Consider the following 112038-nt stretch of genomic DNA (forward strand, 5'->3'; position numbering starts at 1 on the left):
CCGGACGACCGGAGACGGCGGTCGAAACCCTGATCGCGGCGGTGGACGGACGCCCTGTCGCCGGACTGGGTCTGGCCAGTTTCGGTCCCCTGATGGTCGATCCGGCGTCGCCCGAGCGGGGCGCCATGCTGGCGACAACCAAGCCGGGTTGGGCCGGCTTCAATCTTTCGAAGACCCTGGCCGATCATTTCGACGCGCCCTTCGCCGTGGACACCGACGTGAACGCCGCCGCTGTCGCGGAGGCGAGGCTGGGCGCCGGGCGTGGCGCGCGGGCTGTGGCCTATGTCACGGTCGGCACAGGCATCGGCGGCGGCCTGTGCGTGGACGGCCGCACGCTGAAGGGGGCGCTTCATCCCGAGATCGGCCATCTGTTCGTGCGCCGCGCGTCCGGAGACGCTCAGGCCAGCGCCTGCGTGTTTCATGCCGAGTGTGTCGAGGGACTGGCGGCGGGGCCTTCGGTTCAGGCGCGGCTTGCGGGACGAAATCTGGAAGACGCGGATGAAATCCGCAGCTTCGTGGCTGATTATCTGGGGCAACTGGTCGCCGGCCTGCTGTTCGCCTGGGCGCCCGACCGGATTGTCTTCGGCGGCGGGGTGATGTCGACGCCGGGCCTGATCGCGGAGGTCGAGGCGGCGGCGCGGCGTTGGGTCAACGGCTATGGATCGGCGGTTGTCATGGGCGAGGGCGGCTATCTGGTTCCGGCGGCGCTCGAACACGCAGGTCTGGACGGGGCCATGCTGATGGCGCGTGACCTGACCGCCTGACCCAGGCAGGCGCCGGTGCGGCCATCGGGAGCGAAGGCGACATTTTGAAGATAGATAATCCGTAAAGCCCCTGATTGCGGTTTGCCTTCCGATCGGGTTACCAAGAGTCATAACCAAAAAAGACTTTAGGGAGCGGACCATGAGACAGAATCAGAATCAGGAATTCGACTTCGCGCAGGCTCTTGCGCTGGGTCTGGTGTTCAGTGTCGCCGCCTGGGCCATCGTGGTCGTGGGACTGTTCGAGCTGTTTTGATCGCAGCGGCTTCGCATGGTCTAAGGACCGGATGAAGCCGACTCTTTTTGTGGCCCTCGGGGTCGCTGTTCTTCTCGCAAGCTGTAACGCCGGCCGCTCCGCCATGGGCGGGGCCGAACAGGTGAGCGCGGGACTGGGGGCGGCCGTGACTGCGCCGCTGGACGACTTCAACCTGCGCCGTCAGCAGATCCCGACCGTGCTGCTGCAGGCCGAGGCCAATCCCTACGATCTGCGCAATCTGAACCAGTGCACGACCATCGGCGCCGAGGTGGCGCGGCTGGACGAGGCCCTGGGGCCCGACACCGACGAGCCGCCGCGTCAGGACGGCTCCTATCGCAGCGAACAGGCGGCCGATGCGGCGGCGAAGGCGACGCTGGATGCGATTCGCGGCACGGCGACCGACTTCATTCCGGGACGAAGCTGGATCCGGCGCCTGAGCGGGGCCGAGCAGCACAGCCGCCATGTCCAGTCCGCCATCCAGGCCGGACGGATGCGCCGCGCCTTCCTGAAGGGGATCGGGATGCAGCGGAACTGCGCCCCGCCGGCGGCGCCGAGCTGGTTCAGGCCGAGGGCGCGGTAGGGCGCATCCCATTTGGCCGTCATCCTCGCCCTTGTGGCGAGGATCCATACGCCCGGTGTATCCGCAGAGTGCGCCGCCGTGGAAACCGGGAGTATGGATCCTAGGAACAAGCCCTAGGATGACGGAGAGAGGTGGAGGGAGATCAGCCGTTCGACGTGTGCCGGGCGTGGAAATCGCGGCGGAACTGCTCGAACCGGTTTTCGGAAATCGCCGCCCGCATCGCCGCCGTCAGGGCTTGGTAGAAGGCGATATTGTGCCAACTGAGCAGGACCTTGCCGAGGATCTCGTCGGCGCGGATCAGGTGGTGCAGATAGGCCTTCGAATAGCCGGATGAGGCCGGGCAGGGGATGGCGGGGTCCAGTGGATCCTGATCTTCGGCGAACCGGGCGTTCTTCAGGTTCAGCGGGCCGTCCCAGGTCCAGGCCTGGCCGTGGCGGCCGGCACGGGTGGGCAGGACGCAGTCGAACATGTCGACGCCGCGATAGACCGCCTCGACCAGGTCGACCGGCTTGCCGACACCCATCAGATAGCGGGGTCGGTCGGCGGGCAGGAATTCCGGCGCATAGTCCAGCACCTCGCACATGGCCTGGTGGCCTTCGCCGACGGCGAGACCGCCGATGGCGTAGCCGTTGAAGCCGATCTCCTGCAGTTGTTCCGACGACTGGCGGCGCAGATCCTCGAAGGTCGAGCCCTGCTGGATGCCGAACAGGGCCTGGGTCTCGCGTTCGCCGAACCGGGCCTTGGACCGGGCGCCCCAGCGGATCGACAACTCCATGGCCTTGCGGGCGGCGTCCTTCTCGGCCGGATAGGCGACGCACTGGTCCAGCTGCATCGAGATGTCGGCGCCGATCCGGTCGGCCTGGATCTCGATCGAGCGTTCGGGCGTCAGGACGTGTTTGGAGCCGTCGATATGGGAGGAGAAGGTCACGGCCTCCTCCTTGACCTTGGAGATGCCGGCCAGGGACATGACCTGGAAGCCGCCCGAGTCGGTCAGGATGGGCTTGTTCCAGCCCATGAATTTGTGGAGGCCGCCCAGACGCTCCATCCGCTCCGGGCCGGGACGCAGCATCAGGTGATAGGTGTTGCCCAGCAGGATGTCGGCGCCGGTCGAGGCGACCTGATCCGTGGTCAGGGCCTTGACCGTGGCGGCGGTGCCGACCGGCATGAAGGCGGGGGTGCGGATGTCGCCGCGCGAGGTCTTCAGCACGCCGGTGCGGGCGCGGCCTTCTGTGGCGGTGATCTGATAGGGGAAGGGCATCAGGCGATCAGTCGTTCAAGCTGTTCCACGCGCGCCAGATCCTTGGGGCGGCCGAACAGGCGGTAGAGGGCGATATGGTCCCGGATGTCCGGGACGAACAGGGGGGTGTCGTCGACGAAGACCTGACGGCGCGAGGCGAAGGCGACCTCGGCCCAGTCGCCGCCGTTGCGGACCTCCAGCCCGGCCATGACCTCGATCAGGATCGACTGGTCGTGGGCGCGGCCGAAGACGGCCGAGCGGAACAGGCCCTCGCCCGGATCGGGCACGACCTGGCCGTCCAGCCCGGCCAGCAGGGCGCGGGCGTCGCGCGGGGCGCACAGGACGTCGATGTCTGGCACATGGATCTCGGTCAGGCCGTACAGGGCCATGGCCGCACCGCCGAAGATCCACCACGGCTGATCCAGATCGCGCGCGGCCTCGCCGACGGCGATCAGGCCGTCGTACAGGTCTTGCGGAAGCTCGGGCTCGAAGTCGTCGAGGGTCACGGTCGGGTCTTTCGTCAGGGGACGGCGTTTAAGGGGTCGGAGGCCGGATGGCCACAGGCCACGGGTTTTCGCTCCGTCCTTTCGGCGGAGTTGTGGAGGCTGGGCGAGGCGCCTGACGATGGGGGAGTGTCGCTGTCTTAAAAACAAGACTTCCCCCTCCGTCGCTGGATCGGCTGCGCCGATCGACGCGACACCTCCCCCGCAAGCGGCGGGAGAGGGTTTGGGGTTACCCTCGGAACAGCAGGCTGCCGTCGCCGTATGAGTAGAAACGGTAGTCGTCCGCGACGGCGTGGGCGTAGGCGGCCTTCATCGTGGTCTGACCGGCGAAGGCGCTGACCAGCATGAACAGGGTCGACTTCGGCAGGTGGAAATTGGTCATCAGCACGTCCACGGCCCGGAACCGGTAGCCGGGGGTGATGAAGATGGCCGTGTCGCCGTGGAAGGGACGGATGTCGCCGTCCTCGGTCGTGGCGCTTTCCAGGAGGCGCAGCGAGGTGGTGCCGACGCAGACGATGCGGCCGCCGTTGGCGTGGACGGCGTTCAGGGCGGCGGCGGTCTGGGGCGAGACCTCGCCCCATTCGGAGTGCATCTTGTGGTCGGCTAAATCGTCGGCCTTGACCGGCAGGAAGGTGCCGGCGCCGACGTGCAGGGTGACGGCGTGGGTCGATACGCCCTTGGCCCGGATGGCTTCCAGCAGGGCGGGGGTGAAATGCAGGCCGGCGGTCGGGGCGGCGACCGAGCCGTCGTGTTCGGCGAAGACCGTCTGATAGTCCGAGCGGTCGCGGTCGTCCTCGGGCCGTTTGGCGGCGATGTAGGGGGGCAGGGGCATGACCCCGACGGCGCGGATGGCCTCGTCCAGAGCCGGGCCGGAGGCGTCGAACTTCAGGGTGATCAGGCCGTCGTCGCCCTTGGCCTCGACAGTGGCTTCGAGGGATTGGGCGCCGCCCTCATGTAGCGCCAGCGGTAGGGCGCCGAAGATGATGCGGTCGCCCGGCTTTATCCGCTTGCCCGGCTTCATGAAGGCGGACCAGACGTCAGGGGCGTCGCGATGGTGAAGCGTGGCCTCGACCTCGACGGTCAGGGTTTCGCCTTCGGCGCCGGGAACAGGGTTGGGGCGGGTGCGGACGCCCGACAACCGGGCGGGGATGACGCGGGTGTCGTTGAAGACCAGGGCGTCGCCGGGCTGCAGGAAGTCGGGCAGGTCGCGGATGATCCGGTCGTCCAGCGATCCGTCCTTCACCACCAGCAGGCGGGCGGAATCGCGCGGATCGGCAGGCCGCAGGGCGATGCGGTCCTCGGGCAGGTCGAAATCGAAATCGGCGGTCTTCATCAGGCGGGGCAAAGGCCATGCGGGCGCGGCCGGGTCAAGGTGGGCGGACTAAGGCGCGTGACCTTGTGTCCGACTGACGCCGGCGCGGGGGTGTAGGATAAGGCGCGGATGAAAAATCCAACCGTCCTGGCTGTCTCCGCGCTCGCTTTCGTCGTTTCCGCTTGCGAGATCGACACCTCCACCCTGCAGGAGGTCCAGGACACGGCCGCCAAGGCCCAGGCCACGGCCGAGGCGATCAACACCCGCTCGGCCCAGGCGCAGCAGATCATCGAGAACCCGGCGGCGGCCCTTCAGGCTGTGGCGGGGGCAACCCTGTCGAAGACGGCGACGGATCAGCCGGGGGTTTATGTTCTGACCGACCTGCAGACCGGGTGTCAGTTCCTGGCTACTTATGGCGCCGACGGGGCGACTGTCAGCTCGATCGCGCCGCGCGTCGAGGCGACGTCGGGCGGCGGAACGCGCCAACGCTGCATCGCCATTCCGGGGCTGGGCGCGGACGAAACCGGTCAGACCGAAGCCGAGGGCTGAACCTCGCGGGCGCTGTGGTGTTGAGGCAGGATGAAAAACCTCGCACTCCTTCCGTCCGTCCTCATTGGCGCCGTCGCCAGCGCCCGGTCCATGACGCCCATGGCCGCCATAGCGGGGGCGCGACTGGCGCATCGCGACACGCCGGGGCGGCTGGTTCTGCTGGATCATCCGCTGTTCAAGTTCGGCGGGCTGGCGATGGGCGTGGGCGAGCTGTTTGGGGACAAGATGAAGTCGGCGCCGGACCGGACGGTGTTGCTGGGTCTGCTGGCGCGGGTGATGAGCGCGGGGATCGCGGGATCGGCCCTGGCGCCGCGCGGGCGCGAGAAGCTGGGCGCGGGACTGGCGGTCGCGACGGCCGTGCCGATGGCCTATCTGACCCTGTCGGGGCGCAAGAAGGCGATGGCCGAGATCGGCCAGACGAAGAGCGGACTGATCGAGGACGCCCTGATCGTGGCGGCGGGCGCGGCGGTGGTGGCCTGGGCGGTGCGCGGACGGCGCTGAGTTTTACGCGCCGTCACCCTCGGGCTTGTCCCGAGGGCCTACCTGTCCGCGAACGCAATCGCTGCGGGTTCGCATTGCGTGAAAACGACAATATTCGCATCAGGACCAGGCGTGGGCCCTCGGGACAAGCCCGAGGGTGACGTGCTTAATAAGGGACATACTCAAGGAGCCCTCCCCATGATCACCCGTATCCAGCCCGGCGCCCGCATGAGCGAGGCCGTGATCCACGGCGACACCGTCTATCTGGCGGGACAGGTCGGGGAGCCGGGCGACGACGTGATCGCCCAGACCAAGACGGCTCTGGCCGAGGTCGACGCCCTGCTGGCCCAGGCGGGCAGCGACAAGTCGAAGATCCTGACGGCCCAGATCTGGCTGGCCGACATCGCCGATTTCGATGCGATGAACAGCGTCTGGGACGCCTGGGTCGACACCGCCAATCCGCCGGCGCGGGCCACAGGCGAAAGCCGGCTGGCCTCGCCGGACTACAGGGTCGAGGTGATCGTTATCGCCGCGCGATGAGTTGACCCGGCGGGGCGCAGGCTGCAAACCGCCGCCCATGTTAGAAAACCTCGAAACCCTCGCCCGTGAGGCCAAGTCCTGGCCGTTCGAACAAGCCCGCAATCTGCTGGCCCATGTTCTGAAAAAACGGCTGGGCGAGGCCGAGCGCGCCGAGGCGCGGGCCCTGATCGAGGCGGGCAAGACCGGAGAGGCCCTGGCGAAGTTCGAGGCCCTGCAGCGGCCGGTGATCCTGGAGACGGGTTACGGGCCTTCGGGTCTGCCGCACATGGGCACCTTCGGCGAGGTGGCGCGCACGACCATGGTGCGCAACGCCTTCCGCGCCCTGACCGGCGACCGGTGGGCGACGCGGTTGATCGCCTTCTCGGACGACATGGACGGGCTGCGCAAGGTGCCGGAAGGCATCCCGAACCCGGATATGCTGCGCGAGGACCTGCATCTGTCGCTGACCCACGTGCGCGACCCGTTCGGCACCCACGACAGTTTCGGGGCGCACAATAATGCGCGCCTGCAGGCGTTTCTGGACGGTTTCGGTTTCGACTACGAGTTCATGAGCTCGACCGAGACCTACAGGTCGGGGCGGTTTGACGCGACTCTGCTGATCCTGCTGGAGCGGTTCGACGCGGTCATGGCCATCATGCTGCCGACCCTGGGGGAAGAGCGGCGGGCGACCTATTCGCCCTTCCTGCCGGTCAGTCCCATCACCGGCCATGTGCTGCAGGTGCCGACCTTGGCGCGGAATGTCGAGAAGGGGACGATCACCTTCGAGGATCCGGCCGGGGAGCCCGGCAACCGCACCGAGGTTCCGGTCACCGGCGGCCATGTGAAGCTGCAGTGGAAGCCCGACTGGGCCATGCGCTGGGTCGCGCTGGACGTCGATTACGAGATGTCGGGCAAGGATCTGATCGAGAGCGTGCGCGAAAGCTCCAAGCTGTGCCGCGCCCTGGGCGGGACGCCGCCGGAAGGCTTCAACTACGAGCTCTTCCTCGACATCGAGGGCAAGAAGATCTCCAAGTCCAAGGGCAATGGCCTGACCATGGACGAGTGGCTGCGCTACGGCACGCCCGAGAGCCTGAGCTGGTATATGTTCCAGTCGCCGAAGTCGGCCAAGAGCCTGCATTTCAACGTCATTCCGCGCGCGATCGACGACTATCTGGCCTTCATCGAGAGCTACAAGACCCAGGAGCCGGCCAAGCGGATCGACAACGCCGTCTGGTCGATACATGCGGGGAACCCGCCGACCCATACGTCGCCGGTGTCCTTCGCCCTGCTGCTGAACCTGGTGGGGGTGGCCAACGCCTCGACCAAGGACCAACTGTGGGCCTATTTCGCGAAGTATCTGCCCGAGGCCACGCCGGAGAACGAGCCCCTGCTGGACCGGCTGATGGGATCGGCGCTGAACTATTACGAGGACTTCGTGAAGCCCTCGAAGTCGTACCGCCTGCCGGACGACAAGGAGAAAGCGGCTCTGCTGGATCTGGCGGCGCGGCTGAAGGCCCTGCCGGCGGACACCACGGACGGTGAACTGATCCAGAACGAGGTCTATGCGGTGGGCAAGGAGCACGGTTTCGAGCCGCTGCGGGCCTGGTTCGGGGCGCTGTACGAGGTGCTTCTGGGCGCCAGCCAGGGACCGCGCTTCGGCTCGTTCGCCGCCATCTACGGCCTGGCTCAGACGATCGAACTGATCGAGGCGGGGGCGAATGGTCAATTGGCCAAGGCCTGACCGGGTTTAACCCTTTCGGTCAAGCTTGCGTTAGGCAAGACCGCCTATCGACCGCCCGCTCGGCATGAGCGCCGGGCAGGAGGCGGGCTTGCACTATCGGATAGACGACGAAGCGCGCCTGTTCCATCTCGACCTGAACTGCGGGATCACGGCGGAGCGGGCGCTGGACAAGGCGCTGACGGTGATCGAGGCGCGGCCGGAGCTGTGGCGCTGGGACTGGATCGTCGACGCCCGGGTCACGCCCGAGGACGCCTCGTTTCATCAGATCGCGCGCCTGGCCCGGGCCTTCGACGTTCGGCTGGACAACGAGGTGCTGACGATGCTGGTGACCCACGACTCCTATCTGCACCTTTGGGCGCGGGTGATGGACTTCCAGTTTCCGCGCCGCAGACATCTGGTGGTCGCCACGCCGGAGGCGGCGATGCGCCGGATCGAGCACCGACAAGCGCAACGAAGATGAACCGAAAATAACGGCGAAGCTCCGGGAGCCTTCAGGTTCGTCCGTGCATTCTCCACCCATCGGCAAACGCGCTGACAGGAGAAGAGTTATGTCGAACAAGATTTTCAAGACCGGTCTGGCCACTGCTGCGGCTCTGGCCGCCCTGGTGACCGCCGCCCCGATGGCCGCCCAGGCCCAGGCCAACGGCGTGACCAACTGCGACGCCCCCGGCGGTCGCCAACGCGCCGGCGCCCTGCTGGGCGCCGTGGTCGGCGGCGTGGTCGGGTCGAACCTGGCCCGTAACGAACGCACGGCCGGCACCATCGTCGGCGCGGGCGCCGGCGCCGCAGCCGGCTCTTACATCGGCTGCAACCAGCAGCGCACCCGCGCTGCAGCCCAGGCCAACGCCAACACCTATCGCGCCGGCTCCAACCTGCGCATCCGCAGCGGTCCCGGCACCGGCTATCGCCAGTCGGGCAGCCTGTCGGCCGGCCAGCCCTTCACGGCCGTCGCTTCGCAAGGCGACTGGATCCAGATCGCCGGCGGCGGTTGGGTCAACGCCAACTATGTGACCCGCTAAGGGTCGCTGAACGGAAGACTGTTCCGGCTGCGGGGCCGTTCATGCCCCGTCCAGTTCCCGTCGTCGGGACAGTCATTCAGGCTCGCGGTTCGCCGTTCGAGCCGAAGCCCCGTCCGGTTCGCCGGGCGGGGCTTTCTGCTAATCAGACTATTGGCTGACCCACAGGATCCGCGCCATCCATTCGATGTCGCGACGCGCCACGATGCGGGGCGGGTATTCGGGATTGATCGAGGACAGGGTCGCCGTGCGCGCCGTCAGACCGGTCAGTTCCTTGGCCACCACTTCTCCCGAGGCCAGGCGGGCCACGACCCGGTCGCCGCGCCGCACCGCTGGGTCGCTGCGATCCACGATCACCCGGTCGCCCTCGCGATAGAGGGGCGACATGGAATCGCCTGTGATCTGCAGACTGAAGGTGGTGTCATTGACTCTCGGCAGTTCGGTCTCCTCCCAGCCGTCGCCGGTCGGCAGGCCCGCATCGTCGAAGAAGCCGTCCTGACCCGCGCGGGCCAGACCCAGCAGGGGGACGGTGGTGGGCCTGTCCGGCGCATCCTCGGCAAGAGCGGCGAAATCGGCCAGGGACACGCCGGTCGCCGCCAGGATCAGGGTCATGCTCTCGGTCGAGGGCCAGCGGGGGCGAGGCGGATCGCCGGGGCCGAAGCGCTTGGAGGGATTGAAGCTGGTGGCGTCCAGCCCCGCCCGCCGCGCCAGACCAGACGCGGTCAGGCCCTCGCGTCGCGCCAGGGCGTCGACGGCCTTCCAGAGTTGGGCGTGGGACAGGGGCATGGGATTTCCGCGACTGAGTCGGGGAATCCTAGAGGGCTGATCTAGGAATTTCTACCTATGTGTTCGGCGGCGGCTTTGCGATCTTGCCAAGTCCAGAATGTGCCGACGATGATGCAGGCGATGATCAGGTAACCCGTGAAGTTGGTGACCGTGTAGAGTGACGCGAGCGGGACGCGGGCGCCGGTCAGGATCATGATGTGGCTCATGACCGCGATCAGTTGCAGGCCGCTGACCCATATCGTCCAAGGATGGCGGGCCCGCCAAGCCAGAGCGACGAAGGCGATGAGCACGCCGACATCGATCAGGAAGACTCCGATCGGCATGCCGCGAAAGCCTTGCATCTCCTGCATGACCATGGAGGCGAACCAGGCGAATAGGTAGACGCCCGCACCTATGCGTTCAGCGGGACCGCCCTTCATGAAGGCGAACAAGGCCATGCCTACCATGAAGACTGCGCCGACAACGGCGTACAGCATGTTCACCATGTGAAGTCGCCCCCGCGCTGGATGCGCGAGGGCGACAATGAAGCAACTCTGGTTAAGCGAGAATGTCAGTAACCTAAGCTTACCAAGAATTCACGCAACGGAGCGGAGGTGGCCCGTCGGGCGTTTCACGTCTTGCGGATCGAGCCAGTCATCGGGCTTACCGATCGGACCGGCGGCGTAGGTCCCGTAGCCGAGGCGACGGTGGTCCTTCTGGAGCTCGGCGTGGCAGGCCACGATCGATTCACGGGCGGCGGCGAGGGCGGCGATGGTTTCCATGGCCTTGGCTTGCGACGCCGTGGCGGCGACAGGCGAAAGCGACAGGGCGGCGCGGGCGCCGATGAAGGATTGAACCAGCGTGGTCGCCTGGGTGATGGCGGCGTCGATGGCGTGTTCAGTCGCGTGCAGATCGCCGGCGACGCTGGCGATGACTTCAGTCCGTTCCATTAGAAAGCCCCTCAAGACAAGGTTTACAATGGATGAATCTTAACACGTCTTAACTGTGTTCGGTAGCGGCTTGTTTACCTATTCGGCAATCGCGCGTTGAAGCGGCGCCATAGGGCGCCGCCTGCAATGAGCGCGAATTGCGAGCTCTGAAATTCCTAGGGATTGTCCAAAAGGAAGTGGGCGGTCAGGGAGGCGATGGGTTCGCCGCGCGCCTCCTGCCAGGCCTCTGCCTGCACATGGGCGATCCGACGCCCCGCGCGATTGATTCTCGCGCGGGCATAGACGTCGATGGGGCGGCCAGTGCGCAGATAGGCGACGGTCACATTGATTGGCCGGGGCAGGCGCGGACCCGGAAAGGCCAACTCGACCTGGGCCATCGCCGTCAGCTCCAGCAGGGCCGCGATCGAGCCGCCGTGCAGGGCGGGCAGCATGGGGTTGCCGATCAACCTGTCGGCGAACGGCATGACGACCGTCACCTCGTCCCCGCTGACCAGGGTCCGCAAGTCCAGGAAGCGGGCGTAGGGGGCATGTTCGAGAAGGTCGCTCACGCCGCGTCCTCTCTCTTTGCGCCGGCGGACCGGTTCAGCACATAGGCGGCCTGGGCGGCGGCGACGGGATCGGACAGGTCGTCTTCGAAAGCCCAGGCGCGGACGAAGGCGACGGTCGGGGTCAGGCGATAGCATTTGGCCTGGGCCAGCAGATCGTGTCGCGGTCGGCCCACCCGCATGTAGTCGACGCGCAGGTCGAGGGTGGCGATGGGCTGAAAGGCGTCCATCGCCGCCCAGACCGCCAGGCCGCAGATGTGGTCGAGCAGGGTGGTCACCAGGCCGCCGGCGAAGGTCTCCGCTTGCGGATCGCCGACCAGATCCTGTCGCCAGGGCACGCGGATGCGCGGCTCGCCGTCGTGCAGGCCGTCGAACACGAATCCCAGGGCCGCCGTGTGGGCCGAGCCCGCCGCGAGCTGGGGTAGAACGGACGAGGCGAAATCCTGATGCATGCGAACTTACGCTGTTGGGGATACTGAGCCGTCCTGTATGGATCGGGGACCCGACGGCGTCGAGAGCGTTACAGTCGCCATGATCCGCTTCGAAGACCTGCTGCATCCTACGCCCGCCGGCCTCTATTGCCCGCCAGGGGACTTCTACGTCGATCCGGTGCGGCCAGTGGATCGGGCGGTGATCACCCATGGCCATTCGGACCATGCGCGCGCCGGTCACGGCGTCGTCCTGGCGACGCGTCAGACCCTGGCCATCATGGCGGAACGGTACGGCGCCGATTTCGCGGGGCGGGAACAGGCGGTCGAATATGGTGAGGAGGCCTCCGTCAACGGAGTCGACCTCCGCCTGGTCCCGGCGGGGCATGTCCTGGGTTCAGCCCAGGTCGAGGTGAAGTGGAGGGGCATGACCATGGTGGTGTCCGGCGACTACAAGCGCCGACGCGATCCGACCTGTCCGGCCTTCGAGCCCGTGCCGTGCCATGTGTTCATTTCCGAGGCGACCTTCGGGCTGCCGGTCTTCCGTCATCCGCCGGCAGAGGAGGAGGTCGGGCGGCTGGTCCGGTCGCTGGGGCAGTTTCCCGAGCGGGCGCATCTGGTCGGCGCCTATGCCCTGGGGAAGGCGCAGAGGATCATGCGCCTGTTACGGGAGGCGGGGTGGGATCGGCCCATCTATGTTCACGGCGCGATGGAGCGGCTGAACGCCCTCTACGAACGTGAGGGCGTGAATCTGGGGCCGATCCTGCCTGCGCGAGGATTGGCCAAGGGGGCGCTGGGCGGGGAGGTGGTGGTGGCGCCGCCGTCCGCCATTCAGGATCGCTGGGCGCGCAGTTTCGCCGATCCGGTCACGGCCTTCGCCTCGGGCTGGATGGGGGTGCGGGCGCGGGCGCGCCAGCGGGGCGTGGAACTGCCGCTGGTGGTCTCGGATCACGCCGACTGGGGCGAGTTGGTCGCCACCTTCGAGGAGCTGAAGCCCGAAGAGGCGTGGATCACCCACGGGCGGGAGGAGGGGCTGCTCCGCTGGGCCGAGATCAATGGCCAGAAGGCGAGAGCCTTGCGTCTCGTCGGCTATGACGAGGAGGACGAGGAGACGGTGGAGGTCCGGCCGGACTGATCCGGGTCAGGCCTGACGGGCGGCGCGGTTTTCGGAGACGTCTGTAGCGGCGGCGGCTTCGGCGCTGGACAGGGCGGCGTTCATGGCCATGCGCAGGCGTTCCGGCTTGATCGGCTTCTCGACTACGGCGGCCATGCCGATCGACAGATAGTGTTTGGCGTCTTCCGGATCGGCGTTGGCGGTCAGGGCGACGATGGGGATGCGGCTGACGGGGCCGTCCAGGGCGCGGATGGCCTGGGTGGCCTGGACGCCGTCCATGCGCGGCATCTTGATGTCCATCAGGACCAGATCGTAGCGGCTTTCCTGCACGGCCTGGAGCGCCTCGAGGCCGTCCTCGGCCAGTTCGGAGCTGCAGCCGAACATCTCGCACAGGGCCTGGGCCACGACGCGGTTGGTGGCGTTGTCGTCAACGATCAGGATGTGAGGTGCGGACTGGAGTTCCAGCTCCGACAGGTCGGACACGTTCGACGCCGCCTCGGCTTCAATGACGGCGCGGCGGGCGATCAGGTCGAAGGCGAAGGTGGCGCCGCAACCCTTGTTGTTTTCGGCCCAGATACGGCCGTCCATACGGTCGACGACCTGGCGACAAATGGACAGGCCCAGGCCGGCGCCGTCGGGGCCGGAGCCGTGGACGAAGGGCTCGAAGATGGAGTCGACCCGATCGGCGTCGACGCCGGGGCCGTCGTCGCGGACGCGGGCTTCCATATGGACCTGGTCGCCCTCGACCCAGGCCTTCAGCCCGGCCTCGACCACGCCGTTCCGGGCGAATTTCAGGGCGTTGCCGATCAGGTTGTTGAACACCTGCTTCAGGCGCATGCCGTCGATGACGGCGGCCAGTTCGGTGTCGCCTTCATAACCGATCAACAGGGTCACGCCATCCTGCGAGGCGCGCGGCTCCCACAGGGCCTGGACATCGTCCATGACGGCGCGCAGCGGGGTGGGGGCGGGATTCAGTTCCAGCTCGCCGGCCTCGGCCTTGGACAGGTCGACGGCGTCCTGAAGGATGCGCAGCAGGCTTTCGGAGGAATCGACGATGGTCTGGACGTGGGCCTGGGCGGCCTCGTTCAGGGGTTGGCGGCGCAGCAGTTCGGCGACGGCGAGGACGCCGTTCATCGGGGTGCGCAACTCGTGGCTCATGATGGCCAGGAACTGGCTCTTGGCGCGTGCAGCCGCGATGGCCTGGGCGCGGGTGTCGTTCAGGATGGCGGCCTGGTCGGCCAGCTGGGCGTCGTGTTCGCGCTGGCGGTCGGTGGCGACCTTCAGCAGGGTCGCGACCGTGCCGACCCCGTGGTAGCGACCGTTCTTGGTGACGACGAAGCCGCGCAGCAGGGCGGCCGGGCCGCCCTTCAGCATGATGTCGCAGAAGGCGTCGATCTGGACGTCGCCCTCGACCACGGCCGGCTCGGCGTCCATGGCGAAGCTGATGGGGCGGAGGTCGTACAGGGCGTGGCCGAAACGGCCGGCGATCTTCTGCAGGAAGGCGGTGCGTTCGACGAGGCCCACCGGCCGGTCATTCTCCACGACGGGAATGACAAGGGTGTCCGGCTCGCGTTCGAAGCGCGCCAGCACCTGACACCCGAGGGTCGAGGGATCGACCGGTTGGGCGTGTTCCGAAAGGGTCTCGATGGTCGGCATACTGCCTGGAACTCCTTACTCGGTCACAATCTGGTCCAGGATCGCTTGCGGATTAGTTAAGCCGGATCAGAAAGTTTGGCCGAGCCGCGACGCTCGAACCTCAAGAGCGGCGGAGCCGATTCCGCACCTCGTCTCTTTTTGCACCCCGACGAGGTCTGGTGTATGAGGCCCGCCCGACCCATCTAGGGTCCCCATCCCTTTGTGCATGCGCGCGGCCGACCGGCCGACCGCAGGTTTGTCATGAGCGCCATCCTGGAAAAGACCCCGACCACCGCTCTCGTCCTCTTCTCCGGAGGGCAGGACAGCGCCACCTGCCTGGCCTGGGCGCTGGAGCGGTTCGAGCGGGTCGAGACGGTCGGTTTCGACTATGGCCAGCGCCATCTGGTCGAGATGCAGGCGCGTCAGGCCGTGCGGGACGGCATGGGCGAGGCCCTGCCGCAGTACGCCGAACGCCTGGGCGACGACCATGTCGTGGATCTGACCGGATACGGTCGGATCGCCGAGAGCGCCCTGACCGCCGACCGCAAGATCGAGATGGACGCGCGCGGCCTGCCGACGACCTTCGTGCCGGGGCGGAACCTGATCTTCCTGGTGGCGGCGGCGGCCCTGGCGGACCGACGGGGGCTGGAGGTCCTGGTCGGCGGCATGTGCGAGACGGATTATTCGGGCTATCCCGACTGCCGTCACGAGACGATGGAGGCCATGGCGCGGGCCCTGTCGCTGGGGCTGGACAAGCCGGTCGTGATCGACACCCCGCTGATGTGGCTGACCAAGGCCCAGACCTGGGAACTGGCCGACACGATCGGGGGCGAGGCCCTGGTCGAGTTGATCGTCGAGGACAGCCATACCTGCTACCTGGGCGACCGGACGCATAGGCACGTCTGGGGCTATGGCTGCGGCGACTGCCCTGCCTGCGAGCTGCGGGCGGCGGGCCATGCGGAATGGGTCGCTTCGAAGTGACCTATTCGGCCAAGGAAGTCTTTCTGACGGTGCAGGGCGAGGGCGGACAAGCGGGGCGGCCCGCCGTCTTCCTGCGTTTTGCCGGCTGCAATCTGTGGAGCGGACGCGAGCAGGACCGCGAGACGGCAGTCTGCAGCTTCTGCGACACCGACTTCGTCGGCACGGACGGCGGCGGGGGCGGCAAGTTCCGTACGCCGGATCTGATGGCCGACCATGTCGCCTCGATGTGGCGGGGGCGCGAGGGCGATCCGAAACTGGTGGTCTGCACCGGGGGGGAGCCTCTGCTGCAGCTGGATCCGCCCCTGGTGGAGGCGTTGCACGCGCGCGGCTTCGAGATCGCCATCGAGAGCAACGGCACCCTGGCGGCCCCCGACGGCATCGACTGGGTCTGCGTCAGTCCCAAGGCGGATGCGGATGTGATCCAGATCAAGGGGCAGGAGTTGAAGCTGGTCTATCCGCAGGCCAAGGCGATGCCTGATCGGTTCGAACATCTCGATTTCGAGCGGTTCTGGCTGCAGCCCATGGACGGTCCCGACCAGGCGGAGAACACCGCCGCCGCCATCGAATACTGCCTGACCCATCCCCAGTGGCGCCTGAGCGTCCAGACCCACAAGTACATCGGCGTCCGCTAATGCCCGTCTTCGAAATCACCAAACAGGCGACCTTCGACGCCGCCCACCATTTCCCGAACGAGCCCGAGGGCAGCATCTATCGCCGCGTTCACGGCCATTCCTTCACGGTCGAGGCGACGGTGCGGTCGGAGGTGTTGGACGCCGAACATGGCTGGGTCGCGGACCTGGGCGCGCTGGACCGGGCGCTGAAGGCGGCGGCCGAGCAACTGGACCACGGGATGCTGAACGAGCACGAGGGGCTGGAACTGCCCAGCCTGGAGAACCTGTGCCTGTGGTTCGTCAAGACGCTGCAGCCCGACTGGCCGGGCCTGTGCCGGGTCCAGGTGGCCCGGCCGACGATCAACGAACGGTGCGTGCTGAGCCTTTAGGCCGACAACCACTCCGTCAGCGCTGCATTGACCGCCTCTGGTTGCTCCAACGTCGAGGCGTGGCCGCATTGGGGAACCACGACCAGCCGGCTGTTGGAGATGGCGGCCGCCATCTCCTCGGAGCGATCTGGCGGGGTCAGCACGTCCTTGTCTCCGACGAGGATCAGGGTCGGAACCTTGATATCGGCGAGGTGAGGTCGAGAGTCGATCCGCTTCGTGATCGCCGCCTCCTGGCGGATGAAACCTGCTGGTCCGACATCGCGTCCCATGCGCACCTGGACATCGATCAACTCCTGTCGCTGTCGATGAAGGGGGTGGAGAAGGTTGGGCGTGACCTGAGCCAAGACCGCTTCCAGTTCTCCGTTGGCGACGCGTTCGTTCAGTAATCGCCGCGCCTCGATCTGTTCCGGCGTATCGGCCCGTGCGGATGTGTCGAGCAAGGCCAGTTTGATGACGCGTTCCGGCGACTGGCGCATGATTTCCAGGCTGATGTAGCCGCCCATCGAGATGCCGCCGAGAGCAAAGCGCGGCGGGGCGTCCCTAAGTATGGCGGCCGCCATTTCGGCGATCGTTCGCCCCTCCAGCGTTGAGGCGACGGTTATGGGACCATAGGGCCACAGGGCGGTGGTTTGCGGAGCGAAGGTCTCGGCCGTGCAGGCCAGGCCGGGGATCAGGACGGTCGGGGTCATGACGGGAGCTTAACACGATTTCTCCCTCCCGTTTCGGGTCGGGTGAGGAGGCAGGATGATGCAATCTGATCGTGCCGAAGGGCCCTGCCGCCCCCACTCGGCCGTTTCGCGGCCACGCTCCCCCGCAGGGGGGAGGGAGAGGCGCTGTTCCCTATTGGATCAGCAGCGCTTGCCCTGACGCTGCCGCTGTTCGCAACGGCGTTGTTCGCGTTCCCAGTCGCGCTGTTCGCGTTCGCGGCGTGCGCGGGTTTCCTCGTCCGAGGTGGTGACGGCGTCGAAGCCGGCGCCGACGACAGCGCCGCCAGCCTTGGCCGTGCCGCCTACGACGGCGGCGGTTCCGCCGACGACCGCGCCGACGAGGCAGCCCTGAAGCAGGACGGAGGATCCCAGCACGAGGCCGAGGACGGCGGTGCGGGCGATGCGGCGGTCGATCATTCTTCTTCTCCCCTGTGGGACGGAGAATGACAGACTAATGGTGAATGAGGGCTGACTTCAGGCCGTGCGTTGCGGCAGCAGTTTGCGGCGCTGGCGCGAGATCGCCAAAGGCGCGCCGTCCGCGCCCCAGGCCGTGGCCTCGTCCACCGTCCAGCCCACGCCCAGGTCCAGCATCCTGAACTCGAAGAAGGCCCAGCCGTCGGGCGCGGTTTCGGGCGTGGGGTCGGCCAGGATGTCGATGCGGAAATCGACCGTGGTCATCGGCGCAGGCGTCTTCGACAGGGTCCAAGCGGGCGGATAGAGGGCGTCCAGCAGATAGCAGAGACCGACCTCGTCCAGCGGCCGGCCGTCCGCCATCCGCATCCAGGTGCGCTCGATCGCCGGCTTGCCTTCGTTGCCGCCCAGGATGTTGGGGCCGCCGTCGAATCTGTACTGGACGTGCTGGGAGAAGTGCGGGGCCATGGGGCCGTGGATCGTGCCCCTGGGGTCCAGGCTGTCCAGCGGCGGGGGCGGGGCGTGCCGGGGCGTGATCGGGGCGGTCGCGCCGTCCAGACCATAGGTGCCGGTGGCGTGGTGGGTCATGCGGCCGTCCTGATCCGCCTCGACCGCCGCATAGATCACATTGCGGCCGCCGCGCAGCAGGCGCGGGCGGAAGGCGACCTGTTCGCCGAACTTCGCCGCCGACAGATATTGCACCGACAGGGTGCGAAGCGGCGCGGTCAGGGCCAGGCCTTGGCGCATCGACTGGGCGCACAGGGCCGCCAGCAGGCCGCCGAAAGGGAAGCCCTTTTCCGGCGCCATGCCCGAGGGGCCATTCGAGAAATGGCCCGGCACCGGGGCGGACAGGCCGCCGTCGTCCAGGGTCTGGAAGGCCAGGGCGGCGTCGAGAGAAACGGCGTCGGTCATGGTCGGGTCACTGCATCGGCGAAGAGGGACGGAGGATCCTAGAAGACCCCCCGCCAGTCAAAGGAACAAGGCCGAAGAACCGGGAGGTTCGCAGGTCCGTTGCCAAACAAGACTGACTGACTGGGTTCGGATTGGCAACCCTCTTGCCAACAGGGTGACGCGGCGTCACTTTCATCCGTATGGGACGCACCGCCGACTACAGCCGCCAAAGCTGCTCCATCGCCGCCACGCTTGAGGTGATCGGCGACCCCTGGACCCTGCTGGTCATCCGCGACGCCTTCAACGGGGTCAGCCGGTTCGAACAGTGGCAGGAGAATCTGGGCGTGGCCCGTAATGTCCTGGCCGCCCGTCTGAAAAGCCTGGTTCAGCACGGGGTGCTGGAGCCGCGTCTGTATTCCGAACGCCCGCCGCGCAACGAATATGTCCTGACCGCCAAGGGCAAGGATCTGTACGGAGTGCTGGTGACCCTGCACGGCTGGGGCGCCAAGCACGTCTATGGCGACGCCGACAGCGGCATCGACATGGTGCACAAGACCTGCGGCCAGACCCTGACCCCGCGCATCGCCTGCGGCTGCTGCAACGAGATCGTCAAGCCGAGGGACATCAAGCTGACGCGGGCCGAGAACCGGCCGACGGTTGGGGACGTGATGCCGAAGGAAGCGGCTTAGGCTTCAGCCGGTTTTGGCGAGGCTTTCGATAGAAGCGTCGTCGGCCTCGTCCCGCACATACTCGAGAATATCGCCGGGCGCGCAGTCCAGATAGCGGCAGATGGCGTCGAGGGTGTCGAAGCGCAGGCCGCGGACCTTGCCGGATTTCAGCAGGGACAGATTGGTCTCGGATATGCCGATGGCGCGGGCCAGGACGTTGGAGCGGACCTTGCGGCGGGCCATGACGACGTCGAGGCGAAGGACGATGGGCATCAGACGAACCTCGAGGCGTCGTCGTGGATCTCGGCCCCCCAACGCATGACACGGGCCACGACCAACAGGACCAGGCCGAGGGCGAAGGCCTTCAGACTGTCGAGACGCAGCCAGCCCTCGTCGTCGAAGCCGGCGGCCTCGACCAGCAGATGGCCCAGGGTCGGGGCGACGGCGTAGGCCAGCAGCCACAGGGCGATCCGCTCCAGACAGCGGGCGTTGGCGGCGTCCAGCACCACGCCGGCCCGGTAGAGGCCGAACAGGCGGCGCAGTTCCCACAGCACGGCCAGGGCGGGGACCAGCATCAGAGAGGCGGAGGCGGCGAGGGCCAGTTTGCGCGTGAAGGGCAGGGCGCCGACTGAGGTCCAGCCGGCGGGCAGAGGCGGGACGTCCGGCATCAGCAGGATCTGCATCCCGCCGGGCCGCACCTGCAGGCGCGGTCCGTCGTAGGCCAGGACCGCCACGATCGAGATCGCCAGCACCAGGGCGCCGACAACGAACAGGACGGCGAACAGGATCTCCAGCGGACGGCTGAGGCCCCGGATCCGCGTCAGGGCCGGCGCCTCGACCGGAACGGGCGGCGGCAGGTCGATAAGAACGGCCATGGTGAGACCTGATTGACAGATATATTTTTATGTATTTCGATATGGGGCGTCACGCAAGCCGGGGAAGCGCTCATGGGACGGTCGAGGATTTCACGCTGGGCCGGGCTTGTCATGCCTGTGGTTCTGTTGGGGGCGTCGGGGTGCGCGACGGTGGCGACGGTTCATCCGCGCGTGGCGGCGGATCTGGGGACGGCGTCGCGGGGTTCGGCGCTGGAGGCCAGTCTGGCGCGGCCGGGCGTGGTCGGGTTCGAACAGGTCGCCTTCGCGCGCTGGACGGCGGGGCGGGCGGCCTTCATCGAGTGGGACGATCCGCGCACCGCCGCCGTGCCCAAGGGGACGGAGGAGGCGACCATCTTCGCCTATGTGATCGATCATCCCCGGTTCGGGCGCTACCTGATCGACGGGGGCGTGTCGCGCGATCTGGAGCCGCGCCTCAATCCGCTGATGCGCCGGGCGCTGCGGGATCTGGACGTGCGGATCGAGCGGACGACGGGGGAGCGGTTGGCGGGAGAGGCGGCGCCGCGCGCGGTCTTTCTGACCCATCTGCATTTCGACCATGTGGGCGGTGTGATGGATCTGGTGGACGGGACGCCGGTCTATGTCGGGGCGGGCGACGCGGAAGAGCGGAACCTGATGCATCGGCTGACCGGTCGGCCCGCCGACATCGCCCTGGAGGGCAAGGGGCCGCTCAGGGAATGGGCGTTCGCGCCCGACCCGGACGGGGTCTTTGCCGGGGTGATCGACGTGTTCGGCGACGGCTCGGTCTGGGCGCTGAGCCTGCCGGGTCATTCGCCGGGATCGACCGGCTATCTGATCAACGCCGTCGCCGGGCCGAAACTGGTGACCGGGGATGCGGTGTCGATCCGGCTGGGCTGGGATCAGGAGTTGCCGCAGCCCCTGCCGAAGGGCGCGCGGGCCGAGGCGCGCGCCTCGGTCGAGGCCCTGCGCCGGTTCGCCGCCGCCCATCCGCAGGTCGCGGTCTTTCTGGGGCATCAGCCGTTGGCGTATTGAGGATGGCTGCTGCCGCTTTCTGGCAGGATGTCTGCTAGAGTCGCGGCGTGTCCCGGTCCGAACGTCTCTTCGATCTGCTGAACGCCCTGAGGCGACATCGCCGGCCGGTCAGCGGTCAGGTGCTGGCGGACGAGATGGGGATCAGTCTGCGGACCCTGTATCGCGACATCGCAAGCCTGCAGGCGCAGGGGGCGACGATCGAGGGCGAGCCGGGGGTCGGCTATGTGCTGAAGCCCGGCTTCCTGCTGCCGCCGCTGATGTTCACGCCCGAGGAGATCGAGGCCCTGGTGCTGGGCTCGCGCTGGGTGGCGGACCGGGCCGATGCGCGGATGCGGGACGCGGCTCTGGGGGCGCTGGCGCGGATCGCGGCGGTGGTCCCGCCGGACCTGAAGGACGAGATGGAGACCTCGGCCCTGCTGGTCGTGCCGGGCGCGCCGTTTCCGGTGGACGTGGTCGATCCGGCTCTGCTGCGAAAGGCGATCCGCACCGAGCGGCGGCTGAAGCTGTGTTATCGCGACGAAGCGGGCAAGGCGTCGGAACGGGTGGTCTGGCCCTTCGCCCTGGTCTTCTTCGACCGGGTGCGGCTGCTGCTGGCCTGGTGCGAACTGCGCGAGGATTTCCGTAGTTTCCGCACCGACCGCGTGGTCGAGGCCGAGGTGATGGAGGCGCGCTATCCGGCCCGTCGCCAAGCCTTGCTGAAGACCTGGCGCGAGGCCCAGGAAAAGTCGATTTCGAAGGAAGGCTGCTGACAGATTCTGGCAGCACCGGGGGCTAGGCTGTGTCCTGTTCGCAACGACAGGAGGGCCTGATGACCGAGACCGACGACATCCTGCTGAACGTGACCGATCCGGAGGTCAGCGCGCGGTTCTATTCCGGGCTGCTACGTTGCCTCCCGGTGGAGGCGGGGCCGGATCGGGCGCTGTTCGTCCTGGGCTCCGGACGGGCGCTGAGCCTGTGGCGGCGGGTCGACGCCCGCTTGGAAGAGGTCTGCGAGGTCGACTTCCCGCTGGACGGCGCGGCGGCGGTCGATGAGGCGCATATGGACTGGTGGGACCGGGGCGCGCGCATCCTGCTGCCGCCGATGGACATGGGGTGCGGGCGCGGATTCGTGGCGCGCGACCCGGATGGGCATCGGCTGCGGGTCTTCGCCCGGACCGAAGGCCGGTGCGGCGTGGCCGCCTGACGCTCAGGCCTGGACGAAGCTGGCGCGCGGAATCTCGACAGTGAACAGGGAGCCGTCGCCGACGGTGGAGCGGTGAAAGGCCCGGCCGTCGTGGGCGTCGGCCACCGCCCTCACCACCGCCAGGCCCAGGCCGGTGCCTGAGGCATAGGTGGCGTCGCGCTTGAAAGCCTCGAACACCTCGGCGGCGCGGTCGGCCGGGATGCCCGGGCCGTCGTCCTCAACCGACAGCCGCGCCACGCCACTGAAGGGAGCGGTGCGGATGCATAGCAGGCCGGGCGTGGCGTGGTGTCGGGCGTTCTCGACCAGGGCCAAAGCCGCCTGCCGGATCCGGGTCGGATCGCAGACGACCACGGCGGATTCCAGCCGCCAAACCACTTCGAAGCCAGCGGCCGTCAGGCCGGGCTCCACGACCTCGCGCAGGTCGCCGACCACCTCGGCCAGGTCCACGGTCTCGAGCCTGAGATCCAGATGGCCGCTGTCGGCCAGGCTGACCACGCGCAGATCCTCCACCACCCGCGCCAGACCGTCGACCTGCCGCAGCAGGCTCGTCAGGGTGCGGGGATCCATTTCAAACACACCGTCGGCCACGCCCTCCAGGCGGCCCTTGAGGATGGTCACCGGGGTGCGCAGTTCATGGGCGATCTTGGCGTTCCAACTGATCATCCCGGCGGCCAGGGCCTGCAGCCGTTCGGCCATCCGGTTGAAGTCGTCGACCAGTTCCGCCGTCTCGCGCAGCGAGCGATCGGAGACCACCGCGCGGGCGGTCAGGTCGCCGTCAGTGATACGGCGGGCGGTGGCGGCCAGCGAGGCGAGGGGCAGGACGATCCGACGGGCCAGTTGCGCTCCGATCAGCACCGCCAGGCCGATGGCGATCACGACTGCGGCGGCGATGACCACATAGTCCTTGGCCTGGGGCGACCAGTGGTGCGGCGCCGCGACAAGGTTGGGATTGTTCTCGAACACCCAGGCATAGACGAAGAAGGCGCACAGGGCGCTGAGCAGGAAGCCAGCCACGGTCACCAGCGCCATGCGGACGGCGATTCTGCGACCCAGACCGGCGAGTCGCATCAGTCCTGCGGCTCCAGCCGATAGCCCACGCCGCGCACATTGGTCAGGATCTCGTCCGCGCCGGCGGCCTCGAGCTTGCGGCGCAGATGGCTGATATGGCTGTCGATGGTGCGCTCCTGGACCTCCTGGTTCGGGAAACAGGATTCCATGATCTCTGCGCGGGTGAAGACGCGCAGCGGGATACGGGCCATATGGGCCAGGATCCGGAATTCGGTCAGGGTCAGGTCCAGGCGGCGTTTGCCCTCGGGCGTGGCGACCGAGGCGAGATAATTCTCCAGCTGAACCTCGACCGGGCCGACGCGCAGAACCTTGGCGTTGGGGGCGCCGACGCTGCGACGCAGGATGGCGTGGACACGGGCCACGACTTCGACGGGCTTGAACGGCTTGACAATATAGTCGTCGGCGCCGATCCGCAGGGCCTGCAGCTTGTCCAGGTCCTGATCCAGGGCGGTGACCATGATGACGGGGGTCTCGCCGCGTCGACGCAGTTCGCCCAGCACGTCCCAACCGTCGCGCACCGGCATGCGCACGTCCAGCAGGACAAGGTCAGGTTTCAGCGCGGCGTGGAGGTCGATCGCCTGCTGCCCGTCCGAGGCGGCGACAGTGCGGAATCCTTCCCGGCGCAGATAGGCGTCCAGGATCTCGACGATCTCGCCCTCGTCGTCTGCGATCAGTATCAAGCTGCTCATAAAGGCCGCCATCGCGCCGGAAGACCGCCAGGTCCAGCAAAACCGGACGGCTTCGGACAAGTTTCATCCAGTCTCCACACTGACTGAACAAAGGGCCAAAAGAAAACCCCCTCCCGCCGATGCGGAAGGGGGCGTTCTCTCGGTCCGAAGGAACGATCAGTAGGTGGCGCGCAGTTCGATGCCGAAGGTGCGCGGCGTATTGAAGTTGCCGTAGTCGCCGATCACGCCCCGGTTAGACGGATCGCGACGATAGACATACTGCTCGTCCAGCAGGTTGCGCGACCAGAGGGCCACCTCCAGCAGCGGACCGCCGTCTCGGGTCGTGATATCCGTCAGGGCGACGCGACCGTTCACGATGAAGGAGGAGTCGTTCTTCAACTCGAACTGGTCGAAGGCCTGGGTCGCATCGGCGTAGTTGGCGTCGATGTGGGCCTTGAAGTTCGCGCCGAACAGCGGGGTGTCGTAGTCGGCGGCGACGCTGAAGGCGTTTTTCGGCGTGTAGGCGATGAACACCTGCTGCACCACGCCGCTGAACGGGTTCCGCGTCGGCGGCACTTCCGTGTTCGTGTAGGCGTAGGAGGCCGACAGGGTCAGAGCGTCAGTGACACGCGCCATGCCTTCCAACTCCACGCCCTTCAGCTTGGTCGTGCCCGGGGCGTTGATCGTTTCCAGCGTGTTCCGCGTCGAGGCGCCGATCACGGTCACCAGGCTGAAGTCGATCTGGCTGTTTTCGCGCTCCGAGTAGAAGGCCGCGGCGTTGACGCGCAGGCGGTTGTCCAACCAGTCGCTCTTCAGGCCCATTTCGTACGAAACGATGTCTTCCGGGCCGAACGAGCGGTAGGTCAGAGAGCGCGAGCTGGCGCCGCCGGCGCGGTAGCCCTCGGCGTATTTGGCGTAGACGTTGACGTCGTGGTTGACGTCATAGGCCACGGTCACCATCGGGTTGAAGCGTTCCGTCTTCGTGTCGAAGGTGAAGTTGGTCACGGCGTTGCTGACCTTGGACAAGACGCCCGACTTGTCGTCCTGGGTGAAGCGGCCGCCTGCGGTGATGTGCAGGCCGTCGTTCAGCACGGCCGGGGTCCAGGTCGCCTGGCCGTAGATGGCCTTGGACTCGGATTCGGCGCGGCTTTCGCGGTCGATCGAGCGGAAGCCGCGGATGGTCGGCGTGGGGTCCAGGATGGTGTAGCCGGTGCCGTCCGCGTTCCAGCGGTTGGTCGACGGGGTCGAGGCGTCGTCCGAGGCGGTTTCCTTGAAGTAGTAAAGGCCGCCGACATAGTCGATGCGGTCACCCAGCGAACCGACAGCCTGGAACTCCTGGCTGAACTGGTGCTGCCACAGCCCGGCCAGCGAGTAGCGGCTGAAGTTGCTGTTCGGACCAACGATGGGCGGGCGGTGAGCGCCGGCGATGTTGTCGTACTGTTCGACGGCGACTTCGCGATAGGCGGTGATCGAACGCAGTTCCAGATCGTCGCTGGGGCGATAGGACAGGTGCAGGTCGACGCCCTTGGTGTCATCGACGCTCCACTGTTGCGGCACGCCGATGTCGGCGACGTCCATGATGCTGTCGCCGTTGACCTGAACCAGGGGCGAGAGCGCGCGGATTTCAACCGGGACGCCGTTCACCGAACGGATCGTGGTTGAGTTGAAGGGCACGACCGTCAGGCCGTTCGGATTGTAGTTCAGCAGTTGACTGTAGAACGGGGTGTTCTTGTCCTTGCTGATGTCGGCCGCCAGATCGGCGGTGAAGTTGTCTGTCGGGGTCCAGCGGACCTGGGCGCGCAGGCCGCGACGGTCATAGGCGCCGAAACCTTCCTCGCCCGGCAGCGGGTTCTTGGTCACCGGGCCCTGGGCCGAGATCACGCCGTCCACCTTGACCGCGAAATCGTCGATGGCCGGGAAGTCGACGTGCAGTTCCGAGTTGTAGGAGTTCAGGTTGCCGACGCCTGCGACGGCGCGCATGCCGAACTCGCCCGTGGGCTTGCGCGTCACCAGCGACAGGGCGCCGCCTTCGGTGTTGCGGCCGAACAGGGTGCCCTGCGGCCCCTTCAGAACCTCGATCCGCTCCACGTCCAGCAGGGCTGCGCCCAGGCCGTGCTGGCGGCCCAGATAGACGCCGTCGACATAGACGCCGACGCCTTGTTCACGCGCGGGCTGGTTGGCGTCGTTCGGCACGATGCCGCGGATGCCGATGGTCAGGGCCGACTGGCGGGCTTCGAAGGTGGCGATGCGCAGGCCGGGGACGGCGCCGTCGGCCAGGTCCATAAGGCTCTGGACGTGGCGGTTCTCCAGAGCCTCGGAGTTCAGGACCGAGATCGAGATCGGCGTGTCCTGCAGATTGGTCTCGCGCTTGGTTGCGGTGACGACGATGTCGTCCAGGCCGGCCGGCGCGGCGTCGGCGGGGGCCGGTGCGGTTTGGGCGAAGGCGGAGAAGGGCGCGGCGAGAAGAGCGGTCCCCAGCAGCAGCTGGAGGCGGAGTTTGTTTTGACGGTGCATTTATATCCCCTGCTTGGTCGCCGGGGGATTACGGCACTATTGCGATGCGCTGTTTACATGCTTGCAACAGTGGCATGCATTATTAATGTACCGGGATATATCCAATATTCGATCGTTTTTCTCTTAATCTCCACGTAGTCTCCACAAACGAGATCTGGAGCAGAGAGGGCGACGACGCGAACGCCGCCGCCGTCCGGTTCTACTTCCTCACATATTTGTCCAGGAAGGCCAGGTAGGCGTTCTGGGCGGTGATGCGGTTGTCGCGGCGGGTGAAGCCGTGGCCTTCATTGGGGAAGACGACATAGTCGACTGGCACGCCGTTGGCGCGGACGGCGGCGACCAGTTCGTCGCTCTCGACCTTGAGTACACGCGGGTCGTTCTCGCCCTGGACGACCAGCAGGGGCTTGTCGATGCCCTCGGTGTGGAACAGGGGCGAGATGCGGCGGTGACGTTCGGCGTCGGTCGCCGGATCGCCCATTTCGTCGTACAGGGCGATGCGGTTGGCGCCCCACCAGGCGGGGATCGACTCCAGGGTCCGCACCCAGTTGGTGACGCCGAAGATGTCGACGCCCGCCGCGAAGGCGTCCGGGTGGAAGGCCAGGGCGGCGGCGGTCATATAGCCCCCGTAGGAGCCCCCCATCACGGCCACCTGGTCGTCGGCGACCCAGTCCTGTTGGCGCAGCCATTCACCGCCGGCGACGATGTCGCGCAGATCGGCCTCGCCGTGCTTCTTGTCGTCCATGTGGAAGAAGGTCTTGCCGTAGCCGGAACTGCCCCGGTTGTTGGCGCCCAGGACCGCATAGCCGTGGTTCACCAGATGCTGGACCATGGCCGAATAGCCGCGCCGGGTCTGGCCACCGGGACCGCCATGCACCAGCACCAGGGCCGGCGCAGGACTGGCGGCCGAGGCGCCGCGCGGCTTGTAGAGCACCGCCGGGATCATGACCCCGTCTTCGCCCGGATAGCGGACGATGGTCGCCTCGACCAGGACGTCCTCATCGATCGCGGGGTTGAGGGCGTGGGTCAGGCGCATGGCCTGGCCGCTGGCCAGGTCGGCGACGAAGATGTCGGACGGCGAGGTGTCCGAGGCGAGGGTGAAGGCGATTCGTTTCTCGTCGTCGCTGAACCGGACATTGGCGATATCGCCGTCGGGCAGGCCGCTCAGGGCGACCGGCCGGTCGGTGGTGGTGTCCAGCAGGGTCAGTTCGGTCTTGGCGTCGGCGTTGAGCCCCGAGACGCGATAGCGGCCGCTGGGCGAATAGAAGACGAAGCTGACGTCCCAGTCGGCCTGGATCAGCGGAGTGTTCTCACCGGTCACCAGCTCGTGGCGGATGGCCTGCTGGAACTCGCCGTTCTGGTCGGTGCCAATCAGGACAGCAGCGGAATCCGGCGTGAAGTCGAAGGCGGCGTAGGAGACATCGCCCTCGTGCGGGGTCAGCAGTTTCGGCTCGCCCGGCGTGGTCAGGTCGACCAGATACAGGTCGTTATTGGCGCTGGACAGAGACTTGTCGAGCACCAGCCAGCGGCCGTCCGGCGACAGGGCGGCGGGCGAGAAGTCGCCGGGGTTCTCGAACACCATCCGGTGCGCATAGGTGTCGGTGTCATAGGCGATGATGTCGAAGGCGGCCGCGTCGCGTCCGTTCGACATGACATAGAAGCTCTTGCCGTCCCTGCTCCAACCCAGGAAGTCGGCCTTGACCTTGTCGCCCGGCGTCAGGTCGGTCACCGTCCCATCGACGGCCCGCACGAACAGGTGGTTCAACTCGTCGCCGCCGCCGTCCTGGGTGAACAGGACCCGGGCGTCGTCGGGGAAATAGCTCACCGCGCCGGCCGAACTGGTGGTCGAGGTCGTCAGCTGCACGGGGTCGCCGCCGGCGATCGGCAGGGCGTAGGTGTTGAACACCCCCGTCTTGTCCGAGCTGATCAGCACCGACTTGCCGTCCGGCGAGAAGGCCTTGGCCCCGCCATAGGCCAGCCCGTAGCTGGTGGTGTCGAAAAACTGGGCCGCCGTATAGGTCGGCGTCGCCGGGCTGGCGGACGTCGAGGGCGGCGCGGGCTGGGCGTTTGCAGCGACGGGAAGGTCGGCCATCAGGGCCAGTACGGAAACCAGGCAGGCAGTGGTGCGCATAGGAGCCTCTCGACAGGGATAACCGTAGGAGGCGGCACAAGACCACGACAGATGCATTCTGTCTTGGATTTAATGTAACAGCGATCGGTTAGAGCGCTTCGAGGAAGGCGATCAGATCCTCCCGCTCCTGCCGCGTCAGGCTGCGTTGGACCACCAGGGCGTCGGTGGTTGGGAACAGCGGATCGCCGACCTGTTCGGGCCGGGGCCGAGGGCGTGCGCCGCCGCCGTTATAAAAGGCGACCAGTCCGTCCAGCGTGGGGAAGAGCCCATTGTGCATCCATGGGCCGGTCCGGTTCATGTTCAGCAGGGACGGGGTGCGGAAGGCGCCGACATCCGCGGGATTTCTGGTGACTTCGTAGCGGCCGAGGTCCTCGCGCGCGCGGCCATAGAAGTGGAGGCCCAGGTTGTGGAATCTCTGATCGCTGAGCAGGGGGCCGCTGTGGCAGTTGGCGCAGCCCGCCTTGGTGCGGAACAGGTGCAGGCCGCGCAGTTGCTGGTCGTTCAGGGCGTTGGCCTGACCGCCGAGGAAGCGGGCGTAGCGGCTGGAGCGGGGTTTCAGCGTGCGCTGGAAGGCGGCCAGGGCCCTGGCGATCCGGTCGGTGGTGACGTCGGGCGTGCCGAAGGCCTCGGCGAAAGGGGCGGCATAGGCGGCGTCGGCGGCGATCCGGGCGGTGACGACCGGCAGTTCGGCGGCCATCTCCTTGCCGTCGACGATGGGGTGCAGGCTCTGTTCCTCCAGGGTGCTTGCCCGACCGTCCCAGAACAGGCTGGTCGCCCAGGCGGCGGTGGCGACAGACGGGGCGTTGCGTCGGCCTCTCTGGCGGTCATGCCCGAAGGAGGTGCGCAGTCCGTCGGCGAAGCCCAACTCGCGCGCATGGCACGAGGCGCAGGCGATCTGCCCCGAGGCCGACAGGTTCGGATCATCGAACAGTTTCTGACCCAGGGCGGCCTTCTGCGGCGTGGTCGGATTGTCCGCCGGCTCGGGCGCCGGGGGCAGGGGGGCGAATTCCTCGAACGCCGCGCCGGGCAGCAGATCGGGCCGGGGCCAGGTCTCGGGCGCGCCGGCATAGGCGAGCCGAAGCTCGCCGTCGCTGGACGGCGACTGCACGCGCGACATCGCCGCCCCCACGCCCAGATGCAGCGCGAGAACGGCGACGACGAGGGCGGCTATGTCGCGGGTGGGTTTCAATACTGGTACTTCAGCGAGACCCAGATGTTGCGGCCCAGCTGGTAGGGTTGGCTGGTCGCGGTCGAGTTGTTGTTGCGGATGGTGTCGAACAGATTGTTGACCCGCAGATCAAGAGTCGCCGTGCCGAACTGGGTGCGGGCGATTTCGGCCTGGACCGACAGATTGGCGTCGATCGAGGCGTCGTAGGTGATGGGGCCGTAGACGTCGTAGGCCGAGCCGTCGACGGTCATGGTCTCGCCCGTGTCCTCAACGCGGGTGAATTCGTCACGGAAACGGGCATTGATGTTGGTCATGACGCGCCCGTTCAGCCAGGACGAACCCCAATCGGCATTGATGACAATGGGCGAAGCGAAATCTGCGCGTTGGTTGTCCGACAGGGCTTCGAACAGGGAGACGACGCGGCCATTATAATAGACCAGTTCGGCACCCTCCAGATCTTCGCTTTCCTCAAAGAAGGTCAAGTTCGTCGATTGAGCGCGCGAGAAGTTGGTGTTCAGCGCCAGTGTATGACGGCCGAAGTCGCGATTCCATTCCAGTGACAGGCCGCGATAGTTGGAATGGCCGTCGTTGTTGGGAGTCGCGACCAAGCGAGACCGGGTCTGCCCGAGTTCGTTGACGTAGTTTTCGCGGATTTCCGTGGTGGAGAACTGGTCCTTTCCGTCGCGGAGTATCCCCTTGATCCGATAGCGGCCGCCGAGCAGGTCGCCCTGGATCGCTGCCGTCAGTTCGTCGGAATAAGGCGTGGCCAAGCCATATTCCGAGAAGCGAGGCGCGCTGTTGTCGCCGGTTAGATACCAGGTGTCGCCCCAGACGCCGTCGACCTCTTCCCGCTCATACTGCAGGGTCTGAAGGCTGTTCTCCCGCACGGCGTAGCCGAGGAAGGACTGACGATAATAGCGGTTGGCTCCGATGGTCGCCGTCATGCCCCACCAGGGAAGGGCGCGGGCGATCGACAGGCGCGGCGCGACATTATGGTTCTTCAGATAGGATTCATAATCGTATCGGAGCCCCGCCCGGACCTGGAAGCCGGACCAGTCGAAGGCGTATTCGCTCCACAGGCCGTAGGTCTGGACCGAGGTTTCGTTGCGATAGGCCTGATACTCCTGGTGGCGGGTGATGACGTAGGAGCCAGTGACGCAGGTTAGCGGGTCCTCGTTGGGGGCGGCGCAGACGATATCCGGTGACACTATGCCGGTTTGCCATACGTGATTGGTCTGCGGGCGGTGCTTCATCACCTCGGTCTGGGCGAAATCCAGGCCTAATCCCATTTCACCGAAGCCCAAGGACTGGCGCCAATCCGCCTTGAGGCCGTAATCCTTCTGGTTCTGGTCGATGTCGCCCAGACCGCCGGTCGTACAGTTGGTGCTGGTGCACCAGTCGATCTCTTCGGCTCTTCCGGGCAGAGTGTACTGGACGTCGGGCGCCTCGCGGCCGCTATCCAGGTCAGCGTAGCTGAGTTGGACGCTCCAGTCGGCGTCGCCTCGACGACCACGCAGGCGCCCCTTGGTCGTCAGACCCCCGCCCTTCTGGGTCATCAGGGCGTTGATCGCCGCAGGTGAGGCGTTGGTGCTTTCGTAAGGGCTCCAATTGATCTGGCCGTCGAAGGTCAGGTCGGAGGACAGATCGTATTCCGCCTTCAGCAGAAAGTTCTCCGCCTTGCTGGATTGCCCGAAATTGCGTTCCAGGTAGTTGGCGTTCCGATAGTAGGTCACCTCGGAGTCGGAATAGCTGTAGGCGGCGAGCAGGCGCAGGCGGTCAGTGATCGGCAGGTCGACCGTGAAACCGTACCGGCTTTTCTCATAGTCGGGAGACTCCGGCACGTTGTCGCCAAGTTCACGACGGACCGAGTCGGGCATCCGGAAACTGGCCATGTCCGTTCGGGTCAGGCCGTAATAGGCGGTGACGCCATAGGTGGAGGCTGGGGCGCGTGTCTCCACATCGACCACCCCGCCCAGGAAGCCGCCATATTCAGCTGAGACATTGGAATCGAGCAGGGTGATTTTGCCGATCAGGTTGGAGTCGACCCAGGTTCCTTGCGGCGACCCGCCGGCGACCTCGTCGATGCCCAAGAGATTGCCGGCGTCATATAGGCGCGAGTTCACGCTGACGCCGTCCAGGATGAACTGGTTGTCCAGAGGGCTGGCGCCAGCGATTGAGATCTGGGCTGGACGGATGTCCTGGACGCCCTCGCGGGTGCCCATCCCCTCGTCGTTGCTGAACTGCACCGTCGGGGCCAGCTTCAGTATCTGGTTGCCGTCGCCTGAGCCGGGCGCGCGGTCGCGGATCGAGTCGGCGCCGAAGGTGGTCTCGCCCGAGTTGATCGGGTCGCCATAGCTGTAGGCGGTCGAGGCGCGGGACTCGTCGGTGACGACGACGGTGGGTATGGCGGCGTCGGTCTGGTCCGTCTGCGCCTGGGCTTGTGCGCCGCTCGCGAGCAGAAGCGCCGCCGCGCTGGCGGATGAGACGAGAGTGATGCGCATGGTCGTGATCCCCGAAGCTTTACTGAACTGTGGGGGCGCGACCTACGCCTGCGAACATTGAATTGCAACTTGTTATCAGTTGCAATCTCAAGGCTTGAGGCCTATGCGAACCTCGATGTCGTCCGACCTGGTTTCCCCGTTCGCGAAGGCGGCGACGGGCGTGGTCGTCGCCGTGGTCCAACTGGGCCTGATCGCCGCCCTGGCGGTCGAGGCTGTGCCGCCCCGAACCCTGGACGACGGCGGCGCGCCGGTGATCGAACTGACCCTGGCGCCGCGCGTCGCCTTCGACAGCGTCAATGGTTCGGCTGATTCCGCCGACGCCAGGCCGGCTCAGCCTGTGGCGTCCAAGGCGGAGGCCGCGGACGAGACGCCAAGGGTTCGCCCGACCCCGATCGCGCCTCGTATCCAGACCATGCCGGCGCAGACAGTTCCCGTCTTGGTGCTGAACACGCCGTCTCGGGCGCCGACGCCGACGGAAGGGCCGCGTGGCGAGGCCGAGGGGCAGGGCGAGGCGACCGCCACGGGTGCGCGGGATTCGCGGCGTGGCCTGACCGAAGGCGGCGCTGCGCGGACGACAGGGGCCAGCGGCGGCGCCCGGATCGACGACTATTACGCCCACGTCCTGCGCTGGGTGGAGGAGCACAAGCGCCATCCCGGCGGCGTCACCGGCGTGGTGACGGTGGCCTTCACCCTGGACCGGCGAGGCCGGATCACCAAGGAGCAGGTGCTGACCGGAAGCGGTCATGCCGGCCTGGATGCGGCGGCTCTGCGCCAGTTGCGGGCGTCCGAGCCCTTTCCGCGTCCGCCGTCAGACGCGACCTGGCGAACACGGGAGTTCAGAGTGCGGCTGGACTATCGTCCGCGTGAAGGCGGACGGAACGCGCGCTGAGGATCAGACTGCGACGGCGGTCGTGTCGCGGATGAAGCCTCCGCCCAGGACGCGCTCGGGATCGGCCGGCGAATACAGGGCGCAGGCCTGGCCGGGGGCCACGCCTTCCTCGCCTTCCTCGAACACGACTTTCACCTCGCCGTCGATCCGGGCCAGGCGGGCAAGAGAGGGTTGGCGGGTCGAGCGGACGCGGGCCAGGACGGGGGCGCCGGCGTCGGCGGCCTCTTCGATCGTGGCCTCGTCGCCCAGCCAGTTGGTTTCCTCCAGCGTCAGGGCGGCGGTCAGCAGGGCCTCGCGCGGGCCGACGACGACGCGGCGGGTCTCGGGCTCCAGCTTCGTCACGAACAGGGGTTCGCCCACAGCGACGTTCAACCCCCGGCGTTGGCCGATGGTGTAGTCGGTGATGCCCGAGTGTTTGCCCAGCACCCGGCCGTCCATGTGGACGATCTCGCCGGCCTCGCGGCCCTGCGGACGCAAACGGTCGATCAGGGTGCGGTAGTCGCCGGACGGGACGAAACAGATGTCCTGGCTGTCCGGCTTGGCGGCGATCTTAAGGCCCAGTTCGGCGGCGACGCCGCGCACCTGGGGCTTCTCGAGATCGGCCAGGGGGAAGCGCAGATAGTCCAACTGGTCCTGGGTGGTGGCGAACAGGAAATAGGACTGGTCGCGCGAATGGTCGATCGCCTTGCGCATCTGCGAGCGGTTGCCGACGGCGGCGCGGCGGACGTAGTGGCCGGTGGCCATGGCCTCGGCGCCCAGGTCGCGGGCGACATCCAGCAGGTCGCGGAACTTGACCGTCTGATTGCAGCGGATGCAGGGGACCGGCGTCTGTCCCTTCAGATAACTGTCGGCGAACTGGTCGATCACCGCGTCCTTGAACCGGCTTTCGTAGTCCAGGACATAATGGGGGATGCCGATCATGTCGGCGGCCAGACGCGCGTCGTGAATGTCCTGGCCGGCGCAGCAGGCGCCCTTCTTCTTCAGGGCCGCGCCGTGGTCGTAAAGTTGCAGGGTCACGCCCACGACGTCATAGCCGGCCTTGTGTAGCAGGGCGGCGACGACGGTGGAATCCACGCCGCCGGACATGGCCGCCACGACACGGGCGCCGATCGGCAGGCCGACGGCCGCGCGCGCGCTCTCCACCGCCGCATCCATGTCGGCCTTGTCGCTCATGGGGGCGATGTTCGGGATGGCGCAGATGTCTTCGACCAGGATCATGGCCGCCATTTAGTGCCTGATGCGCGCGATTTCGAGGCGTCAGCGCAAGGCAGCCCGAAAATCCATCCGATCATGCAGCACGCGGAGCACAATCACCGTCTGAGCATCGACGATGTAGGTCAGTCGGTGACGAGGTTTGCTGACGGCTGAAGGGAGGCTGCGAAGATGCAGGGAGCGGATGCCGGGGCGGGCGAGAGCCATGGGGCGGGTATTGGGGCCATAGGGATCGTCACGGACCGCCGTCAGGGCGCGTAGGACCAGGCTTCGGTAGCGATCTTCTGCAGTTTCGCCGAAAGAACGGCGGCTTTTGACGAGCAAGCGCTCGATATCCCGCCGCGCCGGCGCGGTGATAAGGATCTTGTTCAATCGCGCCCGAGGCCGTCGAGCCAGGCCTCGATATCCTGAACCTCTTCGTAGTCTCCAGCGTCGAGGGCGTCCAAGCCCTCCTGGATCATGGATTGGAGGCGTTCCGTCTTGTCACGCCAGTCCATCAGAACGGCTTCGATGGCGCTCTGCCGATCGACGAAGCCGTTCGGCCCGACCTGACGGTCGAGGAATTGAACCAGCGGGTCGGGCAGGGTCAGAGCCAGGTCAGCCATGGCCGCAATATAGAATATATTGCATGATCAGGCCAATCGACCGGTGCCGCCAGGGTTCGGTCCGTCCGTGGTCCTTGTCGGATTACGAATGGTCTCAGAGATCGTGAACGCGACCGGGCCCTGTCGCGGCTGAGGGAGGCGGCGTCCGCTATCGGTCGTTAACTGTGCTGCGCAGATGTAAATGAGAAGGGCCGCATCCGTTTCCGGATGCGGCCCTGATCGTCTCCGAGGTGCGAACCCTTAGGAGCGGTAGCTCTGGATCCGCGTCGTGCGCAGGCCCTGCATGCCCCATTTGTCGATGGCTTTCTGCCAGGCGAGGAACTCCTCGGCCGTCAGTCGGTACTTCGCCAGGGCGTCGTCCAGGCTGAGCAGGCCGCCACGAACGGCGGCCACGACCTCGGCCTTGCGACGGATCACCCACCGGTCCGTATTGGACGGCGGCAGATCGTTCAGCGTCAGGGGCGTGCCTGTCGGTCCGACCACGTATTGTTCGCCTTTGCTATTAAGGCGTCGCTCTTGCAACATGGGCTTATGCCTCTTTCACCAACACCGTAGTGTCATGAATGTAGGCCTGCCCAGCTAAGGTCGGTTTAAGCGTCGTGGTGAAGGAACGGATAAAATCCGTCCCGACCCGAATGACTCTGTAAACCTTGCTTTCGCGACGATTCATTGAAACTAACGCTTACTTACTCGCCGATCAGCGTTTGATGTTGATCAGCTCGGCGAGCATTTCGTCCGCCGTGGTGATGATCTTGGACGAGGCGGAATAGGCCCGCTGCGTCGTGATCAGGCCGGTGAATTCCGCAGACAGATCAACGGTCGAGGATTCCAGTTGCTGGGCCGCGATGGTGCCTGCGCCGCCGGAGCCGGCCGCCTTCAGGTTGAAGGTGCCGCTCTCCAGGCTGACGGCATAGGCGTTGCCGGACACTTCCTTCAGGCTGTCGGGGCTGGGGAAGGTGGCGATGGCGACCTGGGCGATGCGGCGCATGACGCCGTTGTCGAAGATGGCGGTGACGAAGCCGCTCTCATCGATCGTGATCTCGCTCAGATTGCCGAAGGCCGTGCCGTTGGTGACCGTCGATTGCACCACCGAGGCGGTGTTCAACTGGCTGAGGCCGCCAGCCGAGGTGTTCAGATCCAGGGTCACCGTCTGGGCGGCGATGCCCAGGCCGTCGGCCCATTTGACCTTGCCGTTGTCGGTGGGGTCCGCCGGGTCGATGGTGTTGTTGGGATCGGATTCCAGGAACGAAAGGGTGGCCTGGGTCGGATCATCGAACAGGCCAGTGCCGGCGGGCCAGCTCTGCATGGTCTCGACGTCCAGACGGCCCGATGGGGTGAAGGCGATCAGGCCGGTCTTGATCTGACCGTTGGAATAAGGAGCGCCGGTGACGACGTCCTCGGCCGGAACCGCGACGATTTCGGCGTACCACTGGTTCGGCTGGTCGCTCTTCAGGAAGCGGATTTCCAGATTGCGCTGGCCGCCCTTCGAGTCCGACACCGGGATGTTCATCTTGAAGTCCGGCTTAACGCCGACCGGAGTGTCGTCGTCGGCGTTGTACATGGCCATCGAGTTGACGGCCGGATCATACTTGGTCTTGGCGATGCCGTCAGTGGTCATGCTGATCTTGGAGAAGTCGATCGCGAAAGGCGTGCCGGGCGTACCGTTGCTCGTCGGGGTGATCGTGATGGTCGAGGCGGTCGCCGTGGATGTGCCGTTGGCGCTTGCCCCGTTGTTGGGAACAAAGCCGGTCAAGGCGCCGGCGGCATTGTAGCTGGCCACGCCCTCGATCCGCGTGATGCCTGTCTTGAGCGTCACATTATAGGTGGTGACGCCGGTGCCGGCATTGTAGCCGGCGCGCTCGTAAGCGACCGAGATGTCGTGTGCCGGACCGCTTGTCGCCGGCGCGACGAAGTTTTCTTCGACACCCTTATAGACGTTGGGCGCGGCGGCCGTGGAGACTTCCTGCGTCGAACGCAGGTTGGCGTTGATCTGGACGCGGGTGGTCGGTTCGGCCGTGCCGCCGACCGAGCCGATGTTGATCGAGCGCAGCCGCGACAGGTCCGACGGGTCAGTGGCGATCTCGCCGTTGGAATCGACCGGCCAGCCCTGCAGATACAGGCCGGCGCTGTTGGCCAGATAGCCCTGCTTGTCGACGCGGAAGGCGCCGGCGCGGGTGAACAGGCGGGTGTCGGTGGCGCCGACGCCCTCGGCCTGGGTCGTGGTGACGAAGAAGCCCTGGCCGCTGACGGCCAGATCGGTGCTCTCGGTCGTGCGCTGCAACTGGCCTTCCTGGCCGACGAAGGACCGGGTGTTGGCCATGACGCCGCCGGCCGAATAGCCGCCGCCGGCGCGGCTCTGGCTGTTGACCAGGGTCTGGAACTCGGCGGCGGTGCGCTTGTAGCCGACGGTGTTGACGTTGGCGATGTTCTGCGAAATCGCCGCCAGGGCGGCGGAGTTGGCGGCCAGACCGGACACGCCGGCCAGCATTGCGCTGTTCAAGCTCATGAATACGCTCCTTGAATGAAGGTCATCGGGAAGGCGGCGGAGCGCATCATGCGGCCGCCTCCTCGGTCGGGACGTCCGGATTCTCCGTATCGTCGTTGTCTGCCTGTTCCTTGATCTCGTTCAGCGAGAGCACGGTGGAAAGCGGAAGTATGGAATCGCCGATCACCAGGTACGGCGTGCCGTCGTACATCTCGACGCCGGTGACGCGGCCGCGGATCAGGGCCTGGCTGTCGACCGTGCCGCCGCCGGTGGCGGTCGCGGAGACCTTCAGCGTATAGACGCCGCCGTCCTCGAGCTGTTCGCCCTGGGTCGTCTTGCCGTCCCAGGTGAAGTCGTGCAGGCCGGTGGAGGTTTCCAGCCCCTTGCCCTCCCAGACGACCTTGCCGGTGCTGTCGAGCACCTGCAGCTTCACGTCGGCGGCGGCGCCGCCCAGCTCATAACTCCAGTTGGCCTTGCCGCCCTCCAGCGAGGTGGCGGTCCAGGCGGCTGTCACCTGACGGCCGATGTAGTTGGCGGCGTTGTCCAGGCCGCCGGCGGCCTGGGCGGCGACCAGGCTGGTCAGCAGGTCGTTGGTCAGCAGTTGCTGCTCCACGCCGGCCATCTGGGTCAGCTGGGCGGTGAATTCGTTGGAATCGAGCGGCGACAGCGGGTCCTGGTTCTTCATCTGCGTGGTCAGCAGGGTCAGGAAGGTCTCGAAGTTCGAGGCCAGCATCGTCGTGCCGCTGTTCAGGCGGCCCGAGGCGTCGACGGATGATACGGCGGTGGCCATGGGGTCAGACCCTCACATCGACGCGGTCGCGCGTCTGGGAATGGTTGGTCCAGGCGCCCGGGGCGGGCGTGGCGGAAAGATCGGCCTGGGCGGCCAGACGTGATCCGCCGGCGAACAGGGCCTGGCGCTGTTGCTGCTGGCGGTCGAAGCCGCCGCCGGACGAGGTGTCGCGCTGGGTGAAGTCGAGCGAGTCGCCGGCGACCTGGAAGCCGGCGTCCTGAAGCTGGCGACGCAGTTCGTCGGCCCTGCCGCGAAGTTCGACTGCGGCGGCGGGATTGTCGAAGGCTAAACGAGCGGCCAACTGGCCGTCGGAGCCGATCTCGAGACTGACGTCGACGCGGCCGAGATCTTCGGGCGTCAGCACCATGTCGAACCGGGTCGAGCGGCCCTCAAGCTTACGCGCGATCTGGGCCGCCAGATGGGCGGTGGTCTCGATGGTGGCGCGCGACAGGGAAGAGGCGGTCGCGGTCTGGGTCGTGGTCGCCGTCGCCTCCAGCGCGCGGGCCTCGGCTGGAGTGTCCACGGGCGTGGCCGGGTCGAGCGGCAGGACAGCGACGTCCAGGGGCGGGGCGGCGGCCGAGGCGGGATCCGTCCGAGCCGTCGCGGTCTGAGCCGAGGGCGGAGTCGCATCCGCCATGGCGACATGGTCGGTCGCCGAAGCCTGGTCGCCTGCAACTGTCGGCAAGGCTTCGGTCGGCGCAAGCCTGGTCTGGGCGTGATGTTGCGGCGCGACAGGAGCGGGAACTGCGGGTTTTGCGACGCTGTCCGCCGTCTGTTGCGGCGCGGCGTCCGAGGCGGTGACGGCCTCCGTCGGTTCAGCGTCCGTGTCCAGGGCCTGGATGGCTTCGGCGACGGCCAGCTTCACGGCTGCGTTCGCCGCCGTCTGCGCAGGCGGCGGAGCGACGGCCGCCGGTTGGACCGTGACCTTGATTTCCACCTTGGGCGACGTCGGCTCCGACTTGACCGCGACGGAGTCGGCGGGTGCGGTCTCGGCAGGGGGCGGCGTCGGCTCGACGGCGGCTTTCTCCGCAGTCTTCGGCGTCTGCGCGAAGACTGCTTCTACGACCCCGTTCACGCTGGTCGTCGCGGGCTGATCGGCCTTGAGCACGGGAGCGTGCTCGACCTTGGCTCCGGGTTGCGACGGGGCGACCTGAGGCGGCGTCATATCCTTGGCGGGGACGGAGATCGGCGGCGCGACCTGGATGGTTTCTGCCTTCGCCGGCGCGGGCTCGGCGAGAACTTCACTGACGACCGGCGTGGCTTCCGACATCTGGTCAGACGCTTCGGTCTTGTTCTGGACGGTCGGCTTCGAAACGGGCGTCGGCGACGCGTTCGTCAAAATCGGCGCGTCGATCGGTTCGATCGTGTCGAGTGACAGCTGGCCGACGGTCTGGTCGACAGCCTTCGCCGCAGCCGGCTCGATCGTCTGTTCGGGCCGTTTGGCGCTCTCTACGTCATCGACGGGCGCGGCTTCCACTGTCGGTGCGGGCGTGGTCGTCTGAACCACAGGCGGGGTGACGGGCGGAAGGGCCTGCTGCGTCGGCGCGTCGGCGCTGTCGGTCGCCGTTTCCGTCTGTTCCTTTTCCAAGGTCGGCGCGGCCGCGTCGTCCGGAAATGGAGTGGTCTCGACGGAGGGCGTGGCGGCTTCGGCGGCAGGCGGCGTCGCTTCGGCGGTTTCCAGCTCGGTGGCGGAGATCGCCGGCAGGGACAGTCGGCCAATCGCCCGGTGCGGGGCGTCCGTCTTGGCGGCCTCGGCCAGAGCCGTGACCTGCAGGACGTCGGCCAGCTTGGAGGAGAACAGACCGGCGGTTTCGCCGTCCTGAACGCCAGGCGCAGCGGCGGGCGTTCCGGCGGTGGCCGGAAGCACGGAGGCGAACATGGCGAATGCGGACGGCATGGGTGCGCAGGCGGCTTTCAGGTCTGGGCGGCGCCTGCTGCGCCTGGGTTCTTCGGACCGGCCGTCGCAAGGGGCGGGCCAGTTTGATGATGATTGAAAACAATAGGAAAAATGAAGTCGCTCGCGTTTTCGCCGTGGCGCGATGGTCGTTTCTTGCCGTGCCTTCGCCACTTTTTGCCCGGCAGCGAACGCGTCGGCGGCGTTTCCGCGCGGCCAGGGTTTGCGGCGTCGGTTTCGACGGGGACATATTTGGCCCGACGCTTGCGCGCCCTATTGGTCATGAAAACTGCGCGATCAGCGATATTGTTGAAAAACAACGCTCTGGACGAGCGAAGCTGGCGCGTGGCCGGGCAAGAACTGCGCGTGACAGGGCAGGGCTTGCCGGGTGAAGGGCAGGAGGCGCTTCCATGTCGCTGAACTCGATCATGAACATCGCGACGTCGGGCCTGCAGACTGCGCAGGCCCAGTTGCGTGTCACATCGGACAACATCGCCAACGTCAACACGCCTGGCTATGTGCGCAAGATCGCCGACCAGGTTTCCGCCGTCACCCAGGGGTATGGTGCGGGCGTCGACGTGGCGCGGGTGCGGCTGGCGACGGACCGTTTCCTTCAGGCGGCGAACATGAGCGCCAACGCCGACGCGGCGCGCCAGACCGTCCGCTACGAACTGTACGACCAGATCCAGAACCAATTCGGCGATCCCAGCGGCGACGGCGGCTTCTTCGCCGATATCGACAAGCTGTTCGCCAGCTACGCCACCCTGGGCGAGAGCCCGACCTCGTCGGCGGCGCGCCAGGACACGGTCTACAAGACACAGGCCCTGTTCAACGAGGCGGCCGGCATCGCCGCTCAGATCCAGTCGGCGCGGCAGGAGGCGGACGGGCGGCTGCAGGGGGCGATCGAGACGATCAATCCGCTGCTGGAACAGATCGACAAGCTGAACAAGTCCATCGCATCCGGGTCGGTCACCAACCAGGACGTCACCGGCTCCCAGAACGCGCAACAGACCCTGATCAACGAACTGTCCCAGTACATGGACGTCAAGGTCGAGGCCCGGGCGAACGGCGGGGTGACCCTGCGGACCGGCACGGGGACGACCCTGGTCGGCGAGGGTCACGCGACCCTCTCTTATCAGGCGGCGGGGACGGTGGGCGCTTCAACGGCCTTCTCCGACATCATGATCACCGAGCCCAGCGGGACGCGGTGGCCGCTGCTGGACGGGGTGACATCGGGCCAGATTCGCGGGCTGGTCGAACTGCGCGACATCGACGCCCCGGCCGCAGCGGCGCGCCTGGGCGAACTGACGGCCAAGCTGGCCGACGAGTTGAACCGCGCTCATAACGCCAACAGCAGCGTGCCGGCGCCGACCAGTCTGACGGGCCGTAATACCGGACAGTCGCTGCAGAACGCCCTGACGGACTTCACCGGCAGGACCACGATCACGACGGTGAACGGCGCTGGCGTCATTCAGGCCTCGGCCGAGATTGTCTTCTCGGGCGGGACCATGACGGTCAACGGCGTCGCGGCCGATCCGACCACCTTCCTGGCCGAGCTGAATACGCAGCTGGGCGGGACGGCGACGGTCAGCTTCGTCGACGGCAGGCTGCGGATGGAGGGGCAGGGCGGCAATGGAATCGCCATCGCCGATGATGCGACGTCGCCCAGCAGCAAGGGCGGCCGCGGCTTCTCGCACTGGTTCGGCCTGAACGACCTGGTCTCGACGACCTCGCCCACCTTCTACGACACGGGACTGAGCCTGACGTCCCAGCACGGGTTCGACCCCGGTGAAAACCTGACCTTCCGCATCGCCGGCGAATCCGGGGCGCGGCTACGGGACGTCACCGTGGCGGTGCCGGCGGGGACCGGCACGATGGGCGAACTGCTGACGGCCCTGAACGATCCGGTCACCGGGGTGGGGCGCTATGGCGCCTTCAGCCTGGACGCCTCGGGCGCGATGAGTTTCAAGCCCTATGACGGCGCGACCACGACCATGAGCGTGGTCAAGGACGGCACGACCCAGACGCCCTCGGGCCTGTCGATGTCGGAGCTGTTCGGTCTGGGCGGCGCGGGCGCGAACCGCGCGGGCGGCTATACGGTGCGCAGCGACATTCAACAGGATCCGGGCAAGCTCGCCCTGGCCCAGCTGAACCTGTCGGCCGCCGCCGGGACCCCGGCGCTGAGCAAGAACGACGGTCGGGGCGGACTGCTGCTTTCCGACGCCGGCAAGAAGAACGTCAACTTCGCCGCTGCAGGCGGCAACAGCGGCGGGACCAAGAGCCTGTCGGCCTATGCGGCCGACTTCGCCGGCGATATCGGCGGCAAGGCCTCGGCGGCCAAGACCCGCAGCGAGACCGCCACGGCCCTCGCCCAGGAGGCGGAAAGCCGCCGTTCCTCGGCCGAAGGGGTCAATATGGATGAGGAACTGGTCAACATGACCACCTTCCAGCAGGCCTATAACGCCTCTGCCCGCCTGATCCAGGCGAGCAAGGACATGTACGACGTCCTGATCGGGATACTGCAATGACGCGCGTCGCCACCAACGGAAACTATCAGTCCGCGCTTCTCAATCTGATGAACGCCCAGAGCCGCGCCCAACTGGCGCAGGAGCGGATCGCCAGCGAGAAGATCGCCACCGACATGTCGGGCTATGGCCGGGGCGCCGAGCAACTGACCAGCCTGACCTCGACCCAGGCCCGGCTGGAGGGGTTCATCGGCGCCGGCGAAAGCGCGGCGGCGCGGCTGAGCGCCCAGGACCTGGCCATGACCCGGATCTACGAGGGCGGACTGGGCGCACGCGACGCCATCGCCGGGGCGATGGCGGCCGGCGACATCACCAATCTGATGACCGAACTGGGCCTGCAGTATCAGACGGTCCAGGGCGGCCTGAACGCCGAACACCAGGGCGCCTATCTGTTCGCGGGCGGTCAGAGCGACGTCGCGCCGGCGACGGCCAAGACGATGGGCGAGCTGGCCCTGGCGCCTTCAACGGCCTCGACCTTCGCCAACGATACCCTGAAGCAGAAGTCGCGGATCGACGAGAACACCACGGTCGAGACCGGCTTCCTCGCCAATGAGATCGGCGGCCCTCTGACCGACGTCTTCCGTAATATTCAAGCCTATCAGAACGGCAATCCGGTTACGATCGACGGGGTGACCTATACGCCGGCGGCCCCAGGATCGATCACAGGCAAGCCCACGGCCGACGTCGAGACCTTCCTGAAGGCGGCGATCAAGACCTTCGATGCTGCGAACGAGGGCCTGACCAATCAGACCGCCAAGAACGGCCTGGTCCAGAACCATGTCGAGTCCGCCCTGGACGCGCACCAGTCCCAGCAGACCGCGCTGAAGAAGATGATGCAGGACAAGTCGGGCTATGATCCGGCCCAGGCGATCACCGACCTGCAGATGGCCCAGGTGGCGATTGAGGCGTCCGCGCAGGTGATCAATTCCCTGAAGAGCACTTCGCTGCTGGATCTCCTGAGGTAGGTGGCGTCGCGTCGCAAGGCGCGCACGGAAAATCCAAGACATTAGAAAAGATTACGGCGCCGCTGGACCTTGGTCGGAAATGGAACGTATCATGAACATATGGCGCGTCTCGATCTCCGGAAGAAGCTGTCGGTCCTGGCGGACGCGGCCAAATATGACGCCTCCTGTTCGTCGTCAGGCACGTCGAAGCGGGATTCGGTCGGCGGCAAGGGGATCGGCTCGACCGAGGGGATGGGCATCTGCCACGCCTATACGCCGGACGGACGGTGCGTCAGCCTGCTGAAGATCCTGCTGACCAATTTCTGCATCTACGACTGCGCCTACTGCATCAATCGGGCGTCCTCCAACGTGGAGCGGGCGCGGTTCGATGTGGACGAGGTGGTCGACCTGACGCTGAACTTCTATCGGCGCAACTATATCGAGGGCCTGTTCCTGTCGTCGGGGGTGATCCGGAACAGCGACTATACGATGGAGCAACTGGTTCTGGTGGCCAAGACGCTGCGCGAGGTCCACGACTTTCGCGGCTATATCCATCTGAAGCTGATCCCCGAGGCGGATCCGAAACTGGTCGAGATGGCGGGGCTCTACGCCGACCGGCTGTCGGCCAACATCGAGCTTCCGCGCGACGAGGCCCTGGCGAGACTGGCGCCGCAAAAGGACGTTGGCGTCATCAAGAAGGCGATGAGCCAGGTGCGGCTGGGTGTCGAGGCGGCCAGGCCGGCGAAACGCGACAAGGCCAAGCCGCCGAAGTTCGCGCCGGGCGGGCAGAGCACCCAGTTGATCGTCGGGGCCGACGGGGCGCCCGACACCGAGATCCTGGACCGCAGCGCTTCGCTGTACGGCGGTTATGGGTTGAGGCGGGTCTATTATTCGGCCTTCAGCCCGATCCCGGACGCCAGTTCGGTCCTGCCGCTGTTCAAGCCGCCGCTGATGCGCGAGCACCGGCTGTATCAGGCCGACTGGCTGATGCGGTTCTACGGCTTTTCGGCGCCGGAGATCGGCGAAGGCGCGACGGGCGGAATGCTGGATCTGGCCGTCGACCCGAAACTGGCCTGGGCGTTGAACAAGCGCGAGCAGTTTCCCGTCGACGTGAACCGGGCGCCGCGCGAGATGCTGCTGCGGGTGCCGGGCCTGGGGGTGAAGGCGGTGGACCGGATCGTCTCGGTGCGACGCTATCGGACGCTGAGGCTGGAGGACGTGGGGCGGCTGACGCGGTCGGTGGTCAAGATCAGGCCCTTCATCACGGCGCTGGACTGGACGCCGGGCGGGCTGACCGATGCGGCGGATCTGAAGGCGCGGGTGACGCCTCAGGCGTCGGAACAACTGAGCCTGTTCTGATGCGGGCGGCGGTGCTGGCGTCGGAGACGGATTTCGACGGGTGGAGAAGGGCCGCGCGGGCGATGCGGCTGGCCGGCGTGGAGCCCGCGGCGGCGCGGTTCAGCGTGGCGGGGGCTGAGGGGCAGGGTGGGTTGTTCGACGAGCCGGTCGAGACAGGCCCGCGAATGACGGGCGAAAACAGGGATGAGCGGAAAGAGGCGTTCACCGTCTCCAAGGCTTTTGTGGACCTGGCGCGCGAGGTGATCCTGCATCGGTCTGCGGACCGGTTCGACCTGCTGTATCGGCTGCTGTGGCGGCTGCGGGACGAGCCTGACCTGATCAAGGTGGTCTCCGACCGGGACGTGGCCGAGGCGATGGAGCGGGCCAAGAACGTCAGCCGCGCATCGCACAAGATGAAGGCCTTCGTCCGGTTCCGGCAGGTCGAGGACGCGCGAGGCGAGGCCTGGGTCGCCTGGTTCGAGCCCCCGCACCGGGTGCTGGAGAAGACCGCTCCCTTCTTCCAGCGGCGCTTCACCACCATGCGCTGGGCGATCCTGACGCCGGACGGGTCGGCCCATTGGGACGCGGAGACGCTGAGCTTCGGCCCGCCCGCGACGCGCGACATGGCGCCGGCCGAGGACGAGGTCGAGGAGTTCTGGAAGACCTACTACGCCTCGACCTTCAACCCCGCGCGGCTGAAGGTGAAGACGATGCAGGGCGAGATGGCCAAGGGCTACTGGAAGAACCTGCCCGAGGCGGCGCTGATCCCGGAACTGGTGGCGGCGTCGGCGGTTCGGACCGATGTCATGGTCGCCGCGCCTGCCCCTGAGCCCAACGCCCGTTTCGTCCGCGCCGTGGCGCGCGACCTGCACGCAGCGCGGCCGGACGCCGAGGCGACGCCGGACAGTCTGGCCGCAGTCGAACGCGGGGTTCAGGCCTGTCGGCGCTGTCCCCTGTTCCGCGACGCGACCCAGGGCGTGTGTGGCGAGGGGCCGAAGACGGCGCGACTGATGATCGTTGGCGAACAGCCGGGCGATCAGGAGGATCTGGCGGGCCGGCCCTTCGTCGGGCCGGCGGGGCAGGTGCTGGACGCCGCGCTGGAAGAGGCCGGAATCGACCGCTCGGACGTCTATGTCACCAATGCCGTCAAACATTTCAAACACGAGCCGAGAGGCAAGCGGCGGCTGCACAAGACCCCGAATGCGGGAGAGGTCCAGGCCTGCCGCTGGTGGGTGGACGCCGAGCGGCGGCTGATCAAGCCCCGGGTGGTGCTGGCCCTGGGGGCGACGGCGGGTCTGGCGGTGCTGGGCCGCAAGCCGGTCGTGACGAAGGAACGGGGACAGGCGCAAACGCTGGATGACGGATCGGTCGGGGTGGTGACGATCCATCCATCCTATCTGCTGCGCCTGCCGGACGCGGCGGCGAAGGCCGAGGCGCGGCGCGGATTCATCGACGATCTGGCGGCGGTTCGCCGGCGTATCGGTTGAACGTCGAACGAATCCGGTTCGGCCGCGTTTGGTTCGGACCGCCAGCGTGGCGGTTAGGGGAGACTCATGGGGGACGCAGGTCCGACACAGTCCGGCAGGAAAGCGGTGGGTGAATGTCAACGCGCGTTGACTTCGGTTCGTGGCTTGACCATTAGGCTGATCGGGATTTCGGCTGTTCCTTGCGTGGGTTGGGGAGCCGTCCGATGCCCGTTCTGACTTCCGGGGCGCGATGAGCCAGACCGATTACGAGATCACCGACGCGGGCGAGGGGGCGGCGAAGCTGCGCCTTGTCGGCGACTGGACGACCACGGCCCTGGGACGGTTGCCCCAGCGGCTGGACAAGGAGCTGGACGGGCGCAAGGTCGAGAGTGTCGACACCGCCGATCTTGGCCGGTTTGACACGGCCGGCGCCCTGGCCCTGGTCCAGGCGTCGCAGTGCGGCGTGCCCAAGTCGGCCTGGAAGGACCGGCCCGAGGCCGGCCGTATCTACACGATGATCGAGGCGCTGGAGCGCAAGAGCGCCCCGCCGCCCAAACGTCCGGACGCCTTCACCCGAACCTTCGCCAAGATCGGCCGGGGCGTCTATGATTTCGGCGCCGAGGCCATGCTGTCCCTGGCCTTCCTGGGAAGGCTGATGATGGCCGTGGTGGAGGCGGCGAAACATCCCGGCGGCATCCGCTGGCCCGCCTGGGTCAGCCAGGGCGAGCGCGCCGGGTTGGACGCCATTCCGATCGTGATGATCACCAACTTCTTCATCGGGGCGGTGGTGGCCTTCATCGGCGTGGACCTGCTGACGGACTTCGGCGCCCAGGTCTTTGCGGTCCAGCTGATCGGCGTGGCCATGTTCCGCGAGTTCGCGGTGGTGATCGCCTCGGTGCTGCTGGCCGGCCGTTCGGCCTCCGCCTTCGCGGCCGAGATCGGTTCGATGCGGATGAACCAGGAAGTCGACGCCATGCAGGTCATGGGCGTCAATCCGTTCCAGGCCCTGGTGATCCCGCGCGTCGCGGCCCTGGTGCTGATGCTGCCGCTGCTGACCTTCATGGGCATGATCGGCGGTCTGGCGGGCGGTCTGGTGGTGTGCTGGAGCTCGCTGAATCTGGGGCCGGCCTTCTTCTTCCAGCGCCTGGTCGAGGACGGGATGATGGCCCAGCACATGATGGTGGGCCTGGTTAAGGCGCCAGTCTTCGCTCTGGTGATCGCGGCCATCGGCTGCCGCCAGGGCATGTCGGTCGCCGGCGATGTCGAAAGCCTGGGCCGACGGGTGACGGCGGCGGTGGTGCAGGCGATCTTCGCCATCATCCTGCTGGACGCGGTCTTCGCCCTGGTCTTCCTGGAGCTGGACATATGACCGACGCCGCGAAGACGTCGAGCGCGGACGAGACCCTGATCGAGGTCCGCGGCCTGCTGAGCCGGTTCGGCGACCGAACCATCCATGAAAACCTGGACCTGGACCTGAAGCGGGGCGAGGTCATGGGCGTGGTCGGCGGGTCCGGCGCGGGCAAGACCGTGCTGCTGAACACCATCATCGGCCTGAAGGAGCCCGAGGGCGGGTCGGTCAAGGTGCTGGGCTATGACCGCGCGTCCCTGACCGGCGACCAGGCGGCCGATATCGAGAAGCGCACCGGCATCCTGTTCCAGCAGGGCGCCCTGTTCTCGTCTCTGAGCGTGCTCGAGAATGTCGCCTCGCCTCTGGTGGAGCACACCAAGCTGCCGAAGGCGGTGATCTACGAACTGGCCGAGCTGAAGATCGCCATGGTGGGGCTGAAGCCCGAACACCATCACCTGAAGCCTGCCGAACTGTCGGGCGGGATGAAGAAGCGCGCCGGCCTGGCGCGGGCCCTGGCTCTGGATCCGGAACTGGTCTTCCTGGACGAGCCGACGGCGGGGCTGGACCCGATCGGGGCGGCGGCCTTCGACGAGCTGATACGCCAGCTGTCGGACGACCTGGGCCTGTCCGTCTTCATGATCACCCACGACCTGGATACGCTGTACGCCATCTGTGACAAGGTGGCGGTCCTGGCGGACAAGCGGGTCGTGGAAAAGGCCACGGTGCAGGAGCTGGAAGGCTCCGACCATCCGTGGATCAAGGAATATTTCCTGGGGCCGCGCGGACGCGCAGCCACCAAGACAGCGGCCTGAGGAGAGCCGACCATGGAAAGAGACGCACATTACGCCGCGGTTGGGATCGCTACTGTCTGCCTGCTGGCGGCCCTGGCGGTATTCACCATCTGGCTGGCCCGGCTGCAGTTCAACAGCGATTACGACCTGTACGACATCGTCTTCTACGGGCCGGTCAACGGGTTGTCGGAAGGCGGCGAAGTGCATTTCAACGGCATCCGGGTCGGTGAGGTGACGGACCTGAACATCGACACCAAGCGTGGCGACCAGGTCATCGCCCGTGTCCGCGTCGACGGTACGACGCCGGTCCGCGTGACCTCGCGCGCCCAGCTGGAACCGCAGGGCATCACGGGGCTGAACTATATCCAGATCACCGCCGGCTCGCCCAACAGCGCCCTGTTGAAGGACCAGTATCCGGACAATGTCGTGCCGGTGCTGCAGAGCCAGCCGTCGCCGATCGCCGAACTGCTGAGCGGGTCGGGCACGGTGCTGGCTCAGACGGTGGACGCCCTGAACCGGATCAACCGGGTCATGTCCGACGACAATATCCGCAGCTTCTCGACCAGCGTGAAGAACGTCGAGGCCCTGACGACCGAGCTGGAGGCCCGCAAGGCCATCTTCGCCGAGCTGGAAGAGGCGGTGAAGAACGCCAACAACACCATCCTGGAATACCAGGGCCTGGCCGCCGACATGCGCACCGTCGTCAATACCGACGGCCGCGAAGCCATCGCCAACATCAACCAGGCCACGGCGGAGGCCCGCACGGCCATCGCCTCGGCCAACCGCTCGATCAGCGGACTGGAGCAGCCGCTGGGCGACTTCGCGACCTCCAGCCTGCCGCAACTGAGCGGAACCATCGAGGAACTGCAGGAGGCGACCCGGTCGCTGCAGTCCCTGATCGACGACGTCCGCGCCAGTCCGCGCGACTTCATCGGTCGCCCGCAATCGAAAGAGCTGGAGGTGCAGCCGTGATCCGTTCCCTGGTTCAACTGGGTGTCGCCGTCGGCGCGGCCCTGGCGCTGAGCGGCTGTTCGCTGCTGTCCACGCCCGATCCGGTGCAGATGTATCGCTTTGGCCTGCCGATGGACGCCCCGTCGGCCGAGGGCGATACGCCCGCGCCCCTGTCGGTGTCGATCCGTCGCATCGAGTTCCCGGAAGCGACCGGCGACGACCGCATCCTGGGCGTTACGGGCACAGAGACGGCCTATATCGGCGGGGCGCGCTGGGTGTCGCCGGCCTCGACCCTGTTTGACGACAGCCTGAAGGCGGCCTTCGCCAACAGGGCCGACCGGATTCGGGTGCTGGGCCGCCGCGAGCCCGGCACGCCGCCCCTGGTGCTGCAGGTCACGGTCACGACCTTTGAGGCCCGCTACGCCGCGCCGGGCGCGACGCCGGACGTGATCATCACCGCCCGCGCTCAGCTGCGTTCGACGCCGGAACGCCGGGCCGGCGGAACAGCGGCCATCCGCCCCGAACAGGGGCGGTCGGTCGAACGGGTCTTCACCGTCAGCCAGCCGGCGGGCGAGAACCGGGTCTCGGCCATCGTCGCCGCCTTCGACACGGCGACACGCGACATCAACACCCAGATCGCCGACTGGACGATCCAGTCGGCGGGCTGAGGCTGCGTCGGTCATCTTCAGGTTGAAATCGGGCCTGGAGCCTGTGCTAAGCTGGTGTTCGAGGCTGTGTATCAGAGCCTCTTCGGGCCGGCTGACAGCTGAACGATCAATCGATGGGCGTGATCCGGGCTTCGAAGAAGCCCCATCCTCCGTCGCGATTGGTGAAGTCCGCGCCCTCGGCCCACGCCGACTGGATTGAGGCGTAGTCGTGCATCAGGAACATCACCGTATCCCGGTGTCCATCGGGTATGTCGATGAACTGATGCGCGGCGGCGTTGATTTCGAACCGGGGGTCGCCGGGCGGCCAGTCGTGGGCGTGGATGTCCATTTCCACCAGCATGATCGCGCTCGGCGGGGTCATCAGTTGGATCGTCACCGCCGGCCGTTCGATGGAATAGCCGCCCGGCGTGTCCTTTTCGAAGATCAGGTCGAAGGCGGCGAACATGTAGTCGCCATCCTCGAAATTGCCGACGCCGACCTTGCTGGGACTGGTGTATTCAAGCCAGCCCTTGCCCGCAGCAAACGGCCTGTCGGGGCGCAGGGTCAGCCACGACGGCTTCAGGTCATAGGGCGTTCGCCGGCCCAGCAGCCCGGCCGCGCGAAGGTTTCGCGTGCGGAGCAGCTCGACCTGTCGCGCCCGATCGATGCGGGCCTTGGTCGGATCGAAACGGCGCGTTCCGCTGCGCAAGATCGTCGGGTCGGGCATGACCATTCCCTCCGCGGGATAAGAGCCGGACGGGCCGTCTCCGGCGCAGCTTAACACGGAATGACAATCTCAGGTAGATTTCTCTCGTTCGACGCGGGCGTTCGACGGACTTCCAGCCGGCCGGTCTTCCGATATCCTGCCGCCAGGGCTCGGGCGGCGACCCCGCCGTCGGGCGAAGGCCGCCGCCGCCGGGCTCGTCGAAACAGCCCAATCTGCGCTATCTGGACATGGGCGAGGACGGACCGCTGGATAAGGCGCGGCTTCTCGACCGGGTCAGACAGGCCAGCTTCGCGCCGGGAGAGACGATGTGACCATCCAGGACGACTTGGCTCCGTCGGCGCTGATTGACGAGCGGATCGCGGGGCTGGACGACTGGCGCGGGGATGCGCTGGCGCGGATGCGGGCCCTGATCCACGAGGCCGTGCCCGATGTGGTCGAGACCTGGAAATGGCGCGGCGTGCCGGTGTGGGAGCGCGACGGCGTCCTGTGCACCGGCGAGACCTACAAGACGGTGGTGAAGCTGACCTTCGCCAAGGGCGCGGCTCTGGCCGATCCGGCGGGCCTGTTCAACGCCAGCCTGGAGGGGAACGCCCGCCGGGCCATCGACATCCATGAGGGCGAGGTGGTCGACGCCGAGGCGTTCAGGGCCCTGGTGCGGGCGGCCGTGGCTCAGAACCAGACCAGGCCGGCGAGCAAGACGACCCAGGCGCGCCCCATCCAAGGCGACCGCGGCGTCGCCTGAGACGAAGCTGGCTCGCTGGTCGAGGTCGAGAACAGCCGGGCCGCAGGCGGTCAGGCCGCCGTCAGGCCTTCCGCTACCGTATAGCCGGCCTCGGTCTTGTCGGCGACCTCGTCCAGGGTCACGCCGTCGGCCAGTTCGACCAGTTCGAGACCCGCGCCGTCCGGCTTGACGTCGAAGGTCGCCAGGTCGGTGATGATGCGGCTGACCACGCCCGTGCCGGTCAGGGGCAGGGTGCAGGATTTCAGCACCTTGGACTGGCCGTGCTTGTTGGCGTGCTCCATGACCACGACCACGCGCTTGACGCCCGCGACCAGGTCCATGGCGCCGCCCATGCCCTTCACCAGCTTGCCGGGGATCATCCAGTTGGCGATGTCGCCGTTCTCGGCCACCTCCATCGCGCCCAGGATCGACAGGTTGATGTGCCCGCCCCGGATCATGGCGAAACTGTCGGCGCTGGAGAAATAGGCGCTCTCGGGGATCTCGGTGATGGTCTGTTTGCCGGCGTTGATCAGGTCGGGATCCTCGTCGCCCTCGTAGGGGAAGGGGCCCATGCCCAGCATCCCGTTCTCGGACTGCAGGGTCACGGTCATGCCGGCGGGGATGTAGTTAGCCACCAGGGTCGGGATGCCGATGCCCAGATTGACGTAGAAGCCGTCCTGCAGTTCCTGGGCGGCGCGTTCGGCCAGTTGTTCGCGGGTGCGGGGCATGGGTTTGATCCGGGTGTGGGGTGTGGGGTGTGGGGTGTGGGGTGTGGGGTGTGTTGGGGTTAGGTGTCAGCGGCGTCGTTGGCGCGGAGGGATCGGATGAGGGCTCCGACGCCTCGACCTAGATGATCGCACCGGTCTAGAACCGGGTCGGTCTGGGCGGGGGTGATCAGCTCGACTTCCGTTGCGATGATCAGGTGGGTCTCCAATTCCTTCAGCGAGCCCTGTGCGATCATGAGGTGCCTGACATAGTCCTTGCGGGAGCCTCTGCCGTACCCTTCGGCGATGTTGGCGGGAACGGATACCGAGGCGCGTCTGATCTGGGAGGTCAGGCCGAACAACTCGTCCTTCGGGAAGGATCGGGTGACGAGATAGCACGCCTTCACCAAGGCGACGCCGTCACGCCAGACGGTCAGTTCCCGATAGGATTTGAGCGATGCCGTCACGCCTTACACCCCATCCCCCATGCCCCACGCCCCTCTAGACGCCTGCTCTCTGACGGACAGTACGCTGTTCGATGCGCTTCTCGGACACGGTCTGGATCAGGCGGTCGACATAGACGCCCGGCGTGTGGATGTGGTCGGGGTCGAGCGAACCGACGGGGACGATTTCCTCGACCTCGACGACGGTGACCTTGCCGGCCGTGGCCATCATCGGGTTGAAGTTGCGGGCGGTCTTGCGGAAGACCAGATTGCCGCGCTCGTCGGCCTTCCACGCCTTGACGATCGACAGGTCGGCGACCAGGCCGGTCTCCATCACATAGTCGCGGCCGTTGAAATTGCGGACCTCCTTGCCTTCGGCGACCAGGGTGCCGACGCCGGTGGCGGTGAAGAAGGCCGGAATGCCGGCGCCGCCCGCGCGGATGCGCTCGGCCAAGGTGCCCTGGGGGTTGAACTCCAGCTCCAGCTCGCCGGCCAGATACTGGCGCTCGAACTCCTTGTTCTCGCCGACATAGGACGAGATCATCTTGGCGATCTGGCGGGTGCCCAGCAGCTGGCCCAGGCCGAAGCCGTCGACGCCGGCGTTGTTCGAGATGACCGTCAGGCCCTTCACGCCGGAATCGCGCAGGGCGGCGATCAGGTTCTCGGGAATGCCGCACAGGCCGAAGCCGCCGGACATGATCGTCATGCCGTCGAAGGTCAGCCCCTCCAGCGCGGACGTGACGTCGGCGTAGATCTTACCCATCGCTCTCCCTTTTCACTGTCTGATGAATATCGACGTGTTGAGCCACGCCTAACCCGGTGCGCGATCCGGGGCAAGGCGTCCGCCTTCGCCGTCGAGGTCGCAGGCGATTTCGGACCGCGCGGGGAAAAGCGTCCGAACTGTCCGAAACGTCCGAAATCGAACGGCGCGTCTCCCGAAAAACAGTGTCCGAAACGTCCGAAATGTCCGAAATCGAGCGGTTCGCCTGCCGAAAACAGTGTCCGAAATGTCCGAAATGTCCGAACCGGGACCGGCGACGGCGGAAACAGTGTCCGAAACGTCCGAAGTCGACCGGGACTTGGGGCGCGCCGGGCAAATCCGGGACGGGGCAGGGCAGGGCGGAGGGCGCGGCGGTCATGTCGTCATTATCCGCCCGTTTCCGGCCATGGTGAGAAGAAGGCCGATTTTTCCCGCAAGTGATTGAACTTGCTAGGGGCGTTACGCGCGTGGGGACGGGGTGAGGGCCAGCAAGCGGCGCCGTGCATCCGGTCGGGCCGTCAGCGCGTATTGATTAGGATCGCAGGGAGAGAACCGTGAACCTGACCAATGTCGCCATTCGCCGTTTGCAGGACGCGCCATTCCCCGATTTCGTCACGCGGCCGGCCATCGACAGTCTGGTGACCGAGGCGCGTCGGCGGCTGGACCGCGACGGGCCGCACGACGAGGCCGCCTTCGCCCGCGAAATGGCCCAGAGGGTCATCGCCGAACACACCGACGCGGCCAATCAGCAGCATTACGAACTGCCGCCCGAGTTCTTCCGCCTGTGCCTGGGCGAGCGGCTGAAATACTCGTGCTGCCTCTATCCGGCCGGGACCGAGACCCTGGACCAGGCCGAGGTCGCGGCCCTGCTGGAGACCTGCGCCCACGCCGACCTGCAGGATGGACAGGCGGTGCTGGAGATGGGCTGCGGCTGGGGCTCCCTGTCGCTGTGGATGGCCGAGACCTATCCGCGTTCGCGCATCACCGCCGTCTCCAACAGCCACGGCCAGCGTCAGCATATCGAGGCCGAGGCCCGGGCGCGGGGACTGGGCAATCTGACGGTCGTGACGCGGGACATGAACGTGTTCGAGACGGACCAGAGGTTCGACCGGATCGTCTCGGTCGAGATGTTCGAACACATGGCCAACTGGCGCGCCCTGCTGACCAAGGCCAGGGGGTGGCTGAAGCCGGACGGGCGGATGTTCATCCATGTCTTCACCCACAGGGACGCCCCCTACCGGTTCGACCACACCGACAGCGGCGACTTCATCGCCCAGCATTTCTTCACCGGCGGGGTCATGCCCAGCCACGGCCTGATCCGGCAGTTCCCCGACCTGTTCGCGGTCGAGCAGGAATGGACGTGGAACGGCGGCCATTACGCCCGGACGGCCAACGACTGGCTGGCCAATATGGACCGAAACGCCGAGCGGATCGCCGTGCTGATGCGCGAGACCTATGGCGAGGACGCCAAACTGTGGACCCGGCGCTGGCGGCGGTTCTACCTGGCGACGGCGGGCCTGTTCGGCAATGACGAGGGCCGCACCTGGGCGGTCAGCCATTACCGCCTGAAGCCCGCGTGAGGAGGTCGTCGTGATCAAATACATCGCCGCCTATCTGGGCGCCGGGATCACCTTCGCGGTGATCGACGCCATCTGGCTGACCACCATGACCAACCGGCTGTACAAGCCGGTGATCGGGCCGATCATGACGGACAAGCCGGACATGAAGGCGGCCGTCCTCTTCTATCTGATCTCCATCGCCGGCACCGTCTTCCTGGCCATCGCCCCGGCCTTGAAGGACGAGAGCTGGACCCGGGCGGCGATCAACGGGGCGGTGCTGGGTTTCGTCGCCTATGCGACCTACGACCTGACCAATCAGGCGACCCTGGCGGCGTGGCAGACGAAGCTGACCGTCATCGACCTGATCTGGGGCACATGCCTGACCACCCTGTCGGCGACCGGCGGCTATTTCGCAGCGCGCTGGGCCGAGGGTCGATTCAGTTGATCAATGATTGATTGATCCGTGTCGAGGACAGGTCCGGCCTCTGGAGCCTGAGCCGAGCCGAGAGCTCCTCCATCTTGCGGGATCCGTTCTGACGTGCGTTAACTCGCGTCAGGGTTGATGCGCGGGGGCGATCCTTGGGGGCGCGGGGGGGCGGACACCGGCTGTGGTCGGGACGGGGGGCGGTCGACGCCCTGCTGGTCTATGCCGCCCACGGGCTGCGTTTCCTCGCGCCTCTGCTGCTCTATCCGGTGCTGACGCGCCGGTTCGGCGTCGAAGCCTTCGGCCTCTATGTGGCGGCGACCGCCCTGGCGATGATCGTGGCGGTGGTGGTCGACTATGGAGCGTCCATAGCCGGTCCGCGCGATATCGCGAGCGCGCGCGAGACGACCGGCCCCGTCGTGGGGCGGACGCTGGCCTTGCGCGCCGTGCTGGTTCCGCCCGCCTGCCTGATCGGCCTGGGCCTGGGCCTGATCAATCCTGTGCTGAGCGGGGCAGGAGACGTGATCGGCGCGGCGGTGGCGCTGGGCGTGGGGCAGGGCGCCAGTCTGCTGTGGTTCTTCCAGGGGATGCGGGATCCGGCCGCGGCCGCCCTGGTCGAGGTCGCCGCCGCCCTGGCGGCGGCCGCCGTCGTGCTGGCGACGCCGGGCCTGGGCGTCGGCGGGGTGCTGGTCGTCCAGGCGGCGGGAATTGGGCTCGGCGTCGTCGTCTGCGCGGCGATGATGAGGCGGCGATGCCGACCGGTGTGGCCACAGGCGGGCTTCGTACGGCGCGGACTGGTCGAGGGGTTTCCGCTGTTCGTCGGTCGGGCCGTGATCATGGCCTATACGGGAGGCGGGGGTCTGGTCGTGGCGGCGCTGGCGGGACCGGCCCAGGCCGCCGTCTATGGGGTGGCGGATCGACTGACGGCGGCGGTCGGCTCGCTGCTGCGGCCGCTGGCGGGACTGGTCGGCCCGCGGATTTCGACCCTGTTGTCCGAGGACGCGCCCGCCGCCTTTCGCACTGCACGGTGGAGCCTGGCGGTGACGCCGCTGCTGTTCCTGGCGGCGGCGGCCGGACTGTACGGCGCGGCGCCGGCGGTGGTGCGGCTGGCGGTGGGAGACGGGTTCGACGAGGCGGTCGGGGTGCTGCGGATCCTGGTCTTCGTCCTGCCCCTGGTGGCGGCCAGCCAGGTGCTGGGACTGCAGTTGATGACCCCGCTGCGGATGGACGGCCGGCTCGCCCTGATGGTCGGGATCGGCGGGGTCGCCACCCTGGCGCCGGCCCTGCTCCTGGTCCCGGTCTTCGGCGCGACCGGCATGGGCTGGGCGCGGATCCTGGGCGAGGCGGTGGTCGTGGGCGCCTGTCTGGCCTGTCTGCGACCGTACTGGCGGGCGCTGTTTCCGGCGGGCGGAGGACGCGATGTCCCGGCGGTATGACTGGCTGATCGTCGGGGCGGGCTTCACCGGGGCGACGACGGCCGAGCGGCTGGCCCGGGGTCTGGGGCAAAGGGTCCTGGTCATTGATCGGCGCGACCATCCGGGCGGCAACGCCCATGACCGGCGCGACGAGGAGGGGCGGCTGTTCCATCCCTATGGACCGCACATCTTCCACACCAACAGCGGGCGGATCTTCGACTATCTGAGCGGCTTCACCGACTGGCGGCCGTATTTCCATAGGGTGCGGGGCCATGTGGACGGCCGGCTGGTGCCGGTGCCGTTCAATCTGGATTCGATGCGACGGTTGTTCCCGGCCGCTATGGCCGAGCGGTTGTCGGCGCGGCTGATCGACGTCTTCGGCTTCGGGGCGCGGCCGACCATCGCCGACCTGATGGCGGCGAGCGACGACGCCGACCTGCGGTTCCTGGGCGACTATGTCTTCGACCGGGTTTTCGCCCACTACACCCGCAAGCAATGGGGCATGGAGGCGGGCGCGCTGGATCCGGCGGTGACGGGGCGGGTGCCGGTGGTGGTCAGCCGCGACGACCGCTATTTCTCCGACCGCTACCAGGCCATGCCGCGCGACGGCTATGCGGCCCTGTTCGACCGGATGCTGGATCATCCGAACATCCATGTGTCGCTGAACACCGACCTAGCCGAGGTCGAGCCGGGGCGGTTCGATCGGATGGTCTATTGCGGGGCCCTGGACGACTATTTCGGGCGGTCGGCGGGCGACCTGCCCTACAGGAGCCTGCGGTTCGAACATCAGGTCGCGCCGGTCGCCGACGGCCTGCCGGTCGGGACCGTCAACTATCCCAACGAGTTCGACTTCACCCGCGTCACCGACTTTCGCCACCTCACCGGCGAGCGGGCCGAGACGACCCGTCTGGTGACCGAATATCCCATCCCCCACACGCCGGGGGCGACCGAAGCCTTCTATCCGATCCCGAGCGAGGCCTCGCGGCGGCTGGCGGACCAGTACCGGGCCATGGCGCGCGATCTGGAGGGGCGGGTCTGGTTCGCCGGACGGCTGGCGGATTATCGCTATTACAACATGGATCAGGCGGTGGGGCGGGGGCTCAGTCTGGTGGAGAAGGCGCTGGCGCCGGCGATCCTGAAGGCCGCCGCGTGACCGTCTGGGCGGTGGTGGTGACCTGGAACCGCCAGGATCTGCTGCACCAGTGTCTGACGCACCTGGCCGCCCAGACGCGGCCCTGCGACCGGATCCTGGTGGTCGACAACGCCAGCGACGACGGGACGCCGGAACGGCTGGCCCGGGACTGGGCGGGGCGGGTCGACAGGCTGCGGCTGCCGGTCAATACGGGCGGGGCCGGGGGATTCAATGCGGGAATCCGGGCGGCGGTCGAGGGCGGCGCCGGACGGATCTGGCTGATGGACGACGACGTCCTGCCGGCGCCCGATGCGCTGGAACGCCTGCTGGCGGCCGAAGCCGATCTGGCCGGCGAGGGCCTGGAGGCGGCCTTCCTCTGTTCCAGCGTCCGCACGCCCGAGGGGCTGCTGACCAATATCCCGGAGATCGACGGACGGACCAACGCCCTGGGTTATGCGGCCTGGGGCGAGCGGCTGGCGCGGGGTCTGTTGCCGGTGAAACAGGCGACCTTCGTCTCGGTGCTGATCCGGCGGTCGGCGGTGCTGAAACACGGATTGCCGCTGGCGCCCATGTTCGTCTGGGGCGACGACACCGAATATACGCTGCGGCTGTCGGCGGACCGGCCCGGGTTTCTGGTCGGAGCCAGCCGGGTCGAGCATGTGCGGGTCGCGCCGGGTTGGCTGACGATCGAGACCGAGGACGATCCGCGCCGCGCGGCGCTCCACCGGCTGCTGACCCGCAACGTGATCCTGGCCAAGCGACGACACGAGGGGCGGGCCTCGGCCCTGCGCTATGCGGGCTCGCGTCTGCGCATCGCCCTGCGGCTGGCGAGGCGGGGGCGGTGGCGCAGGGCGGGCCTGCTGGTCGCCGGGGTGGTCGACGGCTGGCGGTTCGCGCCGGAGGTCGAGTTTTGCGCGCCCTGATCTGGCGCGCGCCGTCCGCGCCCTGGGCGGGGCTGCGATGGTCGGACGTCCGCGCCGCCTATGAGGCCTGGGCGCTGGTTCTGCTGGGGTTGGGCGTCGCCCTGCCGGTCTTCCTCGCGCCCGGCTGGGTCAGCGCCCCGCGCCTGGGCGATCTGGCGCTGGCGGCGGCCCTGCCTCTGGTCGTGCTGCAATGGGGGCGGATGGGGCCGGCGTCGCGGGCGGCGGGGCCGGCGGCGGCCCTGGTCCTGCTGGTCACCGTCCTGATCCAGGCGGGGCGTATCGGGCAGGCGCTGAACGTCTCGGACCTGGCCTTCTGGTTCCGGTGGCTGGCGGCGGCCCTGGTCGCGCCGGCGGCGGGGGCGATGATGGCGGCGGAGGCCGGGCGGCGGCGGCTGTTCTTCGCCGCCGTCCTGGCCGGAAGCCTGTTTCATCTGGCGACCTATGGTCTGCTGGCCCTGTTCGGACGGGACGCGCTTCAGGCCGTGGGCCTGGCCTCGCCGCGCGCCGCCTTCACCTCGGTCGCGGCCCATGTGCGGATCACGACGGTGGCCGAGCATCCGAACGCGGCCATGGCCATGATCGGTCTGGCCGTCCCCGCCGCCGTCGCCCTGATCGGCGGGCGATGGGCGCGCCGGCCGCTGGAGCTGGGGGCCGCCGGCGTGGCGGCGGTCGGTTTCCTCTGCACCCTTTCGCGGGGCGGATTGATCGCGGCGGCGGCGGCGGGTCTGGCGCGCGCCGTGGTGGGGCGGCGCTGGAACGCGCCCGCCAGCCCCCTGGGCGTGCTGCTGGCCGTCTGCCTGCTGAGCGGCGGGCTGATCGCCCTGCAGGTGACGCGGGTCGATGTCGATCTGAGCCGGTTCGCCGCGCGGTTCGACCTGGAGCAGATGGACGACAATCTGCAGGGGCGGGTCGCGACCTGGACCCGGACGATCGATTTCGTCGTCGACCAGCCGCTGGGCGTGGGCTGGTCCACCGCCGACGAACTGGGCGCCTTCCGGGCCCTGACGGTCAGCCACAACGGCTATCTGTTCATGGCGCGGACGCTGGGGCTGGGGGCCGCGCTCGCCGCCCTGGGCCTGCATCTGTGGTCGGCGGCGCGGCTGGACGCCCTGACGCCGTTGGCGGTCTATCTGCTGGCGATGATGTTCAGCGAGGACCTGGCCCAGGGCGCGGGGTTCGTCTTCCTGATCTGTCTGGTCGCGGCGACCGCCTGGCGAAGACCGGTGGCGCCGTGAGGGTGCTGCTGGTCAACAGCCTGTATCCGCCGGCGGACATCGGCGGGGCGGAACGCAGCGTGGCGCAACTGGCCCGGGGGCTGGTCGACGCGGGCGTCGCGGTGTCGGTCCTGACCCTGAGCGCGGGACCGGACGCCGGCGTGACGACCGAGGCGGGCGTCACGATCCACCGGACGACCCTGCGCCACCTCTACTGGCCCTATGACGGGAAGCGACGGCCGGCGCCGGCGCGCGCGGCCTGGCACGGGCTGGAGGCGATCGGTTCCCGGATGGACGGGGCGGTGATGCGGGCGGTCGAGGCGACGAGGCCGGACCTGATCCACAGGTGACGACCGGCTTCGCAGGCGCCGCGCACCGGGTGGCGCGACGAGAGGCGCTGCCGCTGGTCCAGACCCTGCGCGACTATTCGACGATCTGTTCGCGGGGGGCGCTGTTCCGGAACGGGCGGCGCTGCGCGCTGCGCTGTCTCGACTGCGTGGTGTTGAGCGCGGGGCGGCGGCGCGACGCGGCGGGCGTGGCCCATGTGGCGGCGGTCAGCGCGGCGGTGCTGGCGGCGCACCGGGCGGCGGGGTTCTTTCCGGACGCGCCCGCGACCATCATCGGCAATGCGGCGGGGCCCGGCGTCGTCGTCGAACGGGGCGACGGACCGCCGACCTTCGGCTTCATCGGCCGGATCGAGCCGGAGAAGGGGATCGAAGTCCTGCTGCGCGCCGCCGTCGGGCTGGACGGCGACTGGCGGCTTCGGATCGCCGGACGTGGCGAGCCCGCCTGGGTCGAACATCTGAAACGGAGCTTCGCCGATCCGCGCATCTCCTGGCTGGGCCAGGTCGAGACGGACGGCTTTCATGCCCGGGTCGATGTGGTGGTCGCGCCGGCCGTCTGGGCCGAGCCGTTCGGACGGGTGGTGGTCGAGGCCCTGGCGCGCGGGCGCGGCGTGATCGCATCCCGCATCGGCGGCCTGCCCGAGGCGGCGAACGGGGGCGCCGTTCTGGTCGAGCCTGGGGACGTGACGGGGCTAAGGGCGGCGATGGCGCAGGTTCTGGCCGATCCCGCATTCCGGCGCCGCAGGGCGCCGTTCCAACCCGTCTGGACCGAGGCGTCCATCATCGACGCCCATCGCAGCCTTTATGGGTCGGTCCTGGCCAGCAAGGCCTCCAGGGCCTGGGCCGACCGGTCCCAGCGATAGAGGGCCACGCGGGATCGACCCTGGTCGATCCGGGTCGGCGCCGGGGCGAAGTCCAGCAGGGCGCCCATCTGCTCGGCCAGGGCGGCGTCGTCGGCGGCGGGGAAATACAGGGCGGCGTCGGCGCAGACCTCGCGCACGGCGGGGATGTCGGAGGCGATGACCGGACAGTCCTGCGCCATGGCCTCCAGCGGCGGAATGCCGAAGCCCTCGTACAGGCTGGCGAAGATCAGGGCGCGGGCGTCCCGCAGCAGGGCGGCGACCTCGGCGTCGCTGCGGCGGCCGGCCAGGATCAGGCGCGGATCGCTTCCGGTGTCGGTCCGATCGAACACCGCAGGCGCCGGGGCGCCGATCAGCACCAGCCGCACCTCCGGGTCGGGCAGGCGGCGCAGGGCGCGGATCATCACGCCGATGTTCTTGTTGGGCGTCAGATTGCCCAGGGCGACGAAATAGGGCCGGCGCGTCAGGTCCAGATCGTCGACGATCCGGCAGCTCGGCCTGACGCGGCTCAGATGGTCCGCCCCGTTGGACGCAACGGCGATGGTCGCGGCGGGGCGGCGCAGGACGGCGGCCAGCTCGTCGCGCGAGAAGGCCGACACCGTGGCCAGAGCCGCCCGCGCCCCCAGCATCCGACCCAGCGCGCGATGGAAGACGGCGTAGCCCCGGCGGAAATGTTCGGGATGGCGGAAGACGGCGGCGTCGTGGATCACCACGGTCTGGCGAGGATGCAGCACCGGTCCCGACCCGCCCAGGGACAGCAGCCGCCCGCGCCGCGCGGCCCAGGCCAGGCCCGTCTGTTCCCAGACATGGCCGCGACCGCCCGGCGCGACCCGCACCGCGATGGCCCGCAGGTTCAGCCCGCTCGCATCCGCCCCTTCTGGAACCAGCAGGACATAGCGGCCGGCGCCGGGGCGCCGGTCCAGGGCGCGGACGATCTCGCGGGCGTAGCGCTGGACCCCGCTGAGCGGCTGGGCCAGGAAGCGGCCGTTGATGAAGACCGGGGCGGTCGGATCAGACACTGGCCATGCGCCGCCGGCTGAAGGCGCGACGATAGACGGCGACGGTGTCGGCGGCCATGCGGGCGGCGGAGAACCGGTCTTGCAGACCAAGGGCGATCTGGGGCCTGCGCCGCCTTTCCAGCGTCTCGACCATGGCCTGGGCCAGCTGTTCCGCCGTCGCCGAGACGGGCAGGCGTTCGACGCGTGCGCCGGCGTCCGACACGGCCGAGACCCCGCCGACCTCGGTGGCCAGTATGGGCACGCCCGCCATCGCCGCCTCGATCAGGGCGTAGGAGAAGCCCTCGTAACGGCTGGTCATGGCGAACAGGTCGAACCCGGCCATCAGGTCGCGCGCGTCGCACGCGCCGATCATGCGGATCGCATCGCCGCCGGCCGCGCGCGCCGCCCCGGACAGCGCGCCCTCGCCGATGATCACGCCGACGATGTGCGGATTGCGGGCATGGGCCAGACGCACGGCGCGGGCGAAGCGGACAGGATCCTTCTGCGGGCACAGCCGGCCGACGAAGCCGACGACCCTGGCGCGGGGCGGCAGGGCCAGGGCGCGGCGCGCGGCGCGGCGATCGGCCGGGGTCGCGACGGCCAGGCCGTTGGGTATGGTGTGCAGCCGCGCGTCCGGGAACCGCCAGCGCCGGGCGTGGCGGGCCTCTTCGTCCGACACGGCGATGACCGCCTCGCTGGTGGATCGGGCCAGCAGCATCTCGATCATTCCGTACAGCCGGGCGCCGAGACCCGAGGCGTGCAGCGTGTACAGGGCGTGCGGGGTGTAGATGCGGCCGGCCGTCGCCGGGGCGGCCAGGCGCACCAGGGCCCCGGCCTTGGCGCTGTGGCCGTGGACGATGTCGAACGGTCCCAGGCGGTCGATCAGACGGCGCAGGTCCAGCAGGGCGGCGATGTCCCACGGGCCGACGGCGCGGCGCATGGGCAGGCGTTCCAGATGTCTGAGGGGCAGGGCGGCGGCCTCGGCCTCGAACCGCAGCTCGGCGCGGGTGGGCGAATAGATCAGGGAAACGCTGTGGCCGTCATTGATCAGGGCCTGGGCCAGATCGATCACATGACGTCCGGAACCGCCGCCCGACGGTTCGATCACCAGCAGTATGCGCACGTCGCGTCCCCCGAGGATCGTATCGGTCATGCAACCAATACGATCTTCGGAAAACGTCAAGATTGTATGTTAGTTCACCGTCGCCTTGACGATCTTGCCGGGCGCGCGCGGCGGCTCGCCCTTGGGCAGGGCGTCGACGTGTTCCATGCCCGATTCGACCTGGCCCCAGACGGTGTACTGGCGGTCCAGGAAGGTGGCGTCGTCGAAGACGATGAAGAACTGCGAGTTGGCGCTGTTGGGATCCGAGGTGCGGGCCATCGAGCAGACGCCGCGCACGTGCGGCTCGGCCGAGAACTCGGCCTTCAGGTTCGGCTTCTTGGAGCCCGAGGTGCCGGTGCCGGTCGGATCGCCGCCCTGGGCCATGAAGCCCGGGATCACGCGGTGGAAGACGACGCCGTCGTAGAAGCCTTCCGAGGCCAGTTCGGTGATGCGTTCGACGTGGCCCGGGGCCAGATCGGGGCGCAGCTTGATGACCACGTCGCGGGCTTCGCCGTCGCCGGTGTCCAGGGTGAAGGTCAGGGTGTCGGCCATTTCGGTCGTCCTCTTGGTGTTGATTTGAGGCGGGACATAGCCCGCATCGCCGGTCGGGGCTATGTGGGAACGATGAGCGAAGACGAAAAGCCCCAAGAACGCCGCCGCATGGTGAAACCGCCCACGGGCGGGACCGCCGCCGGACGCGGCATGGGCACCAAGATGAAGACGGCCGACACCAAGTCCATGTCGAGCCAGCAGTGGATCAAGCGTCAGCTGGCCGACAAATGGTCCGAGAAGGCGCGGGCCGAGGGCTGGCGTTCGCGCGCGGCCTTCAAGCTGATCGAGATCGACGACAAGTTCCGTCTGATAAAGCGCGGCAGCAAGGTCATCGACCTGGGCGCCGCGCCGGGCGGCTGGATCCAGGTGGCGCTGGATCGCGGCGCGACGGCCGTGGCGGGGGTCGATCTGCTGATGATCGAGCCGATTCCCGGCGCGACCCTGCTGCAGGCCGACTTCACCCGTCCGGGCGTGGACCAGCAGCTGATCGACGCCATCGGCGGGCGGCCGGACCTGGTCCTGTCCGACATGGCCCACAATACGGTCGGCCACCGCCAGACCGACCACCTGAAGATCATCGCCCTGATCGAGATCGCCGCCGACTTCGCCATCCGCACCCTGCGGCCGGGCGGGAATTTCGTGTCCAAGAACTTCCAGGGCGGCGACGCCGGCGGGGTGCTGGCGCGGCTGCGCGAGGAGTTCGAGACGGTGAAATACGTCAAGCCGGCCTCCAGCCGTAAGGACAGCGCCGAGGTCTTTCTGGTGGCGCTGAACAAGCGATGAGCGGCGACGCCGGCTGGCGTTCTCGTCAGCCGCGCGACGCCCGGATTTCCTGATCGTGACGCTTCGTCCGAACCCTGTCCAAGCGTAGCCTTAAGGCCACGTCGGTCGACGAATGTCGGACAGGACGCGGTTGTCATCAAACCCCTGCGAACCGGTCGCAAGGCGGTCATCACGGATCGCTAGCCCGGCGATCGCGCATTGAGCGCTGTTAGCGGGGGCTAAATGACTTCCAATCGTTTCCTTTCGGGCGCGTCGCTTCTGACGCTGGCCCTGTTCGTCGTTCCGGGCGTCGCGTCCGCGCAGGACGCCGCCGTCGCCATGGCCACGGCCGACGCCCAGGCGACCCAGGTCGACGAGATCATCGTCTTCGGTCGCGGCCAGACGCGCCAGCAGGCCTCGGTCACCGCCGCCGCCATCGCCGTCGAAGCCCCGGGGACCAGCCCGCTGAAGGCCATCGAACGCCTGCCGGGCGTCAGCTTCCAGTCGGCCGACGCCTTCGGCGCCTATGAATGGTCGGCGCGCATCACCCTGCGCGGCTTCAACCAGAACCAGCTGGGCTTCACCCTGGACGGCGTGCCGCTGGGCGACATGAGCTACGGCAACCACAACGGCCTGCACATCTCGCGCGCCATCATCTCCGAGAACGTCGGCCGCGTGGACGTGGCCCAGGGCTCGGGCGCGCTGGGCACGGCGTCCAGCAGCAATCTGGGCGGCACGGTCGAGTTCACCAGCCGTCGTCCGACCGAGGATTTCGGCGTCGACGTCTCGGGCGCCTTCGGCAGCGACGACACCCTGCGCGGCTTCGTGCGCCTGGACAGCGGCGCCCTGGGTTCGACGGGCACGCGCCTGTCGCTGTCCTACGCCGATCAGAGCGCCGACAAGTGGAAGGGCGTGGGCGAGCAGAAGCAGCAGCAGATCAACGCCAGCTTCGTCCAGCCGATCGGCGCCGGCGAACTGCGCGGCTTCGTCAATCATTCCGAGCGTCGCGAGAACGACTATCAGGACATGTCCCTGGGCATGATCGACCGCCTGGGCCGCGACTGGGACAATATCTCGGGCGACTACGCCCTGGCGGTCCAGGTCGCCGACATCTACCAGGCCAATCCGGCCGGCGACTGCGCCGCCAACGCCTATCCCGACCCGATCCTGTGCGTGGACGACGCCTATTTCAACGCCGCCGGCCTGCGTGACGACACCATCGGCGCCCTGACGCTGGAGTATCCGATCACGGACCGCCTCAGCGTCTCCCTGACCGGCTACGGCCACAAGAACGAAGGCCAGGGCCTGTGGTGGACGCCCTATCTGGCCACCCCGGCGGGCGCCCAGGGTCAGGACGGCTCGGTCATCGCCACGCCCGGCCCGATCGCCATCCGCACCACCGAATACGACATCGACCGCAAGGGCGCGATCGGCGCGGTGAAGCTGGAGCTGGGCGCACACAGCCTGGAAGCCGGCTTCTGGGTCGAGGACAACGACTTCAACCAGGCCCGTCGCTACTACGGGCTGAGCCGGGGCGGCGACGGCGGCCGCGACTCGCTGGAGTTCCAGCGCAACCCGTTCGCGACCGAGTGGGCCTATAGCTACAACACCCAGACGACTCATCTGTACCTGCAGGACAGCTGGGCGGTGACCGAGGCCCTGACGATCAACGCCGGCTTCAAGTCGCTGAGCGTCGAGAACGAGGCCAGCACCGTCGTCGGCGTCAACAAGACCGGCTCGATCAAGGCCGAGGACAACTTCCTGCCCCAGGTCGGGATCAGCTACGACCTGAATCCCGACCACCAGCTGTTCGCCTCCTACGCCGAGAACATGCGGGCCTTCGAATCCTCGAACACTGGCGGGCCCTTCTCGGCCTCGGCGGCGGGCTTCGCGGCGATCCGGGATACGCTGCAGCCGGAGAATTCGCGCACCATCGAGGCCGGCTGGCGTTTCCGCTTCGACGGCGGGCTGCAGGGCTCGATCGCGGCCTATGACGTCGAGTTCGAGGACCGCCTGCTGGTCGTCGCCCTGGGCGCCCCGATCCTGGGCCTGGGCAACGGGATCCAGAACGTCGGCGGGGTGAAGAGCCGCGGCTTCGAGGCCGCCGCCCTGTGGACCTTCGCCTCCGACTGGTCGGCCTTCGGCTCTTACAGCTACAACGACTCGACCTATCAGGACGACGTGGTGGACGGCGCGGGCGTCCTGGTCGCCGCGACCTCGGGCAAGCGCACGGTCGACACGCCGGAAAACCTGTTCCGGGCCGAACTGTCCTATGACAACGGCGCGGTGTTCGGCGCCCTGGCGGCCGCCTATACCGGCGAGCGCTTCTCCTCCTACATCAACAATGAGAGCGCCGACGCCTACACCACGGTGGAGCTGACGGCCGGCTATCGCTTCGACGGCACGGGCGGCTGGCTGGACGGGACGGCGATCCAGCTGAACGTCGTGAACCTGACGGACGAGGACTATATCTCGACGGTGGGTTCGGGCGGCTTCCAGAACTCGGCGGGTCGCCAGACCTTCCTGCCCGGCGCCCCGCGCCAGGTGTTCGCCAGCATCCGTCGCCGGTTCTAGGTCACGTGGGCGGGGATGCGCCTTCGGGCGCGTCCCCGGTCTTCGTCAGGCCGTGGCGACGCTGGCGCGGGCGCGACGGTCCTCGATCCGCGTCCAGATACGGTCGTGGAGGGTGAAGAAGACCGTCTGCACCAGGGGTTCGATCACGCCGATGGTCAGGGCGACGGCGAGGTCGCCGGTCAGGGCGAAGGCGACTGCGACCGCCACGGTGAAATGCATGAGGCCATAGGTCACCGTCTTCAGGGCGATCTGCCTGAACGAGCGGGGCAGGGCGTGGCTGTGGCCGTGATGGCGGTGGGCGTTGTGCGCCCGCTGCTGCTCCTCCGGCGACATGATGTCGAGACGGGCGGTGAAGGCCTCGGCCGCCTCCTCGATGCCCGAGGCCATGCGACGTCGCTCGATCCGGTGCCAGACGCGGTCGTGGATCGAATAGGCGAGGGTCTGGAAGACCGGCTCGACCATGCCGACCGCCAGGGCGAGACGCCAGTCGCGGGTGATGGCGAAGGCCACGAGGATGGCCACGACCAGGTGCATGAGGCCGTAGCTGGCGATCTTCAACGCCAGTTTGCGCGCGGTGCTCAGGATGGCTTCGACCATGACGAGAGAATGGTGATGCTGCGAACCGGTTGCAAACCAATATAATCTATCGCGACGATAAGCCCGACCTTCACCTTATGACCGGCGTCAAAGCCAGTTCGTGGCGGTCCAGTTCCTCCTCCAGCTGGTAATAGGCCGCGTCGCTGATCGTCCCCTCCAGCCGCAGGGTCAGAAGCCGGTCGCGCTTGGCCTGCAGCACCGTCAGGGCCAGGTTGTCGACGGGGAGCAGAACCCGGCCGTCGCCGTCGTCGATCCCGTTCAGCGCCGCGCGTCGTTCGCTGTAGTCGGCGCGGAGGCGGTCGGCCTGGGGATCGGTCCGGCCCTCGATGGATTTCAGGGCGGCCTCGACGGACGCGATCCGGGCCAGACGGATGTCGGCGTCCAGGGTGTCGTCTCCGCCCAGGCGAAGCGCGCGGATCAGCGGGCCAAGGGTCAGGCCCTGGACGACCAGGGTGCCCATGACCACGACGAAGACCGACAGCAGGATCAGGTCGCGCATCGGGAAGTCGGCGGGCAGGGCGTAGGCGGCGGCTAAACTGACCACGCCGCGCATCCCGGCCCAGGCGACGACCAGACCGCTGCGGGCCGTGGGCGGCGACATGCCCGGCGGCGGATTGGCGCCCCAGACATGGTTCTTGAACCGCACGACCGTCCCATAGCCCATGACCCAGGCGAAACGGGCGGCGACGCAGGTGGCCAGAACCGCCAGGGCGAAGACGGCGTAGTCGCCGCGCTGGGCCGGGGCGAGGTTCTCCCAGATCGGGCCGATCTGCAGCCCCACCATCATGAAGGCCATGGCGTTCAGGCCGAAGACCACCGTCTCCCACACCGCATAGGCGGGCAGGCGGACGCGGGCCGGATTGCGGGCGCCCATCCGCGACACGGCCATGGCGAAGACGACGATGGTGATGATGCCCGACAGGCCCAGCCGCTCGGCCGCGATCCAGACGCCGAAACCGCCGACGAACTGCAGCACGATGGCGGGCGGCGGATCCTCCAGCCGACGCATCAGCCGGTCCTGCAGCCAGGCCACGGCGACGGCGAAGACGACGCTGCCGACCAGGGCCCAGACCACCTGAAGCGGCAGGGCGGCGCCGGCGGGCAGGGCGCCGACCGTCGCCGCCACGGCGAAGCGATAGACCAGCAGACTGCCCGCATCGTTGAACAGGCTCTCGCCCTCCAGCACGGTGCGGACCCGGTAGGGGGCGGGCACCAGCCGCAGCACGGCGGTCGCGGCGGCCGCATCCGGCGGGGCGACGATGGCGCCCAGGGCCACGGCCGCCGCCCAGGGCAGGGCGGGCATCAGGGTTCGGGCGACCAGGGCGACGGCGACGGTGGTGACGGCCACCGCCGCCAGGCTGAGACAGGCGATGGGCACGATGTTTCGCCTGAGATCGCGCAGCGAACTGTCGAAGGCCGCGTCCAGCAGCACCGGGGCGACGAACAGGGCCAGGGCCAGTTGAGGGTCCAGGCCGATGTCGGGGGCGAAGGGGATGAAGGCCGCCCCGGCGCCGGCCATGGCCAGAAAGGGCGGGAAGGGGGCCTTCAGCCGCCCGGCCAGCAGCGACAGGACCACGGCGGCGGCCATCACGATCAGCAGGGCTTCGAAGGCGTGCATGAGGCGATCAACGTCTTACGGCGGCGCTTCGTTCGCAACCTGTCGCGAAGCGTGATCGCGAAAGCGGCCTCTCCGCGTCGCTAGGCCTTGCCGTGCCCCCCCGCAGCCCGTTATACGCGGCCCGCAAAACGGAGACTCCCTATGGAGATACGCGAAGGACTGACCTTCGACGATGTTTTGCTCGAACCCGGCCCGTCCGAGTTCATGCCGGCGATGGTCGATGTCTCGACCCAGCTGACACGCGACATCAGACTGAACATACCCCTGCTGTCGTCCGCCATGGACACGGTGACCGAAAGCCGCCTGGCCATCGCCATGGCCCAGTCCGGCGGCCTGGGCGTGCTGCACCGGAACATGACCATCGAGGAGCAGGCCGACGAGGTCCGCGCCGTCAAACGCTATGAGAGCGGCATGGTGGTCAATCCGGTGACCGTCGGCCCGCAGACGACCCTGGGCGAGGTTCGCCAGATCGTCGAACGCAAGAAGATCACCGGCTTCCCGGTCGTCGATCCGGCCACCGGCAAGCTGGTCGGGATGCTGACCCACCGCGACATGCGGTTCGAGAGCGACCTGAACGTCACGGCGGCCTCGCTGATGACCACGGGCGACTTGATCACGGTGCGCGAGGGCGCCAGCCGCGAAGAGGCCCGCGAACTGCTGAAGACCCGCAAGATCGAGCGGGTCATCGTGGTGGACGAGGACTATCGGGCCGTCGGCCTGATCACCATGAAGGACATCGAGAAGGCCCAGGCCTTCCCCAACGCCGCCAAGGACGAGCAGGGCCGGCTGCTGGTCGGCGCCGCCTCGACCGTCGGCGACGCCGGTTACGAGCGGGCCATGGCCCTGGCCGACGCGGGCGTGGACGTGGTGGTGATCGACACCGCCCACGGCCATTCGGCCTCGGTCGCCCAGGTGGTCGAGCGGATCAAGCGCGAGTCGAACCGTCTGCAGGTCATCGCCGGCAACGTCGCCACCTATGACGCCACGCGCGCCCTGATCGATGCGGGCGCCGATGCGGTCAAGGTCGGCATCGGTCCGGGCAGCATCTGCACCACCCGTATCGTTGCGGGCGTGGGCGTGCCCCAGCTGACGGCCGTGATGGACGCGGCTCGCGCCGCGCGCGGCACGGGCGCCTCGGTCATCGCCGACGGCGGCATCAAATATTCGGGCGACCTGGCCAAGGCCATCGCGGCCGGAGCGAACGTGGCCATGATGGGCTCGATGTTCGCCGGCACCGACGAAAGCCCCGGCGAGGTCTTCCTGTACCAGGGCCGGTCCTACAAGTCGTATCGCGGCATGGGTTCCGTCGGGGCGATGGCGCGCGGCTCGGCCGACCGTTATTTCCAGAAGGAAGTCTCGTCCGAGAAGCTGGTGCCCGAGGGCATCGAGGGCCAGACCCCCTACAAGGGGCCGATCAGCCCGGTCCTGCACCAGATGGTCGGGGGCTTGCGCGCCTCGATGGGCTATGTGGGCGCCGGCACCATCACCGACTTCCAGGAGCGCGCCCGTTTCGTCCGCATCACCGGCGCGGGCTTGCGGGAAAGCCATGTCCACGACGTGATGATCACGCGCGAGGCGCCGAACTACAGACAGGGATAAGGCCATGACGACCGAACTGACCTATCTGGCCCTGACGCTGATCCTGGCGCTGGTGCAGGTCTTCCTGCCGGCCGGGGCGCGGACGGTCGAGTTCGGCTCGAAGTGGAATGCGGGCCCGCGCGACGAGACGCCGACAGCGACCAAGCCGCTGACTGGTCGTCTCGAGCGGGCCCAGGCCAACCTCTACGAAACCCTGCCGCTGTTCATCGGCGCCGTGCTGATCGCTCATGTGATCGGCGCGGACGGCGCCCTGACCCTTTGGGGGACGGCCCTCTATTTCTGGGCGCGCGTCGTCTATGTGCCCCTTTACGCCTTCGGCGTTCCCTATGTCCGGTCGCTGGTCTGGGTGGTCTCGCTTGCGGGACTGGTCCTGGTCCTGGCGTCCCTTTTCATTCTGAAAGCCTAGATTGACCCCAGCCGCCCGCCTCGCCGCCGCCGCCTCCGTCCTGGACTCCATCGCCCAGGGCCGCCAGCCGGCGGAAACCGTCCTCAAGGCCTGGGGGACCGCCAATCGCTACGCCGGATCCAAGGACCGCCGCGCCATCGCCGACCGGGTCTACAAGGTGCTGCGCGCACGCGGCCGCCTGTCGTGGATCATGGGCGGGCGCGAAGACGGCCGCGCCCTGGTGATCGGCTCGCTGCACGCCATCGACGGCCTGCCGCTGGACGAGATCGAGACCCTGCATTCCGGCGACGGCTACGGCCCGCGCCCCCTGTCGAAACAGGAACGCAGCCGTATCACCGCGGGGCAGGGCGAACTGCCCGGCTGGGTCGCCGCCGGCCTGCCCGAATTCGTGGTCGAGGACTTCAAGGCGACCTTCGGCGACCGCTGGGCCGAGGAGGCCCATGCCCTGATGGCGCCGCGCGCGCCCATCGACCTGCGGGTCAACGACGCCGCCGCCACGGTGGACGAGGTCGAGGCCGAACTGAGCGCGGCCGAACTGTCGGTCTCGCGCACCCCCTGGTCCGCCCTGGGCCTGCGCGTCCCGTCGGAGCCGCCGCCCAATATCCAGGCCCTGGACGGCTTCAAGGCCGGCAAGTTCGAGATCCAGGACGAAGGCAGCCAGGTCGTCTGCTGGCTGGCCGGCGCGCAGCCGGGCACGACCGTCGTCGACTATTGCGCCGGCGGCGGCGGCAAGACCCTGGGTTTGGCCCAGGCCATGGGCGGGCAGGGCAAGCTGGTCGCCTCCGACGTGGTCAACAAGCGGCTGGAGAACATCCGTCCCCGCCTGCAGCGCGCGGGCGTCGAGGCGGACCTGGTCCTGATCGGTCAGAACGGCGGCGGTCTGGAAGACCTGAACGGCCAGGCGGATCTGGTCTTTGTCGACGCGCCCTGCTCGGGTTCGGGCACCTGGCGTCGCCGGCCCGAGGACGCCTGGCGTCTGACGGCGGACGAGGTCGAGAAGCTGCACGCGCTGCAGGTCCGCATCCTGGGCCAGGCGACCAGGCTGGTGAAGCCGGGCGGGCGTCTGGTCTATGTCACCTGCTCTATGCTGGCGCGCGAGAACGAGGCCAGCGCCGACGCCTTCGAGGCCGCGCACCCCGACTTCCGCCCCGTGCCGGTCGCCGAGGTCCTGTCGGCCCCGCAACTGACCGAGGCGGCGCGCGCCCGGTTCGCCGAACTGGGGCAGGGGACGCGGCTGCGTCTGTCGCCCGCCTCGGCCGACACCGACGGCTTCTTCGCCGCCGTCTACGAGCGCGCCGCATGAGAATCGACCGGCACGGCGCCGTCGCGGTCCTGCCGGTCATGGCCGCTCCCGCCGAGTACGGCGAGGCGTTGCGCGGTCGGATCGATCCGCTGATGACCGGTATCGGCCCGGTCGAGGGCGCTGTCGTCCTGACCGCCGCCCTGGCGCGGCTGGAGGCGGCGGGCGACCTGCCGGACCTGATCGTGTCCCTGGGCTCGTGCGGCTCGCGGGTGCTGGAGCATGCGGCCGTCTATCAGGCCTCGTCGGTGGCCTATCGCGACATGGACGCCAGCGCCCTGGGCTTCCCGAAAGGGGTGACGCCGCTGCTGGACCGGCCCGCCGTCATGCCCCTGCCGTGCCCCATTCCCGGCGTGCCGGTCGCGCGCCTGTCGACCGGGGGCAATGTCGTCTCCGGCGCCGCCTATGAGGCCATCGACGCCGAGATGGTGGACATGGAGACCTGGGCCCTGGTTCGCGCCGCCCAGACCTTCGGCCTGCCTCTGGTGGCGCTGCGCGGCGTATCGGACGGCCGCGCCGAGCTGAAGGCGCTGGAGGACTGGACCTCGACCCTGCATCACGTCGACCAGAACCTGGCGATCGCTCTGGATCGCCTGATCGGCGTGCTTGAGGCCGACGGTCTCGCCGCCCTTGAAATCCCCGATCTTGAAAATCAGGCCCTACAGGGCCAAGACCCCGCGCAACTCTTTCCGGATTCGATCAGCCCATGACCACGCCGCAAGACCACCAGAAGGTCCTCATCGTCGATTTCGGCAGCCAGGTGACGCAACTGATCGCGCGCCGCCTGCGCGAAGCCAGCGTCTATTGCGAAATCCATCCGTTCCAGAAGGCCGAGGCGGCCCTGGCGGGCATGAACCCGGCGGCCATCATCCTGTCGGGCGGTCCCGAGAGCGTCCACGAAGAGGGCAGTCCCCGAGCGCCCCAGGCCGTGTTCGAGGCGGGAGTGCCGGTGCTGGGCATCTGCTACGGCGAGATGACCATGTGCGAGCAGCTGGGCGGCAAGGTCGAGGGCGGCCACACTCGCGAGTTCGGCCGCGCCGAGATCACCGTCGAGAAGACCTCGCCCCTGCTGGCCGATCTGGCCCCCGTCGGCGAGGAAGAGACCGTCTGGATGAGCCACGGCGACAAGATCGTCGCCATTCCGGAAGGCTTCGACGTCGTCGCCTCCTCGACCGGTTCGCCCTATGCGGTGATCGCCGACGAGGGCCGTCGCTTCTACGGCGTCCAGTTCCACCCCGAGGTGATGCACACCCCGCGCGGCCATCAGATACTGAAGAACTTCACCCACGGCATCGCCGGGCTGAAGGGCGACTGGACCATGGCCGCCTATCGCGACGAGAAGATCGCCCAGATCCGCGAACAGGTCGGCGACGCCAAGGTGATCTGCGGTCTGTCGGGCGGGGTCGACTCATCGGTCGCCGCCGTGCTGATCCACGAGGCCATCGGCGACCAGCTGACCTGCGTCTTCGTCGATACCGGCCTGCTGCGCAAGGACGAGGCGACCCAGGTCACCACCCTGTTCCGTGAGCACTACAACATCCCGCTGGTGCATGTTGATGCGTCAAAGGAATTTCTGGGCGAACTGGCCGGGGTCTCCGACCCCGAGACCAAGCGCAAGACCATAGGCCGGCTGTTCATCGAGGTGTTCGACCGCGAGTCCGCCAAGATCGAGGGCGCCGAATTCCTGGCCCAGGGCACCCTCTATCCCGACGTGATCGAGAGCGTCTCCTCGTCCAGCGGCAAGGCCCATGTCATCAAGAGCCACCACAATGTCGGCGGCCTGCCCGACTATATGAAGCTGAAGCTGGTCGAACCCTTACGCGAACTGTTCAAGGACGAGGTCCGCGCCCTGGGCCGCGAACTGGGCCTGACCGACGCCTTCGTCGGCCGCCACCCCTTCCCGGGGCCGGGCCTGGCCATCCGCATCCCCGGCGAGATCACCCCGGAGGCCGTGGCCACCCTGCAGGAAGCCGACGCCATCTATCTGGAGGAAATCCGCAAGGCGGGCCTCTACGACAGCATCTGGCAGGCCTTCGCCGTGCTGCTGCCGGTCAAGACGGTCGGGGTCATGGGCGACGCCCGCACCTACGAAAAGGTTCTGGCCCTGCGCGCCGTCTCCTCGACCGACGGGATGACGGCCGACTTCTACCAGTTCCCCTGGGACGTCCTGGGCAAGACCGCGACCCGGATCATCAACGAGGTCCGCGGCGTCAACCGCGTGGTCTACGACGTCACGTCCAAGCCCCCCGGCACCATCGAGTGGGAATAGTCCCGACCCTTCGGTAGCATTCGGTATCGCTTCCGAAACGGCCACTAACCACCTGACAACATTGTGAATTCTATCGAGACCCTTCGGAGCCATTCGGAGGGTCTCTTTTCGTTTTGTCGGACTGGCCGACGGTACGCCGCTGCATTGATCTGGCGGACCCGGGCTCATACCGTCCTGACATCGGGCCACGCCCTGACGGTATTCATTTCCCGCAAGTAATTGAGATTAAGTGGAAAAACCGTCTCGGCGCTACCGAATTCGAAGGACCGGCGGCCAGAGGCGTTTATACCGTGCTTACCGACACTGCGCTGAAGAATTTGCGTCCGAAAGCAAGGGCTTACAAGAGTACCGACAGGGACGGCATGTACGTCTATGTCTCGACGGGCGGCGCAATCTCATTCCGCTACGACTACCGGTTCAACGGCCGGCGAGAGACGGTGACGCTCGGCCGCTACGGCCGGGCCGGACTCACATTGGCCCAAGCCCGCGAACGGCTGATCGAGGTGAAGAAGGCGATCGCGGACGGGGTATCGCCCGCCGTTGAAAAGCAGCGCGCCAAACGTCGCCTGAAGGAAGCTCGCGATTTCGCACAGGTCGCCCAGGGCTGGATGGACCGTGCGCCGATGGCGGACAGCACCCGAGACATGCGCCGGGCGATTTTCAATCGGGACATCCTGCCAAAGTGGAAGAACCGCCTGCTGAGCGAGATCACACCCGACGACCTGAGGGCGCACTGCAAGGCGATTGTGGATCGCGGGGCGCCCGCCACGGCGATCCATGTCCGGGATATCGTCAAACAGATTTACGGCTGGGCCATTCTCCACGGCGAGAAGATCGACAACCCTGCGGACGACGTGGGTCCGGCTTCGATCGCCACCTTCCGACCGCGCGATCGGTCACTCACCCCAGCCGAAATCCGGATCATGCTGATGCTCCTGGGTGAGGTGGCGACCCTGCCCACCATCAGGCTCGGCTTGAAGTTCATCCTGCTCAGCATGGTTCGGAAGAGCGAACTTCAGGACGGGGTATGGACGGAGGTGGATTTCGGGAATGCGGTCTGGTCGATCCCGGCCGCACGCATGAAGCGCTCGCGGCCTCACAACGTCTATCTCTCCACCCAGATGCTCGACATCCTGGTCGCCCTGAAGACCTGCGCCGGCAACTCGAAATACATCCTGCCGTCGCGCTACGACGCCGATGCGCCGATGTCGCGGGCGACCTTCAACCGCGTCACCAGTGCAATCGCTGAAAGGGCCGGAAAGGGTGAGCTTCCGCTCGAGCCTTTCACCGTCCACGACCTGCGCCGGACGGCCTCGACCCTTCTGCACGAGATGGGCTTCAACTCGGACTGGATCGAGAAAGGCCTCGCTCACGAAGAGCGATCTTCGCGAGGCGTCTACAACAAGGCGGAGTTCGAGACCCAGCGCCGCCACATGGCGCAGGAGTGGTCGAACGCCGTGGACGCGTGGGAAGCGGGTCGCGCCTACACTCCGGTTCTGACCGTGTCAGAGGTCAAAGCACCGCGTTTTGATCCGAAATTGTGAAATGCATCGGGGGATGCCAGCAGAAATTGCAGGGACAAGGACATGATCGACGCGCGGGATAAGGCCGCCGCCACCAAGCGCGCGGCCGTGCGTCCGGGACTGCGCAAGTGGTCACCGGACCTGCTTGGACTGTAGGCTATGGCCGGGCCGTATTTTCCGCCGCTGGAGGTCGCGGGGCAGATGCTCGCTTTCGACCATCTCGAGCCCTTCGAGCTGGAGATGGCCACCCAGTCGCGTCCCAACGGCGTGAAGATCGATGTCCGGTTCAGCAACCACTGCTTCAGTGAGGCTTTCGACGCCGCCCAGCACGACAAAATGGCGGTGACCGTCTGGGATGGCCCAAGGCAGCGCGTCTTCTGTCCGATCCGCTACGGCCTGTCGCAGGCGCTGCCACACATCCTCAAGGGCCTGCCGACGGCGCACGTCTACCAGACACCGGAGGCTAACTTCCTGCGTATCGGCGTGCGCAACGACGGCGGAGCAGGGGACTACAGGGTCTTCTTCCGGGTCAAGCGCGGCACCGGCTCCGGCGTCGATCTCAAGCTCTTCGTGGAAAGCGCCTACAGCCCCGAGCCGGCGCAGGCGCTCGCCATCGCACACATGAGCAAGGTTCGCTTCGCCGTGCTGATCGACAAGACGCTGAAGGGCGAGAAGCTTAAGTTTCACCGGAAAAGATAAGGGCGCCCGGAGGCGCCCTTATCAGAAGTCACTCGGTAGCCGCTTCCGGGATCGAAATCCCTATCTCGCTCACGCGTGGACCTCCGAAGAGGCGGGTGAGGCTGTTTCAACCGATCTGGCCTCGGGACGACATATAGCTCGCGGGGGTGAAGAAATCAACGATCAGCCCTGGACGCCTCTGTCTCGGCGTCCGTGGTTCCGCCATCTCCGGATGAAGCAATCTATGACCAGTTCGCCGCTTCGGAAGCGAGGCGCGGCTTACAGGTGCGGTCGGGAAGCGCCCGGCCCGTCGTGGACGGGGCGTGATCGGCGCAGGCGCACATCCGGAGCCTTGGCCGGCGTTACGGGAGTGCGGCGGCGTTTCTCCAGCCAGGTCTGCACCTCCGACAGATCCCAGACCACGCATCGCGGCGTCAGCCGGAAGCGTTTTGGAAATTCACCGCGCTGCTCCATCTCCCAGATGGTGCTGTCGGCCAGCGGCACCATCTGGCGCAGTTCCGGCTTCTTGATCGTTCGCGGCAGGGGCGAATGGGTCTGTCCCATGGAGCATCTCCTTGTTCCGGCCGATTCGAACCGAAAGATGCTGGAGGGTGAACACGCAGGCCTGCGGTGGCAGGCTTACGTGTCCTCAGCGCCGGTTTCTAAGGCGCTGGCCGACGGAACTCGCTCGTTTGAAGGCCTGGAAGTAGACCTTGGCCATGCCCTTGAGGGGATCGACTCCCAATGCCGCGCGGCCCGCAAGGTGACGCAGGACGAACATATTGGCTTGTTTCTCGACTGCGGTCATCTGCGAGTCCCCCGCCGTCTCCGGCAGGATGTGATCCTGATGCAGATGGCGGTCGAGGTCGGCCTTGAGAGGCTGAAGTTCCGCAGGCGGATTGCGGCCATAGAGCTGCGCGGCGAGGCCGGCGATCAGGTCGGCGATTTGAAGCGTCGGATTGTCATGCGACTGGCCGAACCGGATTGGCCCGGCGAGATTTAGTCTGGCGCTGACCACCCGGTTACCGCCATGCAGAGGGAATTCTTCATCGCGGCCGATGAAGCCGTCGAAGGTCGAGGCGATGCCCTGCAGCGGCTTGGACTCGTCGCATAGCACCTCCAACTGCTGGTGCTTCGGACCGAAGCCATTGACGAGGAGCGACATGAGCGCGGTCGAGGTCAGGTCCAGAACCCATTTGCCGAAATCGGCGTCGTCCTTCAGGTGCTGGGTGCGCGCCTTGATCCGCTCGGAATAGCCCCGCGCGAACCGCAACACCTCGCCCAGGACCCGCGCATCCGCCGGCGCCTCTCCCGTCGCGGCGAAAACAGCGGGGGCGTCGGCGGGATCGAAGCTCCTCATGAACTTCTCAAGCTGAAGAGCGAGATCCTCTGCCGGTCCACCGGCGGTCGCGATGCTTCGATAGACGGCTCCCGCGACCAGCCGATGAAGGCCGTGACGGTAGAAAAGCATGCTGTTGTCCTCGAGCACGGGCTCCATGAGGTACTCGAAGACCTTGCCCGCGAACGCCAGACGCTTGTCCGTGACAAGGAAGCTGTAACGGCCATCCATCCGAGAAAGCACATGGCGGGCGATCTCGGGCCAGTCCCCCCGCCTCTTGAGTCCGGACGCCTTTAGTTCGGCCGCCTGGATGACCGGCTTGCGACCGTCGCGGATCTCCGCGATCAGTTGATCGGCTTCCTGGACGGACAGTTCGACCGCCGAATAGGCGAAGACCGGCTGGTCGTCCCGGAGCAGGTTGGGCCCGGTGAAGCCGGACTCATCGAAAGATATCAGCGTTGGGGATGACAGGGCGTGGTCCTCGAAATTCGCGCCGCCGATTTCCGCCCTCAAGCGGAGGCGAGGGCCTCAATATCCGAGTGAAGCCGTGCTTTGGCCGGAAGTCGAGACCGTGTCATGCCTTCGGACCCGTCGGGCCGTCGATGGCGAGAGGACGAGACATGACGATCACCTTCGACGCCGATGATGTCGCCTATTTCGATGAGGTCTACGGGCGCAGGTTCGAAGCAATTTCGCCGAAACGGCTCGAGGTCGAGTTTCGCGATGGTGAAGCGGCGCGCCCCAACGACTGCCATGCCAACGCTGTACGCTGGGCGGCGCAGACGCCGGACGCAATCCCGGTCTACGGCTGGTTGATCGAGGGGCAGGACGCGTTCCAACTCCGCATCGTCGCCCATTCCGTCATTGCAAATGGGCGCGGACAACTGATCGATGTGACGCCGATGCCGATACCTTCGCCTCGCTTCATCCCTCACTGCGGGACAGGCGACGCCTTCTTTAGTCTCCTTCCTCGTTGCAACACCGTGTCGTGGCCAGTGATCGATACGCTCACGTTCATGACGGTCGACTTTGACGACGGAACGCACGGTCCGGCGGGCGTCCAGGGCTAAGGGCTCCGCCCTCGCGCGGGCCAGGGTGAAGCGGCTTCGCCGCCGGACCGGCCGGTCTCCCCGGCCTTCCGCGCCGGGCAAGGTCCTCAAGGTCGTCATCAGGGTCAGGCTTGTGCAGGTCGGGCGATCCCCCTCCGGCCGGTCCGCCCTGGCCCTTGCTACCCCGGTCTCGCCGACGGGCAGGGTTTCAGGCGCGCAGTTCGCGTGCCTGCAACCCATGCCCAAAGGAGGCAGACATGACTGCTCAATCCATCCAAACCGCCGCGACCGAGGTGGCCACTTCCGCGCATGGCGCGGAGATCACTGTGCCGCTCAATCGGCTCAAGGCCTCGCCGAAGAACGCGAGGAAGACGCCGCACAGCCCCGCGAGCATCGAGGCCTTCGCGGCCTCCATCAAGGCCAAGGGGGTGTTGCAGCCGCCCGTGGTCGAGATCGAGCGGGACGGGGAGGGCGTCCCGACCGGGAACTACCTCGTCACCATCGGCGAAGGGCGCCGTCAGGGGCTTCGGCTGCTGGCCAAGCGCAAGGCGATTAAGCGCACCCATCCGGTGCGTGTCATCGTGGACGCCGAGAACGACGCGCACGAGATCAGCCTCGACGAGAACATGACCCGCGAGGCCATGCATCCCGCCGATCAGTTCGAGGCCTTCCAGCGGTTGGCGTCGGAGAAGGGCTATGGCCCAGAGGAGATCGGCGCCCGGTTCGGGGTGTCGGCCCATGTCGTGCGTCAACGGCTGCGGCTGGGATCGGCGGCTCCCGAGCTGATGGCGGCCTACCGGGCGGGCGATCTAGCGCTGGACCAACTGACGGCCTTCTGCGTCAGCGAGGATCAGGACCGGCAGCGGCAGGTGCTGGAGCAGACCGGGCCGTACACGCCCGCCTACGCCATCCGCCGGGCCATGACCGAGGCCAAGGTCCGGGCCGACGACCGTCGCGCGGTCTTCGTCGGCTTGGAGGCCTATTCCAAGGCGCGCGGGTCGGTCCTGCGCGACCTGTTCACCGAGGACGGCGGCGGCTGGCTAGAAGACGTGGTCCTGCTCGACCGGCTGGTCAGCGAGAAGCTGGCCGGGCTGGCCGACGAGGCGCGCGAGCGGGAGGGCTGGAAGTGGGCGGAGCCTGCCCTGGACTATCCGGACGTCTCGGCCTTAGGGCGGGTCTATCCGGTGGCCGTGGAGCGGTCGGAGGCGGACGCCGCCGAGATCACGGCCCTGTCGGAGGAATATGACCGGATCGTCTCCGAGGCGGGCGCGGAGGGACTGTCGCCCGAAGCGGATATGCGGTTGGAGGAGATCGACAAGGCCTTGCAAGCCTTCGGCCCGGACTTCGACTACCCCGCCGACGCCAAGGCGCGGGCAGGGGTGATGGTGATGCTCGGTCATGACGGGCTCGCCCGCTTCGAACGCGGGCTGGTCCGGGCCGAGGACGCCGTCGCGCCGACGCCGGAGGAGGAGGGGGTCGATAACGACGATGGAGACGCTGACGCCGGGAGGGACGGGAGCGCGCCGGGGCCGGAAGAGGTCGGAAGCGCCCTGTCGGACCGGCTGGTCATCGACCTCACGGCCCACAAGACCATGGGCCTGCGCGACGCGGTGCAGGCCGATGTCAGTGCGGCGCTGGCGACCGTCGTTCATGCTCTCGCCCTGCAGGTCTTCTACCCCGGCTATGGCCTGTGGACGCCGTTGCAGCTTCGCCTCTCCATCACGGGCTTGGAACGGCTGGCGCCGGGCGTGGAGGACGGGCCTGCGGGTCGCCGGGTTCGCGACCGGTGCGAGGCGTGGGGCGCGCGTCTGCCCGAGCGGGCCGAGGACCTGTGGAGTGTGGTGTTCGGTTTGCCGCCCTCCGCACAACTGGACCTGATGGCCTGTTGCGCGGGCGTCGGCGTCTACGCGGTGCGTGACCCGCATGACCGGCGGCCCGGCGCTCTGGCTCAGGCCGAAGCGCTGGCGACGGTTGTCGGCCTCGACATGACCGCGACGTGGTCGGCCACGGCGGCCAGCTACTTCACGCGCGTACCCAAGACGCGGGTGCTGGAAGCGGTGACGGAGGCCGTCAACGCGGAGGAAGCGGGCCGGATCGCCGGGTTGAAAAAGGGCGAGATGGCCGAGGCGGCGGAACGGCTGGTGGAGGGAAAGGGCTGGTTGCCCTCGGTCCTGCGCACTGTGTCGGATGCGGCGGAGCCGGAGGAGCAGGGCGCCGAAGCGATCCGCGACGACGACGCCTACGCGTTCGCGGCTGAATAGCACTTCGTGTTCAAAACTCGCCGCGCGCCCTTTGGGGCGCACGGCTTTTTGTCGGCCGCCGCCGCTCGGCGGCGAAGACCTCGAGCGCGCGGGCGAAGCGCGCGCGGGGAGGTGGACAAGGACGCCCGAGGCGTATTCAGCCTTGCCGTGTGCGACCGTATCGCGGAGACTCCAGCCATGAAGAAAAGCCTCGATCACCTGCCGCTGCGCAAACAGGCCGAACTCCGCCAAGTGGTCGAGACCGTGCGCGCGGCGTTCGAGGAAGCGATCTCGACCCGACGCGCCGCGCGGCTCAAGAACGGCAAGATCCTCAAAATCATCCTGTACGGAAGCTATGCGCGCGGCGACTGGGTGCACGATCCCGTCGGGCGCTACTTCTCGGATTTCGACCTCCTGATCGTGGTCGATCATGAAGACCTGACCGACGGCGAATTTTGGCACGAGGCCGAGAACCGCACCATGCCGGTCGGGCCCGACATCCGCACCCCCGTCAGCCTCATCGTCCATTCCCTTGACGACGTGAACGAGCAACTGGATCGGGGACGATACTTCTTCGCCGACATCGTGCGCGAAGGCGTGCTGCTCTACGACACGCCGGGCGCCAAGCTGCACAAGCCGGCGGACCTCAAGGCGCGGGTCGCGCTGGAGGAGGCCGAGCGGCACTATGAGAAGTGGATGACTACCGCGATTGGAGCGCAGGAGATTGCTCGGTCTTCGATCCAGACGCAGCCGAACTGGGCAGCGTTCATGCTCCACCAGACAGCCGAGCACCTTTATCACGCGGTGCTACTGGTCGTGACGCTCTACAGCGGCAAGGCCCACAATCTCGCCTTCCTGCGCAAGAAGGCGGAGGCTATCGATTTCCGCCTTGCGGAAGCATGGCCCCGCGAGACCAAGTTCGAACGCCGCTGTTTCGAGCTGCTGCGCGAGGCCTACGTAAAGGCGCGCTATTCCGAGCACTATAAGATCAGTGGCGAGGAGCTGGCTTGGCTATCGGAGCGCGTGAACATACTGCGCGCGCTGGCGGACGACGTCTGCAAGGCGCGGCTCGCGAATTTGCTCGCGGCGGCGAAAGAAGAATAGCGACCCCTCAGAAGGCGACGCCCTTTTCGCTTCGATCCGCCGCTGAGACTTGCCTACGCGCGCGCCGAGACCGCGGGCGAAAAGCCTTGGTTCCATAGTCGGCGAAGTCCGGCGCCTGAACGGACAACCCATGCGGGTTGTCGGCCCGAGCCCGTTGCTGCATAGCTTGAATGAATAAGTTATCGAGAGATCAACCTTGACCGACCCGGTCGTCGCGCCCTCTTCGCCCAGTAATCTCGCCATCCTCTGGGAGGAGTTGAAGCGACGAACCTCGCGCCCGGCCGGTGAACTGGTGTTCTGGTCCTACTTCCTCGCCGGAATCGTGATCTTGGGTGGGTTCGGGATTCTGCTGGAGGCCGGCCGCGCGGGTCTCGCGGCTGAAGCCGACCGCGACTGGAGCAATCTCTACACAGCGATGCTCACCTATTCCCCCGCCATCGCCGGACCGGCTCTTCTGCAGATGCTCTATGAGGCCAAGCAGAACCGTCGCGTCACAGCCTTTGTGGTCATTGCCGGAACCATCACCGCCGCCTTGGTGATCGCCCTCTTTATCTTCGGCGCTTTCTGGGGCGGTTACGCTTGGACCGTGGCTGCGCTCGCCTGTGTCGGCGCGGCCTGGCTCTGGTGGGTCGCTAATGCAGACAATGCCAACCTTCATGACGAGCCGGACGCCCCATTGGGCGGTTCGCCGACGGCCCCTCTGTCGGGCGGGTATGGCAACTTCAAGGTCTGAGAGAATGTACCCCTTCAAAACCAAGGCGCTTCGGGTCGAACAGCCGCTCGGCGAGTTCTACGTGGCGATCATACCGGCGCACATCCTGATCGACGTGGCGTTCAGCGACCGGCTCCGCGCCCGGATCGAGGATGAAGAGATCGGCTACTCCGTGAGCGGGACCCAGCGCGAAAAGCAGTCCAGTCGCAGGACCCAAATCTCTGACTACATCAACCGCAGTGACGCCGCGTTTCCGAACTCGATCATCCTTGCCGCCAACTACGATGAAGCAACGGGTGTCATTCGCGGGCAGGACACTGAGGAAGGTGGACGCGACGACGCGGTGTGGTCAGTCGTCGAGCTCGACGAGGGTTGCTTCGAGCTGACGATCCCCACCGCCGAAAAACTCGCCGGCATCATTGATGGGCAGCATCGGCTGGACGGTTTTCAGCAGGCGTCTACTCAGGGACGGCGAGACATGGAGCTCATCTGTTCGGTCTTCATGGCCCTGCCGAAGCCCTATCAGGCCCAGCTTTTCGCCACGATCAATTCCACCCAGAAGCCGGTCGACAAGAGCCTGACCTATGAGATGTTCGGCTACAACATCTCGGACGAGCCGGTCGAACGATGGACGCCGGACAAGCTCGCGGTCTACCTCACCCGGCGGCTGAACACCCTTGACGGCTCGCCCCTGCAGGGGCGGATCGTGGTTGCTCCCAAGCGCGACAGCGCCCTAAAGGCGCTGGCGGAGCGTCGGGACTGGCAGGTCTCGACGGCCACCGTGGTGGAGGGAATACTGAGGCTCATCTCCTCCAATCCCAAGCGCGACGCCAATCTGATGCTGACGCCCCCGCTCAAGACCCGTTCAGCCCTGCGCGACGGGTCGAGAGACCGGTCTCCCATGCGCGAGGTGTTCATTGCCGGCCAGGACGCGCTGCTTTACGCGACTGTGCTCAACTACCTCAAGGTTTGCGATACGCTGTTCTGGAGCGAGGCGCGACCCGGCTCCTTCATCGTCAAGACCGTCGGGGTGCAGGCCCTGTTCGACATCCTGCGCAAGCTCACTCTCGAGGCCGCCTCCGAAGGCGATGTGAGCGAGGCGTTTTTCGCTCGGAGGCTCGAGCCGGCGGGCGGTATCGATTTCTCCAGCCTTGAGTTTCAGAACGCCTCGGGCACGGGCCGGTCGATCATCCGCCGGGCGATTGAAGGGGCCGTGGGAGGGTTGTGACGTTTAAAGAGCGTGATCAATGAGCTCTCAACTTTGGTCGTCATCTAGTCGGCAGGATTCGGCGGCCTTCTCCAGAAAATCCTCCCGCAGATGCTCAAGCAGAGGTTCGGCTTGCTCCACCAGCGCCTGCAGTTTTTCAAAGCCTATGAACTTGCACATGTCGGCGATGGTCGGCGTGAAACGGGAGAAGGTGGGGCGATTGATCTCTTGGAAAACCTTGCTCCGTCGGTCGCCGGGTGCGACCAGATAGAGCTTGATGGCAATATTTGGCTGCATCGCGGCCAAGTCCGACATACGCAGTAGACCCGAGTACACCGAAGTGGTGCTCTCGATTTCGAAGGCGGCCACGATCGACTTATCTCGCATCCAGATCACGTCGATCAGCTCGATGGTTCGGTGTGTCGCGCGATCAAACGTGCGCGGTAGCTCCTCGAGCATACCGGGCATGGCCCCTAGCTTGACGCCTTTGCACTTCCGAGATCGATCATTACGCGCAACCCATACGTTCAGGCCGAGGCGCTCGCCTAGGCGCAGCAGCAAGTGTTGAATCTCGGTGTGAAGAGTCGCCTCATCCTGAGCAAGCTTCTCGCCTCCTGCACCTTCGTCCGGAACAGTGACGACACCCATTTGAGCGTCGACGAAGCGACCACTGGTCTCGCTGCGCTTTATAAAGGCGGCGAATGCCGGATAACCCATGAGCAGGTTGAGATCGATCCGACTCGGATTAGTCGCCAAGAGCGCTTTGCCTGCCGGGGTAATCTTCAGGTAGCCCCGCTTGGGAAGATCTACCAATCCAGCTTGCCGAAGATAAACCCGCGCCCAACTAGCCCGGTCGAAGAAGCGTGTCTTCGTCCCTGTTCTGAGCATTTCCGATTGCTCGGCGACGGACAGCCGAAACTCCTTTGCAAGAAGGCTCGCGGCGTCCTTCATTGAGATCTGCCCTTTGCTAACCACCCTCAGAAGTGGCAGCATCAGGTCGTACTTTATTGGCAATGCCATGCAGGGATCTCCCTCTGCGAAGCTTAGAGCCCGTGAAGGCGGAGCTCAACTTCCAAGAGTGATCGTGGCGGATTAGGCGGCGTGCTGTTTCGGCATTGTCGCCAAGCCTTCGATCGATCTTATGGCGCGATTGGCAGCAAGATAACCTAGACCGCGATGCAGGTGGAGGCGGAATTGTTCCTGCAGGTTGCTGTCATTGAGCTCGTATCCATCCTGCTTCAGGCGCTGCTTCAAGAGGGCAAGATACAGCTCATGATGAGCGCCTCCGAAGACTCGCCAAGCGATCTCGACAGCGGGCTCGCCCTTGAAGAGACGCATAGGCGGACGCGTCTTTTCAGCCAGTGACGCGCAGAAGGCCCAGCGGCAAAGGACGTTCCATGTGTCGACGCCGGTGTGCCTCTTCAGCCGGATAAGCTGCTCGCGGCCCTGCTCGTCGATGCGCACGGTTTCGATCGCCATTACGCAGCCTCCGAGACGCTCTTGCCGACGACGAACTGGTACCCCGGCGAAACCTCGCTGTCAGACCCAGCCGTCTGTGTGATTGTGAAGCTGCGGCTGAGGTGAGGCTTAAGCTTCTCGTAAAGAGCTTCGTCCACCTCTTCGTCTGTTGATAGCAGGATGACCTGATCGCCCGCGTACGGAAAATAACGCTGTACGAGCCGGTCTCGGTGACGGCTGTCGAGGCGCCCGAGAGGAGTGTCGATCACCGTCGGAGCGGCCTGGTCCGAGGCCTTGGCCAGCGCCCAGAGGAGGGACACGGCCAAGAGCTGGCGCTCCCCGGCAGACAGTTGGTCTGGCGACAAGGTTTGCCAAGAGCTGTCCTTAAGCTGGATCTCGAAGGTGTCGGGATCAATCGAGACATCGACGATGAGATCACTCTTCCTGAGCAACTCGTTTAATCCGCCTAAGATTAGCTTCTCCAGGCGATGGACGTGGTGAGACACAACCTCTCTCTTGAAGGACGCGAGGGTTTGACGGGCCCGGGCGGAGTGGCGAAGAATACGCTCGGCGTCTTCGGTCGCAAGACTTTGGCGCACGTGCGCGTCGAGCGTTGATTGATATCGTGCCCGCTCCGCAGCCAGGTCCCGCTCAATCTGACTATAGGTTTCCATCGAGGCGTCCAACGCGGCCTCAGCGTCGGCTGCCTCTCGCTCGCGACGCACAACGTCAGCGATCAGCGGGGCGATGGACTCCGGCGCCGGGATCGCGGCCAGCCGACGCTCAACACTCTCGAGGTCGACTTCCAGATCGGCGTGGCGGCTGACAAGCGCATCCCGCTGGCTGACTGCTTCGGAGAGTTCGCCTTCATGCAGCGCCTCAAGACCAAGGCGCGCACCAGGCGAGAGCTGAAGCTCAACACCATGGTCGGCCAGATCGGCCAGCTTCATCCGATCGAGATCTAGAAACGCCTCCACACGGGTCGTCAGGCCAGGGTGAGGGATCTCGCTCAACACCTCCAGCAGACGCCTGTCCCGCTCGACGACGTAGTCAAGCACCTGGGCCGAGACGGCCGCCTCGGCTTCCCGAGCCGACGTGCGACGGACCTCGTCGAGAAGATCGGTCACCAGTAGAAGCGGGGCGACGCCGCCCACCCATTGGCGGATCTCGCGTTGCTGCGCTTCCAACGCGAGATCCGCCTGGATCTTTTGTGTCGCCAGCACCTCGCGCGAGGCGAACAGGTCGCCGCCCTGAGATTTGAGATCGAACTGTGCCCGATCCAGTTGATGAGCGGCGCGGTCGCGTTTGGTTCGGGCGGAGGTCGTCTCGACGAAGACGGCTTCAAGCCGTCTCGACAGGTCTGCGACTCGGGCCTCAGCCGCATTCAACTCGCTCTTCGCCTCGCCCTTGGCCTGCCCCGCCAGCTTGCGCCGTTCCAGGACTTCCAGATCGAGCTCCAGCTTCTCGACAATGTCCAAGCCTAGCAGAGCCTTAATGGCGACTGAGATTATCTCAGAAGACCGCCGAAGGTCCGCGAACTGCTCGATCTTCTCCCCGTCGAAGAAGAATAGCGGTGCAATGCGTGGAGGAAGCATTTCCTCCACGAACTCCGCCCATTGCGAGGTGAGGACCGGGTCGAACTGATCGTCCAAAAGCGCCTCGAAGACCTCCTTCAGCTGACCTTTCTGAACCGACCAGGACCGGATCAAGCGGTAGCGACGTTCCTGGCCTTCTACCGTGCGGCGGAACGCGACCTGCACCTGGGCGCCGTCGGCCGGGGCCGCGTTCCGATTGATCGCGGATCTGAGATAGGCTTCATAGCCGCTGGCCCCGCGGAAGCCAGCCTGGCTCAGCCGCCCGTAAAGGGCGAGCTGCAGGCCCTCAAGAAACGTCGTCTTGCCCGCGCCGTTCTGGGCGCCGATCAAGACGATGGGCTGGCTGGGGTCAGGCGTCGACAGATCGAAAACTTGGCGACCCCGGTACACGCCGAAATCGTGGAGGATGAGCTCGTCAAGGATCATGCCGATCGCTCCGGGTCATTGGCCGGTCGCTCCGCGAGCACGCGATGGACGGCGTCAGCCGCCGACTGGAAGTCGTCGTCGGTCTTCACGTCCTCCATGAGGCCGCCGAGGGTTCGACGTCGAAGGGCCCGGCTCGCCGCGTCCTCCGCATCATCGTAAAAGCCGCGTCGGAACGCATCCTCGAGCCGATCAAACAACTTGGCCCGCCGTGACGCCGTCCGGTAGCTGCGCTCGACCTCGAGCAGTTCGCGCATCAGCTCGAAATGTACGGGATCGTCATGGGTCACGCGCTTCAGAAGGTTCATTTCGGGAGCCCCGAACGGCTGGGCGTCGTCCAGCTTCGGCGCCTCCATGTCCCGGCCCGTCACTGCCTTGTGGATGCCCGGCAGATTGTCTTCGATCTCGTATTTCTCGACGACCCAAATCCGACGGATTTCCGCCAGCTCCTCCGGCTTAATGAGTTCTATCCCCTTCACCTCGGGCGGAGCCTTGGGATGATTGCGCACCACCTCCTGAGCCCGGAGAAGGCGCCGCATCCAATCCTCACGCGTCGCCTGAGTGTACGGCCCGGGGATGACCCGCTCGGACTGATTGATCAGCTGGACCGACCCACCCATGCGCCGGAAGTCGCGCTTGTCATGGTCGGGCTCGTCCAAGGCGTTACGAAGTTCGAGAAGCGGAGCCATCCACTCCTTCTCCTCGTCGTTCTGGATCATGGCCGCCATCGACCGATCCTTGTCGACCAGCGTGCAGACCCAGCAACCGAACCGGCTGTCGCCGCAGCTCGGCGTCGATGTGTCGAGGACGATCGGACATTCCGCGTCCTGAGTCGCGCCCTGATACATCGTCAGGAGCGCCTTGTTGTCGTAGCCCCAAGGGTTCTTCGCCTGCATCAGGAAGAGCCAGACGTCATCGTTCGACCAGCCGCCGATCGGCGCATAGATGAAGGCGTTGGGCAGTGAACTGTGCGAGCTCAGATCCGGTCGGACCTCCCCCTCGTCATTGGCGTTCATCCGGGCCGCGCGCGCCGTGCTCTCCGCCTTGCGCGTGCCGAGGACCACGATGGCCTCGCCATTCTGTTTGACGACGCTCGAGATGAAGGCGTCCGCCGGCTTGATCTTCATCCGCTCCGTGCACCAGCGGAATTTGGGCCGGGGGGAGGGGTAGCCGCGTCCGATCAGGTTGACCCAGAAAGTATTTTTCACATCGGGCGTCAGCTTGTGCGGATAGATCGGCAGACCCATCCGCTTGGCCGCTTCGCCCATGACCTCGTGGGAACGATCAACCCATGCAGCGACCACAGGGTTCTCGACCAAGGTATCCGTTGAGATCACATGCACCGGCTTGCGGGCGACCTTCGCCGGAAGTTGAGCGATCGCCAGCCAAACCAACTGCAGAACGGCGGTGGAATCCTTGCCGCCGCTGTAGCCCACCACCCACGGGATCTGATCGGCGAGATATGTGTCCTGAACCTTGGCGATCAGAGCGGCGATCGTTGCATTGAAGCCGGCTTCCGAGAACGCTGAGCGGCGCGGCGTGGGTCTAAGAATTTCGGTCATAGTCGCCTCGAATGAAAGCGTCCTCGACGCGCTGTTCGTCCGCTGAAAGCGGCAGTGCGAGGCGTGTCTTGATATAGTTGGCCGTGAGGATGACGTTGGTGGTCGCCTTGGAAAGGCGACCACCAACCACCGCCCGGCCGGCCCAGCTCGGATTGCTGCGGGACCAATCGATTTCGGAGAGCCCTTTCAGTCGCGCAGACCAGGCCTCGTCCGCTTTGACCAGAGCGCTGCCGACCCGCCCGATTGCGTGCAGCACCACCCCATGCGAGTGGATGAGATCCTGCCGGACCTCGCTGGCCGCCAGACGGCCGCGTCGGACCTGCTCCCACTCGGGAAGTTGCTCGGCCGTCGTGGACCAGAACCGGGTCGCCAAAGCCAGCTTGTCGTCCACCTGCCAAGCCGAGCACTCGCTCAAGAGGGCGGTCGTCGCCTGATAGAGGGCGCTGAAGGTGAAGAGCCTCCGCGATCGCAACGAGAGGGTGCTCCGCTCCATCTCGACGAGATCCCGGAATGGCAGAGCCTGATGGATCAGTAGGCGGACGAGCTCGGCGCCCTGGTCGCGATGGTCGTAGAGGATCGAAATCGAGGTCGACGGCCGGATCGCATAGCGGTTCAGGTCGGCAAACATCTGCTGCGACCGCTTCAGGCCGATGTCGCTGAAGAAGACGACGGCGATGCTCTCGTCTCCCAGCTTGGGGTTCTCTTTCAGGGCTGCCTCGATGGCCGCCCGGCGATGCTGTCCGTCATTGATAATGAACTGGCCAGACATTGGAATTCGCAGCACGCCCAAACTCGCATTGGTATGCGAGGCGGGTTGAAACGACAGGTCAGCATCGACCGACGCCGTCAGGGCGGAAAAGACATATCCGCCCGCATTGTCTGTGATGTAGCGAGCGATCTCGGGCACGCGGGCTTTGTTCAGGGTGCGCTGAGCTCGCAGTTCGGCCGTTAGCTCTTCCTCATCGAACAGGAAGATTTTCGGAATGAGCCGCAGCGGGCACATCGAGACGTAATACTCCCGGCCGGCCTGAACGCCTCGGATCGCCGGGAAGACATAGTGGAAGGGATCATCCATCACGGCCTGTGATCCGTGATTGCAAACTGTTTGTCAAACGAGATAACAAACACGCTTGTGATTTAACGTTCATAGCTGAGTCGGCCGTTGGCAATCTACCTCGACAACAACGCTACAACCCCGTTGGACCCTGCGGTCCGCGAAGTCATGATGCACTATTTCGACGAGGAATACGGCAACGCTGCAAGCCGGACCCACGAGTATGGGCTGCGCGCGAAGCGCGCAGTACAGACCGCGCGACGGCAAATCGCGGACGTCGTGGCCGCAGACCCTACCGAGGTCGTCTTCACGTCAGGCGCGACCGAAGCCAACAATCTCGCTCTTCTCGGACTGGGTCCGATCGCAGCGGCCGAGGGGCGGCGCCACATCATCACAACCACGATCGAGCATAAGGCCGTTGCCGAGCCGATCGATGCACTCGAGCGCCAAGGCTTCAACGTGAGTAGAGTCGCCGTGGATGGGAGCGGACGGGTCAGCGCCGAGGCGGTTTTGGCCGCCATCACACCGGAAACAATCGCCGTGTCCGTGATGTTCGCGAACAATGAGACGGGGATCCTGCAGCCCCTCACAGAGATCGCCGACGGGCTCGCAGACCATTCGGCCTATTTCCACGTCGATGCGGCGCAAGCCTTTGGGAAGGTGATTGAGCCGCTTCGCCATAAGCGGATCGATCTAATCTCCGCCAGCGCCCACAAGCTGTTCGGCCCCAAGGGGGTCGGTGCCTTGATCGCCCGCAGGCGCGGCACCGAGGCGCCGCCCTTGTCGCCCCTCATGTTTGGGGGCGGGCATGAACGGGGGCTAAGACCCGGGACACTGCCGGTGCCGCTGATCGCGGCGTTCGGCGAGGCTGCGGCGCGTGGACTTGCTGAAGGGCCGACCCGCGAGCGGGTCGCCCTGGCTCGACGGGTCCGGGCGCTTGAGGCTTTCAGCGCCATCGGGGTCACACCCATCGGCGATCAGGCCCACGTCCTACCCCATGTCCTGATGTCGTCCTTTGACGGCGTGGATTCTGAAGCGCTGATGCTAGCCATTAAGGACGTGGCGGCGGTGTCGAACGGATCGGCCTGCACCTCGTCGTCCTACGCGCCCAGCCACGTGCTTAAAGCGATGGGATTGCCGCCCTCTATCGTGGAAGGCGCGGTCCGATTTTCCTGGTCGCACCAAGGCGATGAGCCGCCCTGGCAAGCCATCGCGGACCGCATCTCGCCTCTCCGCCCGATCTGATTCAGGGTGTGGAGGAGGGATCGAGCAGGCTGGCTACCTCGGCCGGCCAGCTCTCGAGAAACTCCTCGATCGCGTACGGTCGTTGGTCGCGAGCGCCTGAGAGATATTCGAAGCCGCCGCTGGCGTAGGCGTTCATTCTTCGGACGCCGACATCGCTGAGGTCATTCGGGCTCTTGGCGTCCAGCAGCCGCTTGAACTCGGTCTTGACCGCAGCCTTGTCCTCCATCGCGATGCCGCTGCTCCTGAGTTCAGCAGCGACGAGCAGACCGATGAGGTATCGGCTCACCGGCCGGTATTCCTCCACCCACCGCTCAACCAGATCGGTTGACGGGCCAGGCTCCGTCGCGCGTCCTGAGGCTAGACCGGCCATGAGACAGAGATAGTACATGTCCCACTTCACCTTGAATGGCGGGACGGCATAGATCTGAGCGAACCATTTCTCAGCATCCTTGCGTAGACGAAAGTACGCCATCTCAGCCCTCGTCCTCGAGATCGAACCGTTCGAAGAAGGCTCGACCCTCCACCAAGACCGCGTTGTCCGTGATGGACACCCCGTCGTTCGGCAGCCTTGCCTGAAGACCGCGCGTCCCCTCGGTCCGTCTGAAGAGCGTCAGATATTTGATGCTGTCCGAGGCTTCCTGCAGGGCGGGCACAAAACCTTCGCGTTCCGTATTGATCGTAAAACCGACGAACTGGCTGCAGAGCTGCGGGATCAAAGCGCCGATACGGCGTCTCACCCCGGCGTCGATCGGGTTGGCGGGACTGTCGACGATCAAGGGCAGCTCGTGGCCGCCGCGCTGGAGCACGCTCATGAGGAAGACGTAGCCAACCGAAAGCGTCTGGCCCACGCTGGCTCCGCCCTGGCCCGCGAGTCTGAGGGCCCCGTCGATGCTTGCGATACGTAGCGGGTCATTCATAAGGACCTGGCGGAGCCGGTCGTTAGAGATCTCGATCAGCTCCGACTTGATCTGCGCGCGCGCCAGCTCGCCTGCGCGCCCGAGAATCTGCTTCAGGACCTCGGTCTTGGCCCGCAGGTCCAAGGTCTCGGTGATCGTGGCGATCTTCTTGCCGACCTCTTCAATCTGCCTTTCGAGAGACTGGATCGACCAGGTCTCGGCATCGTCAGTAAGGTCGTCGGGTTCGTCCGCTTTGCGCAGCAGTTCCTTGGCACCTTCGAGCCGCTCGGCTGCCAGGTCCTTTTGGGTCTGCCACCCCTTGAGCTCGTCATCTCCGGCATCAGCAAGCTGTGTCGTCAGCAGATCGACAACTTGTTGCGCTTCTTTACGCTGTCGGCGGGCTGCGGCGAGATCAGTGATCGACGCCGCGAAGGTGGTCCGAATGGCGGCGGTCTCCGACGGCGCGCCGGCTTTCTCGATGTCCTGCTTGAGCGCATTGAGGAAGCCCGTCGACATGTCATCGAGATAGTCGGCGGAACGCCTCTCGATCTCTGCGACCGCCCCGTCGGTCATATCACGGCCGCAGATGCATTCGTCGTCCTCCACGAGATCCAGAAAGAACTGGGCGGACGTGTTCTCAGGAAGCTTCAGCCGGTCGAGGTTGCCACGCAGTGTCCAGAGCGTCTCGGCGAACTGCGCATGAAGAGCGAGCGGATTGCGCAGCGCGCCGATCGTCTCCGCGACGATCCGTTCGAGCGCGCTGTTGGCGCCGACCAACGCCAGTTCCGCATCGTGCGCCTCGTCGCGCGTTGTCTCCACTTCGGACAAACGAACCCGGATCTTGCGCTCCAACGTTTCGATCTCGGCCTGCAGCGTTACAGCCTTGCTGGCCGCGTCTTCACGCTTGCGCGAAACATAGCCGAGCCGTTTGGTCAGCGCCTCGTAGCGAAGTTGCTCCTTCTGCAAAGTGGCGTCCGATTTGCCCGGGGCCAGCTTCGCCTGCTTGTTCCATACCCCTTCGGCGAAGCGGGAAACTTCGTCCAGAAGATAGAGCTCACAGAGGGCGTCGATAACCGTCTCCGCCTGCAGACCGGACGGATCGAATAAGCGGTTGGCGAACTCGCCGTCGAACACGAAGAGATCAAGGAATCGCGGGGTGAGGAACCGTCGATATGTCGGCTCCGGATCCCAACCCGGCACCACCCCGTTGCTGCCTGCTCGTGTGGTCCTGTAAATCGCTTCCGCACGCTCGAAATCTAACGACAGCTCGAAGGTCAAAGGGCGATCGTCGACCGACAGGCGTACGACAAAGACGCCCTTGGCGTGGTCATCGCCTGGGCGACGAAGCCCCCGGATCGTCTCTTCGTCCCACTGTACGGCACGACCGCTCATTGCTGCGTCCAGCATTTTCAGGGTCGTCGTCTTGCCTGTGCCGTTCGGCATCTGAAGCAGGCTGATCTGGGCAGGCGTACGATGCGTGACTGTGAGATCGATCGCAGCATCAGGACACCGCAGCCCGCGGCTTTCCCAGCCAAGAAGCTTAATCTTCACCCGTCGGCTCCGCCTGCAGTTTGGCGAAGACCCCGTCGTAGTTCCGCTTCTGCACATCACCGCTGTCGTCGCCGTTTGAGAGACCTTCGAGCCAAGCCTCGAGCCGGTCTCCCACGGATGCTGCCTGGGCGGCCTCCGCGACGGCGTTGTGCAGCGCGACCTTCATCGCTGAATCAATTGGCATCGGCGTCTTCCCTCCGAACCGACGACAGGACTTCAAGCCATGACGCTCGGTCCTCATCCGCGCTCGGTTCCCCGACCGCAGCCCCCGTCCTTACAAAATCAATGACCCGCGCCCGCTTGGTGCGATTCGTCGGGTCAGTTCTCAAACATCGACCAATACGCTGAATCGTCTCAAGGCGAGAACGGGCTGACGCGAAAAGCACAACCGCATTCAAGCTCTGGATGTCGATGCCTTGCGAGATGCGATGGCAGGTGATGAGGCAGTCGATTTCACCCTTTGCAAATGACACGAGGTGGTTTCGATCGTCCTCGGCGTAATAGGTTCGATACCTGTGGGTGTAGGCGTCGATCGTCTCGAGGATCGGAACCGCATATTCCCGGGTTTCAACGAAGATAATGCAGCGATTTATGATTGATGGGTCTTCTGCCAGCCGGTTTGCGAAGACGAGTGGCTTCTGCTCTGCGGTCTTGTAGACGCGAGCGAGCTCCGTCCACATTTCCTGCTGGCTCATCGGTCGGCCTTCTCTGGCCCGACCCGCTTGGCGACTGTAGATCTGCTTCAGACGACGACGGTCCTCATCCGTCAGGTCGTAGGGCAGGGGTTCGTAGTCAAATTCGGTCAGCACTCCGCGGCGGATCGCCTCCTCGAGCGGGAAGGCGTAGATCGTCGGGCCAATTGCCTCTTCGATGAACTGATTGCCGGCGTCGTCATACGCCCGCTCGGGCGTAGCGCTCAGCCCTAGTCGCCAGGCAAAACTCGCATGAAGACCGGCTAGGCTCTCCACTAATGCGGGCGCGCCCAGCCCATGCACCTCGTCGTGGATGATGAGCGCGGTTTCCTTTGACACCTTGGCGAGGTGACGACTGAGGCGTCCCAATTGACCTCGGGAGACCAGCAGAAGGGCGTGGTGGGGATCCAGGCCGTACTCAGGCAGTTCGCGGTTTTCTTCGTACTGCCGGTAGAGGAGCCAGCCGCGCCCCTGGTTTGCCAGCCACTGCCTCAAATCCTCGGCCCATTGGTCGAGCAGATCGGTGCCGTCCATACAGATCACTGCCGTCCCGATGTCTTGCTTGCCGACGAGCCGCGACAGGATCGCCAACGCGGTCCGCGTCTTGCCGGTGCCGGTCGCCATCTCGAGCACGCCGCGGCGCTCTCTCAGAAACGCGTCCATGGCGTCCTGTTGATGAGGCCAGAGCGAAATCGCTGGGGCGGGCACCGGCGGTGTCGTTGAAACGGGTTTTGCTTTGGGTGCTCGAGCCCGGAGTCTCTCCAGGAGGTCGGCCGTAGGCCGTAGCACGCTCAGGCCTGGCGTGTCGCCCCGCCAGGCTTCGTCGAACTGTTCGACCTTGCTGGCGACGCGCCCGTCTTCCCCCGGCACCCAGTCGCGGAACACGTCGATAGACTCGAAATTGCGCCGATGCCCCGAGTCGGTTTCATTCGCTGATCCTGTGAAAGCGAGGCGGCCTCCGCCGGCAAGATCCACCACACCCACCTTCTCGTGGTACATGCCAGCGTCTTCGACATGGTCCGGAAACGCGAAGCGAAGCTCGAGCCCTTCGCTCGCCAAGAGCCAAGCGAACACCGTCGCGCGACGTCCAACATCGTCAGGTTCGTCGATGAAGTTGAGAACGGTCTCCAGGATGCGATCGCCTATCTCGGAGTAGACCGCAGCGCGCTGCTCTGCCGACTGCAGCGACCTGAGCAGGTTCAGATCTGCTTCGGACAGCTCGGGCGAGGCGATGAGTTTGATACGGAGGTCGCCAGTCACCAACCGAACCAGCCCCTCCGACCATGCAAGCAGTGCGCTCGTGGTGAAGAAGCCCACGCTGCGGCGATAGAGAACCGCTGACTTCAAGGCCGGGCCGAAGAAATCCTGCGACAGTCGGTCCTGTCCGCTGCGGTAGGTCTCTTTGACCCCCGCCCGAAACTGAGCTGCCTGTTGTTCCGCGCTCATGCGTCCTCCGCCCAGTCCAGAAACTCTCGCATGCGGCGATCCGCCAGAAGCTCCACCTCCGGTGGCCGTTCGCCGTCGCTCGCCGCGCCGATCTGCCCATAGGTTCGAGTGACCAACTCCGGTTGCGCCCAAGTCGGGGCTCTCCCGCGCCCCGCTACGATGGCGGCGGCCAACTCATGGCCAACCAAGCTGTCCCAAATCAGGGTGCCATGCTCATGGCGCGCCGAGCTTAGGAGCGAGGTCCAGGCTGAAGCATCGGAGGTCGCCGGATGTGGAAGCTGCCACGGAGATTCCTCGTCGGTTGCAGGCGGGGTGATGGCTCCCAAAGCTGTGAGAACCACCAGCAGCCCGCAGCTCGACTGACTGTCGATTCGTCCTCTCAGGATCCGGTTGAGCCGGAGCCAGTTCGTCTGCCTCATGGCCGTGAGGTCGAGCAGAGCCGCGAGGATGCGATCGACCGGTATGCGCTCGTAGACGAGTTCTTCACGCAAACTACTGATGAGGTCGTAGCGGCCGTGTCGGCGCTGCAGGTCCCGCCATTCGAGTCTCGCCTCTGTCGAAGCGGGCCAGGCATCTACGTCCGCCACAGCCAGAAGACTGCGGTAGACCTCCTCGGGGCCTTCGCGACGTGCCCATCCGCACAATCGCATTTCGGCCTCGGGTATCCAAAGCGGATATGTACCCCAAGGTTCTTTCGCCCGCCGACCGTAGGCCAGTAAGCGCGCCTGTGTCGCGTCGAGGAGGTAGGGTGCAGAGCCGCGGGCTAGGGTTTCGGCGGTCGGTGTTTCGCCGACCAAGCCGTAAACGCCTGGCAAGACGCGCTCGAACAGGTCTGGTCGCCCGATCAGTATGGGGCCGATTGAGTGTTTGGAGCGTCCTGGTGGGAGAATACGATGCGCCGCGTTCATGAGCCGACCGATGGATTGCGGACCTGTCCTCGCAAGCTCGTCCCTGATGGCTCCCGCCACCGTGCCGTCCACTTCCGTCTGGGCTTCGCCGGACGCATCGTCCTCGACGTCATCGGGCGCGCCGTTCGGCGACCCCCGTTGCAGCGGGCGAGTCGCCCCTTCGCCGGCCGCCGACCAATAAGCTTCAGCGGTCTCGATGAAGAGGTGCGGAGCCTCTTCCATGACGATCACCAGGTCACGCGGCGAACACCGGTCCTGATCGAACGCCTTCCGATAACTGTAGTGGAGATCGAGAATGGCGACGGGCTGCGTGGCACCGCTCAACAACGCATGCGCGTTCGCCATTCGCCTCGGCCGAGCACTCAGACGCTCGAAGACATAGCCGCCCGATAATACGAGATCTTGAGTGAGCAGCAGCGCTGATCGGGCGATCTCCAAGTGACCAAAATCGTGGACAGGGCGCGGTAAGGCCTTGGTTGCAAGCTGTCCGGGAAGCTCGGCCGCTAGGGCCGAGACAGCTTGCTCATCGCCATCGCGCCCGAGCCAGCCGGCCGGAAAGGAATAAGCCACGGCATCCAGATAGGTTACGAGATCTATCCCGGCGATTTCAAATGCCAGCAGAATGCGACCATCGAGGCTTTGGCGCGCTCGATGGAGTTCGCTACGTCGCAGCACATCGTTGTTCGCCGTCAGATATGACCAGCCGTCTCTCCAAAGCCGAAGCAGGTTCGCCAGGACCTCAGCGGGCAACAGTGTGCGCACAACCCTAACAGCCCGCTGTTCGATCTGACGCACCCGCTCTCGGGTGATCGCGTAGATCGCGCCAATCTCTTCGAGGGTCTTCTCTTGCGAGAAATCGGGTGGAAAGCGGAAGGCGAGGACTTCCGCATCCCGAGAGGAAAGTTGGCCGATGGCCAGGTCCAGGATCCTGATCAGATCCTGGGTCTCAACAGTGGTCGCCTGTTGAAGTTCGTGAACCTCGTCCCAGAGGTCAGGCTCGCTTTCGAGCTCGGCAGCGTCGATTCCTAACACCTCGGCGAGAGCGAGCCTTTGCCCTTCGTCCAGGCCGAGGGTCCGACAACGCTGCGCCAGACTTAAGAGCACATAGGCCCAGAACTCCCGACGACTCTTGCGTCCCAGGTTAGGTTGACAGCTGAGGGTCCGATCCAGCGCCCTCCGCGCCTGGATCGCGTGACCCAAACACAATGATGAGAATGGAGGAGTAGCGATTAGGTTCGCCACCCGCTGAGGGAGGGCGTGGCGCCGGAACGCCTCGGAGATCGGGATCGCCAAACCCAGTTCGGCGACCACGCGGCTGGCGGACGGCGCATCGGGCGGATCGGTAACCTCATCGCCAAAAGACAGGTTCACCTCAGGTCGCCTTCGCCTGAGCGGAGAAGCCCTTCCACGCATTGATGAGCGACGACAGTCTCAAGCTTCGGGTGCGGCTGATGGCGTCGCTCGGATCGTCCTTGAAAGGCTTGAGGAGCGGCAGCAACAGCGCGGTGATGAGGTCAGCCGAAGCGCTGTTCATTAGACTGTGCGTTTGGCCCGTTTCACGGACGTAGGCGTTAAAGGCTTCAATGCGCGCCCGCGCGGCCTCCTCCGTGAATGGCTCAACGGCGCCGCGGACGGTGTCGAGTGAGTTCAGTTTGAGACGAAGGGCCGCGTCGTAAGCCTGCCCCGCGTTGACCGAAAGATCGGCGCCCGGGAAGGTCGACCTCAGTCGGGCGACGAAGTCGTGGACGTCGGTGAACTCCCCGGTCTGGGATCTCATTCGCTGCTCGTTGGCCTCGAGAAGTCTCGTAATGGCCGCGTCGCCTGATCGAGTCAGGTGGCCCAGCATCTGAAGCAGGCCCTTCTCCGTTCCGGTGGGGCCGCCGCCCTCGGGCTTATAGCCGATGTCGTGCTCGATCTCGTTCCAGACGTGCGCCATCATGGAACAGATCTGCACCTCGCACGACGCTCCGGCGAGATTGTCGTACTGGCCGACCCGATCCTCACTTCGAAGAAAGACCTGACAATGGGTCGCCCGGTAGAACTGACAGGCGTCGGCATCGAGCTTGTTTTTGAGATCGATGTCGATCTCCACATCGTCTTTCGGACCTGCGAAGAGCTCCCGTAGTCGATCAGCGACCTTCTGTTCGTCCTCGGGCCGGTAGGTAGCGACCCGGACGCCGGCGAAGTCGGTAATGCCCTCAAAGACGGACTCGACTGTGGGGTAGTCCTTGTCCGGCCGCTTTGAGAACCGGACAAGCTTGCCCCGGAAACTCTGCGCGGTCTTTGTTCGATAGGTGACTTGGGCGCGGATTGCATCGCCTTCGACGATTTGCGCCAGGCATATGTCCGCAACCCGGGCGGCCAGTTTTATGTAGCGGTCGCGTTCCCGCAGGTATCGCTCCACCGCGCCGTCGATAACTTGGTCGCTGATCGCCACAAACGGCCCCGAATCTCGTTTCGTTTTCGGCTATCGAAAAGTCCAGTCGAGCTAAATCAACTATACAGTGCATCGCAAGTGGTTTGCGCGCCGTGCCGGGGCTCGGGGCCCGCTGCGCGATGACGTGTGCTGAACCCGTTCGGCGAAGACTGGGGGCACGGCCGTCGTCACGGCAGCCGTGAGGCGGCGGAAAGGCGGTGCGCGCTCACTGGAGGAAAGTAGGGCTGAAGCGTTGTGTACGTGGGTCGCACGATCTAGCTGATTTCGCCTTCAGAAAGAGGGACCGGTGGCGCTTGATGGCCGACGGCTTTTCTGACGATCCCGACACCGGGGCGTAGCGGAAACCAAGCCACGGTTCACCCTCTCCGGCCAGCGGCTCTTCTGGGTCGCGGGACTGATCAGGGATGGCGCCTTCGCTATGCTGACTATGGAGCCGGGAGTGGGTATCGCGCCCCTATGCCGACCTTCAGATCGTGCTTCTACGGCCCGAGGATGACGCGGCCTGGCTCAATCTTCCGCGACCCGAAGCCAAACTGTTGCGGGCTCTGCCAGCAGCGAGCCTTGAGGTCGAGAAAGTCTTCTCGATGGCGGCCTGAGCCTAGACGAACGAGGAGATCTGCACGACCGAGCGTGCGTAGCCTGCGGTGTCGGAGGTGAGGCGGCGGCCACCGTCTCGCATCCTTTTCGCGCCAGCCGGCGCGGCCTCTCGATGAGGCGGATCTGACCGAAGCCCGGTCGGCTGGCGCAACCGCTCTCGCGACTTTCATCCCCGGCCTGACGGCCTTCCTCGCGAAACAAGAAAGTCTCTCATCGCGGTCCTCCGCTTCGCTGCGGGGGCTCGCTTCGCTCTCCCCGCGCGCCGCCCGGGCCCCGGTCTCCCGATCGCCATCGAGGCCGCGGCAGGCGTGGCCCGAAGCAAAGGAGAGACTGACATGGCCACCATCGGCACCTTCACCGCCCAAGGCGACGGCTACACCGGATCGATCAAGACCCTCACCCTCAACGTCAAGGCGGCGGTCCTGCGGCCCAACGACAAGAGCGACGACAAGGCCCCCGACTTCCGAATCTTCGCTGGCCAAACCGAGTTCGGCGCCGCCTGGAAGAAGACGAGCCAGCAGAACCGCGAATACCTGTCGGTCAAGCTCGACGATCCCAGCTTCCCGGCGCCGATCTACGCCTCCCTGGTGGAGGTCGAGGGCGGACACAGCCTGATCTGGTCCCGCTAGACCAAGAGCCGCGGCGGCGCGGGGACCGCGCCGCCGCTCCTTCTTCCCACAATCCGTTTCGAGGAGGCCGCCATGACGCGCCCCGCCGATCCTGCACGCCCGGACATCCACGCCCGGATCACCCAACAAATCATCACCCAACTTGAAGCCGGAGTTCGTCCCTGGTCCCAACCCTGGAAACATGCAACCTCCGTGAGCCGCCCTCTGCGCCACGATGGAACGCCTTGCAACGGCATCAACGTCATCCTGCTCTGGGGGGAGGCCGCCGACCGGGGCTATACCCGGTCCACCTGGATGACCTTCCGGCAAGCGCTGGCTCTGGGCGCTCACGTCCGCAAAGGCGAGCGCGGGGCGACGGTGGTCTACGCCAACCAGATCGTCCGGGCCGGGGTCGACGAGGCTGACGCGGAAGTCGAGCACCGCATTCCGTTTCTGAAAGCCTATACCGTGTTCAACGTCGATCAGATCGAGGGCCTGCCCGACCGGTATGACGAGCCGGAAGCCCTCGTCATCAATTCGGACGAACGGATCGCCCGGATCGACGGCTTCTTCCGGAGCTGCGGAGCCGACGTCCGACACGGCGGCGGGGCCGCCTATTACGCGCCGGGTCCGGATCACGTGCAGATGCCGCCGTTCGAGTGTTTCGAGAGCGCCGACGCCTACTACAGCACCCTTGGACACGAGATGACGCACTGGACGCGGCATCCGACACGTCTCGACCGGGACTTCGGTCGCCAGCGGTTCGGCGATCCCGGCTACGCTCGCGAGGAGCTGGTCGCCGAACTCGGCGCCGCCTTCCTCTGCGCGGACCTCGGCCTGGAGCTCGAGCCCCGCGACGACCATGCCGCCTACATTGCGAGCTGGCTCCAGGTGTTGAAGGACGACAGGCGGTTCGTCGTGTCGGCGGCGTCGCACGCGCAAAAGGCCGTGGACCACCTCAAGGGACTGCAACCCGTCATCGCTTGAGGGTCGAGGCGCGCCGCGCTGGCGGCGCGCCTCGACCGCTTCGCGAAAGGCGAAGAGAGCGTGGTCAGAGGAACCGGTTATCCAGGCTCGGATCTTCCCCGTATCAATCTGAAGGGATCACCGGGTCAGGACCGAGGAGATGATCGACCGTTGGGATGCGCCCGATAATCTCGCGCCGGAAAGGATCGTCGTCGAACGGGTGGGGGATGAATGTATATTGCGGAGCGCCTTTGCTCAGGGTGATGTCGAGCAGTTCCCCGTCCGCGCTTCGGACGATCGAGTGAGAGTGAAACCGCAGCCGGTTCTCGAAGGTCTCGCCCCTTGCGTTGAGCCGGCCATGAACGACTACGTATGTCGGGTTCGCCTCGACCCAGCGGCGGGCGTTCTCGTGACAATGGCCCGGCTCTGGGCGCCAACCCGGCGTCTGGTCGCCAATGTTGGAAAGTCGCTTTCCGGCAAGAGCAGCCGCGAGGGTGGCCGCCAGTTCATCTCGGTCCATTGCATATTCCGGATCAAAACTGCAGCCGCCGCCAGGGCTGACAGCGTCTCAGTGAAACGGCGAAGTTAGGGGTAGGCGGGGGATCGGCCAAGCGCACCAGTGACGGCTGGCCAGGAACGTGTCCCGCCGTCCGGCTGGGGCGCCCTTCAGGGCGGCGGGCGAGCGGCCGGCTTCGGACGCCGAGGGGAGGGCGGGCAGCACCGGAGACCTACGGGGCGAGGGTGGTGACGGTCTAGGGCAGGATAGGCTTTGCGCCGGCAATGTCAGACATCGCACCCCGCTCATGGACCGCCTCACCGTCCGCCTTCCGCCCGATCTCATCCGCCGCTTCGATGCCGCCGCGGCCGGGCGAGGCGGTCGGTCCCGCCTCTTGCGCAGCCTCGTCGAAGGTGCTGCGCATGCGGCCCTCCCGGAGACCGCCGCCCCATCCGTGAGCCGGCTCGACGCCAAACTGTCTCTCCGGCTGGACCCTGACGACTTGGCGCTGCTGGAGGCCGAGGCGGCCCGCGCAGGCCTTTCCCGGACCCAATGGACAGTCGCGTTGATCCGCCGACGGCTTCATGAACGGCCTCAGCTCTCGCCGTCCGAGGCCGTCGCCTTTGTGGGCATCCAGCGTGAGTTGCGGCGGATCGGCGTCAACGTGAACCAGATCGCCAGGGCGTTGAACACCGCTGTGCTCGACGGCAAGGTGCTCGATCTGGAGATCGCCCAACTTGCCGACTTTGCGGCCGAGATCCGCGCACATCTCGACGGGCTGCAGGACGCATTCAGGGGCAACCTCGACTATTGGTCTGACTGCTGATGGCGGACTTCGTCCAGGTCCGCGGGTTCGAAGACGCGGTGCGTCCGCCAATCCGGCAAAGGCGCGCGCGCCTGACCGATCCGCCGGGGCGGGTCGCACGGGCCCGGCCCGACATGGCGCCTCGCGCCCGGCTCGACCGGATCGCCCGGCGCGTGCCCGAGGTGATGGTCAAGGTCACGGGCCGGACGCGCGACGGCGGTCACCTCAAAAGCCACCTCGCCTATATCGGCCGGAATGGAAAACTTCCGCTCGAGGGGCCGGACGGCGAGCGCATACAGTCCCCGGGCGAAGTCACGATGCTCGTCGGGGACTGGATGGCGGAGGTCGAGGCGGATCCACGCCGTCGCAGGGACAGCGCGGTCAGCCTGTCGATCGTACTGAGCATGCCGCCGGGCACGGATCCCTTCCGAATGCATGATGCGTCGCGAGCCTTCGCCCGCCGGACATTCAGCGACAGCCACCCCTATGTGTTCGCTTTTCATACCGACGAGCGGCATCCCCATGTCCATCTGACGGTTCGGATCCTTGGTCATGACGGGCGCAAGCTGAACCCGCGAAAGGCGGATCTGGAGCGGTGGCGCCAGACCTTCGCGGCTGCATTGCGGGATCGCGGCGTGGAGGCTGAGGCGACGCCGCGTCGGGCGCGGGGGATCGTTAAGAAGGCCGAGACCAGTTCCGTCCACCGTATCCGCGCCCGGTTTTCCCAGCAGGAAGGCCCCCCGCCCAAGGTCGATGTTGCGGCGGTCCGAGACGCGCTCAACCAGGTTCGAGAGACGCCATGGGTTGAGGCCAGCCGCGCGCGTCAAACGTCGATCCGGCGTTACTTCGTGGCTCAGGCGTTGGCCTTGTCACGATCGGGCCGTCACGATGATCGGAAGCTGGCGGAGGATCTTCAGGCCTTCGTCAAGGCGATGCCACCTGTTCGGACCCGCGCCGAGGAGATCCTGAGCCGTGCACTTGAAAGACGAACCGCCGGGATCGACCGATCGGAATGCTCGAGGGGGCCGACTTATCGGCGTCGATAAAGCCGTCGATCCTTTGACGGGCCACGACCGTATCTGGCGCGTTGGGCTGCCATGACGCGTACGTAGTAAGCCGAAGCTGGACACTGAAGTGCCCTCCCGCTCTAAGACATCTTCCTCCCAGAGGGGCGGTGGCTCCCCGACTCGCCTTTGGCGTGTTAGGTTGATTGAGGCGACCAGACAGGGTCGCAGGATATGAAATGGCGCGTAGCGATCTTCTGATTTCCTTGGTGCGTGCCGGCGCCGCTGGTGATCGCTCCCTGCTGACCTCCACGGTTGAGGCGATCGTGGCCGAGGAGAAGTCTCGGAGCCATAATGTGCTGGCGGACCGGCTCCAACGAGCCCTGCAGTCTGTCCCCGTAACAAACTCCGCCGAGTTGCGACGAACAGGGTCTTTGGCCGGTGGACGGGATTTTGTGATCGTAAGCGAGGCTCGCGTCGAGCTGAGCGACCTGATTCTTCCCTTACCCGCCAGGCGATTGACGGAGCAGCTTATCCAGGAGCAGCTTCGAGCGGACCTTCTGCGAACCCAGGGTATGCAGCCCCGCCACCGCATCCTGCTCTCTGGTCCTCCCGGCAACGGCAAAACCTCAATCGCCGAAGCTATCGCCAACGCGGCGTCATTGCCCCTGTTGACCGTGCGCTACGACGCCCTCGTCGGTGCTTATCTGGGCGAAACGAACGCTCGTATGGCGAAGCTGTTCGAGTATGCGCGAGCCACCCCATGCGTTCTCTTTTTTGATGAGTTCGATGCTGTCGGCAAAGAGCGCGGCGACGTACATGAGACCGGGGAGATCAAGCGAGTCGTGTCGTTTCTCCTGATGCAGCTCGACCAGCTCCCCAGCTATGTGATCGCAATGGCCGCGACCAATCACGCCGAACTTCTGGACCGTGCGGTCTGGCGACGTTTCCAGTTGCGGATCGACATGCCGGCGCCGGATGCTGCGGCACGCGCTGTCCTGGTCTCGCGGTTCATGGACGCTTGGCCGGAGCCCGTGAACCTTTCGCCCGAAACCGTTGCGAAGCGCCTGGGTCCGGTCAGCTACGCCGAGGTCGCGGAATTCTGCCAAAACGTGCGAAGACGTCATATCCTCGCTCAAGGTTGTGAGTCGCTGAAGCAGGCGCTGGGCGACGAACTTTCACTGTGGGCGACGCGGGTCGTCCCGGAGGGACATGGCGAGACCGACGAGACCCCTACTGCGCCTGGATCCTCCCGCGCTCCGCGCGCGCGTTCCAAGGGCCGGATTTCCAAGACCGCGCACGATTGATCGCGACGCGCAGGTCGCTGCGCCGGCGGGTCAACGCCTTCAGGCGTTGTCGCGTGTCCTCGCAGCCGGAACGCCGGTGCTGCAGCTCCGGGCGGACCCCGGCGGCCTCGCGCCGGAACGCCTGCTGGTTTTTGAACTCACCGGCGACGTAGGCGGATTCATACGCGCCGCAGCCTTGGTGCCTGGCTTGGAGTTCGTCGGCGCCGATGAACTGGAACCAGACGCGCAGGATCGGGACCCGGCCCTCTATCTCATGATCCCGGACGGCCGCGCGCTGACGCAGATGTCCAACCTGTGGCGCGAATTCGCCGCTGGACGAGCATTACCGTACGGCTTTGCGCCTTGGCGAAACCTCTTCCTCCAGATGAGGGATCTCCGACCATGGGGGCCGCAAGATCGTCTCACGAAAGAGGATGCGGCGATCCTCGCCGAGCAACGTGCTGACGAAAAGGGCTGCGTCCGGATTGAAGTCGAACTGGTATTTCGGGCGACGCGCGCGGCTGAAGAGGAAGTCTCGGGCCTCGTCGTGGAACGCGGGGGCGTCGTTGTTTCCGCGCGCCGTATCGACGGCGCCCGCTACCACGCTCTCCTCGCCGAGGTGCCGTTGGCCGAGGTCCAGACCATTCTGGCGCGAGGTTACGAGGGGCTGATCGGATCCGAGGCGGTCATGCACATCCGCCCCCAGAGCGCGGTTCAGCTGACTCTCGTCGAGCCGGACGAAACCCAGCCGCCTCCGGTGAATGGGCTGCCGGAGGGCGATCCGATCGCTGCGGTCTTCGATGCTGTTCCCCTGGCCGGCCATCCGCGCCTCGCCGGACGCCTATCGGTCGAGGATCCTTTCGACCTTGAGCGCCTCTCCGTAGGACCGCGCGTCCACGGGACAGCGATGGCCTCGGCAGTCCTCCATGGCGACCTGCACGCGCCGGGTCCGCCCCTTGAGCGTCGGGTTCACTTCGTCAATCTGATGTACGCGCCTGCCCCGATCGACGATCCGGAACGGTTTCCGGATCGCCTACCGGCTGACCTGTTTCACGAAGCGGTCGCGCGAATGAAAACCGGTCCGGGCGCGACTGCCCCTCATGTCATCGTCATCAACGCCTCGCTCGGCGACATCAACAAGCCCTTCGCCGGGCGGATGTCGGGATGGGCCCGCGTCATCGACTATCTATCTTACGCCTACGGCGTTCTGTTCATCATCAGTGCGGGAAACCACACCTCCGATCTTGAGACCGCCGACCTCGATATTATCGCGTTCGAGGATCTCGCCCCCGGCGAACGGGCTAAGGTTGCCCTGCGCGCGAGCGGGTCCGCCATGGCCTACCGCCGGGTGCTCGCGCCGGCTGAATCTATGAACGCGCTCACGGTCGGCGCCCTGCACGGCGATGGGGGACCCGCGCCCCCGGCGGCCGCTTTTACGTTCGACGTCTGGGCCGACACCGGGCTCTGCACGGTCTCCAGTGCCTTGGGCCCCGGTCACGGAGGCGCGGTGAAGCCGGACATCCTGGCACCCGGAGGGCGACATCAGGTTCGGCTCAGTCCGCGGGGGCAAGGCCATGCCCTGACGCCCCTGCGAAACGCCGGGCCATCCGGCGTGCTTGTGGCTGCCCCGCCGGATCTGCGGTTCGCGCGTCCGGACGCGGTGGGCAAGTCAATCGGCACGAGCGTGGCGTCCGCTCTAACGACCGGGATCGCAGTTCGCGCTCACGAGGCCTTGGAATCCGTCTACGAGGATTTCCTTGAGATTCCCGGAGCTCACCGGTCGGTTTTGCTCAAGGCCTTACTCGTGCACTCGGCGCGGTGGACCGCCGCCCGCGATCTGATCGTGGAAACCCTCGGTCCCGCAGACAATCGTCAGCACGTCCGCCAGAAGGACAATGTCAGGCGCTATCTCGGTTTCGGTGCCATCGACGGAGAGGTGGTGCTAGAATGCGCCGCTGACCGAGCGACGATGTGGAGCGTAGGCCGATTGGGGTCCGGTCAGGCTCACACTGTGCGGATTCCCATCCCCGCGGCGATGGCCGGACGGGCCGCACCTCATGAGGTTTGCGTGACCGTCGCCTGGATGGCACCGCCCCGCATTGGGGCGCCGAAATATCGGGGCGTCCAGATCAAGATCGTAGAACCGCGCGAGGCCGCCGCTATGCTGGCTGTCGAGGCCGACGGCCTCCAGCCCGACTATAACCAGACCCACAACGGGACAGTCGTCCATCGCCGGTGGGAAGGCGATCGCGCAGCAGCGTTTGGAGAGAACGCGACGTTCGATGTGATCGTGCAGCGGCAGATCGATGACTTCCCTGACCTCACGCCCTACGCCGTGGTCGCGACAGTGAAGATGCCCGGCGTGAATGAGATTTACGCTCAGGTGCGGGATAGACTCGCAGTCCGGCCGCGGGTTCCGGTCGCCGGACGCTGACGCGAGTTGCGATGAGGTGGCGTTTCAGGAGGCCGCGACGCCTTGAAGCCCCGAGTAGCGGGCGGCGACGGTCAAGGCCGTCGGTCCCTGGATCCCCGGTTGGCTTGCCGACCCCGTTCGTTGTCGATGCCGGTGCGATCCCGCAAGCGATCCATGGCTCGCGTCATGAGGCGTATTCGCGCGGCGGGATCTTCGATCAGCCGTCTGACCACGGCAGCAGCGGCACGCAGCCGGTCCTCCGCCATAGGGGCGTCGAACGGCCGCCGATCGGGGGCAGAAGTGGAAGCGGATCTATCACCCGCTGCCTGGCGGTCGCGATCGCGCGGGCTGTAACCTCGGACCGCAAGGCCCAATGTCTGCGCCTGAATCCAGGCCTCTCGTCGAAATCTTTCGTCGCCTGACAACCGCACTTCGGTCCAACCGCGATGCTTCGCGATCTTCAGCATGTCGGCGACGGCGTCGGGATAAGCCTGAGTTGCGATCAGCCTGCGGCCCTCATCTCGAAACATCGGCTCGGTCGCGCGGTGGTCCCGGTAGAAGCGGGACGGACGACCCAGCCGATCGTGTTCGATCAGGTAGCGCTCCAGAACCGCCTGAGGGGCGTCGCCCCGCCTGCGGGACCGTGCGTCGCCGTCTTTTGCGGGCGGAGGCGCCACTGCGTTGCCCGCCGGCTTGTCTCCGGCGTTGGCTCGCTCGCTCATCGGCCGTCATCCCGATCCGGTGCGTTTACAACCACGTCAATGACCTGGTCCAGCCAGTCGGCGACCTCGTGCTCGGTCGCGCCGATCTCGGGCGGCGGGCAACCCTGCTCGGTGAAGGCCTGAACCACGGCGTCGTAAGTCATTTCGGCGTCCTCAAGGGGCGGAGACGGGGTGGAAGGTGCGAGTGCGGCGACGGCCGGGGTATTGGGCGGCCTGGCCTGGATCGGGGCCGGTCGTTGGCGGCGGGTGAAGACCCGTTCGCGGAAAAACTGGATCTTTTCGCCGCGCGCCGGCGGCATCCCGGCCTTGAGGACGATCAGGGTCCGAGCGGGGAGCTGCATCAGTTCCTGAGGCATCATCAGCGCGCGCCGTTGGTCGGACGTTGTCGTGCTGCGTCGACCAGACCCCAGACCCATCGGACGGCTACGGCTTCGGGCGCCATAGGTGAAGTAACCGAGTCGCTCGCTCAGCTCCTGGGCCACCTTCAGTTCCTTGGGCGCGAAGACGACCTCGATTCCACAGTTCGTCAGGATGTCTTCGCTTACGTCCGGCCCATAAAGCGCCCGGAGCTGTGACGGGCTCTGGATCACCGGCAGGAGGCGAAAGCCGTACCCGGCCAGGTACGAGAAGGCGGCGGCGAGAACAGGCGCGCGACCGAGCCGGGCGAACTCGTCCAGCAACACCAGAACGGGGCGGTCGTCAGGGCCGGGCAGGCGGCGGCTGTTAAGGTCGACCAGTTGCTGGAACAGCAGGCTGTAGAGCGGTGCGACGCGCAGCATGTTGTCCGGCGAAGCGCCCAGATAGAGCGACAGCCCTCCGTGACGAAGGTCGCGCAGATCGAAGTCGCTGACAGCGGTCGCTGCGTCTACGGCGGGATTAAGCCACAGTCCCATACGGCTGGTGATCGTCTGCCGGACCGAAGCGAAGGTGTTCTCACTTGAACTGCAGAAGTCCGTGAGGGCGGAGGAGCAACCGATAGAAAGAGGCGATCCGGCCAGCGTTCGCGCCTTGATCAGCCCGGGGAACCGTTCTCTCGCATCGCTCTGGGTCAACTGGCGGAAGACTTCGCCCAGTGAGAACGGCAGATCCGGCGTTTCAGCAACATAGGCCCCAACGCCGATGAAACCGGTGCGCGCCGCCTCAGACCAGAATGGATCGGCATGGTCGTGACCGGGGAAGAGCATGACTGCCATGCGCTGAAGTTCGTCCAGCACGGCGGCGGCGACCGTCCGGTCGATATGGGAAAGGGGGTTGAAGCGCGTGGTCCGGCCATCGGGCGCGAGCGGATCAAACAACAGGACACGTTGGCCGGCGGCCGCCCTGAACCCCGCCGTCGCCTCATAGTTTTCACGCTTGATGTCGAGCACGACGACCGAGCCTGACCAGGTCAGGAGATTGGGGATCACGACCCCAACCCCCTTGCCAGTGCGTGTCGGCGCGTAAAGCATCACATGCTCCGAACCGCCGGAGATCAGCCACGAGCGCCCGCGCCGCCCGAGCAGGATGCCTTCGCGGGAAGACAGCCCCGCCGCCTTCAGGTCGCGTGTCGAGGCCCAGCGGGCCGCGCCGTGAAGGGGACGGCGAACGCCGAGAGCGATCGCCGCGACCATGACGACGGCGAGCAGCCCATTGATCAGGGCGCCGATCCGAAGCCAGCGCTGAAGGTCGGGGTCGGCGCGATAATGCCACAACCAGGCTGGGACACGGAGAGGCTCGACGTCCGGGGACAAGCGTCCGACGCCCGCCAGGGCGATCATCGCGGTCGATGTTCCGGCGAGCACCAGCAGGAGCGCGAGACCGATCGCGACGAGGGCCGCCCTAGCCGCCGGGCTGGCGCTTTCGAAGCGGGTCATGCCAGACCTCCGTCAGACGATAGCGCCCGTCGACCTTCTTCATCTGGACCACGACATCGACCAGCAGGTGCAGGAGGGCGCGGATATCGTCGCGCGGAAGGTCGCGGCCGCCCTCGGACTCCCGCACCAGCAGCGTCAGCTGCTCGAAGGCGAGGGCGGCTGAATCCGCATGCACCGTCGTGATGGATCCCGGATGTCCGGAGTTGACGTTGCGCAGGTAGAAGAAGGCGGTCCCGTCGCGCAGTTCCTGCAGCAGGATCCGGTCGGGCCGCATACGCAGGGCGCTTTCCAGCAGGCTTTTCGCGGTGACCTGCGCGAGACCCTGACCTTCCTTCGAATAGACCAGATGAACGACGTTGCGGTGGGGCACGACCAGTTCGCGCGTGTCTTCGATCGTCAAGAGGCGTTCGTGTTCCGGGATAGCCTCAACCAGGCCCTTGGCGAAGGTTGTCTTGCCCGAGCCGGTCGCCCCGGACACGAGGATGTTGCGCCGCGAGACCACGGCGAGCCGGAAGAAGGCGGGCCAGTCGCCGGCGGTCTTCAGCCCGACAAGTTCGGCGTCGATCGGATCGATGTCGGCGGCCTTCGCCGCGATCACGGCATCGAAGAGACCGGCCGCCGCGAAGGCATCCAGTCCAAAGTGGCGACGCGACGGCTTGCGGATCGTGAGCGACACGGTGCCGGCGGGCGCCGCCGGCGGAAGCACGATCTGACACCGTTCGTCGCCGGGGAGGGCGGTCGAGCAGATCGGGCGCGCGTCGCTGACATCCTGCTTCGTGAACGCGGCCGCAGCCACAGCGAGCGTGCGGAGCCAGGCTTCGGTGAGGACGGGCTCCTCATGCCATCGCCATTGGCCGCCCTGCTCGATCCCGACCTCGCCCGGACGGTTGATGACCAGTTCGGTCACGTCATCGGGCGCCAGCAGCGGCCGCAGGGGCGCCAGGTAATGCTCGAGAACGGCGGTGTCGTCCATCAGCGCGCTCTCAGCCGGTAGACGCCGGAGAAGTTCAGGTCCTGGGCCACGAAGATCGACACTTCGGAGCCCTGCGCCTTCCGCAACGTCGGGGGAATGTCGACCGAGTTCTGAAGCGCGATCCCGGCGGCGTCCGACGGGAC

At 66.4% G+C, this 112038-nt stretch carries 110 protein-coding genes (2 of these 110 only partly in view); 56 read left to right on the forward strand and 54 right to left on the reverse strand.

The window, feature by feature from the left end; genetic code table 11:
* Window positions 1-764 carry the 3' portion of an ROK family protein gene (locus ACIQ1T_RS03895; RefSeq protein ID WP_395943217.1) on the forward strand. It extends 103 nt beyond the left edge of the window, so only the last 764 of its 867 coding nucleotides appear in the window; the start codon falls outside the window, past its left edge; the stop codon is at window positions 762-764.
* Window positions 765-1138: 374 nt separating this feature from the next.
* The gene (locus tag ACIQ1T_RS03900) at window positions 1139-1597 is read left to right on the forward strand and encodes a hypothetical protein (RefSeq protein ID WP_395943218.1); all 459 of its coding nucleotides are present in this window, start codon (window positions 1139-1141) and stop codon (window positions 1595-1597) included.
* Window positions 1598-1739: 142 nt separating this feature from the next.
* Here the strand turns inward: ACIQ1T_RS03900 and tgt are convergent, their stop codons facing one another.
* The 3 genes from tgt to queA form a co-directional block, all read right to left on the reverse strand.
* Window positions 1740-2855: a tRNA guanosine(34) transglycosylase Tgt gene (gene tgt, locus ACIQ1T_RS03905; protein WP_395943219.1), complete on the reverse strand. Its 1116-nt coding sequence runs from the start codon at window positions 2853-2855 to the stop codon at window positions 1740-1742.
* Window positions 2855-3340: a hypothetical protein gene (locus ACIQ1T_RS03910; protein WP_395943220.1), complete on the reverse strand. Its 486-nt coding sequence runs from the start codon at window positions 3338-3340 to the stop codon at window positions 2855-2857. The genes tgt and ACIQ1T_RS03910 overlap by 1 nt, the downstream gene beginning before the upstream one ends.
* Before the next feature lie 226 nt (window positions 3341-3566).
* Entirely contained in the window at window positions 3567-4670 is a 1104-nt protein-coding gene (queA, locus tag ACIQ1T_RS03915; protein ID WP_395943221.1) for a tRNA preQ1(34) S-adenosylmethionine ribosyltransferase-isomerase QueA, read from the reverse strand.
* A 108-nt stretch (window positions 4671-4778) separates the two neighbouring features.
* Between queA and ACIQ1T_RS03920 the strand changes: the two genes are divergently transcribed.
* The 6 genes from ACIQ1T_RS03920 (at window position 4779) to ACIQ1T_RS03945 (ending at window position 8957) form a co-directional block, all read left to right on the forward strand.
* Complete coding sequence (locus ACIQ1T_RS03920) at window positions 4779-5198, forward strand: hypothetical protein (protein WP_395943222.1); 420 nt, start codon at window positions 4779-4781, stop codon at window positions 5196-5198.
* A 90-nt stretch (window positions 5199-5288) separates the two neighbouring features.
* A complete protein-coding gene (locus ACIQ1T_RS03925) occupies window positions 5289-5699 on the forward strand; it encodes a hypothetical protein (RefSeq protein ID WP_395943223.1) in 411 nt (136 codons plus the stop codon).
* Window positions 5700-5876: 177 nt separating this feature from the next.
* The gene (locus ACIQ1T_RS03930) at window positions 5877-6218 is read left to right on the forward strand and encodes a RidA family protein (protein WP_395943224.1); all 342 of its coding nucleotides are present in this window, start codon (window positions 5877-5879) and stop codon (window positions 6216-6218) included.
* Window positions 6219-6255: 37 nt separating this feature from the next.
* Window positions 6256-7938, forward strand: a complete 1683-nt coding sequence (locus tag ACIQ1T_RS03935) for a lysine--tRNA ligase (RefSeq protein WP_395943225.1) — start codon at window positions 6256-6258, stop codon at window positions 7936-7938.
* 88 nt (window positions 7939-8026) lie between these two features.
* Entirely contained in the window at window positions 8027-8398 is a 372-nt protein-coding gene (locus ACIQ1T_RS03940; RefSeq protein ID WP_395943226.1) for a hypothetical protein, read from the forward strand.
* Between the two features lie 88 nt (window positions 8399-8486).
* Complete coding sequence (locus ACIQ1T_RS03945) at window positions 8487-8957, forward strand: SH3 domain-containing protein (RefSeq protein WP_395943227.1); 471 nt, start codon at window positions 8487-8489, stop codon at window positions 8955-8957.
* Window positions 8958-9104: 147 nt separating this feature from the next.
* On the opposite strand, the gene ACIQ1T_RS03950 is transcribed toward ACIQ1T_RS03945, so the two are convergent.
* From ACIQ1T_RS03950 to ACIQ1T_RS03970, 5 genes are all read right to left on the reverse strand, one after another.
* Window positions 9105-9740, reverse strand: coding sequence for a helix-turn-helix transcriptional regulator (locus tag ACIQ1T_RS03950; RefSeq protein WP_395943228.1), 636 nt, complete (start codon window positions 9738-9740; stop codon window positions 9105-9107).
* Window positions 9741-9781: 41 nt separating this feature from the next.
* Entirely contained in the window at window positions 9782-10225 is a 444-nt protein-coding gene (locus ACIQ1T_RS03955; protein WP_395943229.1) for a hypothetical protein, read from the reverse strand.
* A gap of 90 nt (window positions 10226-10315) precedes the next feature.
* Window positions 10316-10669 (reverse strand): hypothetical protein, encoded by a 354-nt coding sequence (locus tag ACIQ1T_RS03960; protein ID WP_395943230.1) that lies wholly within the window; start codon window positions 10667-10669, stop codon window positions 10316-10318.
* Between the two features lie 155 nt (window positions 10670-10824).
* The gene (locus ACIQ1T_RS03965; protein ID WP_395943231.1) at window positions 10825-11217 is read right to left on the reverse strand and encodes a PaaI family thioesterase; all 393 of its coding nucleotides are present in this window, start codon (window positions 11215-11217) and stop codon (window positions 10825-10827) included.
* Entirely contained in the window at window positions 11214-11666 is a 453-nt protein-coding gene (locus ACIQ1T_RS03970; protein WP_395943232.1) for a PaaI family thioesterase, read from the reverse strand. Before ACIQ1T_RS03970 ends, ACIQ1T_RS03965 begins: the two co-directional genes overlap by 4 nt.
* A 79-nt stretch (window positions 11667-11745) precedes the next feature.
* Here ACIQ1T_RS03970 and ACIQ1T_RS03975 point away from each other — a divergent pair, with 79 nt between their 5' ends.
* Window positions 11746-12777, forward strand: a complete 1032-nt coding sequence (locus ACIQ1T_RS03975) for a ligase-associated DNA damage response exonuclease (protein WP_395943233.1) — start codon at window positions 11746-11748, stop codon at window positions 12775-12777.
* 6 nt (window positions 12778-12783) lie between these two features.
* On the opposite strand, the gene ACIQ1T_RS03980 is transcribed toward ACIQ1T_RS03975, so the two are convergent.
* The gene (locus tag ACIQ1T_RS03980; RefSeq protein WP_395943234.1) at window positions 12784-14412 is read right to left on the reverse strand and encodes a response regulator; all 1629 of its coding nucleotides are present in this window, start codon (window positions 14410-14412) and stop codon (window positions 12784-12786) included.
* Between the two features lie 240 nt (window positions 14413-14652).
* Between ACIQ1T_RS03980 and queC the strand changes: the two genes are divergently transcribed.
* From queC to ACIQ1T_RS03995, 3 genes are read left to right on the forward strand one after another with little or no spacing between them, the layout of a single operon-like run.
* Window positions 14653-15372, forward strand: coding sequence for a 7-cyano-7-deazaguanine synthase QueC (gene queC, locus ACIQ1T_RS03985; protein WP_395943235.1), 720 nt, complete (start codon window positions 14653-14655; stop codon window positions 15370-15372).
* The gene (gene queE, locus ACIQ1T_RS03990; RefSeq protein ID WP_395943456.1) at window positions 15369-16004 is read left to right on the forward strand and encodes a 7-carboxy-7-deazaguanine synthase; all 636 of its coding nucleotides are present in this window, start codon (window positions 15369-15371) and stop codon (window positions 16002-16004) included. Before queC ends, queE begins: the two co-directional genes overlap by 4 nt.
* Window positions 16004-16372: a 6-pyruvoyl trahydropterin synthase family protein gene (locus ACIQ1T_RS03995; RefSeq protein WP_395943236.1), complete on the forward strand. Its 369-nt coding sequence runs from the start codon at window positions 16004-16006 to the stop codon at window positions 16370-16372. Before queE ends, ACIQ1T_RS03995 begins: the two co-directional genes overlap by 1 nt.
* Here ACIQ1T_RS03995 and ACIQ1T_RS04000 read toward each other — a convergent pair.
* From ACIQ1T_RS04000 to ACIQ1T_RS04010, 3 genes are all read right to left on the reverse strand, one after another.
* Window positions 16369-17061: an alpha/beta fold hydrolase gene (locus ACIQ1T_RS04000; RefSeq protein WP_395943237.1), complete on the reverse strand. Its 693-nt coding sequence runs from the start codon at window positions 17059-17061 to the stop codon at window positions 16369-16371. The two genes, ACIQ1T_RS03995 and ACIQ1T_RS04000, sit on opposite strands and share 4 nt — an antisense overlap.
* A 159-nt stretch (window positions 17062-17220) precedes the next feature.
* Window positions 17221-17496, reverse strand: a complete 276-nt coding sequence (locus tag ACIQ1T_RS04005; protein ID WP_395943238.1) for a hypothetical protein — start codon at window positions 17494-17496, stop codon at window positions 17221-17223.
* Window positions 17497-17553: 57 nt separating this feature from the next.
* The gene (locus ACIQ1T_RS04010; RefSeq protein ID WP_395943239.1) at window positions 17554-18402 is read right to left on the reverse strand and encodes a thioesterase family protein; all 849 of its coding nucleotides are present in this window, start codon (window positions 18400-18402) and stop codon (window positions 17554-17556) included.
* A 179-nt stretch (window positions 18403-18581) separates the two neighbouring features.
* On the opposite strand from ACIQ1T_RS04010, the gene ACIQ1T_RS04015 reads away from it, so the two are divergent.
* Window positions 18582-19070: a winged helix-turn-helix transcriptional regulator gene (locus ACIQ1T_RS04015; protein ID WP_395943240.1), complete on the forward strand. Its 489-nt coding sequence runs from the start codon at window positions 18582-18584 to the stop codon at window positions 19068-19070.
* Between the two features lie 3 nt (window positions 19071-19073).
* Here ACIQ1T_RS04015 and ACIQ1T_RS04020 read toward each other — a convergent pair whose 3' ends face one another.
* Together ACIQ1T_RS04020 and ACIQ1T_RS04025 are read right to left on the reverse strand one after the other, a co-directional pair.
* Complete coding sequence (locus ACIQ1T_RS04020) at window positions 19074-19322, reverse strand: helix-turn-helix domain-containing protein (RefSeq protein ID WP_395943241.1); 249 nt, start codon at window positions 19320-19322, stop codon at window positions 19074-19076.
* Window positions 19322-19924 carry a DUF2975 domain-containing protein gene (locus ACIQ1T_RS04025; RefSeq protein ID WP_395943242.1) on the reverse strand — a complete coding sequence of 201 codons (603 nt, stop codon included), beginning with the start codon at window positions 19922-19924 and terminating at the stop codon, window positions 19322-19324. Before ACIQ1T_RS04025 ends, ACIQ1T_RS04020 begins: the two co-directional genes overlap by 1 nt.
* A gap of 111 nt (window positions 19925-20035) precedes the next feature.
* Here ACIQ1T_RS04025 and ACIQ1T_RS04030 point away from each other — a divergent pair, with 111 nt between their 5' ends.
* From ACIQ1T_RS04030 to ACIQ1T_RS04040, 3 genes are read left to right on the forward strand one after another with little or no spacing between them, the layout of a single operon-like run.
* A complete protein-coding gene (locus ACIQ1T_RS04030; RefSeq protein ID WP_395943243.1) occupies window positions 20036-20935 on the forward strand; it encodes an MBL fold metallo-hydrolase in 900 nt (299 codons plus the stop codon).
* 47 nt (window positions 20936-20982) lie between these two features.
* Window positions 20983-21684: a helix-turn-helix transcriptional regulator gene (locus tag ACIQ1T_RS04035; RefSeq protein ID WP_395943244.1), complete on the forward strand. Its 702-nt coding sequence runs from the start codon at window positions 20983-20985 to the stop codon at window positions 21682-21684.
* Between the two features lie 59 nt (window positions 21685-21743).
* A complete protein-coding gene (locus ACIQ1T_RS04040; protein ID WP_395943245.1) occupies window positions 21744-22118 on the forward strand; it encodes a VOC family protein in 375 nt (124 codons plus the stop codon).
* Window positions 22119-22121: 3 nt separating this feature from the next.
* Here the strand turns inward: ACIQ1T_RS04040 and ACIQ1T_RS04045 are convergent, their stop codons facing one another.
* The 6 genes from ACIQ1T_RS04045 to ACIQ1T_RS04070 all read right to left on the reverse strand — a co-directional run bounded on the left by ACIQ1T_RS04045 (window position 22122) and on the right by ACIQ1T_RS04070 (window position 32165).
* Window positions 22122-23186, reverse strand: coding sequence for an ATP-binding protein (locus tag ACIQ1T_RS04045; RefSeq protein WP_395943246.1), 1065 nt, complete (start codon window positions 23184-23186; stop codon window positions 22122-22124).
* Complete coding sequence (locus ACIQ1T_RS04050; protein ID WP_395943247.1) at window positions 23186-23875, reverse strand: response regulator; 690 nt, start codon at window positions 23873-23875, stop codon at window positions 23186-23188. Before ACIQ1T_RS04050 ends, ACIQ1T_RS04045 begins: the two co-directional genes overlap by 1 nt.
* A gap of 156 nt (window positions 23876-24031) precedes the next feature.
* Window positions 24032-26368 carry a TonB-dependent receptor gene (locus tag ACIQ1T_RS04055; protein ID WP_395943248.1) on the reverse strand — a complete coding sequence of 779 codons (2337 nt, stop codon included), beginning with the start codon at window positions 26366-26368 and terminating at the stop codon, window positions 24032-24034.
* Between the two features lie 199 nt (window positions 26369-26567).
* On the reverse strand, window positions 26568-28496 hold the full coding sequence (locus ACIQ1T_RS04060; protein WP_395943249.1) for an alpha/beta fold hydrolase: 1929 nt from the start codon (window positions 28494-28496) through the stop codon (window positions 26568-26570).
* An 88-nt stretch (window positions 28497-28584) separates the two neighbouring features.
* The gene (locus ACIQ1T_RS04065; protein ID WP_395943250.1) at window positions 28585-29685 is read right to left on the reverse strand and encodes a cytochrome-c peroxidase; all 1101 of its coding nucleotides are present in this window, start codon (window positions 29683-29685) and stop codon (window positions 28585-28587) included.
* A complete protein-coding gene (locus ACIQ1T_RS04070; protein WP_395943251.1) occupies window positions 29682-32165 on the reverse strand; it encodes a TonB-dependent receptor plug domain-containing protein in 2484 nt (827 codons plus the stop codon). Before ACIQ1T_RS04070 ends, ACIQ1T_RS04065 begins: the two co-directional genes overlap by 4 nt.
* Before the next feature lie 115 nt (window positions 32166-32280).
* Here ACIQ1T_RS04070 and ACIQ1T_RS04075 point away from each other — a divergent pair, with 115 nt between their 5' ends.
* On the forward strand, window positions 32281-33054 hold the full coding sequence (locus ACIQ1T_RS04075; RefSeq protein WP_395943252.1) for an energy transducer TonB: 774 nt from the start codon (window positions 32281-32283) through the stop codon (window positions 33052-33054).
* 3 nt (window positions 33055-33057) lie between these two features.
* Here the strand turns inward: ACIQ1T_RS04075 and mnmA are convergent, their stop codons facing one another.
* The 7 genes from mnmA to ACIQ1T_RS04110 all read right to left on the reverse strand — a co-directional run bounded on the left by mnmA (window position 33058) and on the right by ACIQ1T_RS04110 (window position 40043).
* Window positions 33058-34272: a tRNA 2-thiouridine(34) synthase MnmA gene (gene mnmA / locus ACIQ1T_RS04080; RefSeq protein ID WP_395943253.1), complete on the reverse strand. Its 1215-nt coding sequence runs from the start codon at window positions 34270-34272 to the stop codon at window positions 33058-33060.
* Between the two features lie 39 nt (window positions 34273-34311).
* Window positions 34312-34638 carry a type II toxin-antitoxin system RelE/ParE family toxin gene (locus ACIQ1T_RS04085; RefSeq protein WP_395943254.1) on the reverse strand — a complete coding sequence of 109 codons (327 nt, stop codon included), beginning with the start codon at window positions 34636-34638 and terminating at the stop codon, window positions 34312-34314.
* Window positions 34635-34871 carry a hypothetical protein gene (locus ACIQ1T_RS04090; RefSeq protein WP_395943255.1) on the reverse strand — a complete coding sequence of 79 codons (237 nt, stop codon included), beginning with the start codon at window positions 34869-34871 and terminating at the stop codon, window positions 34635-34637. Before ACIQ1T_RS04090 ends, ACIQ1T_RS04085 begins: the two co-directional genes overlap by 4 nt.
* Before the next feature lie 240 nt (window positions 34872-35111).
* Complete coding sequence (locus ACIQ1T_RS04095) at window positions 35112-35396, reverse strand: DUF1153 domain-containing protein (protein WP_026108337.1); 285 nt, start codon at window positions 35394-35396, stop codon at window positions 35112-35114.
* Window positions 35397-35568: 172 nt separating this feature from the next.
* Window positions 35569-37377, reverse strand: a complete 1809-nt coding sequence (flgE, locus tag ACIQ1T_RS04100; RefSeq protein ID WP_395943256.1) for a flagellar hook protein FlgE — start codon at window positions 37375-37377, stop codon at window positions 35569-35571.
* Window positions 37378-37423: 46 nt separating this feature from the next.
* The gene (locus tag ACIQ1T_RS04105; RefSeq protein ID WP_395943257.1) at window positions 37424-38146 is read right to left on the reverse strand and encodes a flagellar hook assembly protein FlgD; all 723 of its coding nucleotides are present in this window, start codon (window positions 38144-38146) and stop codon (window positions 37424-37426) included.
* A gap of 4 nt (window positions 38147-38150) precedes the next feature.
* On the reverse strand, window positions 38151-40043 hold the full coding sequence (locus ACIQ1T_RS04110; protein WP_395943258.1) for a flagellar hook-length control protein FliK: 1893 nt from the start codon (window positions 40041-40043) through the stop codon (window positions 38151-38153).
* 86 nt (window positions 40044-40129) lie between these two features.
* Between ACIQ1T_RS04110 and ACIQ1T_RS04115 the strand changes: the two genes are divergently transcribed.
* The 9 genes from ACIQ1T_RS04115 (at window position 40130) to ACIQ1T_RS04155 (ending at window position 50071) form a co-directional block, all read left to right on the forward strand.
* Entirely contained in the window at window positions 40130-40432 is a 303-nt protein-coding gene (locus ACIQ1T_RS04115) for a hypothetical protein (RefSeq protein WP_395943259.1), read from the forward strand.
* A gap of 18 nt (window positions 40433-40450) precedes the next feature.
* On the forward strand, window positions 40451-42568 hold the full coding sequence (gene flgK, locus ACIQ1T_RS04120; RefSeq protein ID WP_395943260.1) for a flagellar hook-associated protein FlgK: 2118 nt from the start codon (window positions 40451-40453) through the stop codon (window positions 42566-42568).
* The gene (locus tag ACIQ1T_RS04125; protein ID WP_395943261.1) at window positions 42565-43530 is read left to right on the forward strand and encodes a flagellin; all 966 of its coding nucleotides are present in this window, start codon (window positions 42565-42567) and stop codon (window positions 43528-43530) included. The genes flgK and ACIQ1T_RS04125 overlap by 4 nt, the downstream gene beginning before the upstream one ends.
* A gap of 99 nt (window positions 43531-43629) precedes the next feature.
* Entirely contained in the window at window positions 43630-44868 is a 1239-nt protein-coding gene (locus tag ACIQ1T_RS04130) for a putative DNA modification/repair radical SAM protein (RefSeq protein WP_395943262.1), read from the forward strand.
* The gene (locus tag ACIQ1T_RS04135) at window positions 44868-46334 is read left to right on the forward strand and encodes a UdgX family uracil-DNA binding protein (RefSeq protein ID WP_395943263.1); all 1467 of its coding nucleotides are present in this window, start codon (window positions 44868-44870) and stop codon (window positions 46332-46334) included. The genes ACIQ1T_RS04130 and ACIQ1T_RS04135 overlap by 1 nt, the downstream gene beginning before the upstream one ends.
* Before the next feature lie 229 nt (window positions 46335-46563).
* The gene (locus ACIQ1T_RS04140) at window positions 46564-47682 is read left to right on the forward strand and encodes an MlaE family ABC transporter permease (RefSeq protein ID WP_395943264.1); all 1119 of its coding nucleotides are present in this window, start codon (window positions 46564-46566) and stop codon (window positions 47680-47682) included.
* Entirely contained in the window at window positions 47679-48473 is a 795-nt protein-coding gene (locus ACIQ1T_RS04145) for an ABC transporter ATP-binding protein (protein ID WP_395943265.1), read from the forward strand. Before ACIQ1T_RS04140 ends, ACIQ1T_RS04145 begins: the two co-directional genes overlap by 4 nt.
* A 12-nt stretch (window positions 48474-48485) precedes the next feature.
* The gene (locus ACIQ1T_RS04150) at window positions 48486-49424 is read left to right on the forward strand and encodes an MlaD family protein (RefSeq protein ID WP_395943266.1); all 939 of its coding nucleotides are present in this window, start codon (window positions 48486-48488) and stop codon (window positions 49422-49424) included.
* Window positions 49421-50071 carry an ABC-type transport auxiliary lipoprotein family protein gene (locus ACIQ1T_RS04155; RefSeq protein ID WP_395943267.1) on the forward strand — a complete coding sequence of 217 codons (651 nt, stop codon included), beginning with the start codon at window positions 49421-49423 and terminating at the stop codon, window positions 50069-50071. Before ACIQ1T_RS04150 ends, ACIQ1T_RS04155 begins: the two co-directional genes overlap by 4 nt.
* Before the next feature lie 106 nt (window positions 50072-50177).
* On the opposite strand, the gene ACIQ1T_RS04160 is transcribed toward ACIQ1T_RS04155, so the two are convergent.
* Window positions 50178-50777, reverse strand: coding sequence for a hypothetical protein (locus ACIQ1T_RS04160; RefSeq protein ID WP_395943268.1), 600 nt, complete (start codon window positions 50775-50777; stop codon window positions 50178-50180).
* A 307-nt stretch (window positions 50778-51084) separates the two neighbouring features.
* On the opposite strand from ACIQ1T_RS04160, the gene ACIQ1T_RS04165 reads away from it, so the two are divergent.
* A complete protein-coding gene (locus ACIQ1T_RS04165) occupies window positions 51085-51519 on the forward strand; it encodes a DUF1801 domain-containing protein (protein WP_395943269.1) in 435 nt (144 codons plus the stop codon).
* Between the two features lie 50 nt (window positions 51520-51569).
* On the opposite strand, the gene ACIQ1T_RS04170 is transcribed toward ACIQ1T_RS04165, so the two are convergent.
* From ACIQ1T_RS04170 to ACIQ1T_RS04180, 3 genes are read right to left on the reverse strand one after another with little or no spacing between them, the layout of a single operon-like run.
* Window positions 51570-52226, reverse strand: coding sequence for a 3-oxoacid CoA-transferase subunit B (locus tag ACIQ1T_RS04170; protein WP_395943270.1), 657 nt, complete (start codon window positions 52224-52226; stop codon window positions 51570-51572).
* Between the two features lie 59 nt (window positions 52227-52285).
* Window positions 52286-52669 (reverse strand): four helix bundle protein, encoded by a 384-nt coding sequence (locus ACIQ1T_RS04175; protein WP_395943271.1) that lies wholly within the window; start codon window positions 52667-52669, stop codon window positions 52286-52288.
* Window positions 52670-52703: 34 nt separating this feature from the next.
* On the reverse strand, window positions 52704-53408 hold the full coding sequence (locus ACIQ1T_RS04180; RefSeq protein WP_395943272.1) for a CoA transferase subunit A: 705 nt from the start codon (window positions 53406-53408) through the stop codon (window positions 52704-52706).
* Between the two features lie 551 nt (window positions 53409-53959).
* Here ACIQ1T_RS04180 and ACIQ1T_RS04185 point away from each other — a divergent pair.
* From ACIQ1T_RS04185 to ACIQ1T_RS04220, 8 genes are all read left to right on the forward strand, one after another.
* The gene (locus ACIQ1T_RS04185; protein ID WP_395943273.1) at window positions 53960-54985 is read left to right on the forward strand and encodes an SAM-dependent methyltransferase; all 1026 of its coding nucleotides are present in this window, start codon (window positions 53960-53962) and stop codon (window positions 54983-54985) included.
* 10 nt (window positions 54986-54995) lie between these two features.
* Window positions 54996-55409 (forward strand): DUF2177 family protein, encoded by a 414-nt coding sequence (locus ACIQ1T_RS04190; RefSeq protein WP_395943274.1) that lies wholly within the window; start codon window positions 54996-54998, stop codon window positions 55407-55409.
* Between the two features lie 134 nt (window positions 55410-55543).
* A complete protein-coding gene (locus ACIQ1T_RS04195) occupies window positions 55544-56824 on the forward strand; it encodes a lipopolysaccharide biosynthesis protein (RefSeq protein WP_395943275.1) in 1281 nt (426 codons plus the stop codon).
* The gene (glf, locus tag ACIQ1T_RS04200) at window positions 56808-57956 is read left to right on the forward strand and encodes a UDP-galactopyranose mutase (RefSeq protein WP_395943276.1); all 1149 of its coding nucleotides are present in this window, start codon (window positions 56808-56810) and stop codon (window positions 57954-57956) included. Before ACIQ1T_RS04195 ends, glf begins: the two co-directional genes overlap by 17 nt.
* Window positions 57953-58858 (forward strand): glycosyltransferase family 2 protein, encoded by a 906-nt coding sequence (locus tag ACIQ1T_RS04205; protein ID WP_395943277.1) that lies wholly within the window; start codon window positions 57953-57955, stop codon window positions 58856-58858. The genes glf and ACIQ1T_RS04205 overlap by 4 nt, the downstream gene beginning before the upstream one ends.
* Complete coding sequence (locus ACIQ1T_RS04210) at window positions 58846-60093, forward strand: O-antigen ligase family protein (protein ID WP_395943278.1); 1248 nt, start codon at window positions 58846-58848, stop codon at window positions 60091-60093. The genes ACIQ1T_RS04205 and ACIQ1T_RS04210 overlap by 13 nt, the downstream gene beginning before the upstream one ends.
* Window positions 60090-60422, forward strand: a complete 333-nt coding sequence (locus tag ACIQ1T_RS04215) for a glycosyltransferase (RefSeq protein ID WP_395943279.1) — start codon at window positions 60090-60092, stop codon at window positions 60420-60422. Before ACIQ1T_RS04210 ends, ACIQ1T_RS04215 begins: the two co-directional genes overlap by 4 nt.
* A complete protein-coding gene (locus ACIQ1T_RS04220; RefSeq protein WP_395943280.1) occupies window positions 60419-61279 on the forward strand; it encodes a glycosyltransferase in 861 nt (286 codons plus the stop codon). The genes ACIQ1T_RS04215 and ACIQ1T_RS04220 overlap by 4 nt, the downstream gene beginning before the upstream one ends.
* Here ACIQ1T_RS04220 and ACIQ1T_RS04225 read toward each other — a convergent pair.
* From ACIQ1T_RS04225 to ACIQ1T_RS04235, 3 genes are read right to left on the reverse strand one after another with little or no spacing between them, the layout of a single operon-like run.
* Window positions 61219-62295 carry a glycosyltransferase family 4 protein gene (locus ACIQ1T_RS04225; RefSeq protein ID WP_395943281.1) on the reverse strand — a complete coding sequence of 359 codons (1077 nt, stop codon included), beginning with the start codon at window positions 62293-62295 and terminating at the stop codon, window positions 61219-61221. The two genes, ACIQ1T_RS04220 and ACIQ1T_RS04225, sit on opposite strands and share 61 nt — an antisense overlap.
* Window positions 62288-63427 (reverse strand): glycosyltransferase family 4 protein, encoded by a 1140-nt coding sequence (locus ACIQ1T_RS04230; protein ID WP_395943282.1) that lies wholly within the window; start codon window positions 63425-63427, stop codon window positions 62288-62290. Before ACIQ1T_RS04230 ends, ACIQ1T_RS04225 begins: the two co-directional genes overlap by 8 nt.
* Before the next feature lie 39 nt (window positions 63428-63466).
* Entirely contained in the window at window positions 63467-63928 is a 462-nt protein-coding gene (locus tag ACIQ1T_RS04235; RefSeq protein ID WP_395943283.1) for a peptidylprolyl isomerase, read from the reverse strand.
* Window positions 63929-64000: 72 nt separating this feature from the next.
* Between ACIQ1T_RS04235 and ACIQ1T_RS04240 the strand changes: the two genes are divergently transcribed.
* Window positions 64001-64711: an RlmE family RNA methyltransferase gene (locus tag ACIQ1T_RS04240; protein ID WP_395943284.1), complete on the forward strand. Its 711-nt coding sequence runs from the start codon at window positions 64001-64003 to the stop codon at window positions 64709-64711.
* Between the two features lie 222 nt (window positions 64712-64933).
* Window positions 64934-67264, forward strand: coding sequence for a TonB-dependent receptor family protein (locus ACIQ1T_RS04245; RefSeq protein WP_395943285.1), 2331 nt, complete (start codon window positions 64934-64936; stop codon window positions 67262-67264).
* A 45-nt stretch (window positions 67265-67309) separates the two neighbouring features.
* Here ACIQ1T_RS04245 and ACIQ1T_RS04250 read toward each other — a convergent pair whose 3' ends face one another.
* Both ACIQ1T_RS04250 and ACIQ1T_RS04255 read right to left on the reverse strand, forming a co-directional pair.
* Window positions 67310-67861, reverse strand: a complete 552-nt coding sequence (locus tag ACIQ1T_RS04250) for a DUF2061 domain-containing protein (RefSeq protein ID WP_395943286.1) — start codon at window positions 67859-67861, stop codon at window positions 67310-67312.
* A 70-nt stretch (window positions 67862-67931) separates the two neighbouring features.
* Complete coding sequence (locus ACIQ1T_RS04255) at window positions 67932-69479, reverse strand: cation:proton antiporter (RefSeq protein WP_395943287.1); 1548 nt, start codon at window positions 69477-69479, stop codon at window positions 67932-67934.
* A gap of 141 nt (window positions 69480-69620) precedes the next feature.
* Between ACIQ1T_RS04255 and guaB the strand changes: the two genes are divergently transcribed.
* The 7 genes from guaB (at window position 69621) to ACIQ1T_RS04290 (ending at window position 77275) form a co-directional block, all read left to right on the forward strand.
* Window positions 69621-71078: an IMP dehydrogenase gene (guaB, locus tag ACIQ1T_RS04260; RefSeq protein ID WP_395943288.1), complete on the forward strand. Its 1458-nt coding sequence runs from the start codon at window positions 69621-69623 to the stop codon at window positions 71076-71078.
* Between the two features lie 4 nt (window positions 71079-71082).
* Entirely contained in the window at window positions 71083-71484 is a 402-nt protein-coding gene (locus tag ACIQ1T_RS04265; RefSeq protein ID WP_395943289.1) for an MAPEG family protein, read from the forward strand.
* 1 nt (window position 71485) lies between these two features.
* Window positions 71486-72787, forward strand: a complete 1302-nt coding sequence (locus ACIQ1T_RS04270) for an RsmB/NOP family class I SAM-dependent RNA methyltransferase (RefSeq protein ID WP_395943290.1) — start codon at window positions 71486-71488, stop codon at window positions 72785-72787.
* Window positions 72784-73494, forward strand: a complete 711-nt coding sequence (locus ACIQ1T_RS04275) for a 5'-methylthioadenosine/S-adenosylhomocysteine nucleosidase (protein WP_395943291.1) — start codon at window positions 72784-72786, stop codon at window positions 73492-73494. The genes ACIQ1T_RS04270 and ACIQ1T_RS04275 overlap by 4 nt, the downstream gene beginning before the upstream one ends.
* Window positions 73491-75053: a glutamine-hydrolyzing GMP synthase gene (guaA, locus tag ACIQ1T_RS04280; protein WP_395943292.1), complete on the forward strand. Its 1563-nt coding sequence runs from the start codon at window positions 73491-73493 to the stop codon at window positions 75051-75053. Before ACIQ1T_RS04275 ends, guaA begins: the two co-directional genes overlap by 4 nt.
* A 290-nt stretch (window positions 75054-75343) precedes the next feature.
* Window positions 75344-76597, forward strand: coding sequence for a tyrosine-type recombinase/integrase (locus ACIQ1T_RS04285; RefSeq protein WP_395943293.1), 1254 nt, complete (start codon window positions 75344-75346; stop codon window positions 76595-76597).
* A 138-nt stretch (window positions 76598-76735) separates the two neighbouring features.
* A complete protein-coding gene (locus ACIQ1T_RS04290) occupies window positions 76736-77275 on the forward strand; it encodes a hypothetical protein (RefSeq protein WP_395943294.1) in 540 nt (179 codons plus the stop codon).
* A 258-nt stretch (window positions 77276-77533) separates the two neighbouring features.
* On the opposite strand, the gene ACIQ1T_RS04295 is transcribed toward ACIQ1T_RS04290, so the two are convergent.
* The gene (locus ACIQ1T_RS04295; RefSeq protein WP_395943295.1) at window positions 77534-77818 is read right to left on the reverse strand and encodes a helix-turn-helix transcriptional regulator; all 285 of its coding nucleotides are present in this window, start codon (window positions 77816-77818) and stop codon (window positions 77534-77536) included.
* A gap of 85 nt (window positions 77819-77903) precedes the next feature.
* Window positions 77904-79106 (reverse strand): DUF3800 domain-containing protein, encoded by a 1203-nt coding sequence (locus tag ACIQ1T_RS04300; RefSeq protein ID WP_395943296.1) that lies wholly within the window; start codon window positions 79104-79106, stop codon window positions 77904-77906.
* A 107-nt stretch (window positions 79107-79213) separates the two neighbouring features.
* Here ACIQ1T_RS04300 and ACIQ1T_RS04305 point away from each other — a divergent pair, with 107 nt between their 5' ends.
* The 5 genes from ACIQ1T_RS04305 (at window position 79214) to ACIQ1T_RS04325 (ending at window position 84926) form a co-directional block, all read left to right on the forward strand.
* A complete protein-coding gene (locus ACIQ1T_RS04305) occupies window positions 79214-79663 on the forward strand; it encodes a hypothetical protein (RefSeq protein WP_395943297.1) in 450 nt (149 codons plus the stop codon).
* A gap of 236 nt (window positions 79664-79899) precedes the next feature.
* The gene (locus ACIQ1T_RS04310) at window positions 79900-81903 is read left to right on the forward strand and encodes a ParB/RepB/Spo0J family partition protein (protein WP_395943298.1); all 2004 of its coding nucleotides are present in this window, start codon (window positions 79900-79902) and stop codon (window positions 81901-81903) included.
* A 177-nt stretch (window positions 81904-82080) separates the two neighbouring features.
* Complete coding sequence (locus ACIQ1T_RS04315) at window positions 82081-82986, forward strand: HEPN domain-containing protein (RefSeq protein WP_395943299.1); 906 nt, start codon at window positions 82081-82083, stop codon at window positions 82984-82986.
* Between the two features lie 196 nt (window positions 82987-83182).
* Window positions 83183-83719: a hypothetical protein gene (locus tag ACIQ1T_RS04320; protein WP_395943300.1), complete on the forward strand. Its 537-nt coding sequence runs from the start codon at window positions 83183-83185 to the stop codon at window positions 83717-83719.
* A gap of 4 nt (window positions 83720-83723) precedes the next feature.
* Complete coding sequence (locus ACIQ1T_RS04325) at window positions 83724-84926, forward strand: DNA phosphorothioation-associated DGQHR protein 1 (protein WP_395943301.1); 1203 nt, start codon at window positions 83724-83726, stop codon at window positions 84924-84926.
* A 27-nt stretch (window positions 84927-84953) separates the two neighbouring features.
* Here the strand turns inward: ACIQ1T_RS04325 and ACIQ1T_RS04330 are convergent, their stop codons facing one another.
* The 5 genes from ACIQ1T_RS04330 to dndB all read right to left on the reverse strand — a co-directional run bounded on the left by ACIQ1T_RS04330 (window position 84954) and on the right by dndB (window position 91018).
* Window positions 84954-85925, reverse strand: a complete 972-nt coding sequence (locus ACIQ1T_RS04330) for a winged helix-turn-helix domain-containing protein (RefSeq protein WP_395943302.1) — start codon at window positions 85923-85925, stop codon at window positions 84954-84956.
* Window positions 85926-85997: 72 nt separating this feature from the next.
* Entirely contained in the window at window positions 85998-86384 is a 387-nt protein-coding gene (gene dndE, locus ACIQ1T_RS04335) for a DNA sulfur modification protein DndE (RefSeq protein ID WP_395943303.1), read from the reverse strand.
* Complete coding sequence (gene dndD / locus ACIQ1T_RS04340) at window positions 86384-88384, reverse strand: DNA sulfur modification protein DndD (protein ID WP_395943304.1); 2001 nt, start codon at window positions 88382-88384, stop codon at window positions 86384-86386. The genes dndE and dndD overlap by 1 nt, the downstream gene beginning before the upstream one ends.
* Entirely contained in the window at window positions 88381-89943 is a 1563-nt protein-coding gene (gene dndC / locus ACIQ1T_RS04345) for a DNA phosphorothioation system sulfurtransferase DndC (protein ID WP_395943305.1), read from the reverse strand. The genes dndD and dndC overlap by 4 nt, the downstream gene beginning before the upstream one ends.
* Window positions 89927-91018 (reverse strand): DNA sulfur modification protein DndB, encoded by a 1092-nt coding sequence (dndB, locus tag ACIQ1T_RS04350; RefSeq protein ID WP_395943306.1) that lies wholly within the window; start codon window positions 91016-91018, stop codon window positions 89927-89929. Before dndB ends, dndC begins: the two co-directional genes overlap by 17 nt.
* Window positions 91019-91105: 87 nt before the next feature.
* Here dndB and ACIQ1T_RS04355 point away from each other — a divergent pair, with 87 nt between their 5' ends.
* The gene (locus tag ACIQ1T_RS04355) at window positions 91106-92242 is read left to right on the forward strand and encodes an aminotransferase class V-fold PLP-dependent enzyme (protein WP_395943307.1); all 1137 of its coding nucleotides are present in this window, start codon (window positions 91106-91108) and stop codon (window positions 92240-92242) included.
* A gap of 1 nt (window position 92243) precedes the next feature.
* On the opposite strand, the gene ACIQ1T_RS04360 is transcribed toward ACIQ1T_RS04355, so the two are convergent.
* The 6 genes from ACIQ1T_RS04360 to ACIQ1T_RS04385 are packed head-to-tail and all read right to left on the reverse strand — an operon-like array spanning window position 92244 to window position 100172.
* Window positions 92244-92714, reverse strand: coding sequence for a hypothetical protein (locus tag ACIQ1T_RS04360; RefSeq protein ID WP_395943308.1), 471 nt, complete (start codon window positions 92712-92714; stop codon window positions 92244-92246).
* 1 nt (window position 92715) lies between these two features.
* The gene (locus tag ACIQ1T_RS04365; protein WP_395943309.1) at window positions 92716-94689 is read right to left on the reverse strand and encodes a hypothetical protein; all 1974 of its coding nucleotides are present in this window, start codon (window positions 94687-94689) and stop codon (window positions 92716-92718) included.
* Window positions 94679-94855: a hypothetical protein gene (locus ACIQ1T_RS04370; RefSeq protein ID WP_395943310.1), complete on the reverse strand. Its 177-nt coding sequence runs from the start codon at window positions 94853-94855 to the stop codon at window positions 94679-94681. The genes ACIQ1T_RS04365 and ACIQ1T_RS04370 overlap by 11 nt, the downstream gene beginning before the upstream one ends.
* A 7-nt stretch (window positions 94856-94862) precedes the next feature.
* A complete protein-coding gene (locus ACIQ1T_RS04375) occupies window positions 94863-96827 on the reverse strand; it encodes a DEAD/DEAH box helicase family protein (RefSeq protein ID WP_395943311.1) in 1965 nt (654 codons plus the stop codon).
* The gene (locus tag ACIQ1T_RS04380) at window positions 96824-99106 is read right to left on the reverse strand and encodes a sigma factor-like helix-turn-helix DNA-binding protein (RefSeq protein ID WP_395943312.1); all 2283 of its coding nucleotides are present in this window, start codon (window positions 99104-99106) and stop codon (window positions 96824-96826) included. Before ACIQ1T_RS04380 ends, ACIQ1T_RS04375 begins: the two co-directional genes overlap by 4 nt.
* A 1-nt stretch (window position 99107) precedes the next feature.
* On the reverse strand, window positions 99108-100172 hold the full coding sequence (locus ACIQ1T_RS04385) for a GTP pyrophosphokinase family protein (RefSeq protein ID WP_395943313.1): 1065 nt from the start codon (window positions 100170-100172) through the stop codon (window positions 99108-99110).
* Between the two features lie 932 nt (window positions 100173-101104).
* Here ACIQ1T_RS04385 and ACIQ1T_RS04390 point away from each other — a divergent pair.
* Together ACIQ1T_RS04390 and ACIQ1T_RS04395 are read left to right on the forward strand one after the other, a co-directional pair.
* Window positions 101105-101398, forward strand: a complete 294-nt coding sequence (locus ACIQ1T_RS04390) for a DUF736 domain-containing protein (RefSeq protein WP_395943314.1) — start codon at window positions 101105-101107, stop codon at window positions 101396-101398.
* A 72-nt stretch (window positions 101399-101470) separates the two neighbouring features.
* Window positions 101471-102364, forward strand: a complete 894-nt coding sequence (locus tag ACIQ1T_RS04395) for an ArdC family protein (protein WP_395943315.1) — start codon at window positions 101471-101473, stop codon at window positions 102362-102364.
* 103 nt (window positions 102365-102467) lie between these two features.
* Here the strand turns inward: ACIQ1T_RS04395 and ACIQ1T_RS04400 are convergent, their stop codons facing one another.
* Window positions 102468-102863 carry a hypothetical protein gene (locus ACIQ1T_RS04400; protein ID WP_395943316.1) on the reverse strand — a complete coding sequence of 132 codons (396 nt, stop codon included), beginning with the start codon at window positions 102861-102863 and terminating at the stop codon, window positions 102468-102470.
* A 283-nt stretch (window positions 102864-103146) separates the two neighbouring features.
* Here ACIQ1T_RS04400 and mobC point away from each other — a divergent pair, with 283 nt between their 5' ends.
* From mobC to ACIQ1T_RS04420, 4 genes are all read left to right on the forward strand, one after another.
* Window positions 103147-103665: a plasmid mobilization relaxosome protein MobC gene (gene mobC, locus ACIQ1T_RS04405; protein ID WP_395943317.1), complete on the forward strand. Its 519-nt coding sequence runs from the start codon at window positions 103147-103149 to the stop codon at window positions 103663-103665.
* Window positions 103665-104690, forward strand: coding sequence for a relaxase/mobilization nuclease domain-containing protein (locus tag ACIQ1T_RS04410; RefSeq protein WP_395943318.1), 1026 nt, complete (start codon window positions 103665-103667; stop codon window positions 104688-104690). The genes mobC and ACIQ1T_RS04410 overlap by 1 nt, the downstream gene beginning before the upstream one ends.
* Before the next feature lie 197 nt (window positions 104691-104887).
* The gene (locus ACIQ1T_RS04415) at window positions 104888-105955 is read left to right on the forward strand and encodes an AAA family ATPase (RefSeq protein ID WP_395943319.1); all 1068 of its coding nucleotides are present in this window, start codon (window positions 104888-104890) and stop codon (window positions 105953-105955) included.
* Between the two features lie 76 nt (window positions 105956-106031).
* Window positions 106032-108368 (forward strand): S8 family peptidase, encoded by a 2337-nt coding sequence (locus ACIQ1T_RS04420; RefSeq protein ID WP_395943320.1) that lies wholly within the window; start codon window positions 106032-106034, stop codon window positions 108366-108368.
* A 71-nt stretch (window positions 108369-108439) separates the two neighbouring features.
* On the opposite strand, the gene ACIQ1T_RS04425 is transcribed toward ACIQ1T_RS04420, so the two are convergent.
* The 4 genes in view from ACIQ1T_RS04425 to virB10 are tightly spaced (each overlapping or abutting the next) and all read right to left on the reverse strand, a layout consistent with a single transcriptional unit that may run on beyond the window.
* The gene (locus ACIQ1T_RS04425; RefSeq protein WP_395943321.1) at window positions 108440-109069 is read right to left on the reverse strand and encodes an LPD7 domain-containing protein; all 630 of its coding nucleotides are present in this window, start codon (window positions 109067-109069) and stop codon (window positions 108440-108442) included.
* Window positions 109066-110922 carry a type IV secretory system conjugative DNA transfer family protein gene (locus ACIQ1T_RS04430; RefSeq protein WP_395943322.1) on the reverse strand — a complete coding sequence of 619 codons (1857 nt, stop codon included), beginning with the start codon at window positions 110920-110922 and terminating at the stop codon, window positions 109066-109068. Before ACIQ1T_RS04430 ends, ACIQ1T_RS04425 begins: the two co-directional genes overlap by 4 nt.
* Window positions 110888-111895 carry a P-type DNA transfer ATPase VirB11 gene (gene virB11 / locus ACIQ1T_RS04435; protein WP_395943323.1) on the reverse strand — a complete coding sequence of 336 codons (1008 nt, stop codon included), beginning with the start codon at window positions 111893-111895 and terminating at the stop codon, window positions 110888-110890. Before virB11 ends, ACIQ1T_RS04430 begins: the two co-directional genes overlap by 35 nt.
* Window positions 111895-112038, reverse strand: the end of a protein-coding gene (gene virB10 / locus ACIQ1T_RS04440; protein ID WP_395943324.1) for a type IV secretion system protein VirB10. It continues 1020 nt past the right edge of the window; 144 of the gene's 1164 nt are visible here — the last part of the coding sequence; its start codon lies beyond the right edge, outside the window — the gene reads right to left on this strand; the stop codon is at window positions 111895-111897. The genes virB11 and virB10 overlap by 1 nt, the downstream gene beginning before the upstream one ends.

Source organism: Brevundimonas sp., from assembly GCF_044336875.1.
Classification (GTDB): Bacteria; Pseudomonadota; Alphaproteobacteria; order Caulobacterales; family Caulobacteraceae; genus Brevundimonas.

Coding starts and splice junctions, on each gene's coding strand:
- ACIQ1T_RS03995 (WP_395943236.1), top strand. CDS start 16,004: ATGCCCGTCTTCGAAATCACCAAACAGGCGACCTTCGACGCCGCCCAC.
- ACIQ1T_RS04275 (WP_395943291.1), top strand. CDS start 72,784: ATGAGAATCGACCGGCACGGCGCCGTCGCGGTCCTGCCGGTCATGGCC.
- ACIQ1T_RS04170 (WP_395943270.1), bottom strand. CDS start 52,226: ATGCCCCGCACCCGCGAACAACTGGCCGAACGCGCCGCCCAGGAACTG.
- ACIQ1T_RS04115 (WP_395943259.1), top strand. CDS start 40,130: ATGATGATTGAAAACAATAGGAAAAATGAAGTCGCTCGCGTTTTCGCC.
- ACIQ1T_RS03950 (WP_395943228.1), bottom strand. CDS start 9,740: ATGCCCCTGTCCCACGCCCAACTCTGGAAGGCCGTCGACGCCCTGGCG.
- ACIQ1T_RS04310 (WP_395943298.1), top strand. CDS start 79,900: ATGACTGCTCAATCCATCCAAACCGCCGCGACCGAGGTGGCCACTTCC.
- ACIQ1T_RS04160 (WP_395943268.1), bottom strand. CDS start 50,777: ATGCCCGACCCGACGATCTTGCGCAGCGGAACGCGCCGTTTCGATCCG.
- ACIQ1T_RS03935 (WP_395943225.1), top strand. CDS start 6,256: ATGTTAGAAAACCTCGAAACCCTCGCCCGTGAGGCCAAGTCCTGGCCG.
- ACIQ1T_RS04125 (WP_395943261.1), top strand. CDS start 42,565: ATGACGCGCGTCGCCACCAACGGAAACTATCAGTCCGCGCTTCTCAAT.
- flgK (WP_395943260.1), top strand. CDS start 40,451: ATGTCGCTGAACTCGATCATGAACATCGCGACGTCGGGCCTGCAGACT.
- mnmA (WP_395943253.1), bottom strand. CDS start 34,272: ATGATCCTGGTCGAAGACATCTGCGCCATCCCGAACATCGCCCCCATG.
- ACIQ1T_RS03925 (WP_395943223.1), top strand. CDS start 5,289: ATGACGCCCATGGCCGCCATAGCGGGGGCGCGACTGGCGCATCGCGAC.
- ACIQ1T_RS04030 (WP_395943243.1), top strand. CDS start 20,036: ATGCCTGTGGTTCTGTTGGGGGCGTCGGGGTGCGCGACGGTGGCGACG.
- ACIQ1T_RS04060 (WP_395943249.1), bottom strand. CDS start 28,496: ATGCGCACCACTGCCTGCCTGGTTTCCGTACTGGCCCTGATGGCCGAC.
- dndE (WP_395943303.1), bottom strand. CDS start 86,384: ATGGCGATCGAAACCGTGCGCATCGACGAGCAGGGCCGCGAGCAGCTT.
- ACIQ1T_RS04180 (WP_395943272.1), bottom strand. CDS start 53,408: ATGGGTAAGATCTACGCCGACGTCACGTCCGCGCTGGAGGGGCTGACC.
- ACIQ1T_RS04095 (WP_026108337.1), bottom strand. CDS start 35,396: ATGTTGCAAGAGCGACGCCTTAATAGCAAAGGCGAACAATACGTGGTC.
- ACIQ1T_RS04135 (WP_395943263.1), top strand. CDS start 44,868: ATGCGGGCGGCGGTGCTGGCGTCGGAGACGGATTTCGACGGGTGGAGA.
- ACIQ1T_RS04050 (WP_395943247.1), bottom strand. CDS start 23,875: ATGAGCAGCTTGATACTGATCGCAGACGACGAGGGCGAGATCGTCGAG.
- ACIQ1T_RS04045 (WP_395943246.1), bottom strand. CDS start 23,186: ATGCGACTCGCCGGTCTGGGTCGCAGAATCGCCGTCCGCATGGCGCTG.
- queC (WP_395943235.1), top strand. CDS start 14,653: ATGAGCGCCATCCTGGAAAAGACCCCGACCACCGCTCTCGTCCTCTTC.
- ACIQ1T_RS04245 (WP_395943285.1), top strand. CDS start 64,934: ATGACTTCCAATCGTTTCCTTTCGGGCGCGTCGCTTCTGACGCTGGCC.
- ACIQ1T_RS04375 (WP_395943311.1), bottom strand. CDS start 96,827: ATGAGCGCGGAACAACAGGCAGCTCAGTTTCGGGCGGGGGTCAAAGAG.
- tgt (WP_395943219.1), bottom strand. CDS start 2,855: ATGCCCTTCCCCTATCAGATCACCGCCACAGAAGGCCGCGCCCGCACC.
- guaA (WP_395943292.1), top strand. CDS start 73,491: ATGACCACGCCGCAAGACCACCAGAAGGTCCTCATCGTCGATTTCGGC.
- ACIQ1T_RS04360 (WP_395943308.1), bottom strand. CDS start 92,714: ATGGCGTACTTTCGTCTACGCAAGGATGCTGAGAAATGGTTCGCTCAG.
- ACIQ1T_RS04425 (WP_395943321.1), bottom strand. CDS start 109,069: ATGAGCGAGCGAGCCAACGCCGGAGACAAGCCGGCGGGCAACGCAGTG.
- ACIQ1T_RS04040 (WP_395943245.1), top strand. CDS start 21,744: ATGACCGAGACCGACGACATCCTGCTGAACGTGACCGATCCGGAGGTC.
- ACIQ1T_RS04105 (WP_395943257.1), bottom strand. CDS start 38,146: ATGGCCACCGCCGTATCATCCGTCGACGCCTCGGGCCGCCTGAACAGC.
- ACIQ1T_RS03955 (WP_395943229.1), bottom strand. CDS start 10,225: ATGGTGAACATGCTGTACGCCGTTGTCGGCGCAGTCTTCATGGTAGGC.
- ACIQ1T_RS04400 (WP_395943316.1), bottom strand. CDS start 102,863: ATGGACCGAGATGAACTGGCGGCCACCCTCGCGGCTGCTCTTGCCGGA.
- ACIQ1T_RS04015 (WP_395943240.1), top strand. CDS start 18,582: ATGGGACGCACCGCCGACTACAGCCGCCAAAGCTGCTCCATCGCCGCC.
- ACIQ1T_RS04290 (WP_395943294.1), top strand. CDS start 76,736: ATGGCCGGGCCGTATTTTCCGCCGCTGGAGGTCGCGGGGCAGATGCTC.
- ACIQ1T_RS04145 (WP_395943265.1), top strand. CDS start 47,679: ATGACCGACGCCGCGAAGACGTCGAGCGCGGACGAGACCCTGATCGAG.
- ACIQ1T_RS04305 (WP_395943297.1), top strand. CDS start 79,214: ATGACGATCACCTTCGACGCCGATGATGTCGCCTATTTCGATGAGGTC.
- virB11 (WP_395943323.1), bottom strand. CDS start 111,895: ATGGACGACACCGCCGTTCTCGAGCATTACCTGGCGCCCCTGCGGCCG.
- ACIQ1T_RS04140 (WP_395943264.1), top strand. CDS start 46,564: ATGAGCCAGACCGATTACGAGATCACCGACGCGGGCGAGGGGGCGGCG.
- ACIQ1T_RS04070 (WP_395943251.1), bottom strand. CDS start 32,165: ATGCGCATCACTCTCGTCTCATCCGCCAGCGCGGCGGCGCTTCTGCTC.
- ACIQ1T_RS04265 (WP_395943289.1), top strand. CDS start 71,083: ATGACGACCGAACTGACCTATCTGGCCCTGACGCTGATCCTGGCGCTG.
- dndB (WP_395943306.1), bottom strand. CDS start 91,018: ATGGATGATCCCTTCCACTATGTCTTCCCGGCGATCCGAGGCGTTCAG.
- ACIQ1T_RS03980 (WP_395943234.1), bottom strand. CDS start 14,412: ATGCCGACCATCGAGACCCTTTCGGAACACGCCCAACCGGTCGATCCC.
- ACIQ1T_RS04025 (WP_395943242.1), bottom strand. CDS start 19,924: ATGGCCGTTCTTATCGACCTGCCGCCGCCCGTTCCGGTCGAGGCGCCG.
- mobC (WP_395943317.1), top strand. CDS start 103,147: ATGGACCGCCTCACCGTCCGCCTTCCGCCCGATCTCATCCGCCGCTTC.
- ACIQ1T_RS04010 (WP_395943239.1), bottom strand. CDS start 18,402: ATGACCGACGCCGTTTCTCTCGACGCCGCCCTGGCCTTCCAGACCCTG.
- ACIQ1T_RS04055 (WP_395943248.1), bottom strand. CDS start 26,368: ATGCACCGTCAAAACAAACTCCGCCTCCAGCTGCTGCTGGGGACCGCT.
- ACIQ1T_RS04295 (WP_395943295.1), bottom strand. CDS start 77,818: ATGGGACAGACCCATTCGCCCCTGCCGCGAACGATCAAGAAGCCGGAA.
- ACIQ1T_RS04110 (WP_395943258.1), bottom strand. CDS start 40,043: ATGCCGTCCGCATTCGCCATGTTCGCCTCCGTGCTTCCGGCCACCGCC.
- ACIQ1T_RS04250 (WP_395943286.1), bottom strand. CDS start 67,861: ATGGTCGAAGCCATCCTGAGCACCGCGCGCAAACTGGCGTTGAAGATC.
- ACIQ1T_RS04255 (WP_395943287.1), bottom strand. CDS start 69,479: ATGCACGCCTTCGAAGCCCTGCTGATCGTGATGGCCGCCGCCGTGGTC.
- ACIQ1T_RS04230 (WP_395943282.1), bottom strand. CDS start 63,427: ATGACCGATACGATCCTCGGGGGACGCGACGTGCGCATACTGCTGGTG.
- ACIQ1T_RS04325 (WP_395943301.1), top strand. CDS start 83,724: ATGTACCCCTTCAAAACCAAGGCGCTTCGGGTCGAACAGCCGCTCGGC.
- ACIQ1T_RS04090 (WP_395943255.1), bottom strand. CDS start 34,871: ATGGCTGACCTGGCTCTGACCCTGCCCGACCCGCTGGTTCAATTCCTC.
- ACIQ1T_RS03945 (WP_395943227.1), top strand. CDS start 8,487: ATGTCGAACAAGATTTTCAAGACCGGTCTGGCCACTGCTGCGGCTCTG.
- ACIQ1T_RS04415 (WP_395943319.1), top strand. CDS start 104,888: ATGGCGCGTAGCGATCTTCTGATTTCCTTGGTGCGTGCCGGCGCCGCT.
- ACIQ1T_RS04390 (WP_395943314.1), top strand. CDS start 101,105: ATGGCCACCATCGGCACCTTCACCGCCCAAGGCGACGGCTACACCGGA.
- ACIQ1T_RS04370 (WP_395943310.1), bottom strand. CDS start 94,855: ATGAAGGTCGCGCTGCACAACGCCGTCGCGGAGGCCGCCCAGGCAGCA.
- ACIQ1T_RS04075 (WP_395943252.1), top strand. CDS start 32,281: ATGTCGTCCGACCTGGTTTCCCCGTTCGCGAAGGCGGCGACGGGCGTG.
- guaB (WP_395943288.1), top strand. CDS start 69,621: ATGGAGATACGCGAAGGACTGACCTTCGACGATGTTTTGCTCGAACCC.
- queA (WP_395943221.1), bottom strand. CDS start 4,670: ATGAAGACCGCCGATTTCGATTTCGACCTGCCCGAGGACCGCATCGCC.
- ACIQ1T_RS04150 (WP_395943266.1), top strand. CDS start 48,486: ATGGAAAGAGACGCACATTACGCCGCGGTTGGGATCGCTACTGTCTGC.
- dndC (WP_395943305.1), bottom strand. CDS start 89,943: ATGACCGAAATTCTTAGACCCACGCCGCGCCGCTCAGCGTTCTCGGAA.
- ACIQ1T_RS03920 (WP_395943222.1), top strand. CDS start 4,779: ATGAAAAATCCAACCGTCCTGGCTGTCTCCGCGCTCGCTTTCGTCGTT.
- ACIQ1T_RS03960 (WP_395943230.1), bottom strand. CDS start 10,669: ATGGAACGGACTGAAGTCATCGCCAGCGTCGCCGGCGATCTGCACGCG.
- ACIQ1T_RS04395 (WP_395943315.1), top strand. CDS start 101,471: ATGACGCGCCCCGCCGATCCTGCACGCCCGGACATCCACGCCCGGATC.
- dndD (WP_395943304.1), bottom strand. CDS start 88,384: ATGATCCTTGACGAGCTCATCCTCCACGATTTCGGCGTGTACCGGGGT.
- ACIQ1T_RS04000 (WP_395943237.1), bottom strand. CDS start 17,061: ATGACCCCGACCGTCCTGATCCCCGGCCTGGCCTGCACGGCCGAGACC.
- flgE (WP_395943256.1), bottom strand. CDS start 37,377: ATGAGCTTGAACAGCGCAATGCTGGCCGGCGTGTCCGGTCTGGCCGCC.
- glf (WP_395943276.1), top strand. CDS start 56,808: ATGTCCCGGCGGTATGACTGGCTGATCGTCGGGGCGGGCTTCACCGGG.
- ACIQ1T_RS04005 (WP_395943238.1), bottom strand. CDS start 17,496: ATGATCGACCGCCGCATCGCCCGCACCGCCGTCCTCGGCCTCGTGCTG.
- ACIQ1T_RS04430 (WP_395943322.1), bottom strand. CDS start 110,922: ATGACCCGCTTCGAAAGCGCCAGCCCGGCGGCTAGGGCGGCCCTCGTC.
- ACIQ1T_RS04330 (WP_395943302.1), bottom strand. CDS start 85,925: ATGGCATTGCCAATAAAGTACGACCTGATGCTGCCACTTCTGAGGGTG.
- ACIQ1T_RS04235 (WP_395943283.1), bottom strand. CDS start 63,928: ATGGCCGACACCCTGACCTTCACCCTGGACACCGGCGACGGCGAAGCC.
- ACIQ1T_RS03930 (WP_395943224.1), top strand. CDS start 5,877: ATGATCACCCGTATCCAGCCCGGCGCCCGCATGAGCGAGGCCGTGATC.
- ACIQ1T_RS03970 (WP_395943232.1), bottom strand. CDS start 11,666: ATGCATCAGGATTTCGCCTCGTCCGTTCTACCCCAGCTCGCGGCGGGC.
- ACIQ1T_RS04020 (WP_395943241.1), bottom strand. CDS start 19,322: ATGCCCATCGTCCTTCGCCTCGACGTCGTCATGGCCCGCCGCAAGGTC.
- ACIQ1T_RS04130 (WP_395943262.1), top strand. CDS start 43,630: ATGGCGCGTCTCGATCTCCGGAAGAAGCTGTCGGTCCTGGCGGACGCG.
- ACIQ1T_RS04410 (WP_395943318.1), top strand. CDS start 103,665: ATGGCGGACTTCGTCCAGGTCCGCGGGTTCGAAGACGCGGTGCGTCCG.
- ACIQ1T_RS04315 (WP_395943299.1), top strand. CDS start 82,081: ATGAAGAAAAGCCTCGATCACCTGCCGCTGCGCAAACAGGCCGAACTC.
- ACIQ1T_RS03975 (WP_395943233.1), top strand. CDS start 11,746: ATGATCCGCTTCGAAGACCTGCTGCATCCTACGCCCGCCGGCCTCTAT.
- ACIQ1T_RS04240 (WP_395943284.1), top strand. CDS start 64,001: ATGAGCGAAGACGAAAAGCCCCAAGAACGCCGCCGCATGGTGAAACCG.